Source organism: Flavobacterium procerum, assembly GCF_042431625.1.
Lineage (GTDB): Bacteria > Bacteroidota > Bacteroidia > Flavobacteriales > Flavobacteriaceae > Flavobacterium > Flavobacterium procerum.
The window spans coordinates 1-82,352 of record NZ_JBHLYW010000033.1 but is presented as its reverse complement, the minus strand read 5'-3'; the positions used below and the strand labels follow the sequence as shown (position 1 = coordinate 82,352).

Sequence of the window (82,352 nt, the reverse complement as noted above, 5' to 3'; positions counted from 1 at the left end):
GCTTTTATTGTATTCTTCAGCGAGCAGTTAGACGCTATGGCAGAAACTCCGATGACTACAGAGATTACTTTCTCTGCAGAGAAAATTTCATTAGGAAATGCAACATTAGATAACAATTGGGCTAAAATATAATTAGTCTCCATAATCAAGAAGCGGTAATCTGCCGCTTCTTGTTTTTTTTCACATTGCCCCAAAAAGATATTGAATTGTATCGTTTCTACTTTTCAGAACAGGATATTTTTAGCTTAAAACCGATTGAATGTAAAGAACTTACTTAGGGAGAAGCGCTTTAGAGAATGATCTATTTAAGTTAAAAATTTAAAAAAATCAAACCTATAACTAAACATATTATGGTCATTCCTAAAATAATATTTGGTATTGATAGAAAAGAAATCTCACATTTCACCACTATCGAGCTACATCAAACCATTAATAACCATCACCATTTTAAAATCAGTGTGCCGCATTCTGTGGTCGAAACGCCAAGAGCCTATACTATGGAAAGTGCTCAAAAATGGTTGGGAGGGGTTTTGCATATTGCCTTTCAAAACAATAATAATTTTTTAGGAATAGTAACAAATATTCAATATGCCCAAGAATTAGGACATGTGGGAAGCCAGATTATTATTTCGGGTTATTCTAAAACCATACTTTTAGAATCGGGACCAAAACTCACTTCTTGGGAAGATGCCAGTTTGCATGATATCATCGAAGAAGTGATAAAAACAGCAGCAGGCGAACAATTGCAAAACAATATTAAACCTGAGTTTGGTGGCAATTTAGAATATCAGACCCAATACTTTGAAACTGATTTTCAATTCATACAACGTTTAGCCAAACAGTACAACGAATGGCTGTTTTATGATGGAGAAAAACTTTTTTTTGGTAAGCCAAATGCGAGTACAGAATTTACAAAATTGATTTATAACAAGGATCTTAGTAGTCTAAATATTTCTGTTCAGGCAATTCCGAATCAGTTAGGAGCCTTTAGTTATAATGAAGACGTAGATAGGCTTTATCAAGCCAATACAGGTGAAGAAATTGAGGGATTTCCAAAATTAGGAACTGATGCTATATCTGCTTCCAAAAAACTATACGCTACATCGTCATTAGAATATGGAAGAATTGCAGCTAGTGATGACATCCATTTGCAGACTATACTGAAAAACCGACAGCAAAGCGCCGCAGCGGAATCTAATTTTGTAACTGCAACCAGTCGAAACAAAAGCTTACGAATAGGTATGAGCATTAGCATAGATGCCATGCAGGCAAAAGACAAATTAGCAGCATTTACAAGCGGACAAGATATTAATAAAATTAACTACGAAACCAACGAAGTAGGGATTTATATAATTACTGAAATAACTCACAAAGCAAATGACATTGGGGAGTACGAAAACAGCTTTAAAGCTTTGCCTGCCAAAATTCACAAACTGCCTGAACCAAACATCAACTTGCCTATAGCCCAAATGCAGCAAGCAGAAGTAATAGCAAACGAGGATCCAAAAGGACAAGGCAGAATACGTGTAAAGATGTTATGGCAAGGAGCCAAACAACAACGTACACCTTGGTTACGCGTAATGACACCCGATGCAGGATCTAGTGGTGAGGTCAGTACCAACCGAGGAATGGTTTTTATCCCCGAAGTTGGCGATCAGGTTATGCTGGGTTTTCACTATAACGATCCTAATAGGCCATTTGTAATTGGTAGTTTGTTTAACGGTAAAACGGGCATTGGCGGACAAGCACAAAACAACATCAAAAGTATTTATACTCGTACAGGAAGCACAATCACTTTTGATGAAGGCGAATCAAGTATTTTGGTGAAAGATCCATCAGGCAATACTTGGTTTATGGATGGTAATGGAAATATTGAGGTTACCGCATCAAAAAACATCACCTTTAATGCCGGAGAGAATATAATCATGTCTGCGGGACAAAATATTGTAGCTTCTTCACAAAAAGACATCAATATTGTTGCTGGCGAAAGCATTACCGAAATAGCAAGTGAAGATTATAATCTGACGGCAAGCAACATTATTGAGACTGCTTTGGTAGGCAGAAATTCTAAAGCTAAGAGCATTACTGAGAATATGGAAATTGGTTCTTACATAAGTACCAAAGAAGCTATAAATGTTGAAAGTGCTAAAGAGGTAAACATTAATAGCGGCAAACAGGTAAAAATGCAGTAGTATGGAAGGAGAAGGCGGAAACATAATACGTAACATATCTGGTGTATCTTATAAAGAAGCAGAAGTAATTACAAAAGATGCATCTAAAGGAGCATTAGATTTTAAATCTCCCAAAGAGAATACTTTTTATGGAAAAGATGGAGGTAAAAAGTTTGGAGATTATGAAGAAAAAAAAGAAGAGATAAAAGAAGAGAAATCTAGTTTTATTAAAAATGCTTATTGGTCGGATAAGCATGGGAAAAAAATCAAATGTTTATTATATTCTGTCAAAACAGTATATGTATGTGTCAATTTATTAAAAAAGGCAAAAGGAAAGAAAATTAATATTGTTTACAAGGAATATAATGCTGTCTCGGACACAGAATTGAAAAGGGATACTAGTTATACGATTCAAAATGATGATTTGCAACAATTATGTCCAATAACTTTTACAATCAATGATTATACAATAGAAGACGAGGATGATGTATCGGAATATATTTTTGAGATAAAAATTGATGATGAAAAATATGTAAATAATACTGAAAAACTCAAAGTACACGCAGTAATATACATACCTGAAATTATGAAGAGTTTAGGATGGAATTACGCTTTTAAATCTCAGGAAGATTGGTTTAATGGTGCACAAAATAATTATCCTTGGGAAAGTATTCCCAAAATAAGTGATTTTACTATGGGGTGGGCTCTTAGTTTTGAAAGATTTAAACAGAATTATAATGAGAATTTAAATAAATGGAAAAATCCAAATTCATTAGAATCATTAAAAAAAGAAATTGGTAAAATGGTGAAAGACGGTTACGCTGAATATCCTACTTCTAAAAAAACAATAACAACTTTTGGACTTAGTAATATTGCGAATGCAGAATTGGTTGATAGTGTTATTCAGCCTGAAGAGTTCAAGAATGAGAAGACAAAAAGTGTTAATGTTAAAATTCCTCTATTTGATAAATATTATTTTACCAGTTTTCCATACAAAGAATCGAAATTTAGTGCATTAGATGATTTTTTTGGATCAATTGCGAATTGTAATATTAGGTTTGTTGCTAAAGGAACGATGGAATTTAAAGAGTTGGCTAGAACGGAAGTGACAGTTACAGAATTAGGAGTATATATCAGAGATGGATTTGATTATGTGGGAGATCAGCCTTTAGGATATTGGTCATTAAAAGATAAAAAGGCTAGTAAAAATATTCTATCTGGAGGAAATTTCAGATATATTAATAATGAATCCTATAGAGATTATAGAAAAGATAGCGGTAAAGGAGAAGATTTTTATAGATATTCAAACATTTATATTTATAAACCAAATTTCAAATTTGAATTATGAAATTAATCAAAAGAGGTGAACGAAATGTTTTTCAATTTTCTTTTTTATTGTTGTTGTCTAATTTCTTAACTCTCATCTTGTTTTATGAAAAATTTCATGTAACAGATTGTTTAGCTGATGATTTTGAAGAAAGAAGCAAAACATTTTATTATTATAAAATTCTAAGTTTTGAATATGCCTCTAATTTTCTGACTCCTTGCTTAATTCAGTATGTTATCGCTATCTTTTTTATATCTATTTTTTATTGCATTTGCTTTTATTGGTTGAAGTTAAATCAAAAAATAAGTATCAAAAAAATATTTCTTTTACTAGTATTAACAATTGTTTTTGGACACTTTGTAGTTGTTGTTGAGACTTTACTAGAAGAACCCAATTTGTTTAATTTTACTGATTTTTTCAATTTATTTGCTCTTTATTTTGGGTATTTCATTGTCGTATATCTAGTTGATATAGTAATGTTTACATTGGTGACAATAGTTGTAACATTCCTTTTTTTCAGAAAAAAATATAGTATGAGCTAAATGAATACCGTTAGACAAAAATAAAATTGATTTTGTTGTTGGTTACAATGGCAAAATAGATGGTTGGAGAAAAATTTTAGAAAAAACATGATAAAATTTAAAATAATCTTATTAATAATGATAGGACTAGTATCATGGTTATTTATCGGAATAATAAACAAAAGTGAAGAATTCTATGAACCTGAACTTTGTTTAAAATATCCAACATTACAAATAAAATTTAATAAGCCAGATTTGTCTGAAGATTCGGAAATAAGTAAAATGAATAAGGAAGTTAAAAGTGAATATATTTCCTATACAAATAATTACAATCTGAATGAAAAATTAGGATATATTGGAGAAATAGTTCCTTACATAATCTTGCAACTTTTTTTAAGTGTCTTTTTTAATAAGTTCATTACAAATTATTCTCTTAGTTTATTTTTTATTGATTTTTTTCTATTTATAATTTCATTTACATTTTTATGTTCTTTTTTAACGCTAGGATTCTTTTATTACAAGAACATTATTCTATACATTTTAGGAGTTTTACTTTTTAATTTAATGTTTAATTTTTTTATCAGAAATTTAATTGTTAATAAAAAACACAATGAATGATTACGTCTTAAACCACTAATTACAAAGGTAGCTATAAGTTATAAGTTTAAAGAAAAATTTTAGATATGAAGAAAATAATTGTTTTTGTTTTTTTATTTTCCATCATTTCATGTTCAAATACAAAAAATAAAATGGAAATAAATAAAATAGCTAACGTAGAAATTATCACTGGCTCAAAATCTAAAGTTGATTATTTTGAAGTGTATAACCATGAATCAGTTTCAATTAAAGAAGCTATGCAAAAGATTAAAGCTTTTTATAAAACAACTTTAAAAAATGATGCAATTCAAAAGTATGAAGAGTATAGATGTTGTTTTTATGTTCATACATCAAGAGTGAAATATTCTTCTTTTGCAGGAAACAATACATCAAATTTTGAAGAAGGAGGAATTCGTGATTGGGACAATCCTTTGTTTTACAATATGGATGAATACTTGTTTGCTATGATATATCGTGATAATAAAAGTGCAAATTTTGTTATTTATGAAGATAATAAAATTGTGATGGATGAAACTGAAAACAATTAAAAAATAAGAGGATAAGTAGTATTGATTCAGTTATTATTCAAAAGTAAATTGACTTAATAAGAGAAAATAAAAAAGACATTAATAATAATAGGAGGAATAATCGGTTTTTTTGTATTCATTAATAGGACCAATAATTAGTTATTCTGATACGGCACCTTTAGATGATGAAATTGGTTTTGAAGTTTCTTCATGGAAAGTTTTTATAGTAGAATCTCTGTTATGTGTCGCTGTTGGTTTATTAGTTGGATGGTTATTATTTCTAGCTATAGAAAAAGTCATAAAAAAGAGAATATAACTAGGGTTTAAGATTAGACAATAAAACTGGATTTTTATAAATAGTCGAATGTTTATAAAATAGGTAATCACTTAAGAAAAACAAACTCAAAAAATGATTTTTGAAATAACGCATAAAATAAACACGACAGTTAACGATAATCTAAAAGAAATTCAAACTTCTTTTAATGTTGAATTTCTTGTTTTAGAAAAAAAATCAAATTTTAATATATACGAAGTTAGCAAGACAAAAGTGATCAATAAGCCTAGTCATGAAAACACCTATTTAACATTTCTTGAAAGTTTAGACCAACTTACTTATCCAATCAAAATTCAGACAACAAGCGAAGGGAAATTTGTTAAGTTGATAGAATATAAAGAATGGCTTGAAAAGTGGGAGGAGAACACTGCTCTTTTAATGGAAGAGTATGATGACAACAAAAACGCTCAAGACATATTAGACCGATTTAATCTAAATGTATACGATGAAAAGACTTTTGTCCAAAATAAGTTTAAAGAGCCTTTTTGGAATTTGATTTTTTTTAATCCAGAAGTCGATGATGAGCAGCAGTCCAATAGCACCACAATTAACTGGAATATAAAAACTATTGGAAATTTAGAATGCGTTGGAAAAACAAAATTTACTACATCAGATAGCGGAAAATCGTTGCTGTGTTTTGAATCACAGGAAGTTTTAGATGAAAAATGTATCCAAAACATAGATTTCATTACAAACAATAAAGCGAATCCAAATGAGTGTAAGGCAAACGTAAAAGTAATTTCGACATTAGATGCTTCTAACAGAAAAATAAAAAACAAAAGTGCTGTTTTTGAAATTAAAACAGACACTTTATTTCATTATAAAGAAGAGACTTTTTTGAATATAAATAGAGAAACTAATTCTAAATAATATGGCAAAAGGAGAAATAATTGTAGAAGGAGCTAAATGTTTTTGCTCTAATTCTGACACTAACAAAAACAAGGGCACTGCTGTTCCCTTGGCAGTAAAAAGTCAGACTGCAAAATTAAAATCGAACAAGTATTTTGCTCAAGAAAAACCCATTGCTACGATTTTTGATGAGGATGCAAAGAGTTTTGATAACGGAAATGGATTTGGAATGTGCATTACGCCCGATAACAAAAAGGCTCCTTGCAAAGCAGTATGCAAAATTAAATACAAAGATTTTTATGAAAACGTAAGTTTTGATAAAAGCATGAAAGTACTGATAGATAAATCAACTGGCACTTGCGAAGGTTATGGCAAGAAAGGCACCATTGAATTTGCAACCACCGGACAAAAAAAAGCAGTAAACACAATTGATGTAAAAGAAGCAGATGCTTTTTCTGTCGAAAACACTTCCGCTCAGTGGGAAACTGCAAATCCCACTAAACAAGATTCTGTTTCTGAAATTACCATTGTTGTGCCACGAGCAGAAAAACCAACAGGTAAATATTATTATATAGAGAAAGCAGTAAAAAAAGATATTTGGCCTTTGATGATGCCGATTACTGAAGAACCAAAACTTCACTTAAAGGCCACTTATAAGGGAGATCCAACAAAGATAGTATGGGCTCTGTTTAAAGGAGGCGACGTTAAAGATAAGGTAAAAACTTTTGTGGGTATCGGAGCCAATTTTGAATTTACCTTAGAAAAGATTTTTAAAGATTTGGAGGAAGGTTTATATAGAATTGAGGCCTATGCAAACAAAGCTGGAGATGAAAAATGTGCAATACTTATCGAGTATGTAAAAGACCATATTGAAGGTATTTCTGCTCCTGGTAAAAAGCTATTAAAAAATACACCAATTCCTTTAACTTTAAAGTTTAAAGCCTCGTCGATTGCAGAAAAACAAAAAATATTGAACCCATCGGGGCTTGGTCCTGTCTACGAAGCGTCTCCAATTGCCAGTTGGAGAGTAACCTATAATAAAGTCGTAATTTTCAACAGTCAGACCAGTAATGAGTCGAATCTAATTAAAGTGGAGACAAATAAGGGCTCGCTCGGTGTTTTTACTTTCAAAAATCCCGGAGATTATCAAGTTGAAGCCTATACATCACCCAATGATTCAAGTCCAATCATTACGACCTTAAATGTTGCAGAATCTTTAGGAGTAAATACGGTAAGAGGAATTAGCCGACCATTACTGCGTTATTATGAGAATCTGCAAGTCGAAGTAAGCAAATTTAATGTTGATTTTCTTCCCGCAAATGGCACCAAAATGCAATGGTATTTGCAAAAAGACGGCGTACGATTACCCGTTTTTGAGAGTGCTCTTATGTCAAAAGAAAAAAGCATCAATAAACCCATCAATCAAATACTGTATTCTCATGCTGGAGGAGGTACCAACTACTTTGGTAAATATGTGATAGAAGGTTATGGTAAGCCAACCAATAACCCTTTGTTTAACGCATCAGACAGTTATTTCTTTGAGGTGATAAAAAACTCTGTAGACAAAGTTACGCTAACACAATCGGTACCTAAAGGTGCTAAAGTAAAAGTTGAAGCAGCAGCCCGTATTATGCCACTGGCAAGGGATGAAAAAATAAATTTAGAATTACCAGCTAATGTAGTGGATAATAATGACGGCACAATTACTTTTAATGGTGAAGGAGAGTTTGAAATAGCGGCCTATCTTACGGGAGACCAAACCCTTGATACAAGGGCAAAAACAAAAGTAAAAGTAGCTATCCCAGAACTAAAACGTGCATTGTGGGCATATGGTACGGGCTATAAACGTACTGAGACAGGTTATAAGGAAGAAACCCATGCCTTTGTAGAAATTGGAGGATTAGAAAATCAGTCCATTACAATAAAAGTCTGGGTAAGAGGAGCAGGCGAATCTTTTTACTCAGAACCAGCGAAGTATATGCTGGAAGAAAAAAAGATAAGTCTTGACAGCAAAGGTACTGGGTCGTTTAAAATAACAACAGATGATAAGTATAAAGAAAAAATAGAAAAAGCGTTACCGGCAACGACAGAAACACCAAACCCAAGCGTGAGTCTGATCTTTACCATAGAAATGCCTACCGGAAGCCAAGGGGCGATAACCTTGCCTGACAATCTGGCTATAAAAAATGGCAAACCCGTAGCAGGAACAAAATATATTGAAGTATTAGAGAGCAATGAAGAACTTGCCGTAACCAACGAGAAAAAAGTAAAATCTATATTTTTTGCTAAAGAAGATGGTAAAGGCGTACAACAGACGCTCACACATCAAGATAAAAAACATAAAATATGGGTGCATACCGTCAATATGCAGGAGGAGGAACTAAAGGTTGATGTTATGAGTTTGGTACATTCTGATTGTATGGATGAAAAAGACGGTATCATAACGGCGCTGCAAAGTATTCAAGAATATAAAGAGAAAGTAGGTAAGGATGGACTATTAGAACTCAGTTTTGAAACAAAAAAAGAGTACTTGACAGATGCAGAAGCAAACCCTGTACGTTTTAGCATACAAGTAAGTCGAAAAGTAAAAGACCCAAATGATGACAAAAAAGAGGTTTATGTTTTTGTTGATGATCAATTGGCTGCAATGCCTCATCTTAATGCAAGTTTGGTAAGAAGTCCTGATCTTAAATCTATAGGGATAAACGCAACAAAGCAAGATGAAACAGCTTTTACCAAAGATGAAAAAATTGCCTTACGAAAAAAAGTTATTTGTTTTAAAAATACAGCTTTGATAGTTGAAAAAGGTATTTTGACTGAGGAAGCTATAGAAAATTGTACTGTTCCTGTAGTGGTAGATTTAGAAATGGCAGAGGTAAAAGCAGATAATAAGAAACTGTGTCCGAATTGTGATAATGATATTACCTTGGCAGAAATAAAAGCTATTTGTGTGGGCAAAAAAGACAACAAGGGAGTTGAAAAATGCCTAATAAATAATGAGACTATAATATCGGCCGCTTTACCATTTTTAAATCAATATCGTAAAAAAGTTGGCATAAATACTTGTGTAAGAAAGGCACATTTTATAGCACAGATTTGCCAAGAAACAAAGTTTTATGATTTGCAAGAAAAATTCACGTATAGAGATTCTGAAAGAATGCGTAAACTGTTTGAATCTTATTTCTTAACATTTGGGGCATTAGAAAACCAACAGGAGGAAGCAAGAAGATTATCTTCTCTCTCACTTGAACAGAGCAATGCACAAGAAGTCGCAAGTGCGATCTATGGTCCTACTCATCCATTAGGAAAAGAACATACCAACGATAATGATGGATGGCGGTATAGTGGTAAAGGATTTAAACAAATTACTTGGAAAGAAAATTATAGGAATATACAGAAATATTTCAACAAATCAATGAAAATTGATAGTGAACCTGATGTTTTATGGGTGGACAATGATAATCCATATAAATTAAAAAACAATGCAAAAGATGCCATAACTTCTGCCTTGGCTTTTTGGGGATGGAAAAACATAAACTCGGTAACTAATGGAAGTACTGATAATGATGTTGAGTTGGTAACAAAAATTATAAATTCTAAAAAAGAAGGTCTTGAAGAGAGACAGCGTTTTTTTAAAAAAGCGGTAGAAATTTTTAAAGTAAAAGAATGCAAGCCTGGGTTAAATCTGAAAATAGCTGTAAATCAAACCTATGATAAAAAACATCAAGCAGATTCTAAAACAGCCTACATTAATGTGATACTGCCAAAAGACAGAAAATATCAAGGATTATTAGTATTTTTTGATGATTCAGGCACATTATTTAGTAGTTATGTTTTAGGTAATGGGACTGGATCAGATAAATTTAAAGCGGAAGGAAATGGTGCTACGCCTAATGGGTTATGGAGTACTTGGTATGACAAGGTTCATGCTGGGGATGTAAGATATGGTAATCATGGTTTGATAAAAATGACGGGCTTAGAGGGCGATGCGCTTACGGCCACTAAAAACGGTAGGACTGGAATTGCCATTCATGCTGGTCATACAGTTAATTATGGTAAGTTTATTAATGATCGGGGAGAATTAATGGTTACATATGGATGTTTAAGGGTATACAACGCGGATATAGAAAATTTAGTAAAAAAATATCTAAGTTTAAAAGATAAAAAAATCAAAGTATATGTCGAAGAAGTAGATAATATTAATGAAGTCTATCAATATTATGATGTTGAGCGAGATCCTAAAGAACGAAAAGAGAAATCTAAAAACAAACAAAAAACACAATAATGAAAAGAATAATTTTATTTGTACTTATACTATGTTTTTCATGTGCCAATAAAGAAAAACATACAGATAAAAACAATATTAAAGCTGGTTCGCCCACTCCTGAAAACAGTTTAAGGGATAGTGTAAAACCAAACTATCAATACAAAGATTTATATAAAATGAGAGAAGATATAGTTAAAGGATTAAAAAGTAAAGGTTATAAAATACCTTCAGTAGATTTTTTTAGGAAAAGAATAGAGGAAGTCTCAGGAATAGATATAACAAAAGGAGAATATGATGACCCAGACTTCGGTAAATATAAGACATTAGCATTAGTAGTAAGAGATATGAATATCTTATTACCAGTAGATATAGATGCGAAAGTAGATGACAAATACATTGACCACATTATTAATTACAACAATATGGTTATATATGATCAAATTACAGCGGTAATGCATTTAGAAAAGTTTGATCAAGATTGTAATGTATATACTTATATTGCAGGAACAGGATATACTGGAAATGAAAAGTTTTTATTAAAAGCATTTGAGTGGATAAAAGGAGACGAAATAAAAAGACTGGAAGAACTACTACTCGGCTATACTGGCCAGCCGAATATTATTCCTCATGGACCATTTAGATATGAAATGCTAAAAAAAATTCAAAAACTAAATCCAGGCATTATGGGATCTTTTAGCACAACTGATTTTTCAAAGTATAAACTTGAATACAACGAAAGTAATAAGGCATTGGCGTACATATTTGATGCTCAAATTAGTTGTGAGTATGATGAAAATGGAGAATATACTAGTGCTTTTGGGGTCTATGGGCCTGCTGAGGATTATTTTAAGTCTCATCCAGAATATTTAAAAAGTTTAAGAGACAACAATTATTATGGTTTAGAAAAGTTAAAGACTTATGCAACAGTTATATTTTTAGCTGTTGATTCTAGAGACGTGCCTAATTATATTGTTGTAGATGCAGATGGGTATGTTAATTTAAGAGAAGAAAAAAATTCTTCATCTAAGATATTAGAAAAAGTTAAAACTGGAGAAAAAGTTTATGGAATAGAGAATGTAGGAGATTGGTATCGAGTAAGAACTTTAAAAGAAAATATTGGCTATATACACAAAAACAAATTGAAAATTGATGCATCTAAAAATTGAAAATTGTTTTTAGATTAGGTCTGTTATTAGATTAGAAATTTAACAAGAAGAATAAAGTATTTGGAAAAAAGAAATACTTCTTGGTTTATTCTTCGCAGTAATGAATGGCTATGGGACATTGAGAAAAGTATTAAAACTGATTTGATAAGAAGCGTTTGAATTATATAGAAATCTAGAAAAGAAAAAAACTTAATAATTTCTATAATTTGCCTAATTATAGTCGTTTACATAAAAAAATATGCAGAATATCATGATGAACTTATTGATGAAAATGGATGAAAATGGAGTAAGAAGAAAATGATGTTAAGGTATTATTGTCATTAAAATATTATAGTTCGGAAATTATGGAACTTAAAAATAATGTCAGATATAATTGGAGTGAAAAAATTAAGATTATTTCGTACTTAGTGAATACTTTTGATCCTGTATTTAAAAAATACTACTCAAAGCAAGAGAATTGGGGTGAATTAACAATTTTGGCAGATTTCAGAGATTTTTTGGAGGAAGGCGACTGGACAAAAGTTGTTTTAGAATATAAAAAGAATAACTATTACGGATTATCAAATTTGAAAGAGATGATTGATTATGCGAATAAATTTAATTCTCTAGGCGCTCCAGATTAAAAATAGTTTTTGTAAATAAATCTATAAAATATGTGATCTATTAAGATTTCTTGCATAATGTATTTAGATGATTTTTAAAAAATGAAATCAAACAATTTTAGAATTTAACTAATTACAAGAACTTATAAAAAAAAATCCGAAGAATATCAGGGCAAACTTACTGATGAAAATCGAGGGGAAAATAAATTGTAGATGAAAAGAATATTAATAATATTAACGCTGTTTTTTTCTTTTTTATCTTGTAAAAAAGAAAAAAGTGAAGAATCTGCAAAGTTGCAAATTACTAAGTCTAACGATATGAATATTAATTCAATAGATACTATAAAAAAAATTGTTGAACAACAAGTATTGCATGGATATGCCGTAAAAGAAGCTGGATTAGATATGCAAAGTGATTATGATTACAAAAAGGAGGATTATGAAATAATAAGACAATTATCCATTGATATTTTGAAAAGCTATAATTATAGAGTATTAAATGATGAAAATTTTCAAAATAAAGTATTTAGAATTTTTGATTTTAAAGATATACAAAAAGATATTAATTTTTTAGTAGAGTTTGCGTGTCCATTAAAGAAAACAAAATATCAGCTAGATGTTAATTACACTGTCAGTAATAATAATCCACTTTTTATTGATTCAAAAAATAAAATAATACTAGAAGCACTTTATGCACCACAACTTATAAACTATAAAACTGATTATCCTGATATTTATAATAAAGAAGAAAAAATAGAAAAAAGTAAGTCTGTAAATGGACAGTCTTTCGATATAATAAAATGGAAAGAAATTCCTAATCTTGATGAACAGCGCAAGAAAAATGTTCAAACACTTGTTGCTCGAAATTTGTATTTATTTAATGACAGTAGAGCGCATTTTAAATGGTTAATAGTAAACGATGCAATCTTTATGAGAAGTCTGGTAACTACTTTCGGTTATTATGATGATAAAGAGTTACTAAAATGGGGGGGGGGGGATAAAACAGAATTTACCAACCAAAATATAGAAGAAGCAAACAAAATCATTTACAACAAAAAGTGCGATGGAAAAATAGTTTTCGACCAGCAGCTTTTAAACATACTAGTTGAAGATGAAGCAAAGGCAACTCAATTCTATGACTTTGTAAGATATTACTATATAGACTGGTTGTTAAGTGATAAGAGTATTGAACTCAATTTTTCGCAAAAAGCCGAAATAATAGCTCGAATACATAGTTTTATTTACAAGTATGCTAAAGACTACAGAACTGTAGATTTTATGGGGAAATTTGCAGAGTATAATGATTCAGATAACAAATACAGCAAAGAGTTCAAACTTAAAAATTATTATAATATTCCAGAGTTTGAAAAGCAATGGAAACAAGCAAAGATAGATGGTGACGGTATTTCTTTACCTGGTGAAGAGTAATTGACGAATATTAGGACACAATTATAAAATTCTGCCGTTTTGTTTGGTTGAAATTTTGGATGGTTTAGGTAAAAAGCACAAAAACACGGAAATAGGTTGCAATTTTTAAATCAATATTTCTTTGTTATATACGTCATGGTGGCCTAGAACTACATCTTGATATTTTCCCAGACCTATTATGGTAATTCCTAAAAGTATAGGAACTAATTTTTACATTACTAATATTAAGCTTGCCATACTATGCCAAAGTCTCTGCAATCTTAGAAATACATTGCACAATGAAATATAAACATTTACTTATTCTATTTATCATAATATTAAAAGGCGTATTTTCTTTTGGACAGGAACCAGATTCATTGGCAGTTGTTAAAATAGAGAGCGGGAGAATCGTTAAAAAAATTATCAACAAAAAAATTGAAAGTTTTGATGTTGAAATGTATGCAGTAAATTATGGGAATGTACTAAAGTTTTCAAAAGTTAATGATACTATATTTATTAGAAATGCTGGTGAATCAAAAGCCATAATTAAAGTTTTTATTAAAAATAATAAGGAAGCACGTGAACTTATTTATAAAAAGAAGCAACTACTTTATGTAGGAAGTATTGATTTTGATTTAAACAATTTGCCTCCAAACAGCTTAATTACAAGTCAATTATCCAATAATAATATTGAAAGCTATATTGTTAAATCTGGGTTAGAAAGTATAGCACACGATGATGAAAGAAATTTTGAGAAAAGCTTTAAACTTTTTGGAAGACTCGAGATGTCAAGAAAATTATCATCTATTGATTTGATTTTTAACTCATTTGTAGATTTTTTTTCAGAAGAAGATGCACTATTTAAAATTTATTCTTCTAAGTATGCCGAGCAATACGCAAAAGACTATGACGAAAAACATAAGGAAGAAATCACTCCGTTTTCTTTAGCTCATGTAGAAACTAATGAGTTAGGCGAAATCAAAAATGGAATAATTTGGACTAAAAAAGATGATATAAACGGTATATATAATATTTACCGTGAAAATAAAATAATCAAATCAGAGGGCAAAAGTTTACAAGAATTTCAAAATATCATAAAAGAATATACGGAATCATTTTATATGAATTAAGTTGTGATGCTACTGTTTATTTTAATAAAAAGAGAAAAATTAAATGCTGGTAAAAGTTAAGAATTTAAAGTGGTAACCTGAGTATATTATTATCAACAATTATTACACAAGCATAAATTCAGTAATGACATTTGAAATCACTTAGATTGCCTAATGAAAATCTCGGATACATTTTATCAATAATAAAATTTACTTAAAGGATGAGCATAGTCCTCATCCCTTAAGTAAAGATTCCGTTTATTTAATTTTACATCTGTAGAATTATAAATTCGCTTCGTCTGTTCATTTGATGTTCTTCTTCAGAGCATTTTACACCGTCAGCGCATTGATTTACAAGTTGTGTTTCTCCGTAACCTCTTCCGGTTAATCGGTCAGAGGCAGCGCCATTTTCAATCAGCCACTTGATAATAGAGGCAGCTCTTTTGTCAGATAATAACTGATTGTATTTTTTGGATTGTCGGCTGTCTGTATGAGAACGAATATCGAGTTTCATTGTTGGATATTGTTTTAAAGCTTCGAGTACTTTTTCAAGATCTAAAGCAGCTTCTGGGCGAATATCTGCTTTGTTCAAATCAAAATAAATGGTTTTGATGCCTACAAATTTACCCAGATCATCTCCAATTGCAATCTTAGCTTTGGTGCTTTCGAGACTTATGGCAGCAGTTGTTTTTCCGTTTTCTTTTGGAATCGAAATAATTTGTTCATTAGAAGTATAGTTTTCTTTTTCTGCCCTAATGGTGTACGTAACGCCGCATTCAACATCAAATCTAAACTGACCGTTTTCATCAGAATTTGTTTTGCTTATGACTTGATTAGAATTGGTATTGTACAAGGAAATAGAACTGTTGGCTAAAACAGAACCCGAAGCAAAATCGGTTATCGTACCAAGTAATTCCTGAACGCAGTTTAGTTTTCGAGTTTCTAAAAATGCATAAATATCGTCAGATCCTGTTCCGCCATTTTTATTAGAAGAGAAAAAACCTCTGCGTGATTTAGTATCGATTATATATGCAAAATCATCTTGAGGTGAATTAACATCAGAACCAAGATTTTTAATTTCAACGACACCATTTTTTGTTATTTTTCCATTAAAAATATCCAAACCTCCAAGTCCAGGATGACCATCAGAAGCAAAATAGATTTCATTTTCATCTGAGATATACGGAAATGTTTCTTTTCCTTCGGTATTGATTGTTTTGCCTAGATTTTCGGGAGTTCCAAATTCTCCATTAGCTTTGATATCAACTTTGAATATATCCGACTGTCCGATCGTTCCTGGCATGTCTGAGGCAAAATATAACGTTTTTTCGTCTGGACTTAAAGCTGGGTGGGCTGTACTGTAATTATCGCTAGTAAAAGGAAGTGCCGTTATATTGATCCATTTTTCATTTTCAAGCGTGGCTTTGTATATTTTGATTAAAGTCGTTTTAGACTCGTTTTTGCCTTTTTTTCCGTTTACATAATTGTTTCGTGTAAAGTACACAGTTTTGCCGTCTTTTGTAAATACAGGCGTAGATTCGTGAAATTTTGAATTAATGCCACTATTGATTTTTCGAGGCTCGCTTAGTTTGAAATTTTCGTCCAAATCAGATTCATACAAATTGGTATAAGAACTACCTGTCCATTTGTCTTTTTGTTGTCCAAAAAGACTTTTGTCACGCGCCGAAGTAAAAACGATTTTATTTTGGTAAAAAGCAGTGCCGTAGTCAGAATAACTGCTGTTTATACCTGCATTTTCAATTTTGTATCGACCAGAATTGGCTTTGATTTCTTCTAAATAATTTTTAGCACCAGCGTACAATTTTGCTCTACTATCGTTTTTTGATTTCTTATAAAACAAATCCAATATCTGGTTGGCTTTTACTGTATTTCCAATTGATTTCAAAGTTTGAGAATAGCGATAATAATATTCAGTTTCGACTTCGGTATTCATTGCAAACAATTCTTCGTACCATTTTGCAGCTTTTTCAAAATCAGAATTGAAGTAAAATGAATTTCCGAGTTTTTGAAACAAATCTTCAGATTTATATCCTTTCTCAGCCACTTGCTCGTAAATTTTGATTGCATCTATAAAGGCATGAGTTTCATATTTTTTGTCTGCCGAAGCCAATCTTGCCTGTTGCGAATAACCAGCAACAGAAAAAAAGCTTAATATTGTTAGATAGAGAAGTATGTATTTTTTCATGGTAATTAATTTAGAAGAAACGAGGATTGGTAACATTTCCATTATTTTTGAAGAACTCAAAACGCAGGAATATTTCATGTGATCCAGAATTGTAGTTATTTAATTTGGTGGTTTCACGGTCATATGCATACCCAAGGAAAAGTCCGTTAGAGATTTGAAATCCAGCCATGGCGCTTAATGCAGCGTCCCAACGATACGAAACTCCAGCTGTAAATTTGTCGTTAAACAAGAAATTTGCAGAAAGATCGACCTGTAACGGTGCGCCGTCGACCATTTTGGTTAATACGGCAGGTTTGAATTTTAAATATTGATAATGATCAAGATTGAATACATAACCGGCAATTAAATAATAATTGATTTTTTCTTTGTAAATAGCGACATCATTATTGTTGTAACGGTTTGTTTCTATGAAGTTTGGAACAGATAAACCGATATAACCTTTGTCTGAATGCAAATAAACTCCTGCACCAATGTTTGGCGAAAAAGTGTTGGCCGCATTTTGAAATTTTGGATCTCCCTGATCTTTCGGATTTAATTTATTGATGTCTAAGTTGAATAAATTGGCAGTTCCCTTGATGCCAAAAGAAAGTTTATAAGTGGCAGATGCCTGAATCGAATAGGAAATATCAGCAGAAAAGTTGTTCTCTACTGTAGGTCCGATTTTATCATTAATAAAAGAAAGTCCAACTCCTAAATTAGTATCACTTATTGGTGTATTGACAGATAAATTGCTGGTTTCTGGCGCTCCATCTAGACCGACCCATTGCGTGCGGTACAAACCAAAAACACTCAAAGCATCTCTAGATCCGGCATAAGCAGGGTTTATGTTTATGGTGTTGTACATATATTGCGTAAACTGTGCATCTTGTTGTGCAGTACTTACTAAGCCTATTAAGAGAATAGCGACTGTCAAAAATTTAATCTTCATGTTTTTATCTTTAATATTTCTGTGTTATTCAAAAGCATTTAAATGATATTGAATAATCTTATGTTAGCGTTTCAACGAAAAATGGGCTTTGAATTCTTTTTCTATCAGGTTTTCATAATAGGTTACTTTGAACCAATAATCTGTAGAAGGCAGGGAATTTCCATTATAATTTCCATTCCAGCCTTCTCCGGATGGTTTTATAGAAGTTATCAGTTTTCCGTAGCGGTCAAAAATGTAAATGATAGCGTTTTTTTGGTCTTTCAGGCTGGTGATATTCCAAGTGTCGTTGTAACCGTCGCCGTTTGGAGTAAAAAACTTCGGATAATCTACCACAAAAACTTCTACACTTAAAGTTCCGGCGCATCCGTTGGCATCTTTTACTCGAACAATATGAGTTCCAGAACTTACATTGTAGAAATAATTTGATTCTTGCTCAGGACCGTCGTCAAGCGAATAAACAAAGTTTCCTGTACCCGTTACTGTGGCCATAATTGTGGCATTATCTGCAAAAAACTCCGAAACTACCGAAGCCTTTAAGCTTTCTGGTCCATTTGAAAGGACAACATTTGTAGTTGCAGATTTTGCTGGACAGTTGTAGCTATTTGTAACTTCTACCGTATAAGTTCCAGGCTGTACAGCGGTAAAAGAATCGTTCTCTGAAGGCTGTAATTGTCCATTTCGATACCATTTAAATTTGAAATCGGTCATTGAAAGCCCTGTTTCTATAACTGCTGGAGAAATCAAATTGCCATTGGCATCATAACAAATTGTATATTTTTCGCGAAGATTTACGCCTTCAATAGGAATAATATTGATTTTTAATTCTGAAATAGAAAAGCATCCGCTAGCATTTTGCACTCTGATAAAAACAGATTGCGAATTTGAGCTTATCGTATAGTTTCTAAAATTTGAAATTGCATTTGAATTATTTTCAGCATTAGTTCTGCTGATAAAATATCCAGAAATGGATGTTCCAGTTTCTCCATTCAGAATTTCATTTTCATAAATACTAAGATCATAAAAATCACTTTGACAGACTGTTTTTTCAAGCAATGCAACAGGTGCAGGTTTTTTGTTGATTTGTATTTGTAAATCAACGAAAGTTTTACAGCCAGAAGCATCTGAAACTTCAACAATAATGGATTGTGAATAGGGAATTGTTGTCTGAAAAGCTGCCGGATTTGAAATAGGAATTTCATTTGCAGAATCGGCTGCATTCAAATAATATTTTACAAGGAGCTGTGTATTCTGGTTTGTAATTTCATCATTTTTGGAAGTTAGATTTACAATTTTAAGTCCGTCTTCAACTGCGTCATCACATTCAGAAAGTGCTGAAGGTGTTTGTACTTGCGGTGGCGTGCATTCTGTGTCGACGTCGGTGCAGGTGCTACAACTAGGATTAGGATCTGGAATTGAACCTGAAACAGTTACTGTATTGCTGAGGTTACCAGTATAACTTTCAGGAATGACTACTGTAACTTTATAGTTAATCGTTGATGCCACAGGAATGGCAGCAATTATGTCAGTCAAATTTCCATTTCCTGTTTTTCCGTTTCCAGTCCAGCTCATGGTTGTAATTCCGTTTGGAATTAAATCGTTTACCGAAACATTTAAAGCATTACTCGGTCCTGAATTAGTAATTGAAATATCATAAACAGTTGTAGTTCCGGGAACATATATGGTTTGATTATTTGTTTTTAAAGTAACCAGATCTGCACTTAAAATTACGGGTGTAACCGTTGGGTCATTTATAGCTGTTGTTTTCGGATTATCAGAAAGCACGGTAACGGTATCATGATTTGGATTTTCGCCTGTAGCTGTAGCTTGATTGGTAACGGATCCGACAGTAGCATCGGCAGCCGTTATAGTATGAGAAGCCTGTATAGTTATACTTTCGCCCGAATTTAAAATTGGAATTGAATTTGGTATAATACTTCCAGTATCTGCATTCGCATCAGAAATTGCAATAGTGCTTATGGCGGTTTGACCAGTATTGGTAAGAGTCAAATCATAAACAATAACTTCGCCAACATTATAATAAATATCTTTTTGAGATGTTTTCGTAAAAGTTAAAGTACTTGTTTGTGCAATAGCTTGAGCAGTATTATTGGTTGGATCTGTATCTGTATTTGTTCCAGAAATAACAGCCGTATTTATAAAATCACCAGTAGTTCTAATATTAGCCGTTATCGTTAGTGTTTCCAGTTCTCCTGAAATTAAATTTCCAATAGTCCAGATTCCTGTTGTACTATTATAAGTCCCGATAGTTGCTGATGCATTTACAAATTCATAACCGCTTGGAAGCAAGTCGGTCACACGTACATTTGTATCATCTCCAGTGCCAATATTAGATGCTTTTATCTCAAATACAGCTTGATTGCCAGTAATAGAAGCTACTTCTTTTTCTACTTTTAAATCTGTACAAGGATTTACACTGATAAAAACAGGAGCCGAAGGAGCGGTTAAACCACAGTCTCTTGTCGCTACAACGGTATAATTTCCGGTTTTTATAGCCATATATTCTTCCTCAATAGCGCCTGCAATAAGCACATCGTCTAAATACCATTGATAAGGTGCCAAACCTGGAGTTGTTGAAAGGGTCACAGAACAGGCATTTGTAGAATTTACTTTTGTAGGCGGTTCTGGAGAATCACTAAAAGCAGAGAAAAAACCAGACATAGAGAAACCTTCTCCTTGCTGTACAATACTGGTTGTTAATCTGGAATTAGATGTAATGTTGATAACTGTTGGATTCCCGATGTTTGCATCAGTAAAACGGAGCATATAAAAACCCGTATTCCCAATAGGTACACGCGGTGTTCCTGTTAAAGTTTCTAGATTGGTTCCATTAAGGAAAACCGGTTCCGTGGCATTCTCTAAAATAGTGTAGCCAAAGTAAGGAAGATCGGTATTGTTATAACTGATAAATTTTCGTGTTATAATACTTTTAGAACCTGAGCAACCTCCAATAGGCAATACAGTTGAGATATCGGTTTCGCAGTTTACTGCTGTTGCAGAATAAACTACCACAGGTTTTGATGAATTTACAAAAGTAGAAGAATACATATTTTGTGCATCTCCGTGATGAATGGTAACATAACTTCCTGCGTTTGCCAGTACTTGAGTACTAGTTCCGATTTGTGTTCCTGAAGCATCAAAATGTATTAATTGTACAGTTGTATTTGCTTCTGAAGCTACTATCGTACTTTGTTCGGGATTATTGACGTCTGTTCCCGGTGTCCCGTTTCCGCGTACAAGCATATAACGTTTTCCCAGCATATTGATAGGTGCAATCTGATCGACTGTGGCATCTTCACCATTTCCGTTACAGCTCTGTGGTATGTCGCCATAAGTCCCAACATTTACGACGACAGCTTTGTCGGAAGTTAGGAGAGAGCCCATTGGAGCTATAAATAATCTGCTTTGTCCAGCGTTTAATAGTGCTGTCATGGTTCCGTTTAATGAAATTGCCGTCCCATTTTCTGTTGCCATTACAGAATAGATTGGAGCGCCATTTACAATTCCGGTATAGCTGCTGCGATAGTAGCCCAAACGAAAGGCGAGTCCCAATCCTTCATTTCCAAAACTGACAAGAGAAGCATTTCCTTTGATATTGGTATTGTTTGTTCCCGGTGTATCTGAGGCAATATTTCGCATGTTTACTGAAACCGGTTCTGTTGCTTCTACAATAAGACCTCGGTTTGAAGCGATACTGTTTATTCCGTTTCGGGCAAGGGTTGTCGGATCACCAACAAATCTATAAGAAACGGGATTAGCAGCAGTTAAAGTTAAAGTTGTAATTGCGGTACCATTACTTTTTTTCAGTTCTACAGTTACCGTTCCAGAGGCGATAGTTGAGATTACAATTTCGTTCGCATCACTCCAATACTGCCAAGGCGACGGCGCAATGTAATGCTTTGCAGCATATTGCGCCGTTGCTTGACAGCAAAAAACTAAAATGAACAAATAGGGAATTATCTTTTTTAAAAACATTTTTCTAGTATCTAAGCATTTCAAATTATTGACTGATGTAAACCCAGCCGGCAGTCGATTTTGCGTCTTTGAAGTGTATGATATAATAATAAGTTCCATCAGGAAGTCTTTCTCCTTTGTCAGATTGTCCTTCCCACTGATTACTGTAGTCTTGTTTCGTATAAACGATATGTCCGAAACGATTAAATATCTGCAGATTGGTGATAGGAGGTAAGTCCGTTAAATCGAAGAAATCATTTTTTCCATCACCATTTGGCGAAATTACATTGGGAATATTATCTGTAAATTGTGTACAGATTGGATTTGGCGAGATGCATTGTAAATCGGTATCCGTACATGCTGCACAAGCTGGATTTGGATCTTCTGTGTCACTTGAAACAACCACCGTATTTGTTAAATCTCCTTTGTAATCTGCGGGTACAGAAATGGTAACAGTATAAATTATAGAAGCCTGATTTTGTACTTCATTCAGAATAGCGTTGAGAGATCCATTACCTGAATTTCCAAGATTATCTGTCCATTTCATTATAGAAATTCCAGTCGGAAGATCGTCTTTTACGACAACATTTTTAGCAGTATCAGGACCGTTATTTTTTACAGAAATGGTATAAACAACATCTTTTCCAGGAATATAATAATCTTGATTATCTGTTTTTACTGTGACTAAATCGGCTTTTGGAATGTATGGAGCATCAACATCTGTACAGTTCGCACAACTTGGATCTGGATCTACCGTATCGCTAGTTACAACTGCTGTATTGGTTAAGTTTCCTGTAAAAGTTTCAGGTACAGCAATGGTTACAGTATAAATTATAGAAGCCTGATTTTGTAATTCATTTAGAATAGTATTAAGTGCTCCATTACCTGAATTTCCAAGATTATCAGTCCATTTCATTGTAGAAATTCCAGCAGGAAGATTGTCTTTTACAACAACATTTTTAGCCGTATCTGGACCGTTGTTTTTTACAGAAATAGTATAAACAACTTCTCTTCCTGCCACATAATAATCCTGATTATCTGTTTTTACCGTAACTAAATCGGCTTTTGGAACATACTCGGTATTAGTATCTGTACAAGCGGCACAATTCGGATTTGGATCTGTTGTCGAACTGGTAACAATGGCCGTATTGGTTAAGTTTCCTGTAAAAGTTTCAGGAACTTCAATGGTTATGGTGTATGTAAGAACTTCTCCGTTTTTTAGTTCATTTGTGGTATGATCAAGTTTTCCGTTTCCTGAATTTCCTTTATCATCGCTCCAATTCATTACTGTTATTCCCTGAGGAATTTCATCATTTACTTTTACATTGTAGGCGTTTCCAGGGCCGTTATTGGTCACAGTAATCGTATAAATAGTATTAGTGCCTGCTATATAATAATCTTTATTATCTGTTTTTACAGTTACTAGATCGGCTTCAGAAATTACAGGTGTCACAGTTGCATCTCGTAATGCAGGAGTTGTAGGGTCGTCAGAATTTGATTTTATGAAAATATCTACAAAACTTTCTCCTACAACAGTTGCCTGGTTAGTCACTTTTTTGGCATTAACATCGGCTTGGGTAATCGTATGATTTGCTTTAATAACAATATTTTCTCCAGGATTTAACGCAGGAATAAAAGCTGGCGCGATGCTTCCTGTATCAGCATTAGCGTCCAAAACAGAAAGATTGTATAAGGAAACATTTCCTGTATTTGTTAATGTTAAATCATATACTATAACTTCTCCAATATTGCGATAAAGTGGCTGTTGTGCTTTTTTGGTCAAATTCATGTTCCATACCGGAGTTACTGTAGCGGTATTATTGGTCTGATTATCATCAAAATTAGCTCCTTCAATTTTTGCAGTATTCGTATGATTTCCATTTTCATTAACTACAGCTGATATTTGCAAAACGGCTTCCTGATCAGCATCTAAGGTTCCGATATTCCAAATTCCGGTTGTCTTATTATAGGTTCCGATAGCTGTTGAAGAAGCGTCAAAGACATAGCCATTTGGTAAAAGATCTGTTACTTTAACCCCCGTATCCTGAAAAGGACCGTTGTTTTTAGCTTTAATTAGGAATGTAATTTTGTTGCTATTCCCTAAATTAGCAATCTCTTTTGTAACGCTTAAATCGCTGCAGACTTTCACTAATAGAGGAGAAGACTGATTGGTTACTCCACAATCCAAAGTTCCAGTAACAGTATAATTTCCTGAATTTTTTACAGTAAAAGTCTGCGAAACAGCATCGGGAATCGCCACTCCATCAACATACCATTGATATGGAGCCAAACCGGATTGCGTAGAAATAACAGTATTACAGTTTTCATTTGATACAATTTCTGGTTTTGTAATGGTTTCATTAAATGAAGAAAAGAATCCAGACATTGTAAAACCATTTCCCTGTTGTACAATGCTTATCGTCATTTTTGCATTAGAGGTAATGTAATAATTTTCAGGACTTCCAACTTCTGTATTGGTAAATCGGATAATGTAATATCCTGTGGTTCCGATAGCGGTTCTAGGTATTCCTGTTAAAGTTTCTAAGTTTGATCCGTTAATAAGAACAGGTTCTGTTGCACTTGCCAAAATAATGTATCCGAAAGCATCAAGATCATTACCATTATAGGAAGTAAACTTTGAAGTGACAATTTCATTAGAGCCGGTACAATCTCCCACCGGAATAACGGTAGACATATCGACTTCGCATAAATCTGCAGAACCTGAATAGATAATAACAGATTTGTCAGCTTCTACAAAAGAAGATGAATATATATTTTTAGTATCGCCATGATGAAAAGTATAAGAACCTCCAGCAAGCGGAATAGTTTGTGTTGAGGTGCTTAAAAAAATGCCTTGAGCGTCGTAATTAGTTATTTTTACTACTGTATTGGGCTGTGTTGCAATAATTGTACTTTGTTCAGGGTAGTTCATCTGAGTTCCAGCGGTTCCGTTTCCTCTTACTATGACATAATTTTTTCCGAGGGATTGAGCTGGAATCACCTGTGTAACAATTCCATCCGAACAGCCTCCAGGCGCATCAGAATAGGCTCCCGCATTTGCAACGACCATTTTGTTAGAGGTTAAACTCGCTCCAATTTTCGCAGTAAATAAAAAACTCTGACCTGTATTTAAGGTAGTAAGAGCGGCATCATCTAAAAATATTTGAGTATTATCTTCTGTAGCCATTACAGAATAGACCGGAGCATTTCCAGAAATTCCTGTAAAATCGGTTCGATAATATCCTAATCTAAAAGCAGTTCCTTTTCCTTTATCTCCAAAACTTACGAGTGAAGCATTTCCTTTAATGAAATTTCCGAGATTATCACTTCCTGTGTTTCCTTCATCAGAAGCTACATTTCTAACATTTACGGCAATTGGAGTAGAAGATTTTACAATTAAACCGCGGTCATTGTAAACCGTATTGACAACATTTCGCGGTGTAGACATCGGAATGCCTTCAAAACGATAAACAGCAGGAAATGAAGCAGTCAAAGCCAAAGTAACAATTTCGGTTCCATCGCTTTTAGAAATGGTTGCATTAACAATTCCGGGCGAAATGGTTGTAATCACAAGTTCGTTGGCATCACTCCAATATTGCCAAGGCGATGGAGCGATATAATGTTCATTAGAATATTGTGCCGTCGTTTTGTTCGAAAAGAAAAGTATCGAAAGGATAAAGAGAAGAACTGCGTATTTTTTCATTGTAAATAAAGTTTGCCTATTAGTTGTAAGCAGGCTGCTTATTTAAAAACAAACTTCACAGACAAAAAAGAATGTCTGTGAGGCTTATTTGTAAATTATTTATAAAGATTTATTCTTATTTTTTAATCATTTTTTGAACAACACTTGTTCCGTTTTCAAATAAAATTCTAACCAGATATACACCTTGCGGTACATTTGAAAGATCAATTCTAGAAGAGTTTCCTGTTGAAATCTGCTGTCCAGTAATGTTAAATACTGTTATTTCCTTAACCGTTTCCGAGGCTTGAACTGTTGCATAGTCTGAAGTCGGATTTGGATAAATGCTGTAAGTTGCTTTATCAAAGTCACCTGTTCCTAATTTAGCTTCTACTTGTATCGTATAATCTTCTGTTTCTCCTTGTGAATTATATCCGCAAGCACCAGAACCTATCCAACCGCTTACAGCTTTAAAACGAATTCTGGTTGATCCCAAAACTGCATTTGGAGGAACAGATGTGGTAAATTGCACAGCGCCGCCTACTTCTTCGTTTTGAGAAACGTATACCATTTCATTATCATCAAAAACGCTATCCTGATTCCAATCTATCCAGACAGATAAGAAAGTAAAGCCTACCAATGAACCTGTAAAATGAACATTAAAAGTTACATCGCTGTTTATTGACGCTGTTAATACTTTATCTGTAAAATCACTATATCCTCTGCCAGAACAAGTTGATGCATTATTTAGATTTGCCGTTGCTCCAGTTGTAGCAACGCTTATGATAGATAAGTTGTCGCAGCCATTTACAAAATAAGATTCACAATATTTTGTAGGCTGGCCAGATATCGTAATTTCGATTTCAGTCGCTACAGCAACATTCGATTTAAGCGTAGCTTTGACTTTTACAATACCATTGTCTATAGCAGTCACTTTTCCGTTGGCATCAATAGAAGCAAAAGCACTTCCTTCAATAATTGTCCAATTTGCATCAGTACTAGCAATTACTTGATTGTTTAGAGAAGCGACTAAGTCTAGAGTTCCTTTTTCTGCTGTTATTGAAGCAGGAACATTGTTACGTGTTGCAAGAGTTAAGACATCTGTAATCGGTTTTTTTGTTGTAATAGCTAAAACCGACATTCTGATTTGTGATGCATATTCTGCAGTGGCATCTCCTGCAAAATCGAAGTTTACACCCGTAATCGTTTTATTTTGATTGCCTGTATCAACATTTAATACAACTTCGTAAAGCTTAGGATTTGTGCTGTTTCCTTCTAAAGTATTATTAGCTGTGTTGACACGTCCAATTCCTTGAATAGCAAAATTATTTCCGTCATACCAGTCCGAAACTGTTACGTTGTTAATAGTTTGTTTAGTTCCATCAGCAAAATTAACTTCGGCGTTGAATTTCAAATTGTTTGAACCACCTCCTGAAGCAGCTGTCAATACATATAGTTTTTGCGAATTTGCTACTGAGAAAGCTAGAGTTCCGCTGTTTGCAGCACCGTTTCCTACATGTGATGGTGTAAGGAAAAGCGCATTCGGACCAGAATAATCTGCTAACTGGAACGTAACTCCAGCTGTTGCAGCACTATTGATTTTACCATCGGCAGGAAGTCCAAAAATTGGAGCTGAGTTACCAGCTACCGCTTTAAAGTCTAAAGAAACTAAAGCTCTGGTATTTGCTTGATCAAAACCAACTGTAGTTGATGCAGAAGCATTTCCGATTCCGTTGGCAATAATATCGTGATTAAAACCAGAAGTAATAGCAACAGGACCTTCTGTTGTTGTGGTTGCGTCTGGAGAACCGCACACGCTGATAGCTAAGATAGCTGTTGTCGTAGCATTTCCAGATGGAGCTGTTTGTGTGAACGTGATAGAGCTAATTGATTTTTGTTGATTCGCTATATCCAAAACAAACTCGTTTTGGTAAATTCCAGTTTGAGATAAACCGTCAAACTGATTTAGCGGAGCCCAGCTTGCACCACGAGAAACTCTTCCGATGTTGGTAATTACTTTATTAGAAAGCGAACCAGTCTGCCACCAGTCGGTTGCCTGAAGCGTAAAAGATTGATTTGTACCATCATCAAAGTTTACTTTGACTGTAACGGTATTGTTTCCTTCGGCACTAACTGAAGCTATATATAATTTTTGCGCTTTTTTAGGCGCTGCCAAAGTCAAAGTTCCTGTATTGGTAAGGCTGTTTCTTAAAACTAAAGCATTGTTTGTAGTGAAATCTTCGAATTGAAAGTCAAGACCTTGTATAGAAGTACTTGAAATAGTTCCATTTGAAGGTAGACCACCTCCAAAAGCAACAGCGCTAGCTGAAGAGCTGTGTGGATTTTTAGGAACAAAGTTTTTTGCGTAATAGACATTTGCGGCATCGATAATTGCAGTAGTTTTTGAATCAGCATTTCCATCAGTTCCTTCTGCGACAACATCGGCATTAAAACCAGTCAGTTTAAGAGTAGAAAAAGTACAGGTTTGAGGTGGTGTCTGATTTGAAATTGTGATCGTAATTTCTGCTGACAAAGCTGTGTTTTCAACAGAAGTTACTTTGATTGTTGCTGTTCCATCTGCTTTTGCAGTTACGAGCCCGCTCGAAGAAACCGACGCAAAATCCGATCCCGAAGAAATGCTCCAAGTTACATTTTGTGTTGCATCTGAAGGAAGTACTTTTTTAACCAATTGCAAAGTTCCGCCTAAAGTTGTTATTGCAGCTGTCCCGTTGTTTAAAACGGCAACTGTCACTTCGGTTACTGGAAGCTGTTTTTTATGCACAATGACCGTATAATCTTCGGCTTGACCGTATCCAGTTGTATTACAGGCTCCAGCGATAGATTGATTGGTTGTTGAGTAGTATTTTTTAACAATTCTCATTTTAGTATTTCCAGTACGAGCATCAGCAGGTACCACAATGTTTCCTGTTAAAGTTGAAATGGATGCATTTCCTTGAATGTATCCTAAATAATAAGCTTCGCCTTCATCTAACAACGAACCGTTATGATTCCAGTCAAAGTATACCGTAATGTGATTAGCAAAATTATTTATAGTATTGGTATCGTTATTACCAGAAACCGAAATAGGGTAGGTTACACCTAAATCTACATTTCCATAAACACTTGTAAAATCTTCATAAGCAGGAGTAGAACTTCCTATAGTTTCTGGACTTGGATTTGAAATTCCTGCAAATGTAACCTGTGTAATGGGCTCTGTGTTTTGAGGAAACTTAACCTCGCAGTATGTTGTGATAGGAGTGTCAATATCAAATTTTTTCACCACCAATTTTCGAACACTACTGTCTGAATAAGCCAAGATTAAATCATCATTATTGTCAACAACCAATGAATTGTAAGTGGCTTCACCAGTAGATACAAAACCTCCAATTTTTATCCATGTTTCGCCAGTAAAACCATAAACATGATTCCTTAAGAAATCAGAATTTTCCCAATTACTGCAAACCACATAAGGAACGCCAGATGCAGTAGCGGCAATACTAATGTACTGTCCTCTTCCTTCAGAAAAATTTTCTTCTCCTAATGTTTCCCATGTGGCACCATTGAATTTTTTTACATTTAATTTTTGACCTCCCGCACTTCCAGAAATAAAAGCTAAATAAAGATTGTTTGAACCATCAATAGCAAGTGATGAATTGTAATTTTCGCTATTAGAGGCCGCAGCGATATTGATAACATTTCCTACTGGCCTCCATGCTTGATTAGATGGCGCAGTTGTATCATTTTCATAAACATGAACATATCCATTATTATTAAAAGAAACATACAGTTTATTATTTGTGCCGATTTTTAATCCAATAAAACTTGGTGAAGCATTAGCGAAACCAATTGTACCTACCTGTTCCCAAACACCATTTACAAATCTTTTGATGGTTCCATTCGCTGTTCCATAAGCAGCGTAAACAATGCCTGAATTGTCTACAGCTAGTGCTTGTTGCGTAACCGAACCATTTTCGGGATTAGTTAGGCTGGTCCAAGAAGTGCCATCAAATTTTCTAACATTCAAACCACTATCTGGATAACCAGCTTGGTTAGAATAATAGATAGTTTGTGCATCTTTTACCGCTAAAGCACTAAAAGTTGCTATTCCAGAAGTGATTCCTGGCGAACCGCCAAGATAGGACCAATTTGTTCCGTCAAATTTTTGAACAGAACCCTTAGCTACAGTTCCATCGTAGTAAGAGACGTATAAATTTCCTGCATCATCTTTAGCAAGCTTATTAAAACTGCTTCCTCCAGTAGAAATTCCTGTTGCTGTGCCAACATTTTCCCATACTTGTGCCGAAATAACGAAAGGAAATAATACAATAAAAAAAGCGGAAAATAATAGTTTAAAGTAGTTTTTCTTCATCTAAATATTTGTAAAAAAATGTTCGTAAATAATCTTTGAAAAAATTATAATCAGTATTATTTTGATTTAGTCCAAATAATAATAATATTTGCCGCAAATGTCTTTACTAAATTTTTGTAAGGATTATTATAGGCGGATTAAATTTTATTACAAACGGATTATTTGATACTGATGAGTAATTTACAAATCAAAGAAACAAGCATTGATCAAACAATAAATATAGATTTTAGTTTTGATAGTCAGTATGTTAAGTCTGAAAAATGGGAGATTTCAAATGAGATAGGAGACGCTTTGTTTAAAAAATTCGTATTCAAAAATATTCATGTATGTTTTGGTAAGCTAAAGCTCAACAAGAGTAGAAGTTTGAAGTTTTCATTTTCCTGTCCCATAATCAAGATGCATTTTTCTTTGGATGGCTGCGCAATTATTCGTGATGGCGTTACAGGAAATGAAATAAAATTTACAAGCAATCAGCATAATTTGATTTATTATTCTGATTGTGGATATTCAATCAATTCAGAAGAAGAAAACGCTAGTACATCTTCTTTTCATATTTTATTTACTCAAGAACATTTCTTGAGTATTCTGTCTGCTTATTATCCCGTTTTGGATTCTTTTCATGAAAATATTAAAAATAATCGTTATTCGGTTCTGAGCCCCAAAAACATGATTATTACGCCCGAAATGCAAAGCATTGTAAATGAAATTATGCATTGCAAAAGAAAGGGTACTCTTAAAACGCTGTTTACAGAAGCTAAAATTTTGAAATTGCTAATGCTTCAGTTTGAACAGTTTGAATTTGCAAATTCTAATCTCAAAGAAATGAGTTTGAAAGAGTATGATATTGAGAAAATTCATTTGGCAAAATCGATATTAGAAGAAAATATTTCTGTATCTCTTTCATTAGTTGAACTTTCGCGTAGATCTGGTTTAAATGATTTTAAACTTAAAAAAGGATTTAAAGAAGTGTTTGGCACCACCGTTTTTTCTTATTTGTATGAAATCCGAATGAATGAAGCCAAGAAACTTATAGTAAAAAATGAAAAAGCAATTGCAGAAATTTCTCTTTTGTGTGGCTATAAGTTCGTTCAGAATTTTACAAAAGCATTTAAAGATAAGTTTGGAGTTACTCCGAAAGAGTTTAGAAAAAGTAATTTGTAGATAGTCTGAAATGTATACACAGTTTTGTCGCATCTGAAAAATTGAAACAGAATAAGTCCGATAACTACTTTATTGAAACTTTTTGAATAGGCATTAATTGTCTTAATTATACAATTCAAAATCTTCTTAGTCTGTTGCGTCCAAAAACACATTCAACAATCTGTGCAAGACTACGATAGCTGTCAATAAAATCCCCATTGTTTTTACAACTGTTGAACGTTTTAGGACGGTTTTTCAGTTTAGATTTACGTTACATTCTTTATTAATTCAAAAATAAAGAATACATATTTGGGATGTTTTAATTATTCTATAAAACTGTTAAAATGTTTAATTTAAGATAATATAGTATTGTCTTAGGATAAAATATAGTTGAATTAATTTGTTAATTGTGTCTAATTTTACAATTGTTAAAACATTCAATTGGCTCGGAATTATTGGCTATTTTTAATAAATTTATATTCTACACAATAAAAATTATTTTTAAAACATTTTAAAATCTTCTGGTTTAAAGTTAAACTAAATATTAAATTTTTTGAATATGAAATTATCTAGACTATTACTATTTACATTGTTAAGTTTTGGCTCTATACCTACAACGGATTTATGGGCACAAGGTGGAGATCAGATTCTGGACGGTATTGGCGAAACAGGATTGATTGCTCGTTATGTGTTTGATGGCGATGTAAAAGATTGGTCTCGAAATAATCTGCATGGTAATATGTCAGAGTCCAAAATGAAATTTGATAATGATGCTCAATTTGGAAAAGTACTTTCTTTAACAGCAGGCAGTAATAGTTATGTTACGATTCCAGGAAATGTATTTGCTAATGAAGAATCGTTAAGTATTTCAGGATGGATTTACCTGCTTTCTGATCAGCGAAATCAGCATTTTTTTGATTTCGGGAAAAATACTAAAACCCATTTTTTTGTTGCTCCAACTGGAAATAAAGAAAAAGGTAATTTGCAAACAGAAATTGCTACAGCAGGAGAAAAGTATAAAACGGATGGCCCTGTTTTAGAACTTAATAAATGGGTTCATTTGGTAGTTGTAATTGATATTCCATCAAAGTCTTTAAATACTTATGTTGATGGCGTTTTAACGGGAACAACTAAAATTGCAAAATTAAAACTAGATCAGTTATTCGATTCTAATACAGCTAAAAATAATGTTTTGAATATTGGGAAATCAATTTCGCCCGAAGATCCGTATTTAAAAGCAAAATTGCATGATTTTAGAATCTACCGAGTTCCTTTAACAGAAAAACAGATTGGAAAAATTTATCATAATTCTTTAAAAAGCGAAGCAGAAGAAGAGGAACCGGAACAGCCGACAGGCGATCTGCCAAAATATCCAGCGGGAACACCTCAATTGTATAATCAATATCTAACTGGTATTTCAGATATCAAAGTACAGACTGTAGTTGGAGATCTTCCTAGATTGCCCGGAACTTTAAAAGGAATATATGCTAACGGAATTGAAGGCCCAGAAGTTAAAGTAATTTGGCCGGCACCCACTGATAACAGTTCGGTTTTGAAAGCAGGACAATATATGGTAACCGGAATAGTTTCAGGTACAGAATTAAAACCTAAAGCAGTTGTTACCGTTCAAGAGGTAAAAGAAGCTGCGACTCCAGAACTTAAACTGAAAGCGTTTAATTTAGATGAAGTAGCATTAAGCTCAGATTCTCATGGACATGACACAAAATTTATTGAGAATAGAGAGAAGTTCATCAAAACACTTGCAGCAACAAATCCAGATTCTTTCTTGTATATGTTTCGCAATGCTTTCGGGCAAAAACAACCAGAAAATGCAGAACCTTTGGGCGTTTGGGATACACAGGATACAAAATTACGCGGCCATGCAACAGGACACTATTTAACGGCAATTGCTCAGGCGTATGGAAGTACAGGATATGACAGTGCGTTACATGAAGATTTCGCCAAAAAAATGGATTATTTAGTTAATACGCTTTATGATTTGGCTCAACTATCTGGAAAACCTCAAACAGCTGGAGGAGTTTCAGTATCAGATCCTACAGCGGTTCCTTTTGGACCAGGTAAAACAACCTATGATTCGGATTTAAGTACAGAAGGAATTCGTACCGATTATTGGAATTGGGGGAAAGGTTTTATCAGTGCTTATCCACCAGATCAATTTATAATGTTGGAAAAAGGCGCTAATTACGGCGGGCAGAAAACTCAGATTTGGGCACCCTATTACACTTTACATAAAATTTTGGCTGGTTTATTAGATGTTTACGAAGTAAGCGGTAATGAGAAAGCGCTAGAAATATCCAAAGGAATGGGAGATTGGGTTTATGCTAGAATGAAAAAATTGCCTAATGAAACGCTAATCAGTATGTGGAACAGATATATTGCTGGAGAATTTGGAGGAATGAATGAAGTGATGGCACGCCTTTACCGAATGACAAATGAGAAACAATATTTGGAAGTAGCGCAGCTATTTGACAACATCAAAGTATTTTACGGTGATGCAAAACACTCAAACGGATTAGCCAAAAACGTAGATACTTTCCGTGGGTTGCATGCCAATCAACATATTCCGCAGATTGTGGGTGCACTTGAAATGTATCACGATTCCAAAACACCTGATTATTATCGTATTGCTGATAATTTCTGGTATAAAACCACAAATGATTATATGTACAGTATTGGAGGTGTTGCCGGAGCAAGTAATCCTGCCAATGCAGAATGTTTTATCAGTCAGCCGTCAACAATCTACGAGAACGGATTCTCTGCAGGCGGACAAAACGAAACTTGTGCTACTTACAATATGCTGAAATTGACGAGTGGTTTATTCCTTTACGATCAGCGTGCGGAATATATGGATTACTATGAAAGAGGTTTATACAATCATATTTTGGCTTCGGTAGCAGAAAAAACTCCTGCAAATACCTATCATGTTCCTTTGCGACCAGGTTCAATAAAACAATTTGGAAATCCAAAAATGGATGGTTTTACGTGTTGTAACGGGACAGCTTTGGAAAGCAGCACCAAATTGCAGAACTCCATTTATTTTAAAAGCTTAGATAATCAGGCTTTATATGTTAATCTGTATGTACCGTCAACAGTAAAATGGAAAGAAAAAAATGTCATAATAGAACAGACGACTTCTTTTCCAAACGAAGATCATACGCAATTAACGATCAAAGGAGAAGGTAAATTTGATTTAAATGTTCGTGTTCCGCATTGGGCCACAAAAGGTTTTTTTGTAAAAATAAATGGTAAAGAAGTCAAAGTAAAAGCGATACCAGGCAGTTATCTTACGTTGAATCGTAAATGGAAAGACGGAGATAAAATTGAATTACGTATGCCATTTCAATTTCATTTAGATCCTGTAATGGATCAGCAAAATATTGCCAGCTTATTTTACGGCCCGGTTTTATTGGCCGCTCAGGAAACGGAGCCACTTAATGAATGGCGAAAAATAACATTAGATGCCAAAGATTTAAGCAAATCAATAAAAGGGGATGCAGAGAAATTGGAATTTGTGATTGACGGAATACAATTTAAACCATTTTATAATACATACGGACGTCATTCGGTTTATCTGGATATTACTTTAAAATAGATTGAAATAAAAAACAAGACCAAAACCAAACAAAAAACAAACTAAACAAGCATAAACAAAGATGGGAAACAAAAAATACAGACTTGGTTTATTATTATTTTTGAGCTGTACACTAAGTATTCAGGCTCAGGATTATTGGAGTAGAATTGAACAAAAAACACCTTCTTTGGGTATTGCAGAAGTTTATCAAAAAATAAATACACCTGCTTTTCAATTAAAACTGGTAAAAGCATCGCAGACAGTTGCAGGTTTAAGACCCATTAAAAACTTAAACTTTGATTTTACGCCTAGTGACCGACTTGAAATTAGAGACAAAGACGGCTTATATCATCTTGGAGATATCAATTTAAGAATTAAAGAAGGCAATGGCGATTGGCAGAGTTATTCTACAGCCGCAAAACGTGGCGCAGTTACGCCTTTGGCAACTTCATCAAAAGTTTTAGCGGCAGCCGATTTGGCGAATACTTTACCAAATAATATTCCAGTTACTGTTAAACGTTTTTATGAACTTGATGGTAATCAATTAGTAATGCGATTTGAGATTACAAATAAATCTGACAATGCTATTGAGATTGGTGCATTAGGAATTCCGATGGTTTTCAATAATATTTTAGAAGGAAAATCACTGAATGAAACGCATGCGCAAAATGTATTTTTTGATCCGTATATCGGAAGGGATGCTGGTTATCTGGAAGTAAAAAGATTAAGCGGAGAAGGGCCTGCATTAGTAGTGCTTCCAAAAGAAAATATGCCTTTTGAAGCGTATCGTCCGTTATTGGATGATCCAACGCCGAGAAGTATTGTTTTTGAAGGTTTTCATGAATGGATGGTATACAGTAAAGCCTACGCAGAAAATGAGTGGAAAAATGCACAGCAATGGAATACACCGACTTCATTAGTATTGAAGCCGAAAGAGTCTAAAAACTTCTCTCTAAAACTTGTACTATCTGAAGGAATAGAAGACATCCAAAATACGCTTGTAAAAGAAGAACTTCCTGTTGCAACCAGTATTCCGGGATATGTATTGCCTCAGGATATTAAATCACAATTATTTTTGAATTATAAAAGTGAGGTAAGTTCATTTGAAATTGAACCTAAAGGAGCATTGCAGATAAAAGAAGAAGGAAAAACGCCAAAAGGATTAAAAAAATATAGCGTTCATGGTGTAAAATGGGGACGTGCTGTATTGACAATCAATTATAAAAATGGTATAAAACAAACCATCAATTATAAAATCATCAAACCTGAAAATGAAGTGATTAAAGATTTTGGTCATTTCTTAACGACAGCACAATGGTTCGATCAGCCGGATCCTATTTTCAAAAGAAATCCTTCGGTAATTAGTTACGATTACGAAGCCAAAAAACAATTGACTCAGGACAGCAGGGCTTGGGTGGCTGGTTTAAGTGACGAAGGCGGAGCAGGAGGATGGCTTGCTGCAATTATGAAACAGCATATTCAGCCTGATAAAGAAGAAATCAAAAAATTAGAGCAATTTGTAGATAAAACACTTTGGGGCAATATTCAGTATAGCGAAGGAAAAAATAAATACGGAGTTAAAAAAAGTGTTTTTTATTACGAGCCAGATTCTTTGCCAAAAGGAACTTACAGTTCAGATGTAGATTATAAAACCTGGGCAGCATGGAAACATAAAGAAGCAAACGATCCGGGAAGATCTTATAATTATCCTCACGTTGCCGCAGCTTATTGGACATTGTATCGATTAGCGAGATACAATAAAGATTTGGTAGATACCAGAACTTGGGATTGGTATTTAAAGCAAGCCTATCATACTTCAATCGCAATGACAGAATTGGCGCCTTATTATGCTCAGTTTGGTCAAATGGAAGGTTCGGTATTTTTATATATTTTAGAAGATTTGAAAAATGAAAATATGACTGAAATGGCAGCTGATTTAGAAGCAAAAATGAAAGACAGAGCCAATCATTGGAAAGCATTGGATTATCCTTTTGGAAGCGAAATGCCTTGGGATTCTACAGGTCAGGAAGAAGTATATATGTGGTCGGATTATTTTGGTTATGATGAAAAAGCCGATGTAACTTTAAACGCAATTTTAGCTTATATGCCAACAATGCCTCATTGGGCTTATAACGGTAATGCACGAAGATATTGGGATTTTTTATACGGAGGAAAATTATCAAGAGTAGAACGCCAGATTCATCATTATGGCTCTTCTTTGAATGCGATTCCGGTATTGAGACAATACAGAAAAAAATCGGATGATTTGTATTTATTGAAAGTAGGTTACGGAGGACTTTTAGGGGGAATTTCAAATATTACCGAAGACGGATTTGGTTCTGCCGCTTTTCACTCTTATCCAACAGAGTTAAGAATTGATTATTTGTCAGGAGATTACGGTTCTGGTTTTTATGGTTATGCAGTAAATACAGCAACTTACATTACAAAAGATGCTGATTTAGGTTGGCTGGCTTTTGGAGGTAATGTTACTACAAAAGGTGATTTAGTAAGCGTAAAATTGACTACTGCGGCAAAATCTAAAGTATTCTTTGCACCAAAACAATTGTGGTTAACATTAGATGCAGGAACTTTCGACACCATTACTTTTAACACAAAAACAGAGGAAGTTGAAATTACTTTGAGCAGTAAAAACGAATTCACTCCAAATGCTTATTTAAGAATCGATAAAGATATAAAGCTTTCTTACCTAAAAGTAAGAGGAGCGTATGAAATACCATTAACCAACAAAGTGACTAAAATTAAATTATAAATGCATCTAAAATCAAAAAAACACTTTTGCAGAGGATTTTTACTGGTACTATTTGGAATAGGAATCAGTTTGAATATTGCAGCTCAGAAATTTGACAGATTTTTTCCAAAGAAAGATTTAACCACTGTTGGAGTCTATTATTATCCAGAACATTGGAATCAAAGCCAATGGGATCGGGATTTGAAAAAGATTTCAGAAATGGGTTTTGAATTTACTCATTTTGGAGAATTTGCCTGGGCGCAGTTAGAACCTCAGGAAGGAGTTTATGATTTTAAATGGCTGGATAAAGCGGTAGAAATTGCCGCTAAATATAAACTGAAAATTGTAATGTGCACCTCGACCGCTACACCGCCTGTGTGGCTGGTTCGAAAACATCCGGATATATTGGCAACTTATGAAGATGGCACCAAAACAGATCATGGTTCGAGACAACATGCTTCATTTTCAAGTAATTATTACAGAAGCTATTCTTTAAAAATGATTGAAGAATTAGCGAAAAAATATGGCAATAATAAAAGCATTATAGGTTGGCAGGTAGACAATGAACCTGCACGTTTTCTGGATTATGGAGCCGATGCACAACAGCGTTATCGAAATTGGCTGAAAAACAAATACAAATCGATAGAGGCTTTAAATGTGGCTTGGGGAAATAATTTTTGGAGTGGCACTTATACTGATTTTGAACAAATTAACATTCCGCTTCATAAAGAATGGGGAATGAATTTACATTCGCAATTAGATCATTATCGATTTGCTGATGAAGAAACAGCCACTTTTCTGGATTCACAGGCTATTACAATTCGAAAATATGTAAGCAAAGACCAATGGATTACTTCTAACTATAGATCCAACTACAATGAAAGTTTTGTGGGCATGAGTAAAGAGCTGGATTTTGATTGCTATACGCGTTATTTGGTTTACGGAGGAAGTTTAGGAATCGGTTCTCAAGGATATCGTTTGGGAGATTATTCCAGTATCGGAATGTCAAATGACTTTTTTCGTCCCTTAAAAGGAATGTACGGTTGTATGGAATTACAGCCGGGACAAGTCAACTGGGGAAGCATAAATCCGCAGCCAATGCCGGGAACTGTGCGTATGTGGCTGTGGCATGTTTTTGCAGGCGGCAGTAAATTTGCCTGTACGTATCGTTTTCGCGCGCCATTGTACGGTTATGAGCAATATCATTATGGGATTGTTGGCACAGACGGAGTAACAGCAACTCCCGGTGGTTTAGAGTTTAATCAGTTTATTAAAGAGATAAATACGCTGCGTAAAATGTATGATGCTAAAGCAGCATTGCCAGATTATTATTTGAAACGCAAAACGGGAATTTTGTTTAATGGGGATAATGTGATGGGAATCGACTTAAACAAACAAACTAAGGAATGGAACACTATTGGACATTTTCTGAAATATTATAAAGCCACAAAATCTTTTGGAGCACCAGTTGATTTTGTGAGGGATTCGACGGATTTCTCTAAATATCCTTTTTTGATTGTTCCGGCGTATCAAATGATTGACCAAAAAATGATTGACAAATTGACTTTGTACGCTAAAAATGGCGGAAACTTGGTGTTGAGCTGTCGATCCGGAATACAAAATCGTTTGGGACATCTTTGGGAAGCTAAGTTTTACGAACCAATGTGGAGCTTAATAGGTTCTGAAATAGAATCGTATGATTTATTAATGCCACAATCTCCGGGAGTAATAAAGTTCAATAATCAGGAGTTTGCATGGACAAGCTGGGGCGATTTATTAAAACCGAATAAAGAAACGGAGGTTTGGGCGACTTATGGAAGTGAGTTTTATGCCGGAAAACCGGCTGTTATTTCTAGAAGTTTAGGTAAAGGAACGGTAACCTACATTGGCGTAGATTCTAAAAATGGGGAACTAGAAAAACAAGTATTGCGAAAACTATATCAAAAGCAGAATGTAGCAATAGAAGATTATCCTGAAGGTGTAATGGTAGAATATCGTGACGGTTTTGGTATTGCAGTCAATTATTCTGATAAAATCTACGAAATCAATTTACCAAAAAATTCCAAGACAATTTTCGGAAATAACGCTGTAAAAACTTCTGATGTATTGGTTTGGAAATATTAATATCATTTAAAAACGCTTCAACTTAATTTTATTAGCAATGTCAAACAAAAACATATTTTACAACCTTATACTGCTAGTTTTCACCTTACAAGTCATTGCTCAAAAAAAAGTTGAAGTGAGTAATTTATCAACTGGAAATCCAATATTACCTGGATATTACGCAGATCCAACTATTAAAAAATTTGGAGACATTTATTATATCTATGCCACGACCGATAATGAAATGTTGGCATCAGGAGCTCCAACGGTTTGGTACAGTAAAGATTTAAAAAACTGGTACAATTATACTATGGAAATTCCGTCTTTTACGGCAAAACCCATTACCAATTTTTGGGCGCCGGATATTGTGGTTGGAAATGATGGTAAGTATTATTTGTATTTCGGAAACTGTGAAATTGGCTGTAATATTTACGGTTATGTTTCGGATACGCCAGTCGGGCCTTGGAAAAAACTCAATGAAAATGACGAACCCGTTATTTCTAATGGATATCCAAGAGAAGGTTTTCCATCTTTAGATGCACAATTTTTCAGAGATACCGACGGTAAAATATACAGTTATTGGGGAACTTGGGTGCATTATAATGGCGGATATGCCGTTGGAGAATTGAATAGTGCTACGATGAAGAATATGATGAATTCTAAAAATATTCCGTTAAGCCAGACACCTGAACCTTTCGAAGCTGCTTACATGATGAAAAAAGGAAACAAATACATTTTGATGTATTCCGGAGCTTCTTGTCATGATGAAACTTATAATGTACGTTACTCTTATTCAGATTCTCCTTATGGGCCTTTTAAAGAAGGACTTAATAATCCGATTTTGAGCACGAACGAAGATAAAACGACTCATGGCCCAGGACATCATTCAGTATTAGAAGATGGAAAAGATTATTACATTGTGTATCATAAACATGATTATCCAATGACACGCGGCGGTCTGGCAAGACAAGTCTGTATCGATAAAATGATTTTCGAAAATGATTCCACTATTGCAAAAGTGATTACTACTTCAAGCGGCATAGGAGAAATTGTCAAATCAAATGTACCCGAAAATATAGCTTTAAATGCTCGCGCCGCTGCATTATCTTATTATCATTTACAATCGTTAGAACACGATTACGAATATAAGCCTGATTTTGCCACAGATGATAATAATGCGACTATGTGGAAAGCTGGAAGTAATGCACTTCCACAGGATTTAACTGTAGATTTAGGAAGTGTAAAACCAATAAAAAGGGTCATGACCCAATTTGAATTTGCCAGTTATTATTATCAATACACTTTAGAATATTCGACAGATGGAAAAAATTGGCAGTTGTATGCCGATAAATCAAAAAATCGTACTTCGGGAAGTCCGATGATTGATGATAAAAATGTTACAGCACGTTTCTTAAAGCTAAAAGTTTTAGGTACAGAAAAAACAGGACTGTATGCGGCAGTTTGGAATATAAAAGTGTATAGCGAATTATTTGAACTTCCTTTACAATTAGAAAATAAAAAATCAAACACAGAACAAGCAGCTGTAAGTTCACATAAAATGTTGATAGATATTGATGTAACTAATGAAAAGTATGGAAATTCGTTTAAGAGTCTGCCTAATAAAGGTTCTTTAGGAGGTGTGTTTACAAAAACAGGAGACGTAAAGATTTCTTGGGATAAAGAGGATAAAATTAAGGCACTTGAGTTTGTAAATGGCGCTTTGATGTTAGATAAACCCGTTCCTAAAACTTTGGCTTGGAATAGTTCTTACTCTGTGGCAGTTTGGGTAAAAAATCCAGAGGTAGCCAAAGAAGGAGAGTTTCTGGCCTCATGGTGCGATCGTTCTGAAAATAATCTGGCCAATTCGTTTAATGCATTGGCTTACAATAGCGGACATTATGGTGCGGCGCCACATTTAGACGGTCATTTTGATATGAAATACAACAAAGTTCCGGAACAAAATAAATGGCATCATATTGTTTTGACTTTTGATGGAGTGGTAGAGAAAATTTATATCGATGGCGTACTTGATAACTCTCAAAATATGATGTTATCATCGGCTATCAAAAAGGCAAAAATTATAATTGGAGCTTCAGATATTGGAGAGAATTACTCCGGTTTTATGGCCTCTTTAAAAATGTATGATTATGGTTTGACTAAAGATGAGGTACTAAATCTACTGAAACAAACTGCGCCTAAAGCAACTAAAGAACCTTCTGCAAAATAGTATAAAAAAATAATAGCATTCAAAAATGAAAAAAAGAGTACTGATTTTATGTGGCTTATTGTTGTGTGCATACCAAGCTTCTTCTCAAACTTATGAGGTTAAATCTCCAAATGGAAGAATTCAGATAAAAGTGAACAATTCTAATAAAATTTCCTGGTCGGCATCATTAAATGGAAATTTGATTATTGAGAATGCTGAAGCCGGAATGGATTTTTCTTCTAAAACCAATTTTGGATTAAATCCGAAGGTTAAAAAGCAAACGGTTAAAAGTGTATCTCAAAACATACATGCTGTAGTGCCAATTAAAGAGTCTGAAATTAAAGATGAATACACAGAACTTTCGATTACTTATCAGGGAAATTATAAACTTAATTTCCGTGCCTATAATGACGGAGTGGCTTATCAGTTTGTAGATGAGGCCAAAGAAAAACGAAATGTAATTTCAGAGAAAGTTTCGTTATCATTTCCTAACGGTTCACGTTCTTTATTTCCGCAGGAAGAATCGATGTATTCTCATAACGAACGTTTGTATTTGGATAAATCTTTAAATGAGATTGCGTCAAAGGATTTTTGCAGTCTTCCTGTTTTGTTTACGACTCCAAAAGCCAAGGTTTTATTTACAGAAACTGCCCTTCACGATTATCCGGGATTGTTTTTGAAAGGAAATGGAAATACCACTTTAAATGCTATATTTCCAAAATACGTTTTAGAAGCAGTGGATAAGGATGGAAAATCAGATCGTGTACAAACCATTACAAAAGAAGCTGATTATATTGCCAAAACAAGCGGAAACAGAGCTTTTCCTTGGCGTGTATTTATTATCAGTGATGACGATCGTACTTTGGTATCAAGCAATTTGTCTTACCAGCTTGCAGCACCAAATGCACTTAAAAATACCGATTGGATCAAACCGGGAAAAGTAGCTTGGGATTGGTACAACGATAATAATATTTACGGCGTTGATTTCAAAGCGGGTTTAAATACCGAAACGTATAAATATTTTATAGATTTCGCTGCAGCGAATAAAGTAGAATATGTAATTCTTGATGAAGGCTGGACAAAATCGACTACCAACATTCTTGATTTTAATCCCGCAATGGATGTTAAAGAATTGATTCGATACGGAAAAGAAAAAGGAGTCGGGATTATTCTTTGGGTACTTTGGAAACCATTAGACCAAAATTTATTGCATATTCTGGAAACTTATAAAAGCTGGGGAGCAAAAGGAATAAAGATTGATTATATGCAGCGCAACGACCAATATATGGTCAATTCGTATGAGCAGATTGCGAGAGAATGTGCCAAACTGGAATTGTTAGTTGATTTTCATGGCGCATTTAAACCCGCAGGTTTACACCGAATGTATCCAAATGTATTGAATTATGAAGGAGTAAGAGGGAATGAAAACAACAAATGGAGTACAGATATTACGCCAGAACATACTGTAACCATTCCGTTTATCAGAATGGCAGCGGGGCCAATGGATTTTACTCCAGGTTCGATGATTAACAAACAACCTAAAAACTTTGCGATTAGTTTTAATAATCCAATGACAATGGGAACTCGAGCGCATCAGGTGGCGATGTATGTGGTCTATGAAGCGCCTTTGCAGATGATGTGTGAATCGCCATCAACGTATTACAAAGAACAAGAAACAGTCGATTTTATCACTCAAATTCCAACAGTTTGGGATAAAACAGTTGTACTTCATGGTTCTGTTGGAAATTATATTGTGGTGGCAAGAAAAAAAGGAGATAAATGGTTTATAGGAGGAATGACAGATGCAGACGCCAGAGAATTATCAATAGATCTTTCTTTTTTAGGAGAAGGAAATTTTTCGATGGAAGTTTTTTCAGATGGAATCAATGCAGAAGCATTTGCACAAGATTATAAAAAAGAAATTGTAGAGGTTAATAAGAATACTGAAGTAACAGCTAAAATGGCTTCTGGAGGAGGCTGGTCGGCAATTATTACAAAAAAATAATGACTTTACTTTATAAGATAAAAAGCTTTTTTCCGGCACGACTAGAGCGATAGCGACTGGCGAAGCAATTCACGAATAAGCGTGAATCACTGCCTTTAAAAAATTAAAAATTCGCACAAATTGGTGTAATTTGTGGCAAACCTCAATGATAACAGATTATTTTTTTTGCCACGAATTGCACGAATTTTCACAAATCATTGAGTTTAAAAAAAGCAATTTGTGAAAATTTGTGAAATTTGTGGTAAAATTTAAAGACAAAGTATTTAATCTTTTTTAATCTGTGCAATCAGTGGCAAAAAAAAACTACATCTTCCAAACGAAAGATGTAGTCTGTAATGAGTAATGAAATGGTATTATTTTATAATAATCTTTTTGGTCTGTTTGAAATTCAGCGATTGAATCGTTACAAAATAGATTCCTTTTGATAGGTTACCAGTATAATATTGTTCTTCAAGATTGTAGTTTTTGTTTTCAAAAACTAATTGTCCAGTGCTGTTGGTTATTTTTAAATTATAAGTTCCAGCATTTTCGTTTGAAACTTTAATGTTAACCATAGAGGCATTATCGGTAGGATTTGGATAAATCAAAAAGCTAGACGATGCATTTGAATAATCGGCAATAGAAAGATTATCACTTATTGTAGCTTTCCAGTCCCACCAATTTTTATCTACACTGGCAGTTCTAACAGCTCCGTCTTCCAATTTAATTTTATAGTTAAACTTCTTTTTACGAGTGTCATTATTTTCAAAAACATAATCTGAATTACAAATTACAGCGAATATTACACCATTGGCAGGAATACCTTGTGAAAAAGAAATAGTACAGTCGCCTGCATAAACGGGTTGCGTATAAACCGTTTTTCCTTCTTTGGTACGATAACACAATTGAATTGACATATTTTCTCCTAAAGGTTCAAAAAACACAGTAGCTTGATTTCCTGTAATATGAATTGGAATAAAATTAGCACCAGACCAACCAGGAAGTGTTTTTTCTTGCGGAATTAAATATCCGTCTTCATCTTGTGTTGTAATAGCATAAGGAGTTGCTTTCCATTTTTCAACATTGATAAGAGCGGGTTGTTCTGGGCCTAATTCGCGTCCCATATTATTGCGGTACAAACTTAAAATAGGTTGTTCAAATTTTCCGAAATCTGATAACGCTAATCTGGCTCTGTATTCCTGAACCATTTTTCGTGTTTTATCTTCGCCTAAACCATTTACAGCGCCATTACCATTCGCAATACCTTCTAATACGCGTCCTTCGCAATAATTCCATACCCAAGGCAAACTTTTTTCGCCTACAATTTCTCCTAAAAAGGTTGGAAATACAGAACTATATTGCACACCTCCAATAATATCTCGGGTTAATCTTAAGGTAACACCTTCAGAATTTTGAACTCCGGAATCGACACCTTCAGCAGAAGGGCCGCCGAATGTGCCATCCTGAAGCCATCCACTGTAACATTCAATCGGAATAAAAGGAGCAATGACAGAACCCGCACTTAACCATCCTAGATCTACATTGCTATAGTCTGTACTTCCCGTTTTTTTAATGTCTAAGACAGTCTGCAGCCAAACATTTGAACCTTCATGAAACCAAGCCGATTTTCTACAACCTGGTAAAGAAGCATAAATGGCATGAATACCCTCATGAACGCAAGCTCCAGTTTGATACTGCGCATCTGGAAAAGTGGTATTTGGATCAAAACTTGCAACCGGATAATAGGACAAAAGAACCATTGGCCAGCTTTCTCCATCGGGAGTTCCAACACCGCTCTGCCATCCTCCTAAATCGGTATTCGAAGCGGTATCAGTACACAATCCAGACCCAAATAAATAAACCGAACTGCGATAACCCGCTCTGTATAATTTATCCGGCGGCCAGCCCATATTATCTCTTAAAAAAGTAAAATCACTGTCTAAACGCTTTAGCATTAGATCTACAGCCGTGTCAGTAACTAAAGAGTTAGCATTTGGCCCTTGTACAAAAGTCCACGAACCCACATTAGTCGATTTAACGCCATTACAACCGTTATAATTAGGATAATCCTCTTCTAAATTTTTTGTCGGTTTTGGAAAATCAGGATAGTCGCTTTTAAAATCGTAATGAAGTGTTGTGCCATAACCTGGCCATGTCGTGAAATCGCTGTTGTTTTCCTTTACAGTTAAATAAAAGGATAAAGCGCTTTCTGTTCCGCATTCATTAATGTATAAAAAACGATACGTTCCAGAATTCTCCACTTGTAGATTCGAAAGCGTAATGTTTTGGCTAGTCGATGTGAAATTATTTGGCCCAGTCCATTTCATTTTCCCTCCAGTTGGATTATTGGCAATAAAAGCTAAAAACTGCACATTATCTGTTGGAGAAACAACGGCATAATTAAGGCTTTTTTCGGTTCCGTTATTCACTTTAAGAGAAGCGGTTACTACGGTAGGATCACATTGAGTGGTTTCTACACCAAAAGCCTGAAATTCGACCACTCCAGTTGCGGTATTACTTTTAAAATAAACCCTTAGTTTTTTAGTTTTAAAATTTAAGTTTCCAAGAGTGTTAAATTGATTTAAAGCCAATCCTACAGAACCACCATTAATCCATTCAAGTCCATCCCAGTAACTTATATAGGCATCCGTAGGTTGAGAGATGCCACCAAAATCAGTAAACCAGTAAAGCGCCACAGAATTGATTTGATGAGCAAAATCCCAGTCATATTGTACCCAGTTATAGGTGTTGTAATTCGCATCGCCATCCCAGTTTCCATAAACAGGATTTGTTCTGTCATCAGAACTAATAGGCGTAAAACCATCGTTTACAGCCGCTAGACTTTCCCACGGAGATACATGAGAAGTACTTACTTTTGTAGAACTCAGCCTGGCTAAATTCGTTTGGGCATTTAAATTTTCTCCTATTAACACAAAAAGGCCAAGAAGCAGAAAAGATAAAAATCGGGGTAGTTTTTTTTCTTTCATAAGGTTTGTTTTGGTTGTTAATTGTCTTAAAATAAGTTTGCATGGTTAAAATGTAATCTTATTCCTTACCTACTAAATTAAACCAGTCCTTATAAAAATATATGTACTTAATTATCTGATAATTAGTAAAAGTTAACCAGTATTTACTTTCGATAAAAAAAGCCGTCTCATAATTTGAGACGGCTTCATTGATTTTTAGGTAATCTGCCAAGAAAAATTATTTTACAAATTTAATAGTTTCGAAGTGCTTCAATATCCTCAGCTGTTTTGGCAAGAGGCTTTCCTAACAATTTATAAGACTCTTTGGTAATTAGGAAATCTTCTTCTATACGGATACCTCCAAAATTTCTGTACGCCTGAACTTTATCATAATTAATAAATTCACTGTATTTATTTTCGGACTGCCATTGATCGATTAATTCTGGAATAAAATAAATTCCGGGCTCTACGGTTAGAACAAATCCTTCCTCAAGTTCTTTTGCCAGACGCAGTGATTTTAATCCAAATTCGGTGCTCTTTTTTAAAGTTTCAGTATAGCCAACATATTCTTCGCCAATATTCTCCATGTCATGCACATCCATTCCCATCATGTGACCCAAACCGCATTGAAAGAATAGGGTATGCGCACCTGCAGCCACGGCTTCATCCAAATCGCCTTTTACTAAACCAAGAGATTTCAACCCCGTTAAAATCTCCTTACACGCCGTAAGATGTGAATCCTTAAAGAAAGTCCCGGGTTTAAGAGTGGTTATAGCGGCTTCTTCAGCTTTTAAAACAATATTATAAATTTCTTTCTGCTGTGTTGTAAAGGTTTTCGAAACGGGAAAAGTTCTGGTCATATCTCCGGCATAATGCATGTTATTTTCGGCTCCAGAGTCACATAAAACCAATTGCCCTTCCTTTAAGACATTACTGCCGGCATGATTGTGCAGGTATTGTCCGTTGACTGTTAGTATTGTCGGAAAAGCAAGATGACCGCCAAGACTGATTGCTGTGCCTTCGACTTGTCCTGCAATTTCATATTCGGTCATTCCAGGTCTTGCGCTTTGTATTGCTTTTAAGTGCATTGCTGCCGTTATATCCACCGCTTTTTCAATCTCAATCAGTTCTTCATTCGTTTTATAAGAACGTTGTGCAATTATTGCTTTAGATAATGGAATGGATGATTTTTTAGCTATTTCATTATGATGAATATCCAGCCATGAACTTAATTTTAAAGTAATAGCAGCACGATAAGGGGTCAGAAAATGAATCGCACGTTTCTGCTGTACAGCATTTTTGAGAACTGCCTCTGCAAATGAGAAAGGCTGTACGGTTGTAATTCCTGATTTTTCTGCATCGCTATTTAATGAATCTTGTGGGCCAACCCAAACAGTTTGTTCGATTGTCAGGTTATCGCCGAATAGAATTTCCAGATCAGCATCAATATCTATTATTAAAAATAAAGAAGGACGATCTATTCCAGCATAATATAAAAAACTGCTGTCTTGTCTAAAATGATAAATATTATCCCTGTAGTTCATTCCGACTTCTTCATTTCCAGGAAGGATAATAAGGCCTGAACCCATTGCTTTTTTTAAGACTTGCCTTCTGTTTATATAAGTTTCTCTGCTAAACATATTTTTTTCAAAATGGTATTAAAAATGATATTATCTGCCTCCGCCTGGGCAGTGTTCCTTTAAGTATTGTGTAAATAATTTCGATAAATGTTCCGTAGTTCCTTCGCCTTCATTGATGCTGTGTGTACGATTTGGATAACTCATCATTTGGAATTGTTTGCCGTTTTTTACTAATTCGTTTACCAGCATTTCTGCTCCCTGATAATGCACATTGTCATCGCCCGTTCCATGAATAAGCAATAGGTTTCCTTGAAGTTTATTGGCGTAAGTAATAGGAGAGCCTTTTATAAAAGGTTCTTTATTTTCCTGAGGCAATCCCATGTAACGTTCCTGATAGATATTATCATACAACAATTGGTTGGGTACAGCTGCAATAGCAATTCCGGTTTTGTAAATTTCCGGATATTGAAATAGGAGATTCAATGTAGTAGAACCGCCGCCGCTCCATCCCCAGACTGCGATTCGGTCTTTGTCTACAAAAGGCCATTTTAGTATTTCTTTAGCCGCCATTGCCTGATCTCGGGTGTTCAGAATCCCTATGTTTTGGTAAATCGATTTGCGCCATTCAGCACCTTTTGGAACTGGAGTTCCTCTACCATCTAAGCTAATTTGAATATATCCGTCGGCAGCAATATCTCCATCATATAAAAAAGTACTGGCATAACCCGCGGCATCTTTTACAGTTGCACCAGCAGGTTCTGTATACACATAAAATAAAACAGGATATTTTTTAGCAGGATCAAATGGAGTTGGCTTGATCATCCAGCCGTCAAGCGTAATATTATCTGCTGTTGTAATCTGAATCATTTCCACATTACCGCTTGCAGTCATATTACGATCGGTTTCTTTAATGGTCTTTTGAGTAGTAAGATTAACCCATTCTGAGATTTTTTGGTTTTTATGATTCGAAAAACGATGTTCAGCATATTTTGCATCAGGAGATAAACGATAATTATGCGTTCCGATTTCATTAGCAGGAGATACTTTTATCAGTTTGCCTTTTCCGTTTAATGCTGTTTTGTATAAATATTGCTGTGTTGCATTATCTGGAGAAGCTAAAAAGTAAACAAAACCATTTTTTTCGTCAACGGCTTTAATATCGATAACATCATATTTTCCATTGGTAACCAACGTTTCTGTCTTACCGTTTTTGCTGATTTTGTATAAGTGCTTCCAGCCATCTTTTTCCGTTAACCAAAGAAATTCTTTTCCGTTGTTAATCCATTTTAAGCCTTCATTTTCAGTTGGTAATATATCAATCCACGAAGTATTCTTTTCAGAATAAATTGGACTTGCGTCGCCACTTTTAGGGGCACATAAAAAGAGTTTGGCTTCATTTTGTTTGCGATTTAGTTGTTCAACTAATAAAGACGAACCATCAGGAATCCATTGCATTAACGGGATATAATGTTGTTTTGAATCGCCTGGAACTTTCATCCATGTTATTTGAAGTGAGGCAATATTAACAACTCCAACTTTGCAAGCAGACGGGTCTTCTCCCGCTTTTGGATATTCAACCGGAACGGTATAAGAGTATATCGAATCGGTATTATTGATCATTAAGAAGTTTTTGATTTTGGTAGCATCAATCTGCCAAAAGGCAATACTTTTTCCGTCAGGACTCCAACGGAAACCGTCTCTGCAATTGAACTCTTCTTCGTAAGCCCAGTCAAAAGTTCCATTAATTAAACGATCTGTTCCGTCAGTTGTTAAAGCTGTTTCTTTTCCGGAATTCAGATCTTCAACATACAAATTATGTTGGCTCACATAAGCAATGGAATTATTGTCAGGAGACAGTTTCGCAAACATCAAAGACGATGTGGGCCTGTTTTTTCCAATCTGACGCAGTTCATTTGTTTCTCTATTAAAAAGCCAGTAATCGCCCCGTGTTTCCAATCTCCACACTTTTTTTGAATTGGTGTAAATCAGCACTAATTTTTCATTTTTACTGAATTCAAAATCTTTAACTTCTAAAGCCTTAGTACTTGCTTTTGCGGTAAGCTGTTTGGCATCAATAATTACCGTTCTAGTAAAGTTTGGTAATTCATACTGTACGATTTCTCCCTTTTCTGCGATGTAATAGCCGTTGTCGTTTGCCCATTTTGTTTTTTGAGCATTAGCGGTTAGGAAAAAAAGTGGTAGAATTAAACAGAAAAAAAAAGAGATTGTTTTTTTCATTGCATTAAAATATACTTTGGTTAATGATTGAATTACTAGTTTATATTGGTTTCCAAGACAGGATTTATGTAATACATTTTGGTAATAGAATCGATATTAAATAATGATTTTTGATCTTTTACTAAAGTAACACTCTGCCATTGATCTGATGGTATTATTTTGATTTTATCTGTATCATTTTTTAGCGTCAGCGGTAAATTAAAACCGCTTATACAGTTGCTGTAGCGATAGAAGACTTTATTTTTATCTTCATTAAAATAGAATTCAAAGTTTGGAATTTGTGTTGTTGTAAGGTATTGCTCGTAAACTTTACTGTAATCAAAATTAAGCTTTTTTGAAATGTAATTTTCAATCTGTTTCGAGTCCACGGTCTGATGGTAATAGTCTTTTCCTAATCCTCTGAGTGTTTCTCTAAATAACTTATCATTGTCTAACCCATGGCGAATAGCGTGAAGCATATTTCCTGCTTTTGGATACATATCGCCACTTCCTTGTGCATTTACATTATAATCGGGTATAATTGGTCGGTCATTTCGTATTCCTTTACGAGTTCCGGCGTTGTATTCATCTCCGGCTTGTTTTCCAAAAATATAATCGACAAAGAGGGTTTCACTGTAATTGGTAAATCCTTCATGTACCCACATATCAGCCAGATCATTTGTGGTAATGTTGTTGCCAAACCATTCGTGTCCACTTTCGTGAATAATAATAAAATCCCATTTCATTCCCCAACCTGTTCCAGAACCATCATTACCGCGATAGCCGGGTTTATAATGATTGCCATAAGAAACGGCACTTTGATGTTCCATTCCAGTATGTGAGGTTTCAATTAATTGATAACCATCTTCGTAAAAGGGATAAGGTCCCATCCAGTATTCAAATGCATTTAACATATTATGAACCTCTTTCGGCATATATTTTTGAGCCTTTTCTAAATTGTAATCCAAAACCCAATAATTTAGGTCTAAATTGCCTTTTTCGCCTTTATAAGTTTCTTTAAAATTTACATATTTCCCGATATATGGAATGATACAATAATTACTAATCGGATTTACAACAGCCCATTTATAAGAAGTTGTTCCATCATTATTGCTTTTCTTAAATTCTAATCTTCCGTTGGCAATTGCGGTCAACGAATCAGGAACAATCATAGTTAAACTTGCGCCATTGTTAGGTTCGTCACTTTGATGATCTTTACACGGATACCATACAGAGGCACCCAGACCTTGACAGGTAACTGTCATCCACGGACGTCCTAAAGAATCTTTTGTCCAAATCCATCCACCATCCCAAGGTGCTTTTATGGCTTCGTGAACTTTTCCGCTAAAGAAAATAGCAACTTTGCTAGTAGATTTAGTTTTAGATTTTGGAGTTTTAATATACCATACACCATTTTCTTTTACGAAACTTAATTTCTTTCCAGATTGAATCACGCTGTCAATAACCAAAGGATTTTGTAGGTCGATTTGCATTTTGGTATTGCTCTTTTCTTTGATTGTTTTATAGGTTATGGTATTGCTTCCTAGTATTACTCTGCTCTCGTAATCAGGTTTTACCGTAATATCATAACGTAAAGCATCCCACCATTGTCTTTCGGGAGTCAAACTGCCTCTCAAGGTGTCCGCCAACGTATAGGGTTTTTCTTTTTGTGCAAAAGAAATGAAGTTAAAACACAGGAAAATAAGAATAAGATAGTTCCTAATCATGGCATTTTAAGGTTGAAATGTTTAAAATTAGCTACGTCCAAAATCTTTTTTTTCTAAGAAAAAGAGTATAGATTTCCAAATTTATACAGATTTAGGCTATCGAAGCTAAACTTTTATTATCCATATGTAATAGAATATTACTTAAAAAGCAGTACAAGGCGTTAATTTTTGATAAGTGAATTTTTAAATTCAAAAGGCGTTTTCTTTTTAATCTCTTTAAATTTTTTGTTGAAATTTGAAATGTTATTGAAGCCGCTTAGTTCAGAAATTTCGATTATAGACAATTCCTTATTCTTTATAAGCAGTTTAGCAGCATGTTCAATTCTTATTTCAATCAAAAATTGAAAAAAGGTCTTTTTAGTACGTGTTTTAAAATATTTGCAAAAAGCATTTTTAGTCATGTTTGCAATCTGGGCAATCTCGTCTAAAGTGATGCTTTTTTGATAGTGCGTCATGACAAAGTCAAAAACCATCTGCATTCTTTTTCCTTCAGCATCGGTAAAAGGTTTATTGAATACATAATTAGAAAGATGTTTTTTATCTGATTGACTAAAAGCTTTTAGCATATACATTAAAAGCATAAAACGGTCATATTTATCCGCTTCTTTAAATTTTTTGAATTTCCTTATAATAGAGGGTTTTGCATCTCTAATTTGTATTCCGTTTTTGATTGCCTTAAAAAAAGGCTCAACAGCATTTAATTCAGGCAAATTAAAAAAGTCTTTTCCAAATCCATTCTCAGTAAAAAACACGGTGTACATGACAGACATTCCTTTGCTTTCAGAAGTGTCGCTTTTAAAAACGTGTGGTAAATTGCTTCCTAATATAATAATGTCGCCTTTTTGATATTCGGTAATCATATCTCCGACTAAAATTTTGCCTTCTCCATTTTTGATGTAACTAATTTGAATCTCTTCGTGCTGATGGTATTTGTCATAAAAAATAGTCTCGCAGTCTTCTTGATAAATAAATGCCTCTTCGCTTGACTTTGGGATTTTAAAAGGAAAAACTTTCATTGCGTGGTATTTTTTTATATTTTACGGAAAGATATGCAAATTAGTAAAAGATGAATTAAAATTAATCTAGTTTTTGTTAAAATCTTACAAATGAGATAATATTGTATAGGTTTTTGATAATATTCCTAGGTAAATTTTTTTACCCCCTTGATACCTTTGAAATAAATAAAAATAGATAAATTATGAATATTCAATGGAAAGGGGTAATGCCAGCTGTTACCACAAATTTTACAGCTGAAGACACTTTAGATTTTAAAATGTTTGAAAAAAACCTTAATTATCAATTAAATGCCGGAGTAGAAGGCGTTATCCTTGGAGGAACTTTAGGAGAAGCCAGTACACTTTTGGAAGAAGAAAAACAAGATCTTGTTCTTGAAACAGTTCGCATAGTTGATGGAAAGGTTCCTGTGATAATGAATATTGCAGAACAAACTACGCGCGGTGCTATTGAAGCAGCAAACAAAGCTGAAGCTAATGGAGCAAGAGGTTTAATGATGTTGCCTCCAATGCGTTACAAAGCTACCGACCACGAAACTGTTGAATATTTTACAGAAGTTGCAAAAAGTACTTCTTTACCTATTATGATCTACAACAATCCGGTTGACTATAAGATTGAGGTAACTTTAGACATGTTTGAAGAACTTTTAAAGCTGGATAACATTCAGGCTGTTAAAGAATCTACAAGAGACATTTCTAATGTAACCAGAATCATTAATCGTTTTGGAAGCAGATTAAAAGTCCTTACAGGAGTTGATACTTTAGGATTAGAAAGTTTACTAATGGGAGCCGACGGATGGGTTGGAGGTCTTGTTGATGCATTTCCGGAAGAAACAGTTGCAATTTATAAATTAGCAAAAGCAGGCAGAATTGAAGAAGCTTTGACGATTTATCGTTGGTTTCTGCCTTTATTAGAATTGGATATCAATGCACAGTTGGTTCAAAATATCAAGTTGGCAGAAGTTGGAACTGGATTAGGGACTGAATATGTACGTGCACCGAGATTACCACTAATGGGAGCCGAAAGAGAACGTGTTTTGGCTATTATTAATGATTCATTAAAAAATAGACCAACTTTACCAGACTATAAAAGCCTGTAATAAAAAAGAAGTTTTTTAAAAACTTTTTTCAATTTTAGAATTACTTAACCAAATACTATAGAATACATGATTACTGGAAAAAATTACATAGGGTGTCAGTTGTCAGCCAGCGGCGATAAAACATTTAAAACCTTTAATCCGCAGGAAAACACAGATAATTCTTGGCAGTTTACAGAAGCTAGCAACGAAGAAATAGAATCGGCCGTAACTCTTGCAAGCAAAGCATTTTTGACATTTCAGAAATCTACTGGTAAAGAAAAAGCTTTTTTTCTAAGAACAATTGCGGATGAAATATTGGCTTTAGGAGATAATCTCTTAGATGTTTATTGTCAGGAATCGGGTTTGCCAAGAGGCCGTGCTGAAGGCGAAAGAGGAAGAACTATCGGACAATTAAATGCTTTTGCTGATTTAGTAGAAGAAGGTTCTTGGGTTGAAGCCACAATTGACACTGCTATTCCAGACAGAGTTCCCTTGCCGAAGGTCGATCTTCGTAAAATGAAGCGTCCTTTAGGTACAGTAGTTGTTTTTGGATCCAGTAATTTTCCATTCGCGTATTCTACTGCCGGCGGCGATACAGCATCTGCATTGGCCGCTGGATGTCCGGTTATCGTAAAAAGCCATCCAATGCATGCAGGTACAGGAGAAATGGTAGCTTCGGCAGTAATTAAAGCAGCTCAAAAAACAAATATGCCGGAAGGTGTTTTTTCGAATTTGAACAGCAGCGGCATTGAAGTTGGAGTAACACTTGTAAAACATCCTTTGGTTAAGGCAGTTGGATTTACAGGAAGTATAAAAGGCGGTCGTTCTTTATATGATTTAGCAGGGCAGCGTGAAGAACCAATTCCGGTTTTTGCTGAAATGGGAAGTATAAATCCAGTTGTATTATTACCAGAAGCATTAAAACAAAATGCTGAAAAATGGGCAGCGGCATGTGCAGGTTCTGTAACATTGGGTGCAGGACAGTTTTGCACAAATCCAGGTTTGATGCTCGGAATTAAAAGTGATGCTTTAAAAACGTTTACCGAACAGCTTGCCGTTGAGATTTTAAAGATTTCGCCAAGTTGTATGTTGAATCCATCGATTTATAAAAATTATCAATCCAATAATGAGCTTTTAAGTTCTCAGAATGGAATTGAAGTCGTAGCAGAATATGCTAAAACAGATAATCCTAATTACGCTTCACAAAAAATACTGACGGTTTCGGGCAAAATCTTTTTAGAAAATCCAGTGTTGCATAGAGAGGTTTTCGGGCCTTTTTCAATATTAGTACAATGTGAAGACGAAATTGAACTGGTTGCGATTATTGAAAAATTAGAAGGACAGCTTACGGGTAGTATTTTGGCAGAAGAAAATGAAATTGAAAACTATGAAGAAGTAGTAGATGCTTTGGGTAATCGTGTCGGAAGAATAATTTTTAACGGATTACCAACAGGAGTAGAGGTATGTCCGTCGATGGTGCATGGCGGGCCATATCCTTCCTCATCAGATTCTAGGTTTACAGCAGTTGGAATTGGTTCCATTAAAAGATGGGTTAGACCTTTTAGTTATCAGAATTGGCCGAATAACAAACTTCCAGAGGCACTTCAAAATGAAAACCCGCTTGGAATTTCAAGATTAGTTAATAATGTTCAAACAAGAGATTCAATTTAAATATGGCTAGAAAAACTTTTTTTTGTGTAGATGCACATACTTGCGGTAATCCGGTTAGAGTAGTTGCTGGCGGTGGGCCAAATTTAATTGGTGCCAACATGAGCGAGAAAAGACAGCATTTTTTAAGCCAATACGATTGGATTCGTAAAGGATTAATGTTTGAACCTCGCGGACATGATATGATGAGCGGCAGTATTTTATTTCCACCAACGAATCCTGATAACGATTTTGGTATTTTATTTATTGAAACATCGGGCTGTCTGCCAATGTGTGGACATGGAACAATTGGTACGATTACCATCGCAATAGAAGAAGGATTAATCAGTCCGAAAATTCCAGGGAAAATAAATATGGAAGCGCCTGCGGGTTTGGTAAAAATTGAATACAAGCAAGTTGGTAAAAAAGTAGAATGGGTTAAATTGACGAATGTTAAATCGTATTTAGCGGCCGAAAATTTAACTGTTGAATGCCCGGAATTAGGCGAATTAACTTTTGATGTTGCTTATGGCGGAAATTACTATGCCATTGTAGATCCGCAGCAAAACTTTTCTGGAATTCAGGATTTTACAGCCAGTAAGATTGTACAATACAGTCAGGTGGTACGAGCACGAATTAATGAAAAATATCCAAATCTATTTATTCATCCTGAAAATGATACGATTAGAGATGTAAGTCATATGTTATGGACTGGGACACCTCTAGATCCGGCTTCGTCAGGCAGAAATGCTGTTTTTTATGGAGACAAAGCCATAGACCGTTCGCCTTGCGGTACAGGAACATCAGCAAGAATGGCGCAATTACATGCAAAAGGATTGCTTAAAAAAGGAGACGAATTTATACATGAAAGTTATATCGGAAGTAAGTTCGTTGGCAGAATAGAAGAAGAAACTGCAATTGACGATATTAAAGCCATTGTTCCCAGCATACAAGGATGGGCAAAAGTGTATGGTTACAATACCATAATTATTGATGAGGAAGACGATCCTTATGCACACGGATTTCAGGTTTTGTAATTCAATCGACCTGAACTAACAGTTTTTTAGTTTTTACAGTATCGTGAATAGGACTTTTAAACCTGCTTTTTGAAGGTTTTTAGTTCTATTGGCAAACTATTTTTATTTCTATAATCCGTTGTAAAATTGAATAAAATAGCTTGATTGAAGGATTAAAATCTAATTTGATCTGCTGAAATCCTTTCATCCCGATAGCTATCGGGAGCGTGAAATGATTTTGCGTGTCAGTTTTTCACGCAGATTTACACAGATAAAAGCAGATTTAGACAGATTTATATCTACGCTGATGTGATAGAATTGAAAAGATAATTTTGCCCAACGGGTTTCTATAATTAAATAAATAGGGAAGTTTCCTTGTATTTGAATAACTATGAAAAAGAATTTACTGATTTTTGCCTTCTTTGTATCATTTCTGAACTGTAATTTATATTCGCAGCATAAAGAAATGATACCCTATCAGCCTTCTAAAACCGAGATTTTAGAACGATATAAAAAAGCTTTGTTATTGGATAAAGCAGTTAAAAATACCGTTTTCAAGACCAGTATTAAAGCACAGTGGCAAAGAGACGGAAAATCATTTTGGTATTCCAATGTTTTAAAAGACAGTATCATCGAATATATTTTAGTTGATGCAGAAAAAGGAACTAAAAATATTTTATTTGACGAATCTAAACTAAGAAATGCCCTAAGTTCGGTTACAGCAATTAAGTCTCCACAAAAAAGTCTCGTTATTGATAGTTTAAATTATGATGCCAAAACGAAATCAATAGCTTTAAAATATGATAAAAACTACTATCAGGTAAAGCTCTCCGATTATAGTATTCAAAAGACAAATTCGCTGCCTAAAGACAACACAAAATATCCCAGTCTAAATCGGCAATGGCAAAGATGGAATTCCTTTAAGACAGACAGCATTTCACCCAATAAAAAATGGATAGCTTTTATAAAAGAGGATAATGTATTTGTAAAGCCAATCGCTGGAGGGAATGAGATTCAATTTACAAAAGACGGTACAAAAGAAAAACCGTACGGTTCTTTAGCGTGGTCGCCAGACAGTAAATACATTGTGGGTTATCATATTACTCCATTTAACGATTTACCAGTTCATTATGTTTTAACTTCCGTAGCCAATACGACTCGTGGCGAACTACATTCCCAGCCTTATAAACAACCGGGAGATCCTTTCACTACTTATGAAATGTATTTGTTTCATATCGAAAATCAAAAAACAACAAAAGTAAACACTCCAATAATTGACTTTTTTGATGCGCCAGAATTGCATTGGAGAAAAGACAATGCAAATTATTTTAGGTTTGAAAAAGTAGAAAGAGGTCATCAAAGATTTAGAATTATAGAAGTAAATACTCAAACTGCCGAAACCCGTTCAGTAGTCGATGAAAAGACCAATACTTTTATTTATGAATCCAGATTATTTACGCATTATCTTAAAAATAGCAACGAAATTGTAATGTCTTCTGAAAAAGACGGTTGGAGACATTTGTATTTAATTGATGCGATAACAGGTAAGGAGAAAAAACAAATTACAAAAGGAGAATGGGTCGTTCGAAGCATTGACAGCGTAGACGAAAAGAAAAGAGAAATTTGGTTTTCGGCAAGCGGCATCAATTCCAACGAAGATCCTTATTATATTCATCATTATCGAATAGGATTTGATGGGAAGAAACTAATCAATCTTACTCCTTCAAAGGGAAATCATCTGGTTTCTTTTTCGAAAAACAAGCATTATTATATCGATTCTTACTCAGAGCCGAATGTGGTTACAATTATTGAACTTCATCGTACTTCTGATGGAAAAAAAATAATGGATCTAGAAAAATCGGACGCTACAGGTTATCTCGCTACAGGAATGTCTTTACCAGAACCTTTTCATGCAAAAGGGAGAGACGGTGTGACAGATATTTGGGGAATAATATGCCGTCCTGCAGATTTTGATCCTAATAAAAAATATCCTGTAATTGAAAGTATTTATGCAGGTCCACAAGATTCTTTTGTACCTAAAAATTTTATGGATCGCTATACCACCGAGATGCAGAGTCTGGCTCAGTTAGGATTTATAGTCGTACAAATTGATGGAATGGGAACTGCCAATAGATCTAAAGCTTTTCATGATGTCTGCTGGAAAAATTTAAAAGATGCTGGTTTTGAAGATCGTATTTTATGGATCAAAGCTTTGGCTAAAAAATATCCTTATGTAGACGATTCAAGAGTGGGATTATATGGTACTTCTGCCGGAGGGCAAAATGCTTTAGGTGGTTTATTATTTCATCCGGAATTCTACAAAGCAGGAGTTGCCGCCTGCGGTTGCCACGACAATCGAGTAGATAAACAATGGTGGAACGAGCAATGGATGGGATATCCGGTTGGAGAGCATTATAAAGAACAATCTAATGTGACCAATGCCGGAAAACTTACTGGAGATTTATTATTAGTAATTGGAGAAGCCGATGAAAATGTACCGCCAGAATCTACTTATCGTGTTGCCGATGCCTTAATAAAAGCGGGGAAAACTTTTGAGTTTCTGCCTTTACCAGGCGTTGGTCACAGTGATGGTGGCCCTTACGGAAGACAAAGAAAACGAGATTTTTTTGTAAAACATTTATTAGGAGTTGATCCTCCAAGCCGAAACAATAATGAATTAAATCAATAATAAACGGGACTTATTTTAATTAAACCAAAAAAACACAAATGCTTAAAGTAATAAAAAATAAAACCAGTTTTTTATCGAGATTATTGATTTTGATTGTTGTAAGTCCAGTATCTCTTTTTGGGCAGGATTTTAATTTGTATCTCCAAACTAGCGAAGTCAACAATACCATGGTGCATTATGAAGCCGATAAAGGAAGTATCATGCGGTTTTATGCTACCGACAGTAATGCCGATACTTTTGACATTCAACACATTGAGAACAATTACAATACTCCGGAACGAAGAACTCGCAGACTGCAATTAATTACAGCTTATAAAAAAACAATTGAAGGATTAAATTTCGATGCCATGAACATCAATGGCAAAGTGGACTATATTTTATTTAGCAGAAATTTAAACAGTGAAGAATACGAACTAGTACAGCAACAAAAACTATACGATAAGATAAAAGTCTATTTCCCTTTTGATGAAAAAATTTATGCTCTGGAAAAACCACGTAGAAGAGGAATCAAAGTAAATGGAGAACTAGTTGCCAAAGAACTGGAAGATTTACGTAAAACCATCATTGAACAAATCAAAAAAGCCGAAAAAATGGAAGGTTTAGATAAAGCTTCTTCAGAATTTGCTGTTTTGCATGCAAAAGGATTACAGGAAATTTTGAAGAATTATTTTGACTTTTATAATGGTTACGATCCCTTATTTTCCTGGTGGGTTCCTAAAACTTACAACGAAGTTGATGCTGCCTTAGGAGAATATGCATCGCTACTAAAGTCGAAAAGAAAAGATATAAGCACTCAAAAAGAAGATGGAAGTGGTATTGTTGGAAATCCAATTGGCAGAGAAGAATTAATTCGGCAGTTGCAAACGGAGTTTATTCCGTATTCTCCTGAAGAATTGGTAGCTATTGCGAATAAAGAATTTGCCTGGTGTGATGCCGAATTATTAAAAGCCTCTCGCGAAATGGGCTTTGGAGACAATTGGAAAGCCGCTCAGGAAAAAGTCAAAAACTCTTTTGTGGCACCGGGAGATCAACCGCAGGCAATGCTGGATTTATACAATCAGTCGGTAGATTTTTTAAAACAAAATAATCTTTTAACCATACCGCCAATTGCTGAAGAAAGCTGGCGTATGTACATGATGTCTCCCGAAGCGCAAAAAATAAATCCCTTTTTTCTGGGCGGGGAATCTCTTATTATTTCTTATCCAACAAGCACAATGTCTTATAGCGAAAAAATGATGAGCATGCGCGGCAATAATCCTCATTTTTCCAGAGCGACTATTCATCATGAATTAATTGCGGGACATCATCTACAGCAATTTATGAGAGATCGATACAAAGCGTATCGTCATTTTGATACTCCGTTTTGGGTTGAAGGAAATTCATTGTACTGGGAAATGCTGTTATGGGATTTAAAATTTCCTCAGACACCAGAAGACAAAATTGGTATGCTGTTTTGGAGAATGCATAGATGTGCACGAATTATTTTTTCGCTAAACTATCATTTAGGAAAATGGAGTCCGCAGCAGTGTATTGATTTTTTAGTTGATCGCGTAGGACATGAACATGCTAATGCTGAAGGCGAAGTACGCCGATCATTTGTAGGCGGTTACAGTCCGTTATACCAAATCGCTTATATGCTGGGCGGGTTGCAGTTTACTGCCTTAAAAGAAGAATTAGTCACAAGCGGCAAAATGACGTATCAGCAGTATCATGATGCTATTTTGAGAGAAAATGCGATGCCAATCGAATTGTTAAGAGCATTATTGACTAATCAATCCTTGCAGAGAGATTTTAAAACCAACTGGAAATTTTACAAATTTTAATTAAGATACAAGCACATTTATGAAACAGGTAGTAGTAATAGGCGGCGGAATTATAGGATTAAGTTCGGCATTTTATTTACAGCAGAGCGGTTGTAAAGTTACCGTTATAGACAAAGATAATTTTGAAAACAATTGCTCTTATGGCAATCTAGGATATGTTTGTCCAAGTCACTTTATACCACTGGCAGCGCCCGGAATTGTCTGGCAGGGATTCAAATGGATGTTTAATTCTAAAAGTCCGTTTTATGTAAAGCCTTCTTTTAATAAAGCATTATTGGATTGGGGAATTAATTTTGTTAAAAGTGCTACAGAAACAAATGTTGCCAAATCGGCTATTCCGCTTCGGGATATATCCTTATTGAGCCAGAATGAATTTTTAGAATGGAAAAAAATCCCAGGCTTTGAATTTGCTTATGAACACAAAGGAATGCTGGAAGTTTTTCAAACCGAAGCAGTTGCTAAACACGCAGAACATACTGTTTCTAAAGGAAGAGAATTAGGTTTGGATGTAAATCTATTGGATTATGAAGCGCTGCAGGCATTAGAACCCCAAACCAAAATTAATGCAATAGGAGCGGTTCAGTTCAATTGTGATGCACATGTTTATCCAAATAAATTAATGAAAGTTTTAAAAGAACATTTAGTAGCAAATGGTGTTCAGTTTCAGTCAGGAGAAACTGTGGTTTCATTTGAAAAAGAGAATAATGTTGTTAAGAAAGTAATTACCGACAAACACTCTTATGAGGCAGATGAAATTGTCATCGCAACAGGAGCTTGGACGAGAGAAATCGCTGCTTTAGTAAATGCCAAAGTATCACTAATGCCGGGAAGAGGTTATTCTATAACTTTAGAAAATTCGGATTACAAAGTAAATCATCCGATTATTCTAGCAGAGGGGAGAGTAGCTATAGCGCCTATGGACGGCAACAAAATTAGATTTGGAGGTACAATGGAAGTAGTGCCTACAACCGAAAAACCACAATACCATCGCATCAATGGAATTCTAAACGCAGTTAAAGATTTCCTGCCAGAATTTGATATACCAAAACCAGCAGAAGAAGATATTTGGTACGGTTACCGACCATGTTCAGCGGATGGACTCCCATTTATTGGAAGAATAAAAAAACATAACAATGTTGTGGTTGCCACAGGACATTCCATGATGGGATTAAGCCTTGGCCCAGGAACAGGAAAATTGGTTTCAGAAATAGTCAATAGAGAAGCTACAAGTATGAATATTGATGCTTTTGAAGTAGAAAGGTTTGGATAAATACAGTTTCTAAAACAGATTCTCATTCAAAATAAAAAAACAAAACAACAAGGAAATATGGAATCAACAACAGAAAAAAATAATTTCAAAAGATCATTAGGATTATTAGATGCTACCATGATCGTTGCGGGTTCTATGATTGGATCAGGAATCTTTATTGTTAGTGCAGACATAGTTCGTAATGTAGGATCGGCAGGTGCTTTATTGCTGATTTGGTTATTTACGGGTTTTCTAACTATTGCGGCAGCACTGAGTTATGGAGAATTGAGCAGTATGTTTCCAAAGGCTGGAGGACAATATGTGTATTTAAAAGAAGCTTTCAATTCGCTTACTGGTTTTTTGTATGGCTGGAGTTTTTTTGCAGTGATACAAACAGGATCAATTGCGGCAGTTGGTGTGGCTTTTAGCAAATTTGCGGCTTATGTTTTTCCTTCTTTAAGTGAAAAAAATATTATTATAGATTTCAGTTTTTTACAAATATCGGCAGCACAATTAACGTCTATAATTCTAGTTGTCTTTCTAACCTATGTGAATACACGAGGTGTAAAAGAAGGAAAAATGATTCAGACTATTTTTACGCTGGTAAAACTAATTGCACTGTTTGGACTTATCATTTTTGGTTTCACTCTGGCTGCAAAAGCTGATATCTGGAAAGCAAACTGGAACACTGGTTTTTCTATTAATAAATTAGAAGGAAACACATTGGTTCCTTATTCGGGATTTGCGATTATGGGAGCTTTAGCAGCAAGTCTTGTCGGGAGTTTGTTCAGCAGTGATTCCTGGAATAATGTAACTTTTATTGCAGGCGAAATAAAAAATCCTTCTAAAAATATCGGAAGAAGTCTTTTCTTGGGAACTTTAATTGTAACCATCATTTATATTGCCACCAATATGATGTATTTATCCGTTCTTTCAATAAATGAAATTGCCTATGCCGAAAACGATCGTGTAGGTGTGGTAGCATCGCAGCATATTTTTGGAAATTCAGGAACTTATATCATTGCAATATTATTGATGATTTCGACTTTCGGTTGTAATAACGGATTGATACTTTCCGGAGCCCGTGTGTATCATACGATGGCCAAAGACGGATTGTTTTTTAAGCAATTAGGGCAATTGAATAAAAACGGAGTACCGGAGAAAGCATTGTGGATTCAATGTATTTGGGCATCGGCACTTTGTTTAAGTGGAAAATACAATGAACTTTTGGAATATGTAATATTTGTTGTTTTGATATTTTACATTTTGACCATTGCCGGAATTTTTAGACTTCGTAAAACAAAACCGGATTTAGAACGTCCTTACAAAGCAATAGGTTATCCGATTCTGCCTTTTATTTATATCATTGCGGCTTTGACTATTTGCATTATGCTTTTAATTTATAAATACAATTCCTCGATACCAGGATTGGCAATTGTGCTTTTAGGGATTCCGATTTACTACTATTTCGTAAATAAAGACAAGTCTTAAATATCAATCATTTTCTAAAAGTTTTTTTGCCACGAATTACACAGATTTACACGAATTATTTTTTTAACACAACAATTTGCGCTAATTTAAAATACTTAGAGAGAATAGTTAGAATAAGTAAAAAAAAAGCTTTAAAATCTTAGCGTCTTTGCGACTTTGCGAGATTAAAACATAAAGCTTTTGTTTCAGCAACGAGAAATTTGCAAGCAAAGGCGCAGAGTCGCTAAGATTCTGCACTTAAATTTTAAGATTTAAAAAAAGGAAATGGAGTATAAAAAAGCATTCTGATTTGAAGATATTGATGTTTAAAAAAAAACAATTAAGAGAAAATAATAATCCTTTTAATCCTCTAATCTGTGGCAAAAAAACATTTGTAAACTTGGATTATTAAAAATATAAGTAATCATATGAAATATTTAGTAGCACAAAACAGAAAAGGAAACTCATTTGTAATTTTATTGTTGGTTTTCTTTTTTTTAGGAATTACTCAAAGTGCAGTTTCACAAACAAAATCTCCAGTTTTGCAATATGTAGTTTCGATGCCTAATCCTGAAAATCATTATTTTCATGTGGAATTACATTGCAGTGGCTGGCAGGAGGAAACTATAGACTTTAAAATGCCGAATTGGATGCCGGGTTATTATCAGTTAATGAATTACAGTAAAATGGTAGAAAATTTTACGGCAAAGGTTGATAATAAAAATATAGCCGTTAAAAAGGGGAACGAAAACAGCTGGCAGATTAAGACATCAAAGAATAAACCGTTTACTTTAAGTTATGATGTAAAAGCCGATAAGCAGTTTGTAGCCAATAGTTATCTGGATGCTTCACATGCTTATGTAATTCCGAATAGTTTATTTGTCTATATCGATGGACACATTAATACCTCTGTTTCTGTAAAAATCGAAGGAATAAAAAAAGACTTTAAAATTGCAACAGGCTTAGAACCGATTGCTGGAAAAACAAATGAATTTAAAGCTCCTGATTTTGATGTTTTATACGATTGTCCACTTTTGATTGGAGATTTAGAAGAATTACCCTCTTTTAAAGTTAACGGAATCGAACACCGTTTTGTAGGTTATAAAATGGGAGATTTTGATAAAGTAAAATTTATGGACAATCTGAAAAAGGTTGTCGAATCGGCGGTAGCCATTATTGGGGATATTCCGTATAAACAATATACATTTATTGGAATTGGGCCGGGGCAGGGAGGCATCGAACATCTTAACAACACAACGGTTAGTTTTGACGGCTCAGATTTGGATAAACCAGAGGCAATGAACAGAATGATGAGTTTTTTGGCTCATGAATATTTTCATCATTACAATGTAAAAAGAATCAGACCTTTTGAATTGGGGCCTTTTGATCATGATAAAGGAAGCAAAACAAATCTATTGTGGGTAAGCGAAGGTTTGTCTGTTTATTATGAATATCTAATTGTAAAAAGAGCTGGACTTGTAACGGATCAGATTTTATTTCATAACCTAGAAAGCGGTATCAATGCTTTTGAGAATTCCCTAGGCAAATCCTATCAATCTTTAACTCAGGCAAGTTTTGAAACTTGGAGTGACGGCCCTTTTGGCAAACAGGGAGAAAATGCCGACAAGTCTATTTCGTATTATGACAAAGGTCCGGCAGTTGGTGTTGTTCTAGATTTTGCAATTCGTAAAGCGACACAAAATCAAAAATCGTTGGATGATGTGATGCGCCTTTTATATTGGGAATATTATAAAAAATTACAGCGCGGTTTTACCGATGCTGAATTTCAAGAATCCTGCGAAAAGATAGCTGGAAGTTCATTAAAAAACATTTTCGAATATGTTTACACCACAAAACCAATTGATTATAATAATTATCTAAAATATGCAGGTTTAGAATTGAAAGAAGATTTACATTCAATTTCAAATAATAGAAAATTTTCCTTTCAGATTTTGGAATCAATTACCGATGAACAAAGGAAAGTACTGCGCAGCTGGTTAGGGAAGTAGAGTCGCTATTAGTACATCATAAAAGCCCGTCACAAATTAATCTAATTAATTGTGACGGGCTTTCAATTTTTGCCAATATCTCGATTTTTTGAATGAATCTTATTAATTGATTATTTTGATGGGTTTGTATTGTGTATTTTTTAATGTATTTTAAAATTTTATGCTTTTTGTTGTGTAGAATTAACATATTTTATTTTAATAATATTTTTTTTAATCTGTTTTTGGTGAAAAAACTCAATAAGAGGATAATATAATACAGGTTTCGGATAAATTGTTGGCTTTCTTGAGATTGGTTATCATTTAACTTTACAAGTGTTTAAAGTACACGATTGATATTTTGTGTAGTAAACAAGTATTTTTTAACCAAACAAAAACCAAAAAACCAAAAAAGCTATGAATTTTACTAACCATTCAGTATTGCAAAATTTGGGAAACAAATTGTTAAAGAAAAAACTGGGATTTATCGTCATTTTTCTCTTAACATTTTTTACTTCCGTTGCACAAACAAAGATTCAAGGTTCTATAAAAGATATTCATGGAGTTCCGATTTCAGGAGTATCAATTATGGAAAAGAATACATCTAATAATGGTGTATTGTCAGATTTTGATGGTAACTTTCAAATGACGCTTCAAAAGCCAAATTCCAAATTAGTTGTTTCTTATGTCGGATTTATATCCCAAGAAGTTACAATTTCGGGGAATAAGGTAGATGTAGTGCTTATCGAAAATGTAGAGCAATTATCCGATGTTGTTGTAGTTGGATACGGTACTCAAAAAAAATCAAGAGTTACAAGTGCTATTGCTAGTGTCAAAGAAAAAGATTTTACAAAAGGAGCAATTAGAGACGCTTCTGATCTTATAAGAGGTAAAGTTGCGGGTTTGTCCATTAATAATGGTTCTGGAGATCCTTCAGCGGCTCCTAATATTTCTTTACGTGGAGTTTCTACTTTACAAGGTGGAGTTGGGCCTCTGGTATTAATTAATGGTGTTCCGGGAAGCATTAATACCGTTGCCCCAAGTGAAATTGCTTCTATAGATGTTTTAAAAGATGCTTCTGCGGCCGCTATTTACGGAACAAGAGGAGCTAATGGGGTAATTCTGATTACTACAAAAACGGTAAACAAAGATATGCCGTCGACCATTACATATACCGGATTTACAACGGTTTCTAGTTTTGCAAATAAAGCTAAATTTTTGGATGCCGGCCAACAAAGAAATTTACGTTCCCAAGGACACACGATTCCTTTTGCAGATGGTGGTGCCAGTACAGATTGGTTAAAAGAAATATCTGGTAACGGATTTGCACAAAATCACAATTTAGCTTTTAAAGGAGGAAATGCAAAGACCAACTATATAGTAAATCTTAATTATGTAGATCAAACAGGAGTTTTTACAAATACATTTAATGAAGAATATCGATTTTCTTTTGATGTCAATCATGCGATGTTCAATGACAAGTTGAGGGTTAATTTAGGTTTGCTGAATGGTACACGAAACATGGGACTTGATGAAGTAATTGCTGGGTACGCCTACAGACAAGCCATGATTAGAAATCCTACTGCTCCTGTATATAATCCAGATGGTACCTATAATGAAGATCCTGCAAAGTTTCAATATTACAATCCTGTAGCTATTATGAACGAAACTATACAAGATAGGAAAGATACATGGCAAAGATTTACAGCCAATTTAACACTGGATTTATTACCAGGATGGGACGTAGGAGCAATGTTTGCGAAAAATAAGAATACAGGTCTTAAAGGCTATGCTGAAACTAAAAAGCATTATTCAAATACGATTAATAAACGAAATGGAGTAGCCTCAAAAGAAACCGGAGATACAGATAACGATTTTATAGAATTAACATCTAAATACCATAAAAGTTTCGATAAGCACGAGTTTACCGTATTGGGCGGTTATAGCTATCAATATACTGTAAATGAAGGATTTTCAGCTTCAAATTATGACTTTCCAACAGATTCGTTCTCTTATAATAATTTAGGATCCGGTAATGCTTTAACTGATGGAAAAGCAAGTATGGCTAGTTATAAGAATGATAATAAGTTGATCGGATTTTTTGGAAGAGTCAACTATGATTTTAATAATAAGTATGATCTTTTAGTCAGTATTAGAAGAGAAGGTTCTTCAAAGTTCGGAGCAAACTATCAATGGGGTAATTTCCCAGCGGTTTCAGCAGGATGGACTATAAATAGAGAGTCTTTTCTACAAGATGTTTCGGCTATAAATAACTTAAAAATAAGAGCAGGTTATGGAGTAACGGGAGTAATTCCTAGAGACTCTTATATGTCTAAAACATTGTATATATATGATGGCTATTTCTTTAATGATGGACAATGGATAAAGGGATTGGTTCCCGATAGTAATCCTAACCCAGATTTGCGTTGGGAGAAAACGACTGAGGTCAATGTAGGTCTTGATTTTGCATTTTTAAACAATAGAATTACAGGAAGTTTTGATGTGTACAACAAAAAAACAATTGATATGTTGTGGAATTACAAGGTACCAACTCCTCCTTATTTAGATGAAAATATTGTTGCTAATGTTGGGCAAATGGAAAATAAAGGATTTGAATTGCTTCTTAATACGATTCCTATTAAAACACAAAATTTTGTTTGGAATTCTTCTATGACTTTTTCACACAATAAAAACAAGTTGACAAGTCTTTCTAATGATTTATATAAGATTGAAGGAGATTATATAAATGTTGGAAACACTGGAGACCCGATTTCGTTTACGACACATAGGCTAGAAGTTGGTCAGTCCATTGGTAATTTCTGGGGATTAAAATCGGTAGACATTACAAACGATGGAAAATGGATTGTTGAATTGCCAGATGGTACAAGACAAACGCTTACTACTGCTATGTATAACGATAATAACAAGCAGTATTTAGGAAATGGTATACCGCAATATTATGCAGGATGGACCAATACTTTTTCGTACAAAAAGTTTGATTTGAGCGTGGTGATGACTGGTGCTTTTGATTTTCAAATATTAAACTCACAGCGTATGTTTTATGAGAATCCGACAATTGCTTACAATATGTTAGATACTGCATACGATAAAGTTTATGATAAAGCGGTATTAAATTACAATCAGACCTATGTAAGTTATTATATCGAGCAAGGAGATTATGTAAAGATTGACAACATTACATTGTCTTATAATTTTGACGTTAAGCCATTTAAAGTCGTAAATGCGATGCGTTTGTATGTTTCTGCTAATAATCTAGCCACATTTACAAAATACAAAGGTTTAGATCCAGAAATAAAAAGAGAAGACCCTTTGACTCAAGGAATGGATAATAGAGATAAATATCCGTCTACGAGAGCTTTTACTTTAGGTTTAAATGTAACTTTTTAAATTGAATCAAAATGAAGAATAAAAATATAATATATAAATTCCTTGTTTCTGGAATATTTCTTTTCGGAACAGGATGTACAAATTTAGATGAGACTGTTTATGACAAAGTTGTTGCGGAAGAAACTAAATTTACTGCAGAAGATTTAAATAGTATTGTTGCTCCGGCTTACAACTCGTTTAGACAAATTTATGCAGATTGGGATGCTGCTTTTAACTTATACGAAGATTCATCAGATTTAATGGTAACACCACAAAGAAATGGTATAGGTTGGGGAGATTATTACATTACAATGCACCTGCATACTTATGAGGCTGCGCTTCCTCACGCAGAGGGAAATTGGAATTACTTGTTTAATGGGGTCAATAATGTCAATAAAGCTATTTTTCAGATTGAGCAAATACCAGATCTTGAAAATAAAGAAACTGTTTTTCAGGAATTAAAAGCACTACGAGCGATTTATTATTATTTGTTGCTAGATAATTTTAGAAATGTTCCAATTGTAACGAAATATGATTTTCCGAAAGGATATTTGCCTACACAGAATACAGGCAAAGAAGTATATGATTTTGTAGAAAGTGAACTGAAAGCAGCTTTGCCTTATTTAAGTGATAAAAATAGTCCGGCTACTTATGGAAAAATTACAACCTGGGCTGTTAAAATGACTTTAGCTAAATTATACTTAAACGCTGAGGTGTACATAGGAACACCAAAATGGACAGAAGCTTTGGCAGAAGTCAATGATGTAATAAACAGCGGTTTATTTAGCTTAAATAGTAACTACTTGGATAATTTCAAAATAAAGAATGAAACTTCGCCAGAAGAAATATTATCTATTCCTTTTGATGAGGTTAAAGCGCGTGGAACAAGTTGGCCTTTTAGAACATTAGCAGCTCCAAGTCAGGCGACTTACGAGTTGTCAGGAGGACCTTGGAATGGAACTGGCGGTATCCCTCAATTTATAGATACCTACGATCCAGATGATCAAAGATTAAAAGATTGTTGGCTAGGAGGCAGACAATATACCAGTAAAGGTGATCCATTAATGGTAGACGGTAAACAATTTGAATATATTAACTATATGACGAATGTAAATGGATGCGAACCAAACGAAGGGTATAGAATGGTTAAATATGAAATAGGTACAGGCGAAATAGCTCAAACCAGTAATGATGTCCCATTTTACAGATTAGCTGATGCACTTATGATTAAGGCAGAATGTTTGCTGAGAATGGGAGATGCCAGCGGAGCCGCTCTAATTGTTACCGAAATTAGACAAAGAAACTTTAAGAACACTAATCCGGCTAAAGCAACTGTTACTGGAGCAAAACTTTTAGGAGGAAGCGTTTATAAATACGGAACCTATGAAGCTGGAGCAATTACAAATTTAGAAGGTGGAGCTGATATTCAATATGGTGGTTTTCTAGACGAGTTAGCTTGGGAATTTGTTGGTGAAGCTCATAGAAAACAAGATCTAATACGATTTGGAGTATATTCAACAAAATCTTGGTTTACAAATAAAGCCAATCCTCAGGGAGCTTTTAGAGCTATTCTTCCGATACCACAGGTTCAATTAGAAAGAAATAGTAATCTAAAACAAAACCCAGGTTACATTCAATAGGGGATATACAATAATTTGAATTTTGTAGATTCGATAGGAAGCAGATTGTTTTTTGCTTCCTATCATTTTAGTATCATTCAAAAAGGATATTTTCTTTAAATTATATTCATTGTTAGATTCGTTTTTTTATCTTTAGTATCAATGATTATCCAATAATAAATACTATTTGATTATGGAAATTAAAGTTCACAATTTACAAAACGGACAGGTTAGAGTCGAGAGATTTCTTCCTGAGAATGAAAACAATAACTTTTATGCATTTTCCTATACCGGAATTGCAAAACCAGTTAAATGTAAGGTCTGGCTTCCTGTATCAAGTTATTTGATAGAACATCCAAAAGGTGTAGTTTTAATTGATCAAATGTGTCATGCAGAAATAAATCAGATAAAACGTGATAAAAGTGAACTTAGTTTTTTTCAAAATCTTATAAATAAACCCTTTTTCGAGCTTGAGGATATTATTTGCGAAAAGCTCGCAAAAGTAGGTTATAAAACAGACGATATAGATTATTTGATACCAAGTGATCTTCCGTCAGATTATTCAAGAGGATTAAAATATCTCAAGAATGCAAAAAAAATCATGGTAAGCGATCTTCAATGGAATGCTGAGTCTGTAGAAAAACCTAAAAGTTTTGCAACGGAAATTCAAAATGATTTAAATTTTAAAAAATATAGTTTTTCAAAAACAGGAATTGGTCCACAAGGTTTGTCTTATGATTTATTTGGAGACAATACGGTTGTTTTGGTAAGTACGCCAGAATATAGTTCAGGAGCAGTAACTGCAATTATTAAAAATGGTAATTGATTTAGAATTAAAATCAGATTATGTTCAGGCATTTTTAGTAACAGAACTATTTAGGAAAGCAAAGGTTTTAATCGGTTTTGGAGTCGTGTTTTTATTGCCGTTCATTCCTAAATTTATAAAAAAAATGAAAATGAGATGTTGGTCTCTTTAATCATTATCATTTTTGATAAAAGATAGTTTGTAAATCAATCTTAAATGTTTTGATTAAAATGTTTTAGGATTTTTTTTGGAGAGCTAATGACTTCTCTTTGAAGAGCATCAAACCATTCGACTTCTTTACTAACTTCTGCACAACACTCATTTTTTGAGTTAAAAAAGGAGCTTTTTATATAAATTTTGTCTTTTACAGAACAATGCGTCATTACAACGAAAAAATATTCTGTAAACATCAAATTTTTGTAGCATACTAATTCGTGTTTTCCTTCCTGCAAATCTAAATTCATTGAATTGAGTTTTTCTTTTGAAAATCCATTAGAGAATAAAAAATGATACAATAATCGAAGTGTGTACGAAATGTATGCGGAATCTTCCATTACCATAAAATCATTAACATCTTCTCCGGAAACAATGTAATTTCTGTAGGTCATTTTAATTTGAATTAAGTTTGAAAAAAAGAGGCCGCACTAAGTAGTCGTAACGGCCTCCAAAACATTGTGTTCTAATAATCACCCAAATCAAAAGGAGTTCATTCAGAAGATACTATCTGTTGAAGATTTTATGATCTGAAGCCATCTATTGTCTAGAAAAGATTATTTAAGCAATAAAAAAATGTAATTAACCTTTATTTTGTCAGCAATTTTCTTTCGGACAAGTTTTGGTATTTCAATCCCAAAATCTTCTGGTTTTGCTTCAAATGCACCAACAGCATTCACTCCATTTGGAGCTTTAGAAATCTTTATAGTCACCACAACAGGATTTGTTTTTCCGTGAATGGTAAGATCTCCTTTTAAAGTAAAATTTTTAGGTGTATCTGTAATTTTTGCTATATCAAAATCTTCTATTCGGCCTTTAAAAACGGCTTTCGAATATTTTTCAGATTCCATATAATTTTCATTAAAGTGTTCTTCCATAAGCGCAACTTTAAATCGAAAACCTTTGATCAAAACCAAACTTGCAAAATCTCCTGTTGCCTGATCCAATACTGCCGATGCCGACTTGTTTTCTGCTGCAACCTCTTCATAAGAAGGCATAGAGGCTTGAAACTTTACATTCCCTGTTTTTGTAATCAGTTTTTGTGCAAAACCATTCGTATTGGCAACAATAAGCAGCAATAAGGTGAGTAAATGAATAAATGACTTTTTCATGATTAATTAGTTTTCTTTTAGTCCGTCAGTATTCCATTTTACAATTAAATCAATACTTGCCTGAGCCATTCTACCGCCTTGAGGCATAAGTCCTTGCTGGCCGTTCTGCAGCTGAATTCTGTTTAGCAATCCGGCGCTTTCAACCGCAGCTTTTACCTGTGCAAAAGTGGTAAGCGGTCTAAAAGCGGCAGATCTTCCGCTAGCATGACAGCCTATACAGTTCGCATCAATAATAGATTTGACATCCTTATTGTATGTAATTGCTGTTGGCGTTGTCGGATTGGTCGGATCAGTTGGATTCGTTGGGTCTGTCGGGTTTGTCGGAGCATTTGGTTGTGGTTCGATATCCTGATATGTATCAGAATCACTACAGCTTGCTAATGAGACCAATAAAATTGTAAGTGCGATTGTTTTTTTCATGATTTTTATGTGTTTGTCGTTATTAAAATACTCTGTATAGGTTAAATCCGAAGAAGAAATCTCCTTTACCCCAGTCACCAGCAGCATTGGTAAGATATCCGCTCTCGCTCATAGACTGCGAATTGGTAAAGATTAGTTGAAATACGTGTCCGCCAGTTTCGACATCTAAACCTACAGACAACGGATTTTTGTAGAAATCAGGTTTATCGAAATTGTGCATGTACTCTAAATTCACTGATAATCGTTTCGTTATTTTATAGCGTCCGCCACCGCCAAAAGAAAATTGATTGTCTTTTTCTATATCAGGATTGTATAGGTTTTTATGAATAAAAGATGGCACTAATTCGATTGATAATTTTTCACTCACTTTTCTGGATACTAGAATCTGCTGTACATACGCCATACGATGTTTAAATTCTAAGCCAGGATATTGTTCTTTTTCTAAAAATGTATTTATATCGGCAACACTATACCCAACAATGTCAAGAGGAAAATTATCGTTTTGTCTTGCTACACGGTATTTTAATCCGGTTTCGTACATTTTGTTTAATGTGTGTCTCGAAAGGCTCACAGACAACCAATCTGTTACGCCATAAATACCACCAAGTTTTGTTGTAGCATTATCAAGTCCAAAAAAACTGTCAAGACCATCTTTGACTGTTCCAAAACGGTGTGAGACTACAAAATAGAATTCTTTTTTTGCAGGCATTTTTGTTGTTTGTAAGGTTACCAGCTGTAAGGCCTTAAAAGTGGCTGTCGAATAATTTTTTTCTGTCTGAGTAGAATCTAAACTCTTGAGCAAATCATCCTGAGAGTAAGCCATTGTAGCTAAAAAAAGGCAGATTGGAACTAAAAATTTCTTCATAATTAATTATTTGTTTTGTTTGTTTATTAATGTGCACTGATCGATTTTGACTTCCATAAATAATTCGTCATATCCAATACATTTTCCTTTGATTGTCATATTGTTATCAATCAATTTGTCGTTTATTTTTTCTTTGAAAAGACAGAAAACAGTATTTTCAAGTATGATTACAGAATCGGATTCTTTAGTTACTTTTCCTGTTATTTCAATGGTTTTGTTGAGATATAATGAATCTGCTTTTTTAGGATCTGTACTGTAATTTTGGACTAATTTGGATGCAGAGATAGCATATTCGGGTGTTTCTGATTCGATATTTCGGGCTTCTTTAAATAGGACTCCATAATACAAATAGATTCCTGCTGAAACCAGTATTAGTAAGCTTGCAACTAGAACTGCTGTTTTTTTTCTTTTCATTTTTTTCTTTTGATTGTGTTCAATTGTTAAACAGCTTTGATGCAGATTACCCTACCAAAAAATTGCTATTTTCTAAAAAAAAAATGTAAAAAGATGAATAAGAGTCTTTTAAACTCTTGAAAAAAATGTAATAGAAGACTGATTATTTGATGTTTGGATAATTTGACTTACTCCAAGGTTTTCAAAACCTTGGAGGTATTATTTCTGCACCTTCAGAATATCTACAAGGTCAAAAAAAAGACCTTACAGGAAAGTCTAACGGATTTAAGGATAAATAATAAGTGAACTTAAATTAGAAAGAAACTCTAAAGCTCACGTTTGGGGTTCTTTGTAAAGAAAAAGTGTCGACTTCTTCTATCGAATTTGTTAACGAACTAATTCTGTAATATTCGCTGATTTCATTTCTTCGGTTTAGGATATTTAAGATTGAAATGCCTAATTTGTACTGAATTCCATCTGCGGTTTCCCATTTGTAGGTTGAAGAAAGATTGACCTGCGAAAAAATATTCAGATTGCTGTCGTTAGGTCTATTGTACACTAATACAGGGTTTGTAAGGTCAATTCGGGATACATCTGGCGATGTTTTTGGTCTTCCTGAAGACCATTTTGTGCCTAAAGCGATTTTGAAATTGTTTTTCTCATAGATTCCTGCCCACGATAAAGTATGGGTCAGTTCAAAATTATTGGGGAAAACTGGATATTCGTAATTTGGAAAATGATAGTTGTTTTCATTGTAAGTGTAACTGAACCAAGTTAAGAAATGATTTATTTTTTTCTGAACCAGCATTTCTGTTCCCCAGATTTCATAATCGCCTGTGGTGCGAACAAATTCCAACTGATTCTGAAAACCCTGGCTTGAAGTCGTGATTCCTTTAACTTTCTTATAAAAATTTTCAACGTCCAAAAGCCAATCATTTTTTTTGTAGAATAAATTTAAAGACAGCTGTCTGCTTTTCTGAATCGGAATTGTAGTGTTGTTTGAAACAATCCAACGTCTTTTTTCGATACCAAAATAATCTTTCTGCAGATCAATAATCTGTTGAGTATTCTGGCTTTTGAGTTCGCCCAGCAATTCGAGATTCATGCTTTTGCTAATGCCGTAGCAAAACTGAAATCGAGGTTCTGCTATGTATTTTTTGAATTTTTCGATATAGTTAATGCGTATTCCAGTCTTAAGATATATTCTGGAAATTGTGTCATTATACTTTCCCTCTAGAATTAAAGCGTGAGTTCTTAGTACATCTTTTATTTTACGATAAAAATCAGGATTGGTTACCTGCTCAAAATTAGTAATACCAATTTCATTAAACTGATAGCCGTTATTAAAACTAAATTTAGGACTTAAGATATGATTATTCTCTAAATTGATTCCGTTATTGTTTACCGTGTTTTCCTGAACAACAATTTGGTTTACGTAAGTTGTTTTTTGATTGCCTAAAAGTTCGTACGTAGAATTGTAAACGTTTATTTTGGTAGTGTTGAAGCTATTCCAGTTTCTTTTCCAAGACAAATTTCCGCCATAATTCTGTTGGCGTAAAATATTGTTTTCAGATATGTTTATGTCATAAAAAGATGCGCTTTGAAAAACTTCTAGATTGTCTTTTATGGTAATTAAATCGAGTACAATTTGATCTTTAAGGCCTATTTTCTGAGCATATTTTAGCGTTGCATCGTAAAATCCGAATTTTTTGTCACTTTGATAATCGACATTTTGATTCTGCGAAAAATCAGTAATAGTGGTATTTTGAAATACTTTATTGAAATATTCTTTATAAGTAGGAGTTTCTACATAATCAGTAATCGATTTACGAGCCGAGATTTCGATATAACTTTTTTCAGAAAGATTATACTTGGCATAGACATCAGCATTAATCATATTTATTCCTGCGCTGAAGGAGTTTTTTTCTTCCGTTTCTGGAGTAGAAGAAATCGCTACAACACTTGACACACTTTCGCCGTAAAAGGCAGAACTTCCGTTTTTATAAATCGAAATTGTATGGGCTAAATTGGGGTTGAAAACCGAAATTAAACCAAAAAAATGTCCCGTTTGAAACATTCGGATTCCATTCCACAAAAACAAATTCTGGTCATGTGTGCCTCCGCGAACGTTAATGCTCGATACACTTTCGTCCAGACTGTTCACGCCTGGAACCTGTTGCATAGTCTGCAAAGCATCGGGTTCAATAAGTCCGGGCAGAATACCAAATTTCTTTGGTTTAATAACAAGTGAACCGTCTGTGTTTTTAGAAATCCCCGAAGCTAGAATAGCATTGGCTTTAATCTCTTGAAGTTCTGTAATTTCAGGTTCCAAGAAAATTTGAATACAATTTTTAGAGTCTGTATTGCCCGCTGTAATTCTTTTCGAAGTAAAACCAACGTGGCTGATTATAAAGGTGTTTTTTTCTTGTTTACTAAACTCAAAATATCCTTCTGAATCAGTTTCAATATGAGTTTTATCAGGGAAGCTGATATTGGCATTTTCAATAGGTTTTTTATCTAAGACAGAAAAAACATAGCCACAGATGAGATTAGAAACCTTGTCTTTTTTATAAATATTAATGAATTTGTTTCCGATATTTTCGAAAGACAAATTAGTTTTTTTGGAGAGATATTCGAGTTTCTGTTCCAAAGAAAGTGATTTCTTAGGAGGATTTAATTCCAGATTGGCAATATTGTCTTCGGTATAATTAAAACTAACCCCATGCTGTTTTTCAATCTCAAGTATTATTTTCTTAAAGGGCATAACTTTTCCTTTATCCTGAGCAGATAGATTCAGAATAAAGAAAAGAAAAAACAAAAAATGAAATAATCTGGGGCGCAGCATTTATTTTTCGTCAAAAATTATTGTATTATTGGATACTTTTTTCGCTTCTAAATGATAGGTTGTACTGATAATCTGCAAAGCTGTATTTAAGTCTTTTGCGGGTAATTTTCCTGTAAATAATGAGATAGTGTCTTTGGAATTTAATTCAATTTTGATGTTGTACTGTCTTTCTACTTCATCCAAAAGGCTTCGTATATTTTCCTGATAAAAAGATATTTGATTGTCCATCCATTCGGGTTTCAATGAATTTACAGTTGTTTTAATTTGTTTTCCGTTTTCAAAACGAACACTTTGTCCGTGAGTTAACAGAATCTGCGTGTTGGCATAATTTACTTTTACGCGTCCTTCGTAACACACTACATCAAATCTGTTTTTTCTGGTTTTAACATTAAACTGTGTTCCTAAAACCGTTACTTTTCCAAGATGAGTCTCCACTTCAAATTTTCTTCCTTTTGCTACTCTGAAATAAGCTTCGCCTTTTAATTCAAGATGTCTATTGTTGCTCCAATTCCATTTTTTATAGTTTATTTCAGAACCTGAATTCAAAACGACCTCAGAATTATCAGGTAATGAAAAGGTTGTCTTTTGACCAAAATCTGCAGTTTCTGTTTGAGGCACAAAAACTTTCATAGCAAATGTAATTCCGAGAGCCAGAACAAATATGGCAGCGGCTCTAAACGCCCACTTTTTGTAAAGTGGTACTACTTTAGGTGTCGATTTTTTCTGACTCAGTATATTAGATAACATAGCATTTTCATCCCAATCATCTGTCTCCAGGTGAGAGGTATATTCTTTTATTTTTTTATATTTTTCAAAATCGGGACTTGCCTCAAATGCTGCTAATTCATCAGGAGATAAATCATCGTTGAGCCATTTTGCTAATAAGCGATTTTTCTTCATTTTATCGTATTATTTAATTAAAACAATTAGAACTAAATTTACCCTACTTTTTATAAATCAATTTCTTTACGTAAGCTTAACAGAGCCAAATGGATGCGTTTTTCAACTGCTTTTACGCTGATATTCAATTCTAAAGCAATTTCGCTGTACTTTTTGCCATCAATTCGATGCATTAAAAAGGCTGTACGCTGTTTTTCGTTTAAGTTTTCGATGGCTTTTAAAAGTTTAGCCTGAAATTGTTTTTCCTCCAAAAGATATTCTGGATTTTCATTTGTCTTGTCTAAACCAGTAAAGTTTTTTTCATATTTCAAAACTACTTTCTGATGTGCAATTTGATTGAGACTACTGTTATTGGCAATAGTATAGATATATGATTTTGCTTTTTCTAAAGGTACAGAAGCACAGTTTTGCCAAAGTTTTACAAATGCTTCCTGAGCAACATCTTCGGCCTGTTCTGTATTTCCAAATTTGTACAAAAGAAAATTTCGAAGTGCTTTTATATGACTTTTGAAGAAAGACGAAAAAATGATTTCATCACAAGTATTAGATTGGTTTTTATCTGGCATTTAGGTTTTCAATTTGTCAGCGCAAAAGTATTTGTTTTTAATTGAAGTAGGGTAAAAGTAAAGATGATTGTTTTACAGATGGATAAAATGCTATTGGTTTTTGATAATTTAGTATAGAAGAAAATTATGAAAGGCTTTACTGGCAGTTTATTAAAAAACAGTTTCTTTTAAAATTTATTACTTTTGTAAAAACATCAATATGTTCCTTTTGAAAAAATATTTATCAAGTGCAGTTTTCATGCTATTACTCATTTCATGCCAACAGGAAATAGATGAGGAAATCAATAGTAATCCGGGAACAATTACAAATGTTTCTCCGCTTACCAGTTATCTGCAAAGAGTCGCAATGGTAAGAACCGTACAGGATAACATGATTGACGGATCGAGTTATTGCACCATACAACTTCCTTATACCGTTACTGTAAATAATGAGCAAATTGCAATCAATACTTCTGCCGATTATCAAAAAGTATTAGATAACATCAATGCAAGTGCTTATGATGATGATATTGTGAAAATAGATTTTCCTGTAACAATGGTTTACTATAATTATATCGAACAATTGATTCCGAATCAGGCCGATTTCGATTCCTTAATTGCTTACTGGAATCTTTATCCCGATCTTTTATCCAAAATTAATGGACTGAATATTAATTATCCCATAACGATTACTATTTACAACAGCGTAAATCAGACTGCAAGCTCCCAATCGATAATAAGCGATGAGGCGTTTTTTAATTTTATCAAAAATTTAAATGACAGTCAGTATATTTCTTTAAAATATCCTATTACAATTACAGATTACAATAATCTGACAAAATCGATTACCAATAATTTGGAGTTCGAAAACGCCATTAAATATGCAATAGACTATTGTCCAGAAAACAATATTGTAGCACTTGATTTTGAAGAAACCATAACAAAAGGGACTTGGGAAATACCTTATTTTTATGACGGTTCTATAAAAACTACAAATTACAGTGGGTACGCATTTGTTTTTAAAGCCGACAAATCGGTGGTTGCCAGCAAAGGCACATTTTCAGAAACAGGACAATGGGAAAGTACAGTGCAAAATGGTGTTAGGGAAGTACAGCTAAATTTCAGTTCAGAATTGCTTAAAAAATTGAATTATAATTGGAAGTTGTTTGAGTTCAACAATTCCCAGATAAGATTGCGAGACGTAAGTACTGCGACTAATTATCTGTATTTTCAGAAACAAAATTAATTAATGTTTTCTTTTACTTTTTAACCAACTTAAAAATCCCGTAATGGATATACAAACAAGAATGGGATATTTATGCGGTTTGACTGAAAACCGGTGATTTGCCTATTGTATTAGCAATATCGAAGCATCAGGACTTTTACATACTATTTAGATGTCATAAAGATTTCTTTATCGAAAGAATTGAGAGTAAAAGATGTTCGTATGAATTCTATTTTGGTAGACTATATAGAAACAGATGGCGTGGCAAGAGAGAGAAGTTTATATCATATATTATGTGGTGTTTAAGTTTTTTATTAATCCAAACAAATCAACTATGATGATCTGTCAGAGAAATGGCAGAAAAGAGCTGGTGAATTAAAAAAGGATAATTAGATTTAAAAATATAAGTAAGAAGTAAACCGATAGTTTTTTTTGAGAACTATCGGTTTTTATTTTAGTATACCTATATATAAGGAGTAACTTCTCTTTCCACCCGACAGTTTCTAAAACCAGTCGGGTTTGTTTTTTTGTTGCATATATAATAAGTATAGCGCGCTTTGTAGTTTGAGCATGATTATCTTTGTTTTTTTAAGGAGCCGTTTCCCGCTATGCGCTTCAATCTTTTGTGCCGAACCCCGGCACAAAAGGATTTCCGCTCCTATCGGGGCTAGGGGCGTTTTCGGGAGAAGCTTATCGAATGGACAGATGAAATGAGGATGAAAAAAGGAAAAGCTTAGCGCCTTAGCGCCTTTGCGAGACTAAAAATTACCAAAAAGCATATTCGAAAGTTTGATTTCTTGGTATAAAAGAGTGCTGCAGACTAAAAATCCGATAAAATCAAAGGGAAAAACGGGCCGATAAATGCTGAAACCACATCAGGAAAAGGAAAAATCCTACGTATGATGAAAAAAGTTGCGGCTGTAAGGAATCCGTTATCAGCGAGTTAAGGAATAATTAAGAAAAAGAGCAAAAAAAGAGTGGTGAAAAGCTTGGATAAGCGGAAAAAGGTGCTACTTTTGCACCCGCAACAGCGAAAGGCGTTCACTGAAATACTGGCAAGCAATGGTAATCGAGACAGAAAAAAAATCTGAAAAAAAGATTGCGAAAAGCTTGCGGGATTCGAAAGAAGCTTTTACATTTGCACCCCGCAAAACACGGAAAGTTCGTTGAAAGATTGGCAGGTTTGAGAAGAGAAGGAAAAGTAAAATTTTCCAAAAAAAAAACTTCAAAAAACATTTGCCGGTTAGAAATAAGTTTTCTACTTTTGCACCCGCTTTGAGAGACAAGCGAAACAAGAAAAAGAAATACACGTTCGTAGACATATTGAATTGACAGCCGTTCCGATGCAAATCGGAACAAAAAGAATAAGAGTAATAGAGTCGCAGGATTCGAGAATAACCACTAGATTGAGCATCGAATATATAATATTAAAATATACGATGAAGAGTTTGATCCTGGCTCAGGATGAACGCTAGCGGCAGGCTTAACACATGCAAGTCGAGGGGTAGAGGCTTTCGGGCCTTGAGACCGGCGCACGGGTGCGTAACGCGTATGCAATCTGCCTTTCACAGAGGGATAGCCCAGAGAAATTTGGATTAATACCTCATAGCATAGCAACTTCGCATGAAGTCGCTATTAAAGTCACAACGGTGAAAGATGAGCATGCGTCCCATTAGCTAGTTGGCAAGGTAACGGCTTACCAAGGCTACGATGGGTAGGGGTCCTGAGAGGGAGATCCCCCACACTGGTACTGAGAC

Annotated in this window: 48 protein-coding genes and 1 rRNA gene; 31 read left to right on the top strand and 18 right to left on the bottom strand. The window is 34.3% G+C overall.

What is annotated here, in order from left to right:
- Positions 1-6: 6 nt before the first annotated feature.
- The 12 genes from tssD (at position 7) to ACFFLS_RS26025 (ending at position 14,898) form a co-directional block, all read left to right on the top strand.
- Entirely contained in the window at positions 7-132 is a 126-nt protein-coding gene (gene tssD / locus ACFFLS_RS26080; protein ID WP_379689740.1) for a type VI secretion system tube protein TssD, read from the top strand.
- A gap of 218 nt (positions 133-350) precedes the next feature.
- Positions 351-2,192, top strand: coding sequence for a type VI secretion system Vgr family protein (locus ACFFLS_RS26075; protein WP_379682429.1), 1,842 nt, complete (start codon positions 351-353; stop codon positions 2,190-2,192).
- A gap of 1 nt (position 2,193) precedes the next feature.
- Complete coding sequence (locus tag ACFFLS_RS26070; protein WP_379682428.1) at positions 2,194-3,519, top strand: DUF6402 family protein; 1,326 nt, start codon at positions 2,194-2,196, stop codon at positions 3,517-3,519.
- On the top strand, positions 3,516-4,040 hold the full coding sequence (locus ACFFLS_RS26065) for a hypothetical protein (protein ID WP_379682427.1): 525 nt from the start codon (positions 3,516-3,518) through the stop codon (positions 4,038-4,040). The genes ACFFLS_RS26070 and ACFFLS_RS26065 overlap by 4 nt, the downstream gene beginning before the upstream one ends.
- A gap of 117 nt (positions 4,041-4,157) precedes the next feature.
- Entirely contained in the window at positions 4,158-4,637 is a 480-nt protein-coding gene (locus ACFFLS_RS26060; RefSeq protein ID WP_379682426.1) for a hypothetical protein, read from the top strand.
- A 65-nt stretch (positions 4,638-4,702) separates the two neighbouring features.
- The gene (locus tag ACFFLS_RS26055) at positions 4,703-5,164 is read left to right on the top strand and encodes a hypothetical protein (protein WP_379682425.1); all 462 of its coding nucleotides are present in this window, start codon (positions 4,703-4,705) and stop codon (positions 5,162-5,164) included.
- A 388-nt stretch (positions 5,165-5,552) separates the two neighbouring features.
- Positions 5,553-6,347, top strand: a complete 795-nt coding sequence (locus ACFFLS_RS26050; protein ID WP_379682424.1) for a hypothetical protein — start codon at positions 5,553-5,555, stop codon at positions 6,345-6,347.
- 1 nt (position 6,348) lies between these two features.
- Entirely contained in the window at positions 6,349-10,611 is a 4,263-nt protein-coding gene (locus tag ACFFLS_RS26045) for a hypothetical protein (RefSeq protein WP_379682423.1), read from the top strand.
- Entirely contained in the window at positions 10,611-11,759 is a 1,149-nt protein-coding gene (locus ACFFLS_RS26040; protein WP_379682422.1) for an SH3 domain-containing protein, read from the top strand. The genes ACFFLS_RS26045 and ACFFLS_RS26040 overlap by 1 nt, the downstream gene beginning before the upstream one ends.
- A gap of 344 nt (positions 11,760-12,103) precedes the next feature.
- The gene (locus tag ACFFLS_RS26035; protein WP_379682421.1) at positions 12,104-12,382 is read left to right on the top strand and encodes a hypothetical protein; all 279 of its coding nucleotides are present in this window, start codon (positions 12,104-12,106) and stop codon (positions 12,380-12,382) included.
- A 192-nt stretch (positions 12,383-12,574) separates the two neighbouring features.
- Positions 12,575-13,789 (top strand): hypothetical protein, encoded by a 1,215-nt coding sequence (locus ACFFLS_RS26030; protein WP_379682420.1) that lies wholly within the window; start codon positions 12,575-12,577, stop codon positions 13,787-13,789.
- A gap of 278 nt (positions 13,790-14,067) precedes the next feature.
- Complete coding sequence (locus ACFFLS_RS26025; protein WP_379682419.1) at positions 14,068-14,898, top strand: hypothetical protein; 831 nt, start codon at positions 14,068-14,070, stop codon at positions 14,896-14,898.
- Positions 14,899-15,145: 247 nt separating this feature from the next.
- On the opposite strand, the gene ACFFLS_RS26020 is transcribed toward ACFFLS_RS26025, so the two are convergent.
- The 5 genes from ACFFLS_RS26020 to ACFFLS_RS26000 all read right to left on the bottom strand — a co-directional run bounded on the left by ACFFLS_RS26020 (position 15,146) and on the right by ACFFLS_RS26000 (position 30,031).
- Positions 15,146-17,083: an OmpA family protein gene (locus ACFFLS_RS26020; RefSeq protein ID WP_379683386.1), complete on the bottom strand. Its 1,938-nt coding sequence runs from the start codon at positions 17,081-17,083 to the stop codon at positions 15,146-15,148.
- 10 nt (positions 17,084-17,093) lie between these two features.
- Complete coding sequence (locus ACFFLS_RS26015) at positions 17,094-18,011, bottom strand: PorP/SprF family type IX secretion system membrane protein (RefSeq protein ID WP_379682418.1); 918 nt, start codon at positions 18,009-18,011, stop codon at positions 17,094-17,096.
- A gap of 63 nt (positions 18,012-18,074) precedes the next feature.
- The gene (locus ACFFLS_RS26010) at positions 18,075-22,004 is read right to left on the bottom strand and encodes a T9SS type B sorting domain-containing protein (protein ID WP_379682417.1); all 3,930 of its coding nucleotides are present in this window, start codon (positions 22,002-22,004) and stop codon (positions 18,075-18,077) included.
- Between the two features lie 25 nt (positions 22,005-22,029).
- Positions 22,030-25,686, bottom strand: a complete 3,657-nt coding sequence (locus ACFFLS_RS26005) for a CLIPPER-2 domain-containing protein (protein WP_379682416.1) — start codon at positions 25,684-25,686, stop codon at positions 22,030-22,032.
- 115 nt (positions 25,687-25,801) lie between these two features.
- Positions 25,802-30,031, bottom strand: a complete 4,230-nt coding sequence (locus tag ACFFLS_RS26000; RefSeq protein ID WP_379682415.1) for a GEVED domain-containing protein — start codon at positions 30,029-30,031, stop codon at positions 25,802-25,804.
- Positions 30,032-30,202: 171 nt separating this feature from the next.
- On the opposite strand from ACFFLS_RS26000, the gene ACFFLS_RS25995 reads away from it, so the two are divergent.
- The 6 genes from ACFFLS_RS25995 (at position 30,203) to ACFFLS_RS25970 (ending at position 43,826) form a co-directional block, all read left to right on the top strand.
- A complete protein-coding gene (locus tag ACFFLS_RS25995; protein WP_379682414.1) occupies positions 30,203-31,192 on the top strand; it encodes a helix-turn-helix domain-containing protein in 990 nt (329 codons plus the stop codon).
- 538 nt (positions 31,193-31,730) lie between these two features.
- A complete protein-coding gene (locus ACFFLS_RS25990; protein WP_379682413.1) occupies positions 31,731-34,784 on the top strand; it encodes a beta-L-arabinofuranosidase domain-containing protein in 3,054 nt (1,017 codons plus the stop codon).
- Between the two features lie 61 nt (positions 34,785-34,845).
- Positions 34,846-37,533 (top strand): DUF5695 domain-containing protein, encoded by a 2,688-nt coding sequence (locus tag ACFFLS_RS25985; protein WP_379682412.1) that lies wholly within the window; start codon positions 34,846-34,848, stop codon positions 37,531-37,533.
- Positions 37,534-39,636, top strand: coding sequence for a beta-galactosidase (locus tag ACFFLS_RS25980; RefSeq protein ID WP_379682411.1), 2,103 nt, complete (start codon positions 37,534-37,536; stop codon positions 39,634-39,636).
- Positions 39,637-39,751: 115 nt separating this feature from the next.
- Positions 39,752-41,842, top strand: a complete 2,091-nt coding sequence (locus tag ACFFLS_RS25975; protein ID WP_379682410.1) for a family 43 glycosylhydrolase — start codon at positions 39,752-39,754, stop codon at positions 41,840-41,842.
- A 25-nt stretch (positions 41,843-41,867) separates the two neighbouring features.
- Complete coding sequence (locus ACFFLS_RS25970) at positions 41,868-43,826, top strand: glycoside hydrolase family 97 protein (protein ID WP_379682409.1); 1,959 nt, start codon at positions 41,868-41,870, stop codon at positions 43,824-43,826.
- Positions 43,827-44,179: 353 nt separating this feature from the next.
- Here the strand turns inward: ACFFLS_RS25970 and ACFFLS_RS25965 are convergent, their stop codons facing one another.
- The 5 genes from ACFFLS_RS25965 to ACFFLS_RS25945 form a co-directional block, all read right to left on the bottom strand.
- Positions 44,180-46,792 (bottom strand): T9SS type A sorting domain-containing protein, encoded by a 2,613-nt coding sequence (locus ACFFLS_RS25965; protein WP_379682408.1) that lies wholly within the window; start codon positions 46,790-46,792, stop codon positions 44,180-44,182.
- Positions 46,793-47,022: 230 nt separating this feature from the next.
- Positions 47,023-48,411 (bottom strand): aminopeptidase P family protein, encoded by a 1,389-nt coding sequence (locus tag ACFFLS_RS25960; RefSeq protein WP_379682407.1) that lies wholly within the window; start codon positions 48,409-48,411, stop codon positions 47,023-47,025.
- Positions 48,412-48,441: 30 nt separating this feature from the next.
- Positions 48,442-50,589, bottom strand: a complete 2,148-nt coding sequence (locus ACFFLS_RS25955) for a S9 family peptidase (protein ID WP_379682406.1) — start codon at positions 50,587-50,589, stop codon at positions 48,442-48,444.
- Between the two features lie 35 nt (positions 50,590-50,624).
- A complete protein-coding gene (locus tag ACFFLS_RS25950) occupies positions 50,625-52,295 on the bottom strand; it encodes a M1 family metallopeptidase (RefSeq protein WP_379682405.1) in 1,671 nt (556 codons plus the stop codon).
- A gap of 161 nt (positions 52,296-52,456) precedes the next feature.
- Complete coding sequence (locus ACFFLS_RS25945; protein ID WP_379682404.1) at positions 52,457-53,311, bottom strand: AraC family transcriptional regulator; 855 nt, start codon at positions 53,309-53,311, stop codon at positions 52,457-52,459.
- Positions 53,312-53,493: 182 nt separating this feature from the next.
- Here ACFFLS_RS25945 and ACFFLS_RS25940 point away from each other — a divergent pair, with 182 nt between their 5' ends.
- The 11 genes from ACFFLS_RS25940 (at position 53,494) to ACFFLS_RS25890 (ending at position 72,098) form a co-directional block, all read left to right on the top strand.
- The gene (locus ACFFLS_RS25940) at positions 53,494-54,408 is read left to right on the top strand and encodes a dihydrodipicolinate synthase family protein (RefSeq protein ID WP_379682403.1); all 915 of its coding nucleotides are present in this window, start codon (positions 53,494-53,496) and stop codon (positions 54,406-54,408) included.
- Between the two features lie 66 nt (positions 54,409-54,474).
- Positions 54,475-56,058 (top strand): aldehyde dehydrogenase (NADP(+)), encoded by a 1,584-nt coding sequence (locus tag ACFFLS_RS25935; RefSeq protein ID WP_379682402.1) that lies wholly within the window; start codon positions 54,475-54,477, stop codon positions 56,056-56,058.
- A 2-nt stretch (positions 56,059-56,060) separates the two neighbouring features.
- Positions 56,061-57,071 (top strand): 4-hydroxyproline epimerase, encoded by a 1,011-nt coding sequence (locus ACFFLS_RS25930; RefSeq protein WP_379682401.1) that lies wholly within the window; start codon positions 56,061-56,063, stop codon positions 57,069-57,071.
- Between the two features lie 370 nt (positions 57,072-57,441).
- Entirely contained in the window at positions 57,442-59,739 is a 2,298-nt protein-coding gene (locus tag ACFFLS_RS25925) for a S9 family peptidase (RefSeq protein ID WP_379682400.1), read from the top strand.
- 38 nt (positions 59,740-59,777) lie between these two features.
- Positions 59,778-61,562 (top strand): DUF885 family protein, encoded by a 1,785-nt coding sequence (locus ACFFLS_RS25920; protein WP_379682399.1) that lies wholly within the window; start codon positions 59,778-59,780, stop codon positions 61,560-61,562.
- Between the two features lie 19 nt (positions 61,563-61,581).
- On the top strand, positions 61,582-62,832 hold the full coding sequence (locus ACFFLS_RS25915; protein ID WP_379682398.1) for an NAD(P)/FAD-dependent oxidoreductase: 1,251 nt from the start codon (positions 61,582-61,584) through the stop codon (positions 62,830-62,832).
- A 57-nt stretch (positions 62,833-62,889) separates the two neighbouring features.
- Complete coding sequence (locus ACFFLS_RS25910; RefSeq protein ID WP_379682397.1) at positions 62,890-64,302, top strand: APC family permease; 1,413 nt, start codon at positions 62,890-62,892, stop codon at positions 64,300-64,302.
- Between the two features lie 407 nt (positions 64,303-64,709).
- Entirely contained in the window at positions 64,710-66,290 is a 1,581-nt protein-coding gene (locus tag ACFFLS_RS25905; RefSeq protein WP_379682396.1) for a M61 family metallopeptidase, read from the top strand.
- Between the two features lie 393 nt (positions 66,291-66,683).
- Positions 66,684-69,674, top strand: a complete 2,991-nt coding sequence (locus ACFFLS_RS25900) for a SusC/RagA family TonB-linked outer membrane protein (RefSeq protein ID WP_379682395.1) — start codon at positions 66,684-66,686, stop codon at positions 69,672-69,674.
- 11 nt (positions 69,675-69,685) lie between these two features.
- Positions 69,686-71,293: a RagB/SusD family nutrient uptake outer membrane protein gene (locus ACFFLS_RS25895; protein WP_379682394.1), complete on the top strand. Its 1,608-nt coding sequence runs from the start codon at positions 69,686-69,688 to the stop codon at positions 71,291-71,293.
- Positions 71,294-71,465: 172 nt separating this feature from the next.
- The gene (locus tag ACFFLS_RS25890) at positions 71,466-72,098 is read left to right on the top strand and encodes an MBL fold metallo-hydrolase (protein ID WP_379682393.1); all 633 of its coding nucleotides are present in this window, start codon (positions 71,466-71,468) and stop codon (positions 72,096-72,098) included.
- Positions 72,099-72,289: 191 nt separating this feature from the next.
- On the opposite strand, the gene ACFFLS_RS25885 is transcribed toward ACFFLS_RS25890, so the two are convergent.
- The 8 genes from ACFFLS_RS25885 to ACFFLS_RS25850 form a co-directional block, all read right to left on the bottom strand.
- Positions 72,290-72,685, bottom strand: a complete 396-nt coding sequence (locus tag ACFFLS_RS25885) for a hypothetical protein (protein WP_379682392.1) — start codon at positions 72,683-72,685, stop codon at positions 72,290-72,292.
- A 162-nt stretch (positions 72,686-72,847) separates the two neighbouring features.
- Entirely contained in the window at positions 72,848-73,402 is a 555-nt protein-coding gene (locus ACFFLS_RS25880) for a YceI family protein (protein ID WP_379682391.1), read from the bottom strand.
- Positions 73,403-73,408: 6 nt separating this feature from the next.
- A complete protein-coding gene (locus tag ACFFLS_RS25875; protein ID WP_379682390.1) occupies positions 73,409-73,822 on the bottom strand; it encodes a cytochrome c in 414 nt (137 codons plus the stop codon).
- A gap of 22 nt (positions 73,823-73,844) precedes the next feature.
- On the bottom strand, positions 73,845-74,687 hold the full coding sequence (locus ACFFLS_RS25870; RefSeq protein ID WP_379682389.1) for a DUF5777 family beta-barrel protein: 843 nt from the start codon (positions 74,685-74,687) through the stop codon (positions 73,845-73,847).
- 6 nt (positions 74,688-74,693) lie between these two features.
- Entirely contained in the window at positions 74,694-75,101 is a 408-nt protein-coding gene (locus tag ACFFLS_RS25865; protein WP_379682388.1) for an OB-fold protein, read from the bottom strand.
- 292 nt (positions 75,102-75,393) lie between these two features.
- Positions 75,394-77,844 carry a carboxypeptidase-like regulatory domain-containing protein gene (locus tag ACFFLS_RS25860; RefSeq protein WP_379682387.1) on the bottom strand — a complete coding sequence of 817 codons (2,451 nt, stop codon included), beginning with the start codon at positions 77,842-77,844 and terminating at the stop codon, positions 75,394-75,396.
- Positions 77,845-77,925: 81 nt separating this feature from the next.
- Positions 77,926-78,825: a FecR family protein gene (locus ACFFLS_RS25855; RefSeq protein ID WP_379682386.1), complete on the bottom strand. Its 900-nt coding sequence runs from the start codon at positions 78,823-78,825 to the stop codon at positions 77,926-77,928.
- Positions 78,826-78,875: 50 nt separating this feature from the next.
- Positions 78,876-79,391 (bottom strand): RNA polymerase sigma factor, encoded by a 516-nt coding sequence (locus ACFFLS_RS25850; protein WP_379682385.1) that lies wholly within the window; start codon positions 79,389-79,391, stop codon positions 78,876-78,878.
- A 238-nt stretch (positions 79,392-79,629) separates the two neighbouring features.
- Here ACFFLS_RS25850 and ACFFLS_RS25845 point away from each other — a divergent pair, with 238 nt between their 5' ends.
- Positions 79,630-80,616: a hypothetical protein gene (locus ACFFLS_RS25845; protein WP_379689737.1), complete on the top strand. Its 987-nt coding sequence runs from the start codon at positions 79,630-79,632 to the stop codon at positions 80,614-80,616.
- 1,415 nt (positions 80,617-82,031) lie between these two features.
- Positions 82,032-82,352, top strand: a 16S ribosomal RNA gene (locus ACFFLS_RS25840); the annotation flags it as partial.

Excerpts from the sequence above, each read along its gene's own strand:
- ACFFLS_RS25930 (WP_379682401.1), top strand. The coding sequence starts at position 56,061 with ATGGCTAGAAAAACTTTTTTTTGTGTAGATGCACATACTTGCGGTAAT.
- ACFFLS_RS25850 (WP_379682385.1), bottom strand. The coding sequence starts at position 79,391 with ATGCCAGATAAAAACCAATCTAATACTTGTGATGAAATCATTTTTTCG.
- ACFFLS_RS25980 (WP_379682411.1), top strand. The coding sequence starts at position 37,534 with ATGCATCTAAAATCAAAAAAACACTTTTGCAGAGGATTTTTACTGGTA.
- ACFFLS_RS26005 (WP_379682416.1), bottom strand. The coding sequence starts at position 25,686 with ATGAAAAAATACGCAGTTCTTCTCTTTATCCTTTCGATACTTTTCTTT.
- ACFFLS_RS25920 (WP_379682399.1), top strand. The coding sequence starts at position 59,778 with ATGCTTAAAGTAATAAAAAATAAAACCAGTTTTTTATCGAGATTATTG.
- ACFFLS_RS25845 (WP_379689737.1), top strand. The coding sequence starts at position 79,630 with ATGCTATTACTCATTTCATGCCAACAGGAAATAGATGAGGAAATCAAT.
- ACFFLS_RS25960 (WP_379682407.1), bottom strand. The coding sequence starts at position 48,411 with ATGTTTAGCAGAGAAACTTATATAAACAGAAGGCAAGTCTTAAAAAAA.
- ACFFLS_RS26040 (WP_379682422.1), top strand. The coding sequence starts at position 10,611 with ATGAAAAGAATAATTTTATTTGTACTTATACTATGTTTTTCATGTGCC.
- ACFFLS_RS26060 (WP_379682426.1), top strand. The coding sequence starts at position 4,158 with ATGATAGGACTAGTATCATGGTTATTTATCGGAATAATAAACAAAAGT.
- ACFFLS_RS26055 (WP_379682425.1), top strand. The coding sequence starts at position 4,703 with ATGAAGAAAATAATTGTTTTTGTTTTTTTATTTTCCATCATTTCATGT.
- ACFFLS_RS25985 (WP_379682412.1), top strand. The coding sequence starts at position 34,846 with ATGGGAAACAAAAAATACAGACTTGGTTTATTATTATTTTTGAGCTGT.
- ACFFLS_RS26015 (WP_379682418.1), bottom strand. The coding sequence starts at position 18,011 with ATGAAGATTAAATTTTTGACAGTCGCTATTCTCTTAATAGGCTTAGTA.
- ACFFLS_RS25855 (WP_379682386.1), bottom strand. The coding sequence starts at position 78,825 with ATGAAGAAAAATCGCTTATTAGCAAAATGGCTCAACGATGATTTATCT.
- ACFFLS_RS25885 (WP_379682392.1), bottom strand. The coding sequence starts at position 72,685 with ATGACCTACAGAAATTACATTGTTTCCGGAGAAGATGTTAATGATTTT.
- ACFFLS_RS26025 (WP_379682419.1), top strand. The coding sequence starts at position 14,068 with ATGAAATATAAACATTTACTTATTCTATTTATCATAATATTAAAAGGC.
- ACFFLS_RS26020 (WP_379683386.1), bottom strand. The coding sequence starts at position 17,083 with ATGAAAAAATACATACTTCTCTATCTAACAATATTAAGCTTTTTTTCT.
- ACFFLS_RS25890 (WP_379682393.1), top strand. The coding sequence starts at position 71,466 with ATGGAAATTAAAGTTCACAATTTACAAAACGGACAGGTTAGAGTCGAG.
- ACFFLS_RS25995 (WP_379682414.1), top strand. The coding sequence starts at position 30,203 with ATGAGTAATTTACAAATCAAAGAAACAAGCATTGATCAAACAATAAAT.
- ACFFLS_RS25900 (WP_379682395.1), top strand. The coding sequence starts at position 66,684 with ATGAATTTTACTAACCATTCAGTATTGCAAAATTTGGGAAACAAATTG.
- ACFFLS_RS26010 (WP_379682417.1), bottom strand. The coding sequence starts at position 22,004 with ATGTTTTTAAAAAAGATAATTCCCTATTTGTTCATTTTAGTTTTTTGC.
- ACFFLS_RS25870 (WP_379682389.1), bottom strand. The coding sequence starts at position 74,687 with ATGAAGAAATTTTTAGTTCCAATCTGCCTTTTTTTAGCTACAATGGCT.
- ACFFLS_RS26000 (WP_379682415.1), bottom strand. The coding sequence starts at position 30,031 with ATGAAGAAAAACTACTTTAAACTATTATTTTCCGCTTTTTTTATTGTA.
- ACFFLS_RS25950 (WP_379682405.1), bottom strand. The coding sequence starts at position 52,295 with ATGATTAGGAACTATCTTATTCTTATTTTCCTGTGTTTTAACTTCATT.
- ACFFLS_RS25940 (WP_379682403.1), top strand. The coding sequence starts at position 53,494 with ATGAATATTCAATGGAAAGGGGTAATGCCAGCTGTTACCACAAATTTT.
- ACFFLS_RS25970 (WP_379682409.1), top strand. The coding sequence starts at position 41,868 with ATGAAAAAAAGAGTACTGATTTTATGTGGCTTATTGTTGTGTGCATAC.
- ACFFLS_RS25925 (WP_379682400.1), top strand. The coding sequence starts at position 57,442 with ATGAAAAAGAATTTACTGATTTTTGCCTTCTTTGTATCATTTCTGAAC.
- ACFFLS_RS25935 (WP_379682402.1), top strand. The coding sequence starts at position 54,475 with ATGATTACTGGAAAAAATTACATAGGGTGTCAGTTGTCAGCCAGCGGC.
- ACFFLS_RS25915 (WP_379682398.1), top strand. The coding sequence starts at position 61,582 with ATGAAACAGGTAGTAGTAATAGGCGGCGGAATTATAGGATTAAGTTCG.
- ACFFLS_RS25860 (WP_379682387.1), bottom strand. The coding sequence starts at position 77,844 with ATGCCCTTTAAGAAAATAATACTTGAGATTGAAAAACAGCATGGGGTT.
- ACFFLS_RS25895 (WP_379682394.1), top strand. The coding sequence starts at position 69,686 with ATGAAGAATAAAAATATAATATATAAATTCCTTGTTTCTGGAATATTT.
- ACFFLS_RS25990 (WP_379682413.1), top strand. The coding sequence starts at position 31,731 with ATGAAATTATCTAGACTATTACTATTTACATTGTTAAGTTTTGGCTCT.
- ACFFLS_RS25945 (WP_379682404.1), bottom strand. The coding sequence starts at position 53,311 with ATGAAAGTTTTTCCTTTTAAAATCCCAAAGTCAAGCGAAGAGGCATTT.
- ACFFLS_RS26075 (WP_379682429.1), top strand. The coding sequence starts at position 351 with ATGGTCATTCCTAAAATAATATTTGGTATTGATAGAAAAGAAATCTCA.
- ACFFLS_RS26035 (WP_379682421.1), top strand. The coding sequence starts at position 12,104 with ATGGAACTTAAAAATAATGTCAGATATAATTGGAGTGAAAAAATTAAG.
- ACFFLS_RS26070 (WP_379682428.1), top strand. The coding sequence starts at position 2,194 with ATGGAAGGAGAAGGCGGAAACATAATACGTAACATATCTGGTGTATCT.
- ACFFLS_RS25865 (WP_379682388.1), bottom strand. The coding sequence starts at position 75,101 with ATGAAAAGAAAAAAAACAGCAGTTCTAGTTGCAAGCTTACTAATACTG.
- ACFFLS_RS25965 (WP_379682408.1), bottom strand. The coding sequence starts at position 46,792 with ATGAAAGAAAAAAAACTACCCCGATTTTTATCTTTTCTGCTTCTTGGC.
- ACFFLS_RS25910 (WP_379682397.1), top strand. The coding sequence starts at position 62,890 with ATGGAATCAACAACAGAAAAAAATAATTTCAAAAGATCATTAGGATTA.
- ACFFLS_RS26045 (WP_379682423.1), top strand. The coding sequence starts at position 6,349 with ATGGCAAAAGGAGAAATAATTGTAGAAGGAGCTAAATGTTTTTGCTCT.
- ACFFLS_RS25905 (WP_379682396.1), top strand. The coding sequence starts at position 64,710 with ATGAAATATTTAGTAGCACAAAACAGAAAAGGAAACTCATTTGTAATT.
- ACFFLS_RS25955 (WP_379682406.1), bottom strand. The coding sequence starts at position 50,589 with ATGAAAAAAACAATCTCTTTTTTTTTCTGTTTAATTCTACCACTTTTT.
- ACFFLS_RS26030 (WP_379682420.1), top strand. The coding sequence starts at position 12,575 with ATGAAAAGAATATTAATAATATTAACGCTGTTTTTTTCTTTTTTATCT.
- ACFFLS_RS26050 (WP_379682424.1), top strand. The coding sequence starts at position 5,553 with ATGATTTTTGAAATAACGCATAAAATAAACACGACAGTTAACGATAAT.
- ACFFLS_RS26065 (WP_379682427.1), top strand. The coding sequence starts at position 3,516 with ATGAAATTAATCAAAAGAGGTGAACGAAATGTTTTTCAATTTTCTTTT.
- ACFFLS_RS25875 (WP_379682390.1), bottom strand. The coding sequence starts at position 73,822 with ATGAAAAAAACAATCGCACTTACAATTTTATTGGTCTCATTAGCAAGC.
- ACFFLS_RS25880 (WP_379682391.1), bottom strand. The coding sequence starts at position 73,402 with ATGAAAAAGTCATTTATTCATTTACTCACCTTATTGCTGCTTATTGTT.